A 105,321-nucleotide genomic window follows, 5' to 3' on the forward strand; every position below is an offset into this window, starting at 1 on the left:
TTCGCCGGAAACCAACTCCGCCGCCTCGGAACGGAAGCGCGCCTCGAACGCGCCGCTCACGAGGTTACGCCCGTAGAGTGGCAGCACGGCGCGGGCATTGCCGGGTCCGGCGTCGATCATGATCTCATCGCCGCGGATCGTGCCTGTCAGGGCGAGCATATTCTCTGCGCCCATGAAGGCGGCGACGAAGGGGGAGGCGGGGCGGTTGTAGACCTCCTGCGGCGTGCCCTGTTGCGCGATCTCTCCCGCCGCCATGATGACGATGCGGTCGGCCATCACCATCGCTTCCTCGCGGTCATGGGTGACATGCACCGCCGTAATGCCGAGCCGCTTTTGCAGCGCGGTGATGTCGTGCCGCACCTTTAGGCGAATGCGCGCGTCGAGATTGGAGAGTGGCTCATCGAGCAGCAGGATCTGCGGGTCCACCGCCAGCGCCCGGCCAAGCGCGACGCGCTGGCGCTGCCCGCCCGAGAGCGCAGCGGGCTTGCGGCCACCGAGACCGGAAAGGCCGAGCAGTTCCTCCAGCTCGCCGACGCGGCGGGCGATGTCCGCGCGCGGCAGGCCCTTGAGCTTCAATCCATAGCCGATGTTCTGCGCCACCGTCATATGCGGCCAGAGCGCATAGGACTGGAAGACGAGCGCCATGCCGCGACGGTCGGGGGAAAGCGGCGTCACATCCTTGCCCGCCACGGCAATGCGGCCTGCAGATGGCTGCACGAAGCCGGCGATTGCGCGCAGCAGCGTGGTCTTGCCGCAGCCGGAAGAGCCCAACAGCGCCACGAACTCGCCCTTGCAGATATCGAGATTCAGCCCACGCAGCACCTGCGTCGCGCCATAGCCGACCGCCAGATCCTTGATCTCAAGAAATGCATTTTCGCCCATTTTCACCCTTTGCACAGCTGTGCAACGAAGGGCGGAAGATGCCCCTCAGCGGGTGGAGCTATAATGGGCGTTCATAACGGGGAGATGACGAAATGCACATCGCTCCGCCCAACTTTGCCACCAATTGGGGAGCGGGCGTCATTGCGCTTTTCGGTTCCTCCTGCGCCCACCCCCCTCTGCCCTGCCGGGCAGAGGGGGGTGTCACGCCAGCGTTTCAAAAGAAGGCTCTACAACACCTTCCTCGCCCGAATCGCATACCGATGCTGCACATCCCGGGCCAGCCCCTTCCAGAACCCCATCTGCTTTCCTTGCGCGCGGTGGATCTGCCGCAAATTCGTGTCGATGATCACATCCTGAAACCCCGCTTTCCGCAGCAGTTCCGCGACGGCTTCGGCCCGTGCGCCGCCGGAAAAATGCACCCGCGAGAGAATGCTCCGGTGGGTCGCGATCTGTCCCGGGGACAGTTTCACCGGCTCGGGCCGGGTTAATCCCAGACGCTGCGACAGCGCCGCGAATTTCTGGAGGAGCCGCTCAAGAGGACGCGAATTAACAAAATCGCCATCGACGATGAGCACGGAACCGCCCGGCTTCAGCACACGCAGCCATTCACGAAATGCGGCTTCGGGGTCGATCAGCGTCCAGACGAGATGGCGGTTGGTAATGACGTCGTAATGATCGTCCGGCTCCAGCGTATTCTCCGCATCCCCCATCCGGAACGCGATGTCGCGGCCCTGCGCTTTCGCCTTGGCGCGGGCGAGGTCGAGCATCGGCTCGGCCCAGTCCATACCGGTTACGCGGAAGCCCAGATCATCCAGCAGGCAGGAGACGACACCCGTGCCGCTGGCAAGGTCCAGCGCGGTGCCCGTACCTTCGCCCAGATGCTTGACGATGAGCCGATGCCAGGCGGCGCGTTCGTCCTCGGAAAAGATGCCGTGGCCGGGAGACTGGTCGAAACTTGCCGCGCGCTCCGACCAATAGGCCTTGATCTCCTCACGCAGGCTGAAATTCGATCCGTTTACGGCTCCGTCCATGGAAAATATCCCCACGCATTCGATTGGAAGCGTTCTAAAAGATAATTGTTGACCTTGAAAGTAAGGAAATAATAGTAAACCGCAGTTTTCCACGGGGTGACGAATAATGCGGTTTCTTGGCAAAATGGCCTTCGCGACAACGGTATGGTCCGCCGTTCTTTCGGGCGCAGCGCTGGCGGAAAAGATTTCGATCAAGGATATCGCCGGGCGTGATGTTGAGGTCAATGTTCCCGTCAAGAACGTCATTCTCGGCGAGGGCCGCCAGGTCTATTTCACCGCCATTCTCGACCGCGACAATCCGTTCCAGCGCGTTGTCGGCTGGCGCGACGACCTGCCGAAGGCCGATCCGGAAACCTATTCCGCCTATCTCGCCAAGTTTCCGTCCATCGCCAAGCTTCCGACCTTCGGCGGCATGAAGGAGGGGACCTTCGATGTCGAGCAGGCGGTGTCGCTCAAGCCCGACGCCATCATCATGAACATCGACGCCAAGACGGCGACCGAGGAGGCGGGCTTTGTCGACAAGCTTGCCAAGGTCGGTATTCCAGTCATCTACATCGATTTCCGCGAGAAGCCGATGGAACACACGGAAGCGAGCGTGCGCATCATCGGCAAGCTGTTCGGGAAGGAAGACAAGGCCGAGGAATTCGTGAAGTTCCGCGCTGAGAACATCGCCAAGGTCACCGATGTGCTGGCGAAGGCCAATCCGCCGAAGCCGCTGGTCTTCATCGAACGCGCCGGCGGCTATTCGGACGATTGCTGCATGTCCTTCGGCGACGAGAATTTCGGCAAGATGGTCGAAATCGCGGGCGGCAGAAACTTGGCGAAGGGCATCATTCCCGGCACGTTCGGCGCCGTCAATCCGGAGCAGGTGATCGCCTCCAACCCGGACCAGATCATCATCACCGGCGGCAATTGGGAAGGCTATGTGCCCGGTGGCAAGTGGGTCGGCGTCGGCTATGGCGCGGATGAGAAGCTTGCCAGGCAGAAGCTCGAAGCGCTTACCAAGCGCCCGGCCTTCACGGGTGTCAAGGCGGTCAACGACGGCAATGTCCACGCCATCTGGCACCAGTTCTACAACAATCCCTACCAATTCGTGGCCATTCAGGAGATTGCAAAATGGCTGCATCCGGACCTCTTCGCCGATCTCGATCCAGTGGCGACATTCAAGGAATTGCATGAGCGCTTCTTGCCGCTGGAATACAAGTCCGGCTATTTCGTCTCGCTGAAAGACGGGCAGCAGCGCTGATGGTTGCGGCGACCGACAATAGCGGGCTCCGGGCCGCCCGCGATATCTACCGCGCGCTGGTTTTCCGGCGTGCAATCCTCATTGCTGTGCTGGTGGGCGGGCTTGCATTAAGCGTTGCGGTCGATATGGCGCTGGGACCCGCGAACTATCCGCTTGCCGACGTCCTCACCGCCTTGTTCCAGCCGGACACGGTCAGCGACCAACTGCGCGTGGTGATCTGGGATATCCGCATGCCTATCGCCCTGATGGCGGTAACCGTCGGCGCCTCGCTTTCGGTCGCGGGCGCGCAGATGCAAACGATTCTCGCCAACCCGCTCGCCAGCCCCTTCACGCTCGGCATTTCCGCCGCCGCGGGCTTCGGCGCGGCGTTGGCGCTCGTCGTCGGCGTTGCCGTTTTCCCGGTGGCGCTCGACTACATGGTGCCGATCAACGCCTTCCTGATGGCGATGGTTGCGGCGCTGTTTATCCATTTCGCCTCGACCATGCGCGGCGTGACGGTCGAAACCATCGTGCTGCTTGGCATCGCGCTGGTCTTCACCTTCAACGCGCTCTTGTCTCTGCTGGAATATCTCGCCTCGGAGCAGGCGCTTGCAGCGGTGGTGTTCTGGACGATGGGCAGCCTCACCAAGGCGACCTGGCCCAAGGTCGGGGTCACGGCGGTGACATTGGCGCTCACCGTGCCATTTTTCGCCCGCCGCGCCTGGGCACTGACGGCGCTGCGGCTCGGCGACGACAAGGCCGCGAGCTTCGGCATCAATGTGCGCTATCTGCGGCTGGAAACCATGTTGCTTGTCAGCCTGCTGGCAGCGATCCCGGTATCGTTCGTCGGCACCATCGGCTTTGTCGGCCTGGTCGGGCCACATATCGCGCGGATGCTGGTGGGCGAGGACCAGCGCTTCTTCCTGCCCGCCTCGGTGTTGACGGGAGCGTTGCTGCTGTCGGTCACGTCGGTGGCGAGCAAGACTCTCATCCCGGGCGCGGTGCTGCCCATTGGCGTCATGACGGCGCTGGTCGGCGTGCCGTTCTTCTTCGTCCTCATCTTCACGCATCGGAAACGGTCATGGTAAGCATCGCCCTCGAGCGGCTCGGCGCAAAATACGGCAAGGAGACCGTGCTGGCCGATGTGACGACCGACGTTCTCAAGGGCGGCAGCATGACCGCCGTCATCGGCCCCAATGCCGCGGGCAAGTCGACGCTGTTCAAGCGCATTGCCGGCCTCATAACGGGGCCGGGGCTGGTGCATCTGTCGCACACGGCGAAGGGACCGAAAAGCATCTGCTACATGCCGCAGGACACCGGCGCGAATGCCGTGCTCACGGTCTACGAATCCGTTCTCCTTGCCGCCAAGCAGGGATCGGGGTTGAAGGTGCATGACAGCGAACTGCGCGAGATCGACCGCATCCTCGCCGCGCTTCGGATAGAGGCGCTTGCCTTCAGGAGCCTCGGCGAATTGTCAGGCGGCCAGCGCCAGCTCGTCTCCATCGCGCAGGCGCTGGTGCGCAATCCGGAAGTGCTGCTGATGGATGAGCCAACCTCGGCGCTCGATCTGTTCCGGCAGGTGGAAGTGCTCAGCTTCATGCGCGAGCTGTCGTCCCGTTCCGGCATGGCGGTGCTGATCGCGCTCCACGACCTCAACCACGCGCTGCGCTATTGCGAGCAGACCATCGTGATCGCTAATGGCGCAATGGTCGCCAGCGGCCCGACGGAGGAGGTGATAACGGAGCGTCTGCTGCGCGAAGTCTACCGTGTCAACGCCCGCATCGAAGCCTGCTCGAAGGGCCGGCCGGTGGTGATTATCGACGAGTCGATCATATAAATGCCGGTCAATCCTGCGTGAGAACATCCTTATCCATTTTCAAAATAACGAGTCCAGACCGGTAAATCGCGTCGAGCCTGCGCTCGACCAGATGGTATAATCCCCCGGTTGCGGTTTCGATTTCGGCTTCCGTAAAGCCTAAAGTCGTCAATGCCATAAAAAACTGCAAATAAGTGCTGTCGACAACGCCGCGTCTCTTTTTTGGGAAATCTGCTAGAAAGGGAAGATTATCGCTCCATTGGTCGACTATACTGCATATTTGCTTATACGTTGCTGACATTTTACAACTCCATTTCCGGGGAAACTACAAATCAATACTTAGTTTGGCTAGTGCTTACTGTTTATTTTAACTAAACTACAAAGTGTTATCATAGCAGAGATTGTCCTCTTAGGTTGAAAATTGTATAGTTAGAGCGCCCTCAAAGCCCACAGGGCTGCGGGGTAGCTGACCCCATGCCCGTCCCGCGAAGCCGTGCGTGGGGTCAGTTCTTGCGGGCTTGTGGCTGCGCAGCAACAGTTCTGGCTGTGGATGAGCATTTTGGGCGACGGACTGCGCGGAGCCGGAAGTAGAACCATCACGCCCTATTCAATCATGAAGCGATGCGCTGCGCGCTACCTCTGGACTGGAGAGGTAATAGCTTCATCTATAATTGGAGAAAATCGGGATAAGTCGCTCATATAAAGAAGTATAATTATCAGCAGTACTATTATTAAACCATCAATTGAACGTGAAATATATTGCCATTCTTCGTTTCGGTTACACATCCTGTTCAGGCGAGGCGACGCAATTCAACATCAAATGCCGCCAGCCAATTCTCGGGAGAATCATGATGGCCAGGAAGAAAGTCGCCGATATCATCATCGATACGTTGAGCAAGGCCGGCGTCAAGCGTTGCTATGGCGTAGTGGGCGATACGCTCAACTATGTCACCGATGCAATCCGGCGTAGCGATATCGAATGGGTGCATATGCGCCATGAGGAAGTCGGCGGGTTTGCGGCAGGGGCGGAAGCGCTGATGACCGGACGGCTCACCGCCTGCGCCGGCTCGTGCGGCCCGGGCAGTTTGCACTTCATCAACGGCCTGTTTGAATCGCACCGCAATGGTGCGCCCGTCGTCCTGATCGCATCGCAGGTGGCGGCCAGCCAGCTCGGCATGGACTTTCCGCAGGAGGTGGATTTCAAACCCATCTATGCGCAGTGCAGCCATTTCTGCTGTTATATCCACACGCCTGCCCAGGCACGGCGCGTCACGGCCATGGCGGCGCAGGCCGCGCTCAACAAGCGGGGCGTCGCGGTGATCGTCGTTTCCGGCGATATGTCAAACATGGAGGTGGAGGACCAACTGGACTTTCTCCCGCATCATCCGACGCCGATCATCCGCCCTTCGGACAGCGAACTGCAGGCCGCCGCCGATATCATCAATGCGAGCAAGCGCGTGGCAATCTATGCCGGCGCCGGGTGTGAGGATGCAGGGCACCTCGTCGTCGCGCTGGCGGACCGGATCAAGGCGCCAGTGGCGCACACCTCGCGCGCCAAGGATTTCATCGAGCCTGATAATCCCTACAATATGGGCATGACGGGGGTGTTCGGCATCGAATCTGGCCTTCATGCGCTCATGGATTGCGACACGCTTCTTCTGCTCGGCGCGGATTTCGCGTGGGCGCAGTTCTACCCTTCGCACGCCAGGATCATCCAGCTTGACCGTGACGCGACGCATCTCGGCCGCCGCCACCCCATAGAGCTTGGGCTGGCCGGCAATGTCGGCGATACCATCGAAGCGTTGATGCCGCTGCTCGCGCCGCGGGAGGAAAGCGAATTTCTGAAGCGCTGCCTTGCGCATCGCAAGCGTTCCCTCGGCAAGCTCGAAAAGGAGGAGCGGCCTGGCAAGCACGGCATCATCCACCCGCAATATCTCGTCAAGACGATCGACCGACTCGCCGACGAAGATGTCATCGTGACGGCGGATGGCGGCGGTCCCATGGTCTGGATGTTGCGTCATTTCAGCGTTAATGGCCGCCGCCGTACCCTGGGCAGCCTCTTGCACGGGACGATGGCGAACGCGCTGCCGCAGGCAATCGGGATCAAAAAGGCTTTTCCCGAACGCCAGGTGATTTCCTTCAGCGGCGACGGCGGTCTTGCGATGCTGATGGGCGATTTGCTGACGCTGGTGCAGGAGAAAATCCCCGTGAAGATCGTTGTCTTCAACAATTCATCGCTGGGCTTTGTCGAACTGGAGCAGAAGGTCGAAGGCCTTCTAGACGCTTTCACAGGCCTGACGAACCCCGACTTCGGCAAGGTGGCCGAAGCCATCGGCTTTTACGGTCGCCGCGTGGACCACGCCGATGAGCTGGAAACCGCGGTGGCAGAATGGCTGGCAGAGCCTGGCCCGGCGCTGCTCGACGTCAAGGTCAACCGCTATGAGCTGTTGATGCCGCCGGACGTCAAATTCGGCGAGGTGATGAACACGGCGCTCTACTCAGCCAAGGCCATCCTCTCCGGGCGTGGCGACGAGGTGCTGAAGCTGGTGCGCAGCAATTTCGCCGATTGAGGGCCTTAGGCCTGCACGTCGACGATGCCCATCATGCCGAGTTGTTCGTGCTCCAGGATGTGGCAATGATACATGCGTGGGCCGGGCAGATCCTGCCGGATGAACAGCCGCACCGTTTCGCCGCGCGCGACATTCACCGTATCCTTCCATGCGAGATAGGCCGGCTTCGACACCTTGCCGCCCCGCTCGTGCTCCGTTACCTGGAACTGCGTGCCATGCACGTGGAAGGGGTGATCCATGTCGGCCTCATTGACGATTTCCCAAAGCTCGGTCGCGCCGAGTTTCGAGAGGATGTCGATGCGGTTCATGTCAAAGGCCACGCCGTTGATGAGGAACTGCATCGCGCTGTGATTCGCGCCCATGGCTTCGGTCAAGACGAAGCGCCGCGTAACGGCGGGGTTGCCGAGCGGGGTGATGGTGCGCAGCTTCTCGGGAAGCGGCGGAATATCCGCAATGGGATCGCCGGAAACATCGACCGTGAGCAAACTCATGCCCGCATCATCCGGCCTACCGGATCCCATCCAGCCGCGGTCATAATCGAGCGTCTTGAGGAGCGCCTGTCCCGGCTTGTCGAAGACGACGACGAGATCGACGCGCTCGGCGGGAGTAAGCAGAATTTCCTCCGCCTCTACCGGTGCTTCGAGCAGCCCGCCATCGGTGCCGATGATCGTCATGCCGGCGTTCTCGAAGGCGAGCCGCAGGAAGCGCGCATTGGTGGCGTTATAGAGGCGCAGGCGGCGCTTCTCGCCGGGACGTACCGTGAGGACGGGATTCTTCTGGCCATTTGTAAGCACATGGTCGCCGACGCGCCCGTTCATCATGTCGGTCATCGTGCTTGGCGGCATGGTGCCATCGGCGGCAAGGCGCAAATCGGTGAACATGAGAACCGTATCGCCATATGCGGCGGGGATGGGATCATGCTTCGGTTTGACCAGAACCACACCCGCAAGGCCGCGATAGACTTGCTCTGCCGTCTTGCCATGCGGGTGCGGGTGATACCAATAGGATGCGGCGCTGCCTTCCGGCAATTGAAACGCATAGGTGCGCTCGGCGCCCGGTGCCACCGCGTCCATCGGGTTGCCGTCCTGGTCCGCAGGGACCGGCATGCCGTGCCAATGAATCGTGCTTTCTTCATTCGGAACATCGTTCCGGAACGCGATCTCCACGCGGTCTCCCTCGGTCACTTCGATGAGCGGGCCGGGACTCATGCCGTTATAGGCGAGGATCGGCGTGTCGATGCCCTTGGCAAATCGCGCCGTGGCTGGGCCGGCCGTAAGCCGCGCCTTGAAGAGGCCGGGGGTCGCGGTTTCATTCGCGAGGCGGGGCAATTCGCGCACTGGCTCGCCTTCGGGCAGCACGGGCGCTTTGCCTTGAGGGGCCATCTGGTGTCCGCCATGCTCATCCGCACTCATGCCGGGCATATGGCGCATCTGCGCGGCGGCGGGGCCTGCCAGCACGAAGGTTGCCACTCCACTCAGAAATGCGCGTCGGTGCATGATCGTTCTCCCCTGAAGCAATCCCGGATTCGGCTGGAGCCTACGGGTTACAACGATGGGAAGGTCAAGTCTTGCTCTACCGCAACCGCGCCCCGGCGGCGTCGAAGAGACGGTGATGCTCCACGCGGCAGGCGAGGTGGATCTGCGCGCCCGCCGGCACCGGCGCAGTCCCTCGATATTCCGCCACCAGCGGCTGGCCTTTGGCAAGCTGGCAGTAGAGATATTGCGTGCCGCCCAGATATTCGGCGAAATCCACTCTGGCCGGAATTGCCGTTTCGGACGGCTCGGCAAGCGTCAGATTTTCCGGTCGGATGCCGAAGGTGATTTTCGTTCCGGGCACTGGCGGCCGGGCGAGGGGAGAGCGAATATTCTGCCCTGCGAGTTCAACATGGCCGTCGCCGCTCCACACGGCGTCAAGCAGGTTCATGCGCGGCGAGCCGATGAAGCCTGCGACGAAGGTGTTGGCCGGGTCTTCATAAACCTCGCGCGGGCTGCCTTCCTGCTCGATCCGGCCATTGCGCAGCACCACGATCTTGTCGGCGAGCGTCATCGCCTCCGTCTGATCGTGGGTGACATAGATCATCGTGTTGCTAAGCTCGCGGTGCAGCCGGGCGATCTCGACGCGCATGGAGACGCGCAATTCAGCGTCGAGATTGGAGAGCGGCTCGTCGAACAGGAACACATCGGGCTTGCGCACGATGGCCCGGCCGATGGCGACGCGCTGCCGCTGGCCGCCCGAAAGCTGGCCGGGGCGGCGGTCGAGCAGATGGTCGATCTTGAGGATCGTGGCGGCGGATTGGACCCGCGCCTCGATCTCCTCCGGCTTCGTGCGGGCCATTTTCAGGCCGAAGGCGAGATTGTCCCGGACGCTCATATGCGGATAGAGCGCATAGGACTGGAACACCATGGCGATGCCGCGCGCCGACGGGTCGAGGTCGGTGACATCTAGTCCGTTGATGGAGATTTCGCCGTCCGTCACCTCCTCCAGCCCGGCGATCATGCGCAAAAGCGTGGACTTGCCGCAGCCGGAAGGGCCGACGAAGACCACGAACGAGCCTTCATCGATAGTGAGATTGACGTCGTGGATGACATCCACATTGCCGAAGCTCTTGCGGATATCCCTGAGCATAACGCCTGTGCGCACGGCTCTATCCATGGCGCAAATTCCCCGCGCGCATCCAGACCAGCATTTCGCCCGGAGCGCGATTGTCCCAGAATGGGTAGGGGATGAAGCGCGCCGTCGTCTCGCGTTTTGTGGGCGGCGCGGTGCGGTAGAGTACGTCGGCCCAGTCTGCTTCGTCGCTGATAACGGGCAGGTCCAGCGCCACCGCGCCATTGAGTTCCGGAATCTCGGTGGTTTTTGCTGCGGAAACATCGCCCGTCAGTTCGATGGCGTTGAGATTGTCGCCATTGTCGATGCCTTCAGCGCAATAGACGAGCGGCCCGCGCATCAGCGCCGCGCGGCCGGCATCCTGCCGTACCAGCGGGTTCGCCCAGAGCGCGCGGGGGATGAGAGGAATGTCGAGGTCCACATGGTCGCCCGCCCGCCACTCCCGTTCGATGCGCGCATAACCGTCGACCGTCACCGATGCGAGATCGAGCGCCTCGCCATTCACTTTGACCGAAGCGCCATGCGCCCAGCCGGGAATGCGCAGCGACAGGGTGAAGCGGGCGGCCCGATCTGCCGCGATCTCGAAGCGGATGGCGCCGTCCCAGGGGTAGCGTGTCTTTTGCGTGAGATCGATCTTCGCGCCACTGATTTCGAAATGCGCCTTGCTCTCGCCATAGAGATGCACGGCGATTTCATCTTCCGCTACGGCATACATATAGGAGCCGATGGACGCCATCAGCCGGGCGATGTTGGGCGGGCAGCAAGGGCAATGATGCCAGACCCAGCGATGATGCTTGCCTCTGCTCTCGAGCGGGTTTTCGTAGAAGAAGGTCTTGCCGTCGAGCGAAAGGCCCGCCATCGCGCCATTATAGAGCGCCTGCTCCATGATGTCGGCATAGCGCCGGTTCGGCCCCCGCCCGAGCATCCGGTTCGCCCAGAAGACGAGGCCGACCGAGGCGCATGTCTCCGCATAGGCGCTCTCATTCGGCAGGTCGTAATAGTCGGTGAAGCCTTCGTTCGACGCCTCAGGACCGATGCCGCCGGTGATGTACATCTGCTTGGTGGTAAGGTCATCCCACAGGGTTTCGAGGGCGGAGGTCAAGCTGTCGTCCTGATATTCCGTGGCGATGTCAGCCATGCCGGAATAAAGATACATGGCGCGCACCGCGTGACCGACGACCTTTTTCTGCTCGCGCACCGGCAGATGCGCCTGGCCGTATTCATAGGACTTCTGAATAAAATTCTTGGGGTCGCGCCCGTCGCGTCGAGCCTCTTCATCGAAGAAATGCGGCTCGGTCCCCCGCTCATCGATGAAGAATTTGGCGAGGTCCAAATACTTCTTCTGCTCTGTCACCCGGGCGAGTTTCACCAGCGCCAACTCGATTTCCTCATGGCCGCAATAGCCCCGGAGCTGGCCTTCACCACGTCCGAAAACCGTGATGAGATAATCGGCATAGCGACACATGATATCGAGGAGCGTGCGCTTGCCGGTCGCCTGATAATAGGCCACCGCGCCCTCGATCAGATGGCCGCCGCAATAAAGCTCGTGATGGTCGCGGAGGTTCGTCCAGCGGCGGTCGGGCTGCACGCGCTGGAACCAGGCGTTCAGATAGCCGTCCGTGTCCTGGAGCTTCTCATACATGTCGATGATGGCGTCGACACGGGCCTCCAATTGCGGATTGGGCCGGCGATAGAGCGAATAGGCGACGGTTTCGATGGATTTGCCGAGGTCGCTGTCCCAAAACATCTGAGTCGTGCCGCCCCAGGGCTGGATAGGGATGACGATGCCGGGAGAGGGCTGGTTCACATCGATAGCTTGCAACATGCCCGCCTCGACGCAACGGTCGAGCAGCGTCTCGGCGGTGGAGGCGCAGATTGCGTCCTGCCGCTCACCGAACAGGCCCGCCACCTCGACATGAGGGACGGGGAGGGGGCGGAACTGGCGGTCTCTTCTTTGTATGGTCATGGCTTGGTCCATTTCATTTCGGGATTATTTCACCGCGCCGGCCATGAGCCCGCGCATGTAATAGCGTTGGAGCACTAGGAAGACGACGAGGCAGGGGATGGTCATGACGGCGACGCCTGCCTGCACCGCGCCCCAGTTGATCGCGCCGAGGCGCCCGGCGCGCACCGCCATCATCAGGACGGGAAGGGTGTATTTCTCATTGCTCGACAGAAGCACCAGGGCGGCGAGGAACTCGTTCCACGCATTCAAGAATGCGAAGATCGCCACCGTCGCTACGCCCGGCAGGACGAGGGGCAGCAGCACCCGCACGAGCAGCCGCAGATCCCGCGCGCCATCTATCCGCGCTGCCTCCTCAATCTCCTTCGGTACGGCGTCGAAGGCGTTGCGCATCATGAAGACCGAGAAGGGCAATTGTAACGTCACATAGACGAGTGTCAGGCCGACCAGCGAATTGCTGAGGCCGAGCTTCGCGAGAATGATGAAGAGCGGTGTCAGGATCGATTGGAACGGGATCATCAGCGTGGCGATAACAAGAACGAAGAGCGCGTTCTTCAGCGGAAAGCGATACCGAGAGAAACCATAGCCCGCGAGCAGGCTGACTGCGACCGTCAGCACCACCGTCGCCAGCGACACAGCGAGCGAATTGATCGTATGCTGCCAGATACCCGCCCCGAACGTGTCGAGCGAGCGGTAGGATTCAAGGCTGAAGCCCTCGGTCGGCCAGGGCGGCAGCGCCGGCTGGCGTGCTTCCGTGCCATGGCGGAACGAGGCGAGGAAGACAATGGCGAGCGGCGCGAGGAAGAACAGCGCGATGATGATCCCCGCGCCGTGATAGGCCGCGAGGCCTCGGAAGGCTTTCGCCGCGCGGCGTTGCTTTGCGGTGCTCATGGCCGCTCCTCCCCGACCTTTAGAAGGCGCAACTGCACGATGCTGATCAGCACCAGGATGGCGAGCAGTGCGATGGAGAGGGCCGCGCCATAGCCCAGATTGAACGACACGAACGACTGATTGAAGATATGGTAGACGACCGAGATCATCCGGTTCTGCGGCCCGCCCGCGGTCATGATGTAGAACTGGTCGAAGGCGAGGATCGAGCCGGTGACGGAGATGATCAGCGCCAGCGCGATGGTCCGCCGCATCAGCGGCAAAGTGAGATACCGGAAGCGCTGCCAGCGGCCCGCGCCGTCGATCCGCGCCGCTTCGGTGAGTTCAGCGGGGATGGCCTGCAGGCCGGTCAGGAGGATGATCATGGTGAAGCCGGCGATCTTCCACACGACCATGACGATGATGGTGAGAAAGGCCGTATCGAAATTCGCCAGCAGGTTCGGGCTCCTGTCCGCCAGCCCAAGCGCCTTCAGGGCAGGGGCGATGAACCCGCCATCGACATTGGCAAGCCATGCCCAGAGCAGCGACGCCGTTGCCAATCCGATGACGACGGGCAGGAAGATGATGGTGCGGTAGGCGCCGACAAACCGCCGCTCCTTTTCCACGAAGATGGCGAGCGGAAAGGCGACGGCGAAGATCGCGATGGTGACGATAATTGTATACCAGCCGGTGAAGCGCAGCGCCGCCAGGAAGCGAGCATCGTTGACCATGCGGAAATAGTTGTTGAGCCCGATCCAGCGATGCGTGCCCATCAGCGGCCAGTTGTGGAGACTCATCCATGCGGTGAAAATAACAGGTACGACGAAGAAGACGATGACGAGCGCCATGGCCGGGGCGATGTAGAGAAGGCCGCGCCATTGGGTTTTTGATGGTCGGGGTCGACGGGTTCCGGTCATGGATTGCATCAGTTCGTTCAGATGAGCGTTTGCGGGTAAAGAGCCCTCCTTCCCCCTTGGGGGGAAGGTGCCCGCGTTAGCGGGCGGATGGGGGTGGTGAACGTTGTGCTTGCTTCGAAGAATGTAGCGCGAACGCCACCACCCGACCCTTCGGGCCACCCTCCCCGCAAGGGGGAGGGAAGGCGTCGGCGCGAGGGAGAGGCGTCGGCGTTTACGTTACTGCCCGCTATCGATAATCGACTGCATTTCGCTTTGAGCGTTGGCGAACGCGCCGTCCATGTCGTCGCCGAAGATGGCGGCATTGGTGAAAGTGGCCCATGGGCCGTTGGCGCTGTTTATGAGGTCGTTGAATTGCAGCGTGTAAGGTGTCTTGGCGACGCTGATCGCCTTCAGGCCCACCTGCATGCGCGGATCTAGGCCCTCCAGCGCCTGATCGGCGATGTCGCCACGGGTCGGCAGGCTGCCATATTTCGCCATCACCTTCTGGCCGTCGAGCGAATAGACAAATTCAAGGAATTCCTTCACCGCGGCGAGCTTCTTCGTTCCTTTGGTGACGACAAAATTATCGCCGCCCGCAAACGAGGACGTGCCACCATCGATGCCCGGAATGAGCGTAACGCCGAAATTGATATTAGGATATTCCGTTACCAGCGTGCCGATGGCGAAGGCGCCGATGCTCTGCTGGCCGATCTTGCCATTGGTGAAGGAAAGAAAATTCGCGCCATTGTCACTCGCAGCGCTTGCCGGAACGAGGTCTTTCTTGACCATGGTGCGATAGGCTTCCACCGCCTTGCGCATCTGCGGCGTATCGAGCGTCGCCGTCTTGCCGTCGGCGGAGAGAATGTCCGCGCCCGAGCCCCAGACAAGCGGCGTGAAGGTGAAGATCATGCAGCCGCCGCAACCGCCACCCGAGAAATAGAAGCCATAGATATCGTCGCCGAGCTTGCGGATCTTCTCCGCATTGGCGTCGATCTCCTGCCAGCTCGCGGGAGCCTTCTCCGGATCGAGCCCGGCCTTTTTATAGAGATCTTTGTTCCAGGCGAAGACCGATGTTTCCACCGAAAGCGGCATGCCGTAGATGCGGTCCTCGTAAGTCCCGAGCCGGACATGGGACGGCGAAAGCGAGTTGAAATAGGGGAGTTGCTTCGCCCAGTCAGTCAAATCTTCAAGCTGGCCCGCGGCGGCGAAGGCCGGGGTGTAGATCAGGTCGAGCGACAGCGCGTCGGGAGCCTGCCCGCCAGCAATAGCAGTCGCGTACTTCTGCACCAGCTCGGAGAACGGCACTTCCGTCGCCGCCACCTTGTTCTCGTGGCTGGTATTATAGGCCTCGACCACCTTCTTGAAGGCATCGCCAATCCCGGTGCGTACCCACATTTCCACCGTCTCGGCGGCGGACGCCCCAGATGCGAGACATAAGGTGGCAGCGGTCGCCATAAGTATACGCTTGATCATGATTTCCCTCCCAAAATGGCGCGCCTCCCGCGCCCAATGCATTTTATGCAGACTCCCGAACCACCAGATGACATGGCAGCTTCCTCACGCCGGGTTCCACTTTCTGGCCCTCCGCCAATGCCAGCACCGTCAAGCCCGCCTCCCGGCCGAGCGCCTTCAGCCCCATATCCACCGAGGTCAAAGGCGGGCGCGTCTGCGCCGCCATGATCTCCCAATTGTCGAAGCCGACGATCGCCACATCGTCAGGCACGCGGATGCCCCTTTCGCGCAAGGCATCGATCACACCGCGGGCGATCTGGTCGTTGCCGCAGAAGATCGCGTCAGGCTTCTCGCCACCGCGGCCCCAGATTTCATCGACCGCCGCATGGCCCCAGCTTTCCGACCACGCGCCATAGAGAACCGGCATGGCATCGCCTGCAAGCTCGCGGTAAGCATCCGCGCGCTCGCGCACCGAGAAGAAACTCACCGGCCCGGTGACATGGGCGATGCGTTTGCGCCCGATCTTCGTCAGCCACTCCACCGCCAGCCTTGCGCCATGCCCATCGTCGGAGCGCAGCGTCACGCTGTTGGGCGGCCCTTCGGCGAAGGCATAGACCACCGGCACCGGCAGGCCGGAAAGGTCGACCGGCAAAGAGCGATCCACTCGCTTGCCCGTGGCGATGATGCCATCCACCTGCTTGTCGAGCATGGCATCTACATGGATTTGCCCCAGAGCTGGATCGTCCTCGATAGCACAGAGGAAGACGGAAACGCCACGATCCACCAGCGCCTCCGAAATGCCGGCCATGACCGGCAGGGTAAAGCGTCCATAGGTATCGTTGGTCAAAAGGCCGATCGTGAAGCTGCGCTTGCTGAGCAGGCCCCGTGCCAGCGCATTGGGCCGGAAGCCGATCTCGGCTGCGATGCGTTTCACCCGCTCCCGCGTTTCCCCGCCGATGCGCCCGGTATTGTTGAGCGCCTTCGACGCCGTCGAAATGCTCACCCCCGCCGCCTCGGCAACGTCATGGATGGTTATCCGCCCTTTTTGTCCCTCCAGTTTCGCCTCCATTATTTTGATATGAGAAAACCTTTTCCCATGGCGACTGTCAATAGGGAAAAGGTTTTCTCTAGCTGTTTTCTCAGCGTGGCATGTCGAAGAGCAGGGCCTTGCCATCCGTGAGCCATTCGATGTCAGGTACCTCCGCATCGGCGATCTGGAGCCCATCGCCGGTCCGCAGCGTCTCGTCGCCGATCCGCGCCAGCCCCTCGACGATATGGACGAAGGCGAGCCGATTCGGGGCGACCGGAATGCCCATCCGGTCGCCATCCCGGGGATGGGCAATCGAAATCCGGCTACCCGAGAGCAGGGTGAGGGGAGCTTCGCCCGCCTGCCCACTGGCGATCAGCGTCCATGCGCGCGCCTTTTCCGGCTCGGGCAAGCGGATGTGCTGATAGTCAGGCGCGCAGTTCAGAACCTCCGGAATGAGCCATATCTGCAGGAGATGAGCCGTCTCACTTTCCGAGGCGTTCTTTTCGGAATGGCGAAGGCCCGTCCCGGCGGACATCAGTTGCATTTCGCCCGGCTCGATGGTCGAGGCATTGCCCATCGTGTCGCGGTGCTCGATCTTTCCCTGAAGCACCATGGTGAGAATATCCATGTTGTCGTGCCCATGCTCGGGAAAGCCGGAACCGGGGGCGATCCAGTCTTCGTTGATCACCCGAAGCGGGCCGAAGCCCATGCGCGTCGGGTCCTGGAAACCGCCGAAGGAGAAGGTGTGATAGGCGTCGAGCCAGCCATTTTTCGTGCGGCCGCGGCTCGTGTTTTCGTGGATGAGGATCATGATAAGTGTCCTGCGCGCAGCCGGCGTGACCGGGCGCGTGATGGTGTGATGAAGGGGTGAAGTGCTGACGGCTTAACGTGTCAGAAAAGCCTGCAAATCCGAAAGCTCGTTCTGGCGAATCTCATGCCCGCCGGAATGCAGGCAGAGTTCGACCTCGGCTTCCTGCTGCCGGAACCATTGGGCCAGCGCTTCCGTCTTCTGCAAAGGGCAGATCGGGTCGCGCTCGCCAGCGGTGATGAGGATGCGCTTGTGCTCCAATCCATGCTGGGGCAGGGGCGTCCACGGGATCAGCGGATGCAGCAGCGCGGCCCGGTCGAAGAGCTCGGGATATCTAAACAGAACAGCGGCCAGAATGTTGGCGCCGTTCGAATAGCCGAGGCCATAGACCGGCCGGTCGGGATGCTGGGCCACATGCGCGGTGATGAAACCCGCCATCTTTTCCGTACGCAGCGCAAGGTCCTCCATGTCATAGACGCCTTCGCCCTTTCGGCGGAAGAAGCGCAGCGCGCCGAATTCCGACACATCGCCCCTTGGCGAAACGATGCCCGCATCGGGCAGCATATCGGCCACCAGCCTGGTGAACTGGAACTCATTGCCGCCCGTGCCGTGGAAGGTGAAGACCAGCGGCGCCCCGGCGGCGGGCTCTTTCCTGTAAGCTTCGTAGGAATTCGTCATGGCTTGTCTCCAGCAGGCAGGGCTCGAGACCCCACCCGCTTGTGGTTTCATCAACAACGTTTATGTCCCCGCATAACCTCTCCGAAAAGTCTGCAACTTTTCGCGATCATGCTTTTTAGTCCTTGATCGGCTCCAGCAGGTCTTCGATCTTCGCCCGCAGCGGCTCGTAGCGCGTGGGTAGCTTCAAGGCCTCGCCCAGATGGGCGGTGTCCTCGTCGTGGTCGAATCCGGGCTCGTTGGTGGCGATTTCGAACAAGACGCCTCCGGGTGTGCGGAAATAGATCGCCCAGAAATAATCGCGGTCGATGACGGGCGTCACCTGATAGCCGGTATCGAGCAGCGCCTTTCTGACTTCGAGCTGCGCCGCGCGGTCTTCTACTGCAAAGGCGATGTGGTGGACGGAGCCCGCGCCCTGCCGGGCAAAATCCGCGTTTGGCAACGTCTCGATGTCGATGAAGTCAGCGCCATTGCCGCCCGATATGGCGAAGCGCGACCAGTTGCCCTTGCTATCCACCGCCTGGTAGCCCATGAAGCCGAGCAACTCCCGCGCCGCGCCGTCATCCCGCAGGCGTATGCTCGCGCCATGGAAGCCCTTGATCGCCTCGGCAGCGCCGATTTCATCGGTGAGCCAGCCCTCGCGGTTATCACTCTCCACCTCGATCAGCGCGAAACGGTCATTATCAGGCCCGTAAAAGTGCAGCCGCTTTTCGCCGAACACTTCCGTCTTCAGAAGACCCTTCACGTAGAGCGCCTCGAGCCGGCTCTTCCAGTAGCCGAGCGAGCCTTTCGGGACGGCGAAATAGGTTTCGCCCACTTCGCCGACGCCGGGGCGGCCCGCTGCGATATGCGGGAAAGGGAAGTAGGTCATGACCGAGCCGGGCGTTCCCACCCTGTCGCCATAATAGAGGTGATAGACTTCAGGTGCGTCGAAATTGACCGTCTTCTTGACGCGGCGCAGGCCCAGCGTCTTGGTGAAGAAGTCGCTGTTCTCCTGGGCGTCCGCGGCGAGCGAGGTGACGTGGTGCAGGCCTTTGATCTGGGTAAGCATGGCGGGTTTTCCTTCCTCTCCGGCGCCCTGGCGCCTTCGTTCTGGGTGGAAGATGGGGGAACGCGGCCACCAAGAGAATAGAAATAATATTGACGATATAATTGCAAATATTGCAATAATGCGTGATGAACGATTTGAACGACATCCGGGTGTTCCTGGCGGTTGCCCGGCAGGGGAGCTTCGTCGCCGCCGCGCGGCAATTGTCCATGACCGCCCCGACCGTGACCCGTGCCGTCAGCGCGCTGGAGCAGCGGCTCGGCGTGCAATTGCTCTTGCGCACCACCCGGCAGGTGTCGCTCACCTCGGCGGGCGCAGTCTATGCCGCGCGGGTCGGGCCGCTGCTGGAGGCGTTCGACGCGGCGGCAGAGAAGGTGAGGGCGGAAGAGGGCGAAGCGGCGGGGCTAATCCGGCTCAACGCGCCCCTGTCGCTCGGCCAGCGGATTTTGCCCGACATCATATCCGGCTTTCGTGCGGAGCATCCCGGCATTGCGGTGTCGGCGACGCTGACCGACCGCTTCATCGATATCGTGAACGACAGTTTCGACCTCGCCGTGCGGATTTCGGAGCCGCCGCGCGACAAATCCACCATCTGGCGCAAGATCTGCCGGGTGCGCCGCATATTGGTTGCCTCGCCCGGCTATCTCGCGGCCAATGACGCGCCGGAAACGCCCGACGATCTCGATGAGGCTGTCTGCATCGCCTATGACGAGGAGGCGCTGGCCGAGGGCTGGGAACTCACCCATACCGGACGAACGCGAAAGGTGAGGGCCGGGAAGGTGCTGGCTGCCAACAATGGCGACCTGATCGCGCGGCTTGCGGAAAACGGCGAAGGCGTGGCGCTGCTGCCCTTATTCATCGTCGAGGAGGCCCTTGGCACCGGCCACCTCGTGCAGATCCTCCCCGACTGGCAGCCGCCTGAACTCTGGCTGACGCTGTACTATCCGCCTTACGAGAAGCTGCCGATGCGGGTCGCCAAATTCTCGGATTTTTTCGAGACCTACGTCACGACGATCCGGCCGGTTTAGCTGAACTGCGCATTCTAGTATCGGCCATCATTGGTAAGGCAATAGGCGAGGGGCCATTCGGCGGGTATGCCGTGCAAGGTGTTCAGCACACAGCAGCCCGACCACGCTTCCCGGGATTGACCAGGTCCTGATTCGCGTCGGCAACCACTCGTCCGATGACGCTACGAAGACCGCTGTCATCGACGCGCCTCTGGTCGAGGCGCTCAATCCCACCACCGGCCAAAACTTCACCATTCAATTGGTGTAGGGTGATGGCGGTACGCTGGTGCTGAAGGGAAAGAACAGCTATCGTGGCGGCACGCTGATCAAGGTGGGCACCGTGTCCGTCCACGAGGACGACAATCTCGGCGCTTCGACTGGCGGGCTTATCCTCAATGGCGGCAAGCTCCGGAACACCCAGAGCTTCACCACCGGACATCGGCGCGGGCGGCGGCACTTTCGAGACCGGCGTTCCCGCCCAGTCGGCCGACCTCACGGTGACCGGATAGATTTCCGGCACGGGTGGGCTGCAAAAGACCGGGCCCGGCAAGCTGATCCTGTCCAATGACAATAGCGCCTACAGCGGCGCGATCACAATCATCTCAGGCACGTTGCAGCTCGACCCCGGCGGGACGCTCGGAACCGGCGCAGTCCACAACAACAGCGCCCTGGCGTTTAACAATTCGAACGCTCTGATCATTGCCAATGTGATCGACGGCAACGGTCGAGCAGGTCGGCACCGGCACCACCATACTCGACGGCGCCAACGCCTACACCGGCGCCACCAATGTCAAGGCAGGCAGGCTCGCGGCGGCGAAGGCGGGTGCGTTCAGCCCGAACTCGGACTATACGGTCGTGAAGGGCGCCGCGCTGGACATGCGCGGACATATCCAGACTCTGGCAAGCCTCGTCAATGCCGGCGACGTATGGATCGGTGACAATGCCACCAGCACCGCCGGAACAACGCTCACCGTGACCGGCAATTACACCGCGCAGGACGGCACCATCCATCTCAACACCGTGCTCGGCAAGGATGATTCACCGACAGACCTCCTCCACGTGAAGGGGGACACTGCGGGCACGGGCTTCCTGCAGGTGAAGAATGCCGGCGGCACGGGGGCACAGACCACCGCGAACGGCATCAAGGTTGTCGAGGTCGATGGCGCTTCCAACGGCGTGTTTACGCTGAAGGGCGATTTCACCACCACCCAGGGCGACCCGGCAGTGGTGGCGGGCGCCTACGCCTACCGGCTCATCAAAGGGCCCAAGGGAAGCACCGGCAGCGTCGACGCCTCGGCTGACGGCGACTGGTACCTGCGCTCGGAACTGAAGACTCCGTCCTGCGTAGGATCCGGCTGCAATCCGCCACCGCCGCCGCTCTACCAACCAGGCGTACCCGTTTACGAGGCCTACGCACAGGTCCTGCAGGAGCTGAACGATGTCGGCACCCTGCGCCAGCGCGTCGGCAGCCGCTACCGCAGCGGCGCGGGGCAGGCAAGCGGAGGCGAGGGGCAAGGCGCGGCGGCTTCCGGCGGCGAGATCAGCACCGACTCCTATGTCTGGGGCCGCATCGAGGGCGCGCATGGGCAGCGTGATCCAACACTTCACCGACAGCTACAGGCTGAATGGAAATATCGGGTTGAAAGTGAAGTGGTGATCTGGTTCCGAAGAGTTTGAATGGTATTTTCTGAGCGTCCGAAGACGCTGTACGGCCCGGGCGTTTCAGCCCGGTGGCTTCGAGCGCAGAGAACCGGAGTCAGGCAGGGGCCGCTTCTGTGGCCTCCCTCTCGTCCTGCGGCCATCGTTGCAGTGCGTCCCGCCCTGCGGCGGTCAAGCCGTACACACCTCTCTCAACCCGTTCGAACCAGCCATAGACGTTAGAAAGCAGAATCTTCCCGGCATCCGGCACGCTGGATCTGATTTCACGCACACGCAACGGCCCGGATGCCAGCGCAGCCGCACAGCCGAGCGCCTGCTGCCGGTAGGCGGTCATGACAGGCGTGCGTGTGCTGCCACCTATTGCCGGGTCGCCGCGCCGTTTCTGGTGCTCACGCATAAGTTTTGAGCGCCGTTTCGGGTCAGTCCGGGGCATCGGCGATACGGAGCCCACGATAATATCGACGTCACCGGAATCCGAAATGCCGAGCATGCCGATCCCCAGCCTGCGGCAAAGGTGACGATAGCGTTTGTCGGACTCTCGGCCTTTGCCCTTGGCGGATACACGTGCCGCGATCCAGACCTCGTCCGCGGCAACCGCTCGGTCGACGGCCTGCAGTATGAGTTCCAGATTGAAGCTCATTTTCAACTCGCAGATGACGACCACGGGAGGATCGCCATCACTCAAGCCTACGAGGTCGCAACCGCCGACTTCGCCCTTGACAACGTAACCTGCCTTTTCGAGAAAGCCTTTGACGGGCAGATAAAGCGACGTTTCCATATGCCTGCAGGTTAGCGACGAATCGTTCCGTAAATTACATCAATCCGCCGCCTGAAGCACGTACGGTTGCCGCGATGCCTGCCCGAATCTCGTTTTTTCGCGATAGGCGAATGGCGGGTGATGCGTACTAGAAATCCGCGCGTGGCGCTGCCTCTCCATCCGGGTAGAAGCGATCAGCGACAAGCTGGTTGACACGCGCAAAGGCTTGTCCAGCCCCCTCGATGGCTCGTTCCTCCGCCTCCTCGCTCAGGTCGATCCGATCCAGCGCGGCCGTAAAAGTGCGCCATTGCAGGCCGCGCCCTTCCGGCGCTGCCGCAAGATGCCTCGCGCCGAAATTCTCCGACAATCCGAGCCTGGCAGCTTCCTTCAGGAGAAACGCCGCGCCCAGATTGGAGCCTTCCGCCACGTATAGCCATCCGAGGGAGTTTGGCACATCGATGAGATCATCTTCCGAAGCCGGCGGGGCCGGCATGGGAGCCTCTATATCCAGCAGATCCTGCCGGATGAGGTCGAGCCGCCGCCGGCTTTCCAGGTCCGGAATGATGGCAGCCAAATCATGGTTTCGGTAAAGCGGATCGATGCCATGATGGAAACGGTATTGCACATCGAGAAACCACCCATAGCGCTCGATACTGGCAAAGGGATCGGCCGCCATGATTTTCCTATCGAGACGATCATGCGTGTCATGCGTCGCCGCCTTCAGCCGCTTCGCACGGCTCGTAATTTCAGTCTTTTCCCGGACCCATGGTTCCACTGTGGTCATGTTTCTGCCCCTTTGCCTGATATGCGCCTGGCCGCTCATTCTTCCCGGAAGGCGCGGTTGATCTGATCGCTGAGTGGTTTGATGAGGTAGGAGAGAGCGGTGCGCTCGCCCGTCTGGATGAATGCCTCCGCCGGCATGCCGGGCATCAACTGGAGGCCGTCCAGCTTTTCCAGTTCCGCCGCCGGGATAGACACCCGAACGAGATAGTAGGCCGCGCCCGTTCTTTGGTCGGTGGTCAGGTCGGCGGCGATGCGGCTGACATGACCGTTGAGTTCCGGTGTAGTCCGTTGGCTGAAGGCCGACAGGCGTAAGACCGCCTTGTGGCCCAGTTGTATCTGGTCGATATCCTTTGGCTGCATCTGGACTTCCAGCGCCAGCTCTTCGCCTTTCGGCACGATCAGCATCATCGGGTCTCCGGGAGGGACCACGCCGCCGACGGTGTGAACGGAGAGCTGATGGACGATGCCGGATTGGGGCGCGAGAATATCGATCCGCTTGAGCTCGTCTTCCGCCGCGACTTTGCGTTCAATGAACTCGCCGATCTGGGCTTGCACTTCGCGCAATTCCTGGCCGACTTCGGTCTTGAGGTCCTGGTCTATCTGCAGGATTTGCAGCTTCGTCTCTGAAATGCGCCCCGCCGTCTGTGCCTGGAAGGCAATTTTCTCGCCGCGCTCGCCTCCGAAGGTGGCGGCCTGTGTCTTCAAGGCATTGAGGCGCTGGTCGGAGACGAAGCCCTGTTCCCGCAAGCCGGTGAGGGCTGCAATCTCCTTGTCGAGGACGGCGAGGCCCTGCGCATAGGCAAGTTCCTGCGCCTTCAGCCCCTCCATTTCGTGTTCGAACTGCTCGATGCGCTCGCGGAGTTGCGCCTTTCGCCCTTCACGCGATTGCCTGCGAAACTCGAACAGCCTTGTCTCGCTGCGGATGGCGGCGGCGACATCGGGAGCATCACGGCGGGCAAGCAGCCAGTCGGGGAACAAGATCCGCGGCAGGTCGTCCCGCTCCGCCTCGAGCCGCGCAAGCCGCGCCGTAAGTTCGTCGAGGCGTTTGGTAACGATGGCGAGCCGCGCTTGCGTCTGCGTTGCATCGAGCCGGATGAGAAGATCGCCGGCTTTCACGCTGTCGCCCTCATGGACCCGGATTTCCCCCACCACACCCCCGGTCGGGTGCTGGATTTTCTTCACGTAACTGTCGACGACGAAATGGCCCGTCGCGACCACCGCCCCCGAGAGATTTGTCACAGTGGCCCATGCGCCAGCGCCTCCGACCAGCATCACGCTGGCAAGAAGGCCGGCCATCAAATGACGCCGTATGGAGCGGGCGACGTCCCCCTTCCCGTCAACCCCAGGCATCACACCCCTCCCTCGCTCATGTCAGCCGGTTCGGCGGCTTGCTTCACAGGATTGGCTATGACCCTCAGCGGCGTGATGCTGAAGCCGGTTGCCGGATAGCCTCTTGCTGCCGGAGCCGTCGGATTTGCGCCCTTCAGCACCTGAGAAAGCACTTCGTCGCGCGGCCCGAAAGCCTTCTGCCGCCCGCCTTCCATCATCAGGACCAGATCGACCGCGCCGATGGCGCTCGGGCGGTGCGCGACCACAATGGCGATGCCGCCGCGCGCCCGGATGGAAGCGATGGCGCTGACCACCGCGGCTTCGCCTTCGGAATCGAGATTGGCATTGGGCTCGTCGAGCACGACAAGGAACGGATTGCGGTAGAGCGCGCGGGCCAGCCCGATCCGCTGCCGCTGCCCCGCCGACAATGCCGAGCCGTTTTCGCCTATGCTGGTCTCATATCCTTGCTCGAAACGCAGGATGAGATCGTGCGCCCCGGCGGCCTTTGTGGCCTCTATGACAGCCCCGGGGTCGGGATCGTCTTCAAAACGGGCGATATTCTCCGCAATCGTTCCGTCGAACAGTTCGACGCCCTGCGGGAGATAGCCGATGTGCCGGCCAAGGGCGTCACGGTCCCATTGATCGAGGCTCGCGCCATCGATGCGCACTTTTCCGGCAGCAGGCATCCACGCATTGACCAGCACACGGGCGAGTGTGGATTTGCCCGAGCCGGAGTGCCCGATGACGCCCAGGGCGCTGCCGGCGGGAACCGCGAAACTCACCCCGATGACGGTCGGCTTCTTTTCACCCGGAGGAATGATCGTCACCGTTTCGATACGCAGCTCTTTTTCGGGTGAAGGAAGGGTGGTTACAGGCGTGTCCGGGGGCATTTTGGCCAGCAGTTCCTTGAGGCGCGACCAGCTCTGCCGCGCCATCATGAACGGTCTCCAACTCGCAATCGCCAGATCGACCGGCGCGAGCGCCCGGCTCATCATGATCGAGCTTGAAATCATGATGCCGCCCGTCGCTTCCTGCTGGATCACGAGATAAGCGCCGACCCCAAGCATGGCGGATTGCAGCATGATGCGCAGGGATTTCGATATGCTGCCGAGGCCGCCGGCCACGTCGCCAGCCTTGCGGTTTGCTGCGAGATAGTCGGCATTCACACGCGCCCATCGCATCGCGATGCGTTTTCCGAGCCCCATGGACTGAATGGCCTCTGCATTGCGGCGCGCGGTTTCCAGCAGCGCATTGCGCGTCATATTATGTGCGATGGTGTCGCGGACCGGCTTTCGTGACAGGGCATTCGTCAGCAGCGTCAGCGCGACAAGCACGACCGCCCCGGTTAGCGCCGTTATGCCGATCCAGAAATGGAAGAGAAAGCATATACCGAGATAAAGCGGCATCCAGGGAAGGTCGAAAAACACCGCCGGTCCCTGGCCGGACAGGAATCCTCTGATATTATCGAGGTCGCGTAGCGGCTGGAGGCCATCGCCGGGCATCCGCGTCACAAGCGGAAGACGCACCACGGCATCGTGAACGCGCCCCGACAGATGCGTATCGAACTCTTCGCCGATGCGCAGCAGGACACGCGCCCGGATGATATCGAGCAGCGCCTGGAATGTGTAAAGCCCCGCCGCGAGCACGGCCAGTCCCACAAGCGTCGGCACGCTGCCGCTTGCCAGCACGCGGTCATAGACCTGCAGCATGAACAGGGGCGAGGTCAGCGCGAGGAGGTTAACCACACCGCTGATCAGAGCTATTCCAAGGAAAGCTCGTCTGAGGGGGAGAACGACCGCCGCAGCCAATGGCTGCGACGGCGTTGTGCGTATTATTGAGCGCACGGGAGCCAGATCCCTTACGCGACCAGCGCGAGGCTGTCGGCAAAGATGAAATCGCTCGCGTCGAGGACGGATGCGTCGACTCCGGCCAGTTGAATCGAATGGTTGCCATAGGCCACCCAGGCATCGCCGCTGTCGGGGAAGATGGTGAGCTCCTGGAAATCCGTCACGCCCCAGGCGGAAACATCCAGTAGATCCGTTCCATCCTGATAGCCAGAGGTCCCTGCCGGCCCGTCATTGGCCACGACATCTTCACCGCCGGTGAATACAAAAGTATCCGAGCCCGCGAAACCGACCAGAATATCGCTTCCTGCGGTATCATGAATCTCCGTGCCGGTTTCGGCAAGGAAATCGTAGAGCCCTCCGAGGGAGTTATTCATGATTCCGTAGATAGCCAGATCGAATTTATCGAGGCCCGGCTGGCTGGGGTTGAAGTTCTGGTCGATACCGAGCGTGAGCGCAGCCGTCGGGAGCGTGAGGCCGGCGCTTGACTGACCGTAGCCGGACCCGAAGGTAAGCGTATCGACGTCGCCGGTGAGGTTGCCTCGTCCGTAGTGGAAGTTGCCTTCGATGAGCACGCCGTTTCCACCGGTCGCCCCATTGCCCCATTCGGTGTAATCCCAGCCCGGATTCTGAGCGATGACCCCTTGGTCAGTCTGTAAACCGACGCTCGGCCCCCAGAAAGCACCATATTGGGAATTCCAGCCGGCATTCGACCAATTGGACAGGAAGCCTTTGAAATCCGAGGTCGAAGACGCTAGTTCAATCGTGGTAGCCATGATCAATCTCCTTTGTATGGCTGCTGTAGTGCCTGAATCTCTCATGATCCGGGCGGTTCTCCCCAGTCGGGCGGCCACCCGGCTGGGGAACTGTCATCGCCGGCCTTGACGGCCCGACGAAAACTCAGAAACGCGTGCTCAAGCTGGCAAAGAATGTGCGCCCCGGCGCCGGATAGCGGCTGCCCGCCGGCACATGGTTGATGTCGGTAACGTTGTCGAGACCGAACCGAAGCGTGGCGTTGTCATTGACCCGATACGATCCGTAGAGGTCGAGCTTGGTATATTCGTTGGTCAGATAACCGCCGTCCGGATCGAAGACCGGTACGATTTGCGTCAGCGTCGGCGTGACGTGGGTCAGGCGTGCGCCAATTGCCAGCTTCTCCTCGAAAAAGCGCACCCCGGCATCAATCGTCCCCTTGAATTTGGGTGGAACATCCGCCGCGAACATCTGGATATTATCGTTTTTAAGCGTCTGGCCGTACCAAACGCTTTGAACATTCCGCGGCCATTCGGTTGTAAGCCAGGTTGCCGAGCCGCCGATCCAGAACCTACCGGTGTCGTAATTTCCTTCGATCTCAACGCCTCGCATCCGCGTCGGATCGATTGCGTTCACATAACCCAGATATTGTTGAGAGCCCGGTCCCGGATAAAAATTGCCGATCACGATGAAGTCTTCGATCTTGCGCTGAAAGGCGGATATTTTCAGCCTCAGGCTGTCTTGTTCCGTGGCTATCCCATCAAGGCTGATGTTCGCGCCGATTTCCCACGTTCTGGCGGTTTCCGGTTCCAGATTTTCATTGGGCGCGTAGGTATCCTGCGGCTGATTTGTGCTCGGCAGACCGCCAGTGAAGAACGCTTCGGCAATGGCCGGAGGACGGTAGCTCTGCGAATAGCTCACATAGGGCCTGAACCAGTCGACCGGCTTGAATTCCACCATCGCCGATGGCAGCCACGCGCCATCCGAGCGGTCGATATCGAGCGTTGTACCGGGATAAGTCTCCGGCTTGCTCAATTCCGGTATGGTCGAGCCGGAACGATAAAACGTATTGCCATGGGTTTCCCCGCAACGGTTCTTGAGCGCCCGAATTAAAGCTGCCGGCGCTCCAGTCAATGACCCCGGATTAGTTGCCATCCGGTGGTCATATTCTGTAATTTTGCACGTTGCTGTATAATTAAATGCGGGGTCGACACTGTAATAGGTTGGTGCCCCTTTCAGCCGGTACCAATCATAACGCACCCCCGCCGACAGCGTAACCCAATCGGCCGGCTCCCATTCACCGCTGATAAAGCCGCTCGCAATATCCCGGCGGCCTGCCGGGCTGAAGGAAGTGAAGTTATTCTCCAGTTCCGGCCACGCCGTAATCGCTGCGTTCGTCGCGCTCGACTTGGAGCGGTCGCGAAATGCCTCGACGCCGTAGTTCAGGCTGACGCCGCCCAGCTTGGTGTCGAACTTGCTGGTATTGTCGATATTGAAGCCGAAGCTCAGGAAATCCGCTTCGATCTGCGTATCGGGATAGTCGAGACGCGCATGGCGCAGCGTTTCTTCCCGCGCGTTGTTCATCCATAAACTGCTCCGCAGGTCGATGAGGTCATTGTCGGCTGGTTTCCAGTCGAGGCTCGCGGTAACCGTATCGACATTGACCTCCTCATCGTTCATGCCGCTGCCCATGTCCCAGCCAAAGGTCTTGTTCTGGTGCATCCAGGAGAGGCTTGTCTGCACATCGCCGAAATCGCCTTCGAGCTTGAGCAGCGATGACAGATTATCCCGGCCCATCAGCGAGGTTTTGCCGGATCCCGCGCCTACCCACTCCACCTCACCGTGACGGCCGACACGGTACTCGCCCAAATTCTGATGGCTCAAGCCGGCGAGAACCGAGAAGGGTGTTGCGCCCAGGCGAGCCGCGCCGAGAACCGAACCCTGGAAATGCTGATTGTTGGTGCCGAGGGTCGTGTTCGTCTCGATGCCCCAGTTGCGGACGGATTGGATGAGATCGTCGGCCCCGACAGTGCGGAACGTCACCGCACCGGCCAGCGACCCGGCAAGGCCGCCCCTCGCGCCGGTGGCCCTGTCCACCTCGACCGCGCGGATGAAGGCCGTATCGACATAGCCTTTGCCGGAACTGCCGACATAGGAGTCGCTGCCCGCCGTGACCGTGCGGTTCGCGTTCTGCCGCGCCCCGTCGATCGACAGCACCACGCGCCCCATATCCTGTACGCCCCGGATATTGGGCGAGATCGCGGGGGAGTTGGCGACGGAATTGTTGACATAGGCGCCGGCGGCATTGTCCAGAAGGTCACGCGGATCGCGCGCACCTTGATGCGATTGGATCGCCTCGCGCGACACGACACTGACGGCGGAGGGCGATTCGTAAACCCAGTCCGGCGTCCCCTGGTAGCCGGAGCCGCTGATCTCAGTTCGTCCCTGCCTGCCGGTGACCGTTATCGTATCGAGGAGGATAGACCCATCCGCGGCGACAGCCGGTTCCGCCGGCGCCTGCTTCCCGATGACCGCGGTGCCGTCACGTGTGATGCGGTAGGAAAGGCCGGTGCCCGCGAGTAGGCGGCCAAGCGCCTGGTCCGGAGCGAAGGCACCGTTGACGGCACTCGATCGGATGCCGCCGGCAGCTCCCGCCGCCACGGTGACTTGCAGGCCGGACTGGTGGCCGAACACATTGATGGCGCTCGCAAGCGGCTGCGCCGGTATGCTGAACGACCGCACCGCGCCCTGTCCCTGTGCATGAGCGGGCGGCACAGCCGGCGGCAATGTCATCATAAGCCCGCATAAGGCCACGAGAGCGGTCGCCGAAAGCAACGTGCACTGCCTCTTACTGCGAATGAAATCCAGATTGGTGTCGGCTCGAACTATACGCGCCCCTGTCCCCATCGTCTTTTCGTCTTTCCTGTCTTCGTCGCCACCTGTCCCGTGGTGGCGCTTCCGACCGGAAGACGAACTGCGCGTGAAGTTTTTTCAGGGCTCGATCAGGTTTTTGCTAAATTATGAATTTCGCTATCAATTTTTTAGCGAGAGATTATGCGCGCCAGCGGCGTCACCTCATGCACCACCCCTCCATAGGGAGCAACGAGGGCGCGCAGCGCACGGTCCGGATCGCGCAGATCGTAAACGCCCGTTACCCGCTCATCGGCCAACGCCGGATCGGAAAGGACGATCCAGCCGGAGTGGTAGCGGCGCAATCGTTCAACGACGGAGCCGATTGCCGCGTCAACCACATGAAGGTTTCCCCCGCGCCAAGCGCCGATATCTTCCACCGCCACCGTGGAGATCTTCATCCCGCCGGTCTCGCGGTCGATCACAAGCATCTGCCCCGGAGACAGGGTTTCCTCGGAGCGCCTGCCTCCGGTGGCGAAGGATGCCTTGACGGAGCCGCGTGCCAACGCGACATCGGCTGTCTGCGCAGCCAGGCGCACGTCGAAGGCGGTCCCGAGAACCTCCACCTTCACGCCGCCGGCTTCGACGATGAAAGGCTTGTCTGCCATGTGCCTTACATCGAAGAATGCTTCGCCGGCGAGCAACTCCACTTCCCGGCGACCATCGGTGAAGCCGAGCTTGATGGCGCTGCCGCCGCCGAGCTGGACCGTGCTGCCGTCGCTGAGAGCGATGGTGCGGTTTTCGCCGGTGGCGGTCACATAGTCGGCTGTGGCGCGCATCATTATCGCCGGAATCAGGATTGCGACGATGCAGGCGGCCAGGCCAGCCGACACCGCGAGCAATCCTCTTCGCACCCAAGGACTTGCCGGTCTCGCCGCGACGTCCGGGACGGCTATCGCGCCATCGTCCCAGGCACGCCGGAAAGTCGGGGGAACATGGCCCAGGAGACTCCATGTTTTCTGCGTCCGTTCCCAGGCGGACCGGTGTCCGGGCGAGCGGGCCAGCCATTCATTGAACGATGCGGCGAGCGCCGGGTCGTGCGCATTCTGCGTGAGCCGCAGCAGCCAGTCAGCCGCCTCTTCGGACAGAGACAGCGCGCCATCCGGCCACTGGTTCGGTTTGTCGTTCATCTCTGCCGTCTCGTCCCGGGGTTTCGCAAGCAATCTCACTGGCTTCTATCCGAATAGACGAACGGATCGGGCTTCTTTTTCACGGTGGCCGAAAAATCATTGCCTGTTCCGGCCAAGATGGTCGGTGATCTCAGCAATGGCTTTACGGATCATCCGATGCACCGTCGGAACGGAGATGCCAAGATGCGCGGCAATGTCTTCCATTTTGTAGCCGCCATAGCGGTGCATCTCCACTGCAATGCGGACGTCTTCCGGCATCCTCGATAGAACCGACGTGATTTGCCGCAACTCCTCGCAAAAAAGCGTCGCCTGTTCCGGATTGGCGACAGGGGGCGGTGTAACCCAGTCCGGTGGTTCCTCCTCCCACCGGCGCTCCGTTTGCCGCCGGCGCCGAAAATCGAGGGCCAGATTGCGCACGATACGGAAGAGATAGGATTTTGGAGAGGAAGCGGGTTCGACATTGGCCGGCACGAATTTCAGGAAGGCTTCCTGGACCACATCTTCAGCGGTTTCGCGCGACCCGACGAGATGTTTCGCATAGTCGATGAGCGCCACGCGATGGGCGAAATAGAGACCCAGACGACCATCCCCTTCCTTCATGCCAGCCACTCCCCACCGCCGCGCACCTCACGGCCACGTCCGCTAGGAAGCTAATACCATACAAATATGAATATAAAACTCATATTTTATCCATAGCAGCATGGGGACACAAAGACGCTGCCATGTGATGCAGCCAACAGATGGTTGTGCCGCTCGCGGCTGCTCCCTATATGTGCTTCACATTTGCTTGAATAAGGAACGACCATGGTAAGACCGTCCCGGACAGCCCGATTTGCAACACTTCTGGGAGGCCTGATCCTGGCATTTTCCATGGTGGCCCTGGACCATGCCGAGGCACGCCGCGGCGGCAGCTTCGGCAGCCGCGGCGCCCGTACCTACCAGTCGGCGCCCCCAACCCGGACGGCGCCGCAACCGGCCGCTCCCGTCGAACGTTCGATGACACCGAACACCGGCCAAAGCAATGCCGCCCGCCAGACGCCGGCGGCGGCGTCACGTCCGGGCTTCATGAGCGGTTTTGGCGGCTCGATGCTGCGCGGGCTGGCGCTCGGCGGCCTGATCGGCCTCCTGCTCGGTCACGGCTTCGGCGGCATGGCCGGGATGCTCGGTTTGCTGCTTCAGGTTCTGCTGATCGGCGGCGTAGCGATGCTGCTCATCAGAATGTTCCGCTCGCAATCAGCCCGCTTGCCAGCCCCTGCTATGGCCGGAAAATCCTCCGGCCCCGGCAGCTTCGCTTATCGCGAGACTTCGGGCGGCAGTCCTCTCGGCAATCCCCCTGGAGCGGGATCCTTTGGATTTTCGCACCGTCCGGATGCCGCGCCGCGCCCCGCCAATGCCGACGAAATCGGCCTGACGCAGCGGGATCTCGACACTTTCGAGAGTATACTGGAAGAGGTGCATGATGCTTTCGGGCGGGAGGATCATGCCGGTCTGCGCCGGTTGGCAACGCCGGAAATGGTATCCTACTTCTCCGAGGAGCTGGCTGAGAACGCTAAAAATGGCGTGAAGAACGATGTGACGGACGTCAAGCTGCTGCAGGCGGATATCGCGGAAAGCTGGCGTGAGGGCGACCGCGATTACGCCACGGCGGCGCTGCGCTACGCATCGCGGGACGTGCTCCTCGACCGTGCCGGCGGCACCGTTGTAAAAGGGGAGGGCCACCCCACGGAAACAACCGAAATGTGGACATTTACCCGCCAGAACGGCTCCGAGTGGAAACTATCGGCAATCCAGGAAGTGTAGTCAGCCGGCGCGTTCGCCGGCGGCCACCCAAGCGAATCGAGCGCGCATCCCTTTCTCCCACCGCTCCCGAACGTTTAACGGGGCGGAGGCGGCGCCGACCAAGCGTCTGCGTCGCCGACATAGGCCTTTTTGGTCTTCTTGTTGTATAGGCACAGCATCGCCGTCGAAGATCCACGCGTACGGTCCTGAACCAGCATGGCAGCCATGCCGGCGCGATCATCGAATGCGACGATCCTTGAGGGACGGGGATTGCGGATTCCGCTTGCTGCGATGCAGGCGCGTGTCACTTTGGCGTTGAATTCCGCCCAGGCATCGCTGCTCGAGGCGTGCGCAGCACCGTTGATCGAGGCTAGCGAAAGAGCGGCCAGGCCCATGCAAATTGCAGCGCGCATTATAGTCTCCTTTTGCTTGACAAGCCTTAGGCCACGAAAATCCGCGCCGCAACCATCTCTATGCTGAGAATTTCCACAGCTCCGGCATCCATCGGTAGCCCCAGGCGGTCTTCATCAGCCTCCCCAGGCCGGGAAAGGGAAAATGAAACCCGAGGATGACGAGCCGGTCGGTGGCTATCCGGTCGAAAAGCTTCTTTCTCGTCTCGATTGCCGCCTCCTGATCTGTGTCGACCCCCGGCAGCCAGCCGTGGTCGATATTGAGCAGCGGATGGTAGACCAGATCGGCTGTCACCATGAGCTGTTGGTTGCCCGATGAGATAAGGAACACGCAAAGGCCGAGCGTGTGCCCGTGGGCAGGCATACTCATGATGCCAGGAACCACTTCGCTGCCCGGACGATAGCGGACGACATTTGAGCGAACGGCCTCCACATTCGTCTTAATGTTGCGGATGAAGCGCTCCCGGAACTCCGGCTGCATGGGTAGATGGGTCAAATCCGGCTCGTTGGCGATGAAGAAGTTCCAGTCGGGTTCCGGAATATAAATCTCCGCATTGGGGAAGGTGGGCGTACCGTCTTCCCGGCGCAGATTGCCGACATGATCCGGGTGCGTATGGGAGATCACGATGGCGTCGATGTCTTCGGGCCGAATCCCCATGGCTGCAAGGCGTGCAGGCAATTTTCCGCCATTGGGCCCCATCGTCAGGTTCGCTCCTGGATCGACCAGATATTTCCTTCCCCCAGTCTCGATCAGCAGCGTGTTGAGCTGCAGTTCAAACCTCTCGGGGACGTAGCTTGTCGCTGCCAGTACCTGGTCCAGTTCCTCTTGTCCGGCGTTGCGGGCATAGATGCGGACATTGCCTGCGATGGTGCCGTCACTGATGATCGTGGCGCGGATATCGCCAATTGCGAGCCGATACAGCGCGGCGTTTTCATCCGGTGCCGGGTCGATTGCAGCCGTGCCGGAGGCGTAAGCCCCTTCAGGCATCAAAGCGCCTGCAGCGATTGCGGTCGCGCCTCCGCTGAGCAGCAAGCGGCGCGATAGCACATTGGTCGTGACGCAGCGTTCAATGTTTGACATGGCCTGTTCCTGTTCTACGACTGGCTTAGTTGGTGGAAGCATTTTGGACAGTGAGGCGGGCGCGCACGCGATTCGCAAAGCCGCGGGTAGCGCCCCAGTGCCAGGATTCATCGCATTAGCGGTGACGATGGCCATGATCGAACCGAGCAGATGGATTGCTGGTGAAGAACTCCGCGCGGCTCCACTCGAACTCGGCAGTCACCGGACCAAAAAAGAGCCCTTGCGTGTAGAAGGTTATCGAGAGCAGGCCGCAACCGGCGCCGATCATCGCGGTCAGCAAGATCTTCCAGTTGTTCCTGACTTCCGAGGCTATGCTGATTGAAGACATCCGGCTCTCCCTGCCTCCACAAAAAGACAGGGCAGCCTAGCGGCGGAATGCCGGATCGATTAGACGAAGAGTTGCGAACGGGCCGTCCGTCCCATCGGACAATCAGCGCCGGGACGGCCCTCAGCAGCGGACAGCGCGCAGATAGTCGATGAAGGCGGCAGCGGCGACGGCATGTGCCGGCGGCTGGGATAATAGAGATACGGCCCGGAAAACGCCTGCCACCACTCCTCCAGAACCGGCATCAGAACGCCCGCGTCCAGTTGCAGCCGCAGATATTCCTCGAAAGTGTAGATGATCCCGCCTCCGGCCATCGCGCCGGCGAGTTGCAGATCGATCGAGCTTGAGAGCAACGGTCCATCGGGCACGATGCGCAGCACTTCATCGCCGCGCTCGAATTCCCACGTCCCCACCGCTCCGCTGGGAAAGCGGTTGCCGATCAGGCGGTGGTCGGCGAGGGCGTGCGGGTTCTCCGGAATGCCGTGACGGGCAAGATATGCGGCGATGCCGCGGCGACGAAGCGCTGGCGGCGGGGCCCAATGGGCACGGCGATCATGTCCTTGGCGATGCTTTCCTCATAACGCCCCCCCGCATCGAAGCCGCGGCCAATCACATCGGTGAAGTCATTTTCCATGACCACATCGATATTCACGCTGGGATATTTTTCCATGAAGCCCGGGACGATCCTCGGCAGGATATGCCGCGCCACGGGGACGGGAACATTCAATCGAAGCGTTCCCACTGGGCGGCTGGCATCGTCATGCAGGTCGTTTACAGCCGCCTCGATCTCCGCGAATACCGGCTTCACCCGCTCGAGGAAGCGTGTGCCGGCCTCCGTCAGCGTGATGCTGCGCGTCGTCCGGTTCAGAAGCCGAGCGCCGAGATCCGACTCCAGCCGCCTGACGGAATCGCTCAACGTGGAAACGGCGACGCGCTTGATCTGCGCGGCTATCCGGAAGCCTCCGGCATCGGCGACCGCGATGAAGTTCGAGATATCAGCGAAATTCGGCGATGTCATCATGCCTTTCAGGCATATGTCTGGGTGAATCCCTCGTCAATCGGTATTGAAGGCGGCGCCCGTCGCAACCAGGTTGGCGCAATGGGAGGCCGTCTCCCGCCCGCCGGTCAGGGCATGGGCGAAGGCAAGCGAATCCTCGAAAGACCCGTTGAGGACCCCGCCATGGGTCAGGCCATCATAGCGATGCCAGGCAACGCTGTTCCCGGACGCGCACAGCGCAGCAACGGCGGCATATTGCCGGTTGGGCTCGACGGTGGTGTCGGCCAGTCCGGTGCCGATGAACAGCGGCACCCCCAGAGGCCCCATCGGCATATCGGTGACGGGAATGCGCAACCTAGCCAATTCCTCCGGCGAAATGGAGAGGGTTTCGGCAAGGGACCGGACCTTCAGGTCACGGGCCAGTTGCCCGATCTGGCTGGTGCAGCCACGCCGCGCCATGTCGAGCAGCTGTTTTCCCTTCGGACTCACGATCTCATCGATCGGCGGCCCATCGTCGCGAAGACCGCCGGATGCAAAGCTCAGGAACATGTTGCTGGAATTGCGCACGGGAAGCGAAACCGGCCCTTGCGGGAAAGTGACGTTGACCGCCGTTGCGATGGCGCCGAGAATGTTGAGTTCGGGCGCATATTCGGGCCACAGCCTGGCCGCGCCCAGCGCCGCGCCCGAGCCTTGCGATTGTCCTGCGACCAGCACTTCATTGGAGATCGTGCCGGGCTTCGCGATCAGCGCCGCGCGGATCGAATCCAGCACGGAACGGCCTGCCGCCTGCCAATGGAGATAGGGATGAGGACCGGGCCCTCCAAGGCCCTGATAATCGGTCGCAACGACGGCGAAGCCCGCTTCAAGCCAGCGACTGAGATAGGAAGCGTCGCGTGGCTTGAAGCCCGTCCATGATGGAGCGCATATGTCGGCGATGCCCAGCGTGCCATGCCCCCAGGCGACCAGGGGCCAGCCTCCCTTGGGCGGGGCGCCTTTCGGCAGGTAGAGCATACCGCTGATAGGAATGTTCCCCGAATGCCAGCGCGCATCACTGGATACATAGAGAATGCGCAAGGTTTCTCCTGCCGCGCCCATGCCCGGCTGGCTTGCCAGCGTTTCCTCGCGCAGCAATGCCCCGGGCTTGCCGGGCAAAGGCGTGGCCGATCGATAGAAGGGAGACAAATCCATGTCGCCCGCGGCGGGCCCCGCCGGCAGCACGCCATCAGACGGCGCCTTATCCTGCGCCATCGACGGGATGGGCGCGCACAGTGCGAGTGCACCAAAACAGGCAAGCAGCCTTGCGGCTTTTGCGAACATCATCTTCCGTTTCCCCTTGTTTCCTGTTGTGCCGCTGTTTCATCGGCTGCGATCTGCTCGTGATTGCGGATGACTTCCTCGATGATGAAGCCGAGCAGTCTCTCCGCGAAATCCGGATCAAGCCCGGCTTGCTCGGCCAGATGCCTCAGCCGGGCGACCTGGAGCTCCTCCCGCGCCGGATCGACCGACGGCAGCCGGTGGCGAGCCTTCAATCGGCCGACTTTCCCGGTGCAGCGAAAGCGCTCGGCCAGGATATGGATCAGGGCCGTGTCAAGATTGTCGATCGATTGCCGGTATGAGGAAAGCTCGGCTTTGATTTCGGATTCGTCCATTACGGGCACCGCCTGCTTGCAAACCGTCTAGAATGGCCCTCATCGTGCGATTTGCATCCCCAGCGGGACATGTCCTTTTGTTAAGATATATTGCGCCGGGCGCTTATCCGTCGCCTCTCTCCGCAACAAAGCGTAATATAACGACATGCCCAAAGCGGGCTGCCCGTGAAAGGTAGCTTGGCCCCCGCCTCCAGTCGAAGGAGATCATAATGCTACGTGCCCTGTTGTTCGCCGCCCTCGTCCTGCTGGCGCCCTCCGTGGCTACCGCCGACGAAGATCCCCGGCGCGTCGTCGAAGCCTACTATGCAGCCATCGACAAGGGAGATTACCAGAGCGCCTATCAGCTATGGGACCGGCAGGGCCAGGCGAGCGGCAAGAGCTTTGCCGCCTTTCGCGACGGCTTCCTCTCCACCGCGCGGTCACGCGTGGTCACGGGTTCACCAACCAATGGCGATGCCGGCATGAGCCAGCAGTGGATCGACGTGCCCGTCAACGTTCATGCCACGCTGACGAACGGACGCCGCCAGCATTTCCGTGGCTATTACAGGCTGCATCGCATTGCGCCGGGCGTCGGCGCGCCTGCCGACGCTGAGAAATGGCATATTTCTGCTGCGAAACTCCTCCCCATGCGCTAATCATCGCGCGCCCACCTGAACATGCGAGGACTCCGGCCTTGACGACGACCCCTGAAGAAATCCGCAGCACGCTCGCCATGCAGCCGCACCCGGAAGGCGGCTGGTATGTGGAAACCTTCCGCGATAATGCCGCCACAGGCGGGCGAGGCCATTCGACCGCCATCTATTTCCTTCTCGAAGCCGGCCAGGTTTCCGCCTGGCACCGCGTCAAGGACGCCGCCGAGGTCTGGCACTGGTATGGCGGGAGCCCGCTCGAGCTGAAGATTTCCGATGGCACCGCCAGCCGGACGATCCGCCTCGGTCTTGATCTGCAAAAGGGGGAGCGTCCGCAGGGCGTGGTGCCGGCAGGCTGGTGGCAGACGGCCAGAAGCCTCGGCGCCTGGACGCTGGTCGGCTGCACCGTCGCCCCCGGCTTCGATTTTACCCAGTTCGAGATGAGTGAGCCCGAACCGAGCGCAGAAAACGCCGGCCCCGCTTAATCAGGACCGGCATGGCCTAATGTCGAGTTGCCATCATCGATCAAGGCGAGAATTTTGGAGGTATTGTCGCCAATGCCCAATGTCGATTACTACGCTGCGGCAAAGGGAATCGATAAGTATGCTAGCGCGGAATACGCTCGGGTTGAGGGTGCGGATTGCAATTTTGAAGTTGTAAAAAGTGGAATGGACTCGCTTTATTTTTCCATCGATCTTCTGAAGAACGAAGTGAACAGACACGATCATTGATACTAGCCTTGGGGAAAGCCGTCGGCCCTGCGGCCTCATGCTTCGGGTCTGTGTAATAGGTAGCGGAAGTTTATTTTTCTCTGAGAGACAACGTTATGAGCGACGAAAAAGAAAAAAAGCGCTTTGTCTTAGACTTAGATGCTATTTCTGAGGCAAATAAGCTAGCCCCTAAAATGAAAGAAATGCAAAAGGCAATTGAACTTCCCCAAAAGACGCTTGCCGGACCTATATCAGATATACATAAAATAATGGAGAGCCAAGAAAAACTTTGGCAAAAAATTCGTTTTCCAATTGATAGATCGATATTAGGCAATAGTGATTTATGGAAGACGCTTGATAAAATAAAAACGCCATCACTTTTTGAAAACAATAATTCGCTGTTGAACAGCCGTAATGCAATCCCAGTTGCTGCGGAAATCCAAAATCCGACTGTTGAAATCCCGAATCTGTCTCCTCATCCTGCCCATGAAACCAACGAACGTTTGGAAGAAATGGAAAGCCATTTCAGCCAGATGTTGCAAATTATGACAAATGGCGCGGCGATAGCTACAGGGATACAGGAACAGGCAAATGAATTTTTGGCGAAATTCGAAAAGGCTTCGGAAGATACGGATAAATCAGCGAGACAAGCAATTAGAGTTGGCCTCATTGCTATCGTTATCGCAATTATAACGCCGCTTGTTCAAATAGGATACGACACCTTTCAGGACCACACAGAAGAAAAACTGGAACACCTCACAAATGAAGTGGCTAGTCTGCGAAAGATAGAAGAAACTTCAATTGATAAGCTAGTCAATGAATTGCGTAACCAGAACGGTGATAGCCAAATCGTTTTACAGCTTAAATCCGATAACGAAGCGAACCGTGAAATATTGCGCCGGATTGAACAGGCGTTGTCGCAACTCAAAGCCAACTCGAAATAGCCCGCCGGTAGATCGGCGGGCTAGGCTTGACCCCTATTAGCAGGTGCGACTACATCTATTCGCAGCCTACCGGCTTGGTGATTTCCGCAACCACGTAGGGCTGGACACGGCTGTATGCACGCTCAAGCCCACGCACGCGCTCCTCATACGATTCAGCGATTGGCATGGCTACGTTGGCCGGAACAAGAAGATCAAGGTCCGCTGCAAGCTTGCGGGCTTCATCGCGAAGGCTTACCGCCAAGTTAAAAACATCTACCGGAACGGGCTGAAGATGCCCGATTTCCTTCGGCCACGTTTCGAGTTCAGGCATGAGTTCGGAGAGATCGGATTTTACCTGCTCGATAATCGTTGGGGCATATTTTACCTGGGAGGCGAGAACGAGGCGCTTCAATGCAGGGTTTAATATCATTACGCGGCTTTCTTTTCGTTGTGGTTAGGGTTGGATAGGCACGAGTCCGGCCATATGCCGCCTTCCTCACCAACTGCTTGAATAAGCTGGGTGCGTAGATCGTGCGGCGAGGTCGGATCGAACGTCCGGGCGATGTGCTCAAGCTCGTCAAGCATGGTGCGGTAGGTGTCGGTGGCGATGTAAACATCCTGATTGGTCATTTTCGGCTCCCTCTGCAAATCAGTAACTGCTTGTTAAACGCTGGCGTTTATGCAGTCAATAAACGCTGGTGTTTATTTTAAGGGGAAATCCGATTGACCAAGATGGACGATAGCGAATATGGAGCGGTGTATGGGTAGGCCTCCTTTGAATATGAAAGTCGCAACTGTCCGGTTTCCGGCTGAAGTGCTGGAACGGATAGACGCATTGGTTGGAACAAACCGCCGCCCTCAATTCATCCGGGAGGCGGTTGAGCGTGAGCTTGAGCGTGTGGAAAAGACGGCTCGCGTCGATAAGACGTGAGAAAGGTGCCGGACGCGAAAGAATGGAGGCCGCCGCGTCCGGCGTTCTTGTTCTATAACCGGCCACGAGAAAAACCGGCTGATACCTACGTTATAGCGTTGGCCGGGATGGGATGCAGACGATTAGGAGCGTGATTCAAAAGGGCGCGTTTTCAGCATAGGCTTCACGCTGCGCTTCGGCTTCCCGATAGAGCTTGCAAGGCAGCGAGCCGATGTTTTCCGAGATAAGCCGGACGACCTGAAGAACTGCCGGGACATGCATCGCGGAATGCGTAGATTGTCGCTGTCATCGAACCATGCGCATGCGTCCTTGACGCGCCCGGTAAGCCAATCCTTCAGGACGGCTTCAGCGCTATCGTTCATGATGCTGCACCGGTCCCAGCTTTTGCGGATGCCCTTCGGGTTCCATCTGCTTTGATAAATGCTGGTCATGATGGCTCCTTGTCGGAATAGGTGAGGATTCCTATGGTAACTTCTTCGCAGGCGTTTTCGTACCCATGGGCGTAATGTGTGCTGTCTCCATCCTCCCAATCGACGCGCCCTTGTTCACGCGCTATATCCGCCGCGCGCTGGTCACGAGCCATGAGGGCGCGGGCGATGGGCTTAGCGATCCAATCCTCTACATCTTCGGTCTCGCGGATTTGGAACGCTGCAACGATCCAACGTGCGATCCTCCGCGCCTCCCGCATGATCTCTTCGGGGATTGCCGCCGTGTCGGGGTTATGCTTTGGCATTTGGGCCTCCATTGGTGGGGCCAAACGTAGTCGCGCTGAGCCATCCGGCTGCAAAACCGCAAAGAAAAATAGAAGGGCCCGCGAAGAACCCAAGAAGTGTTACGTCAGTCATTGGGATGCCCTCTCTATTGCGCAAGCCATACCACCGCGCACCCGAACCTTGCCGGTTGCCGCCAGGCGGCGAGCAACGGGCAGGGGTATTCCACCTGCGCCGGCGGTCGGGTGCAGGATACGCTGCGGACCAAGCCGCAGCGCGTTGAGGTATGCCGCGTCAATGCGGCGGGTTGCGGTGCCCACTGGCATCATCATGACAGCACCAAGCGAATACGGGCTACATACAGAGCGTGAGGCGTAGGCGGGCGCCCTACGGGGCGCTTCTACCGCCGCCCACTATCAATGCAATGGCGACAAAAAGAAGCCAGTACATATTAGCTCCGGCTTCGTTATCGATCTGCAAAAATAGCGGCCACCTTGGTCTCCTGCGGCTACGTCGCAGCATTCCACCAACGGTGCGCCGACTCGATTCTTCTAGAACACAAACGGAACAAAGGTGCACGGATTCTGCACACTTTGCACGGCAGTTTCATGCTTTGTTCCGTGCATTTATGCAAAACAGCGGCTATCCGCGCTGTCGTAGCAGTCATCTAAACCATTGATTTTCTTGGGGGAAAATGGTGCTGCGAGAGAGGATTGAACTCTCGACCTCTCCCTTACCAAGGGAGTGCTCTACCACTGAGCTACCGCAGCATCGTTGCGAATGCGGCGGCTTTTGCCACAACATGAGGGAAACCGCAAGCAAGCAATCGAGATTATTTTCGTATGGCGCGAAAGTTCTCCACAGGCGGCGCGGGGGCCGCTTTCCCTTCCTCGAATCCTATAGTAATAGTTAGCGGGATGAAGGAGAGTTCCAGACAGCCTGATCCTGATCCTGATCCTGATTCCGGGGGCCGCGGGGCCGTGGACCGCAAGCAGCGGCTTTCCGAGCAATTGCGGGCGAATCTCGCACGCCGGAAGGCGCAGGCGCGCGCGCGCCGCGCCGGTAGTGCGGATGACAGGAATGAAGGCATCGAGGTTGTTTCGGATTCCGTCAATAAACCGTCAAGGACCGATGTGGGATAATGCACACGCGTCAGTAATGTGTGTGTAGTGAATGGCGTTCGGGTTTCCCCCAGCGCTGCTCATCCGGTGCCACAACCCGGAAGGCCGCCAGGCTTTGCGGCAGGGTCGTGTGCGGAAAAACAACCTGGATAAACGGGGCTCTTGATCCCCGTGAAAGTGGACAGACATGGATCGCATCAAAATTGTCGGCGGCAACCATCTCAACGGTGTCATTCCCATCTCCGGCGCCAAGAACGCCGCGCTTCCCCTGATGATCGCGTCGCTTCTCACCGACGATACGCTGACGCTTGAAAACGTGCCGCATCTGGCCGATGTCGAGCAGCTGATCCGCATCCTCGGCAATCATGGCGTGGATTATTCCGTCAATGGCCGCCGCGAGCGGCAGGACGGCGCCTATTCGCGCACGATCCATTTCACCGCGCGCAACATCGTCGATACCACAGCGCCCTATGAGTTGGTCTCCAAGATGCGGGCTAGCTTCTGGGTGATCGGGCCGCTTCTGGCGCGCATGGGCACGGCCAATGTTTCGCTGCCGGGCGGCTGCGCCATCGGCACGCGGCCCGTGGATCTTTTCCTTGATAGCCTTGCCGCACTCGGCGCCGAAATCGATATCGAGAACGGTTATGTCAAGGCGACCGCGAAGAAGGGCCTCATCGGCACGCATTATACCTTCCCCAAGGTTTCCGTCGGCGCGACCCATGTGCTGATGATGGCGGCGACACTTGCCAAGGGCGAGACGATCATCTCCAACGCCGCACGCGAGCCTGAGGTCGTCAATCTCGCCGATTGCCTCAACGCCATGGGCGCGAATGTCACCGGCGCGGGAACCAGCACGATTTGCATCGAGGGCGTCGAGAGCCTTTCGGGCGCGCGCGTCCGCGTGATTCCTGACCGAATCGAGACCGGCACCTATGCCATGGCCGTGGCGATGGCGGGCGGCGACGTCTTCCTCGAAGGCGCGCAGGCGAACCTGCTTTCCTCCGCGCTTGAGACGCTGCGACAGGCCGGCGCTGAAATCACCGAGACCAATACGGGCATCCGCGTGGTGCGCAATGGCCACGGCATCCATCCGGTGGATGTGACGACCGATCCGTTCCCCGGTTTTCCGACCGATCTTCAGGCCCAGTTCATGGGGCTGATGACCAAGGCCAAGGGCACCTCGCGCATCACCGAGACGATCTTCGAGAACCGCTTCATGCATGTACAGGAGCTGGCGCGCCTCGGCGCGAAGATTTCACTCTCCGGCCAGGTGGCGACGGTCGAGGGCGTCGAGCGGCTGCAGGGAGCGCAAGTGATGGCGACCGATCTGCGCGCTTCCGTGTCGCTGGTCATCGCCGGTCTTGCGGCGGAAGGGGAAACCTATGTCAACCGCGTCTATCACCTCGACCGCGGTTTCGAGCGGCTGGAAGAGAAACTCTCCGGCTGCGGCGCAATCGTCGAGCGCATCAGCGCCTGACGATCCTTCTTCCATGTTGCGCCAAACCCACGGACGTCTTAATTAGAGCATGATCCCGGAAAGTTTGCGGACTTTTCGGGATCATGCTCTAAAACAAACATTTAGAGCGGGGTGCCTTGAATCAAATGGCATCCTGCGCCGGGGACGTCAGCTATTCGCATGGAAACGCCGATGGAAATGCTCAAGCTCGTGGCGCTCGACGATCAGGATTTGCAGATTATTTCGGCCCATCTGCAGGATGCCGTGCTGAAGGTGGGCGATCTCGAATATCTGCCGCAGGAGAAGTGCTTCGTTGCGGCAGGCAACCGCTTCGTCTGGGAGCGCGCCGCATCGGGCCTCTTCGGCAAGCGCACCTTCGAGCGGCGCCGGTCCGTGCTGCATTTCGGCTGCGTTACGGCCGTCAAGGTGAGCGGCATTGATCGCAGCCGCAAGGATGACGTTCTTTCCCTGCTGGCGGTCCGTTTTCTGCCCGGAGAAGCGCCCGAAGGCGTCGTCGAACTGACCTTCTCGGGCAATGCCGCCATCCGGCTGGATGTGGAATGCGTGGAGGCCAAGCTCACCGATCTTGGCCCCGCATGGGAAACCCGCGCCAAGCCGGAGCATGAGGCGTGAACAGGCAAGTTGAGGATTGACGCGTGGTATTGACGCTGAGACAAAGTGAGACCGATTTCGAGGCGAAGTTTGCCGCCTTTCTGGCCGGCAAGCGCGAGGCTTCTGAGGATGTCGACCGCGCGGCCCGTGAAATCATCGCCACTGTCCGCCGTGAGGGCGACAAGGCGCTGATCGAATATTCCCGCCGTTTCGACCGGATCGACCTGGAAAAGACCGGCATCGCGATAACCGAAGCCGAAATCGACGCGGCCGTCGCCGGCGCGCAGCGCGAAACCGTCGAGGCGCTGGAGCTGGCGCGCGACCGTATCCGCGCCCATCACAGCCGCCAATTGCCCAAAGACGACCGCTATATCGATCCGCTCGGCGTCGAGCTCGGTTCGCGCTGGACGGCGGTCGAATCCGTTGGCCTTTATGTACCGGGCGGCACGGCGAGCTATCCAAGCTCCGTGCTGATGAATGCCGTGCCGGCGAAGGTCGCGGGCGTGGAGCGCATTGTCATCGTCGTGCCCGCGCCCGATGGCGTGCTGAACCCGCTGGTGCTGGTCGCGGCGCGGCTGGCCGGCGTGTCCGAGATTTACCGGGTCGGCGGGGCGCAGGCGATTGCGGCACTTGCCTTTGGCACGGAAACGATTGCGCCCGTCGTCAAGATCGTCGGCCCCGGCAATGCCTATGTTGCAGCGGCGAAGCGGCTGGTCTTCGGCACTGTCGGCATCGACATGATCGCGGGTCCTTCGGAGGTGCTGGTGGTCGCGGATGGCGACAATGATCCCGACTGGATCGCCGCTGACCTCCTGGCGCAGGCGGAGCACGACACCGCTGCCCAGTCGATCCTGTTGACCAATGACGAAGCTTTCGCGCGCGCCGTTGTCGAAGCCGTTGAGCGCCAGTTGAAGACGCTTCCACGAACGGAAACCGCCTCGGCCAGCTGGCGCGATTTCGGCGCGGTGCTGCTGGTCGAAGATTTCGAGACGGCGCTGCCGCTCATCAACCGCATCGCGGCGGAACATCTGGAGTTGGCGGTGGCCGATCCGGAAGCGCTTCTTCCCGGCATCCGCAATGCGGGCGCGATTTTCCTTGGCAAATATACGCCCGAAGTCATCGGCGATTATGTCGGCGGGTCGAACCATGTGCTGCCGACGGCGCGTTCGGCGCGTTTCTCGTCCGGACTGTCTGTGCTCGATTACATGAAGCGCACCTCGCTCTTAAAGCTCGGGCCTGAGCAGCTCCGCGCTCTCGGACCGGTGGCCATCGAGCTGGCGCGCGCCGAGGGGCTCGACGCCCATGGCCGGTCGGTGGCGATAAGGTTGAACCTATAGGGCAGGCATGACATCCGGCGGCGGCAGACAAACAAAACTGATCGACGTCGAGCTGGACGAATCCATCGGACGTTCCACCCCCGACGTCGAGCATGAGCGCGCCGTCGCCATCTTCGATCTCATCGAGGAAAACAACTTTTATCCCGTTGGTGATCCCATCGGCGGGCCTTACCGGCTGAAACTCTCGCTGCTCGAATCGCGGCTGATTTTTGCGATCCTGCGCGAAACCGGCGAGGAGGTCGCAACGCATATCCTGGCGCTCGCGCCTTTCCGGCGAGTGGTGAAGGATTATTTCCTGATCTGCGAAAGCTATTATGAGGCGATCCGCTCCGCGACGCCAAGCCGGATCGAAGCCATCGACATGGGGCGGCGGGCTCTCCACAATGAAGGGTCACAGACCCTGAAGGACCGGCTCGGCGGCAAGATCGAAGTGGATTTCGATACGGCGCGCCGCCTGTTCACGCTGGTCTGCGTATTGCATTGGCGGGGGTGAGTTTGGCGGGCGAGGGGGAAAAAGCGCATGACACACCTCCCGGTGTGATACCGGCGAAGCGTATGCCGTCTTCGATCCTGTTCGTCTGCGGAATGAATGCGATCCGCTCGCCTATGGCGGAATGCCTCGCCCGGCATATGCTGGGCCCGAAGGTCTATCTCGCTTCGGCGGGGGTCAATCGCGGCGAACCGGACTTGTTCGTTGCTGCCGTACTTGCGGAGGAGGGGCTCTCGCTCGACGAGCGCCGCCCGAGGGAACTGGAAGAACTGGGCGACGGCTATTTCGATCTGGTGGTCACGCTCACCCCGCTCGCCCACCATACGGTTCTGGAGCGGATGCGCGGCTTTTCCGTTGACGTGGAATATTGGCCAATGCCGGACCCGACGCTGGTGCAGGGTACTCGGGAGCAGATCCTCGACGCATATCGCGACGTGCGTGAGCAGTTGAAGCGCCGCATTGCCGAGCGGTTTAATGCAGAACGCACCAAGTAATAATTACTACAAATTCATGAATATTTTGAACTCAACTTGTGAATCAAGTTATTTTCTTCTTGCGGCAATTTGGTCACACAGCGCATAGTTTTATTGAAATAGCGTTGGACTCATTTTTCGGCAGTGTAAAGGGAAAGCCGCCATGCCCGCGTACCAGGTCCGTATTGCTTATCTTACCCGCTACCGCCGAACACGGCACTATTTCCACCGGCTCATCATGGCCGGCGACCAGCAGCTGGCGCTGGAGGAGGGAAGGGCGCTGCTCGCCAAGCGCTCTCGCGATGCGCAGATCGTCCATGAAAGCGCGCAGCTTCGACCCGACAGCCCCGATGTGGAGGCGGTCATGGCGTCCGGCTGGATGCTCAAGGACGGATGGTGGACACGGCCGATCCGGGCAGGAGACGACCTCGCGCTCATCGCCATGCACGGCCATACCGACAGCAAGCATATCAACGCCCGAACACCCGCGGATTGCCTGGCTATCGACAGCGCCTGAGCCGGATGGGTGCCACTCACGGGGCCAGCATATTCGGGCCCGGCGCTCCGGGTTCGATAAGGTCCCATGAGTTTCCATAGAGGTCCGCGAAAACCGCGACACGGCCGTAGGGTTCATTTCGTGGCTGCTCGCGGAATTCCACGCCTGCAGAGAGGTAACGGCCGTAGTCCCGTTCGAAATCATCCGTTTCCAAAAACAGGAAGACGCGCCCGCCGGTCTGCTGGCCCACCGCCGCAAACTGCTGTTCGTTGGCGGCTTTCGCAAGTAGCAGAGACGCGCTGCCTCCACATGGACCGACGACTACCCATCGCTTGGTGCTAGAAAGCTGCGTGTCCTCACGAAGTTCGAACCCGAGCTTTCCGACATAGAAAGCTATCGCCTCGTCGTAATCGCGCACGACGACCGTAACCAGTGAGAGCCTCCGGCGTGCCGCGTTGTCTTCACTCATGATTGCGCTGGTCCTTCACTGGCGTATTCCGGCCCATCCATGAATTCCAACAGAAGTTCGGGCATTCCCTTGCATGGGCTGGAAGGAAAGTCGTCGGCACGCAGATCGAGATAGAGAACGATTGATGCTTTCAAGGCTGCCCGGACGGAGGCCGCGTTGTGGCGCGCAACCGTGGCGGCAAGCTTGCCGTCCTTATCCAACTGCAAGGCTTCCAAACGCCTCACGCCGCGCTGGTTGAAGCCCGCACGGCGGCATAGCATCGGCCCGATGACCTGCTCACGGAAGAAGCCGAGCATACCGATCGCCTCGTAAAGCTCGCCACGGTGCAGCTTGGTGATCGCATAGTGCAACCAGACCCAGGCCCGCGCTTCGAACCAGTCGGAAGGAAGGTTTGGCCAAACGACGGTGCCTGCCTGGATGCGTCTCTCGATCTCGACCGGGTTCCGGGCAAACAGGATAGCCCGCCGCTCAATTTGATGATCGAAATCCGATGAAAGAACGAATTTCAGGTCCACATGCACGAGAGGCGGCCCGTACAAGCAGATGAACAGACGCGGTTCGCCGACATGTTCGCCAGTAAAGGCGGAAAGCAGGCTTCCGAGGCCTTCAGCAAAAGCCATGCGGGTCGCCATGACTTCTGCGTAATGGTCGTCTTCGACCACGATAACGAAGTCCAGATCCGAGTGCTCGTCGAGGCCGCCGTGAATATAAGACCCCCCGATCAACAAGGCATTGAGCCGGGCATCGGACGTGACAGCTACGCGGACGCGCTCAAGAAGGTCTGCATGGGGTGCGGGAAGATTGCTGGGCATATGATTCTCCTAGCCAGCACCTCAGAATAGAACACCCTGCAGATTATTCGCAACCATCTTTGCGGCAACGAGCGCAATAGCCAGAGGCATCGTTCACAGCAGGGTGGTGTCGCAAGCTGACCTGATGCCATTGAGACACTTGCAAATGATCTGGTGGTTTCGCGCAAAATGCGTGGAGATGGCGGCGGTTTCGTCATAGATTGCGGCCATGAACCGTCCCACCTCTCCGGTGTTCCCCGCTGCCGCTGCGCCTCCCGCTCCCTGGGCGAGGGGGCATTATTATCTGCCTGACATTTCCGAGGCGGAGGCTGCATTCTTTGCCGGCGCGGCGCTGCAGGCGCTCGATGGCCTTATCCGCAACGGGCCGGAGTGGGCCGGCCTATGGCGCGCCCGCATGGCCTTGAAGGCGGCGGCGGTTTCGACCTCGCTGCTCGGCAGGCCTGAAGAGGAGGGGGCTTTGCGGGACGCCGTCTGCCTCACCCGTCCGGGCGAGGATCCGGGTCCGGCGGGCAGGGTGCTTCTCGCCTGGCGCAGGCTTGGCCGTCATTCCGGGGCGATGGACGGCGATTTGCTGGCGTCGGTTGCCGAACTTCTGGGGGCGAAACCCGATCGCGATTGGAAGGAGCTGGCCGGCTGGATTGACGCGCTGGGGCAGGGGGGGCGTGCAGCTCCCTTTGCTGCAATCGAAGCCGCCGAGCATATTGCAGATGGCTTCCCCGCCCTGACTATCCCCGCCGAGCTTCTTGCCCTTTGGCTCGCCGACCTCGCCCTTGCCGCCAGCCTCAAATGGCCCCGGCCTGTGCCGCTGCTTGTCACCCAACTGCAGAAATCCTTCTTCCGCGAAGGGCCGAACCGCCGCCGCCTGCGCTTTGGCGAAGCGGGATGGCGTACAGCCTGTCTCATCGGCTATGGGCAGGCGGCGCTCGAGGCATATGACCTTGGCGCGGACGCGGCCCGGCGGGCGGAACGGCTGAAGCTCACCGCGCCGAAGCTGCGCGCGAAAGGCGCGGCGCGCATTATCGATGCGCTGCTTCAGGACGATGCGCTTTTGCCTTCGGCGTGGGTCGGTATGGCGCCGGGGCAGGGCATGACCGACCGCGCGGTGCGGCGGCTTTTCGAGCGGCTCCTGACGCTGGGCGCGGTCCGTGAACTGACGGGGCGGCCCACCTTCCGCCTTTACGGGCTCTGACGCATGGCCCCTCGTACCAAGGAAAAGCGGGAACAGCCGCCATTCGACCGTGATTTGCCGGATCTGCCGCCGGAAGCCCGCCGGCGCGAATGGATGAACCGCGTCGAGGCGGCGATCTTCGCCGCGAGCGAACCTGTCGGCCTAGCGGCGCTGCAACGGCTGGTCGGGGACGATTGCGACATCGAGCGCCTGATCGAGGACATTCGCGAGGAGTTGCTGGCGCGGCCCTATGATATCGTCCGCGTGGCGGGCGGCTTCCAGCATCGCACGCGCCCGGCCTATGCGGACGCCATCCGCACAGCCACCGGGCGCAGCGAAAAACAAGCGAACCTGACGCAAACGCAGGCGCTTGCCCTGATAACCATCGCCTATACCCAGCCGATCACGCGCGCCGACCTCTCCGCCTTTACCGGCCGCGAAATCAGCCGCGATATCATCGCGCAATTGCGCAATGCCGGCTTCATCACCTCCGGCCCGCGCAGCCCACAACCCGGCGCGCCCTATACCTACATCACCACGGATCTGTTTCTGTCGCACTTCGGCTTTGACACGCTGCGTGACCTGCCCGATATCGAGCAGCTGGAGGATGCGGGCCTGCTCGACCGCAACAGGCCGCTCGCCGAGTTGCCGGGTATACCGCAGCCCGACGCCGAAGAGGATGAATTCGGCTGAGCGATTGCGTTCCAATGATTATTTTGCCATTGGCTTGCGGTGAGGGGAGGGACAGGGAGAGCCGGGGAGGCGTGGCGTTAACAATATGATAACCAAGCCGGGCAAGCGAGCGACGATACGCGATGTCGCCAAGGCGGCGGGCGTGTCGATCAAGACGGTCTCCCGCGTCTTCAATGACGAGCCGAACGTGCGCGAGGAGATCCGGGAGAAGGTTCGCCGGGCGGGGCGGAAGCTCAACTATCATCCCAATGTCGCGGCCCGCAATCTGGCGCGCAGGAAGTCGCATCTCATCGGCCTTTTCTTCGAAAACCCGAGCCCGGCCTATGTCGCCGAATTGCAGATGGGCGCGTTGAATCGGCTCCGCGGCACCGGCTATCGGCTTCTGATTTTCCCGGTCGAGAACCGTGCGGACATTCGCGGGGCAATGGTGTCCACGGCCTATACGTCTGGCCTGGACGGAGTGATCGTGACGCCGCCCATGTGCGACGATCCCGCCATATTGGAAGAGCTTCTCGCCTCACATCTGCCCTTTGTGCGCATTGCAGGCGATACCGGCCTTCACACGAAGGGAAGCGTCGTCATCGACGATGAAAGGGCCGCATTCGACCTTGCGGACTACGTGTTGCGGCTGGGCCACCGCCGCATTGCCATCGTGATCGGAGACGCGACGCACCGCTCTGCACGCCTGCGGCTCGCCGGGTTCCACCGCGCGCTGGAGGCGGCGGGCATCGCGCCCAATCCGGCATTGGAAGTGCAGGGTGCCTTCACTTTCCAGAGCGGCCTCGATGCCGGCCGGCGGCTTCTGCACCACGCAAACCGCCCGACGGCGATCCTCGCATCCAATGACGATATGGCCGCAGGCGTCCTACAGGCCGCGCACGAACTGCGCATCGCCGTGCCGCAAAGGCTCTCTGTTGTGGGCTTCGATGATACGGCGCTTGCAAAGATGGTCTGGCCGCAACTGACGACGATCCGCCAGCCTATTTTCGAAATGGCCGAATGCGCCACGGATATGCTGCTTTCCCATATCGGCACGGGCATGTCGCCGGACACGGTGGAACTGGCGTATGAATTGGTTGTCAGGTCTTCGGCTGGGGAAGGGCCGGAAGCGTGATGTTGCCCGTTGGGCTGGGGAATAAGATCGATCATGATTGGCAAGTCGCGCTTCAGATTAGAACCCACCCGGCTACAACACAAAATCAGATAATCTATGTTATGGAACGGTCATTTTGACGGTGTGAGGATTTATCCCGGTTCCCCAGTTCCCACCGCTGCCAGCTCTCAACGTCCGACACAGAAACCGCCTGAAGAAAAACCTAGCGACCTAGCTAACTTTTGCCTTGCGCCAAGGGCAGATTTGGAAATAGTTAGCTTTATGGCTAAGCATGATCTTGACCTATCGCTGCTCTTCCACGCGCTCGCCGATCCGACCCGGCGGTCGATTCTGACGCGGCTCGCCGAAGGGCCTGCGCGCGTCACGGATCTGGCTGAGCCTACGGGACTGCGGCTGCCCACGGTGATGCGCCACCTTTCCGTACTTGAAGAAGCAGGCCTGATCGCCACCGCCAAGGACGGACGGATACGCACCTGCGCCATCGTACCCGAGGCGCTCAATCCGGTGCGGACATGGCTTGATGAACAGCGGGCCATCTGGGAGGGTCGGCTCGACCGGCTGGATGCATTTGTGATGAATGTTATGAAGGAACACGGGAAATGACACAGAAGCCTGATGCAGAAAGCGCAGCCTATACCATGCCTGGTGGAACGGGCCGTTTTGCGACGATCAGCTTCGAACGGGATGTGGCCGCGCCATCGACCGTGCTCTGGGAGGCATGGACGGCTCCCGCCGCGCGGACGGTCTGGGCAGCCCCCTCGCCCGCCGTCACCGTGGAGTTTCTGGAAGCCGACACCAGGGTTGGCGGACGCGAAATTTCTCTTTGCAAGGTCGATGGCCATCAGGACATTCGTTGCGAGTGCGGCTGGCTGGTATTGCAGCCGGCGCTGCGCAGCGTGAACTATGAGGTGGTCTCATCCGAGGGCGTTACCCAATCGGTTGCGCTGGTGACGGCGGATATTTCGGGCACACGCGAGCGCAGCCGGCTGGCTGTGACGGTGCAGCTTTCCTCGCTGGCTGAGGACATGGAGCCGGGTTACCGGGAAGGCTTCGGGGCGGGACTGGACAATCTTACAGGCGTAGCCGAACGGACCATGGTGCTGCAGCGGGTCATCCGGGCGCCACGCTCCGTCGTGTGGAATGTGTGGATGAACCCTGAAACGCTGCCGCAATGGTGGGGCCCGGACGGCTTTTCCTGCCGGACGAAGAGAATTGACCTGCGAACGGGCGGCGAGTGGGTGTTCGACATGATCGCTCCCGACGGCACGGTCTTCCCGAACCATCATCTCTATAACGAGATCCGGCCAAAGGAGAGGTTCGGCTATATGCTGCTTTGGGGCGAGAATGGGCCGAAACACGCCGACGCCTGGGCGTCGTTCGAGGATCAAAATGGGGCGACGAAGGTCACGCTGGGCATGGTATTCAGCACGGCTGCCGAGTTCCAGGAAGCAAAGGGCTTTGGTGCCGAGGAACTTGGGCAGCAGACCCTCGGAAAGCTGGAACGCTTCGCGTTGGCGTTATCTTGAGAGCATAATGACAGACACTCCTCGTGTTGCCTAGGTTTCTGATTTTGCCGACTTTCCTGGTAAAAGTTCCAAAGAATAGCGAGTGCATCATCCGTGCAGGACATAGCGGGGGGATGAATCGCCCCCTGCCCTGCGGCAGGCAGGCTTCCTGTCCACCGAACCCCCTTTATGCGAAGCTTCCACTGTCTTTATTAAATACTTTGAAAAACTCGATATTTCCCAATTATTTATAGTAAAACTTGTACTTAATTTTATTGTTGAAGTAGTGATTTTTACAGCAAGCATGCCAAAGATATTCTTCGTTTACACAAAAGTGTATTGCACGTTACGCCATAGCGTGCGCGCATGTTTAAAGCACGTTTCGGTTGAACAGGGATCTAACGATGGGAAGCAACAGGCAGCAAGCACAAAGGGCAACGATGGCTGAATTCACACTGCGTGGCGTGCTGCTGGGCGGAGTGATCACACTGCTGTTCACGGCGGCGAATGTCTATCTTGGACTCAAGGTCGGTCTGACATTCGCCACATCCATTCCCGCAGCCGTGATTTCGATGGCGATCCTTCGCGGGTTCAAGGATTCCACCATTCTTGAGAACAATATCGTCCAGACCGTAGCGAGCGCGGCAGGCTGTCTGTCGTCGATCATCTTCGTCCTGCCGGGGCTTGTCATTATCGGCTTATGGCAGGGCTTCCCCTATTGGACTACGGCAGCGATCACCTGTACCGGCGGCGTGCTTGGCGTACTCTTTTCAGTGCCCCTACGGCGTGCGCTCGTCATCGAGGCTCCACTCCCCTATCCCGAGGGGCGCGCCGCTGCCGAAGTGCTGCGCGTCGGCTCCGGTTCGCGCGAGGGGGTGGATGAAAGCCGCAAGGGGCTTTCCGCGCTGGTATGGAGCGCGGTGGCTTCCACCGCCTTCGCTGTCCTCACGCAAACGCGTCTGGTCGTGGGCGAAGCGGCGGTCTGGTTTCGTGCGGGCGCGGGCGCCACGGGGATCGATGGCAGCCTGTCCCTGGCGCTGCTTGGCGTCGGGCATCTTGTCGGCCTCTCCGTTGGCATGGCGATGTTCCTTGGCCTCATCGTCGGCTGGTGGATTCTGCTGCCGGTGCTGACGGCATATCATCCGATGCCCGGCGGCGCGGAAACATGGGCGAACAGCATTTTCAGCGCTGACGTCCGGTTTTTCGGCGCGGGTGTCATAGGTGTGGCTGCTGTCTGGACCCTGCTGCGCATCGCCTCGCCGGTTCTGGGCGGTATTCGTTCTGCCATGGCGGCAAGCAGGGCGCGCCAAGCCGGAAAGACCATGGCGATCGAGGAACGGGACCTGCCGATTTCATTCGTCTTCATCGGCAGCCTGGCTATGCTGGTGCCGATTGGCGTCCTGCTGTGGAGCGTCATCACCAGCGGCCCGCTCGCGGGGTCGGAGATCGTTCTGATCGCGGGCGCCCTCGCCTTCGTGCTCGTCATCGGCCTGATCATCGCAGCCGTGTGCGGCTACATGGCAGGGCTGATCGGATCGTCGAACTCTCCCATCTCCGGTGTCGGCATCCTCTCCGTCGTGGCTGCTTCGCTCATGCTTGTGGGCCTGTTCGGGTGGCACCAGGACGCCAATACTACCGGCGCGCTCATCGCCTATGCCCTGATCGTCACCAGCATCGTCTTCGGTATCGCATCCATTTCGAATGACAACCTCCAGGACTTGAAGACCGGCCAGCTTGTCGGCGCCACCCCGTGGAAGCAGCAGCTTGCGCTGGTTATTGGCGTGGTGTTCGGATCACTCATCATTCCCCCGGTTCTCGATCTCCTCAACACCGCGTTCGGCTTTGCCGGTGCGCCTGGCGCCGGGCCCGATGCGCTCCCCGCGCCGCAGGCCGCACTGATCTCCGCTCTCGCCAAGGGCGTCCTCGGCGGTAATCTGGATTGGACAATGATCGGCTGGGGCGCTGCCGCCGGGGTGGTCTTCGTGATCCTCGACGAGGCGCTGGGCTACACACGCCGCCTGCGCCTGCCGCCGCTCGGTGTCGGAATGGGCATCTACCTGCCGATGAGCGTGATCCTGCCCACCGTCATCGGTGCGGTGCTGGGCTGGTTCTATGAACGCTGGGCATCCGGCCAGGCAAACCCCGAATTTGCCAGCCGCATGGGTGTGCTTACCGCCACGGGCCTTATCGTGGGGGAAAGTCTTTGGGGCATCGTTTTCGCCGGCATCGTCGCCGGCTCGGGAAAGGACACGCCGCTCGCGCTGGTGGGCGACAGCTTTGCCCAGCCTGCGCTGATCGCAGGCGTGGTCCTGTTCTTCGCGATTGTCTGGTTCCTCTACCGCTTTACGCGGCAGCTGGTGACATCAGGCAGTCCCAAACGCAGCAAGAAATAAAACTAATGCCGCATCGCTATCGTCACCGCCGCGCCGGCCATGAAGGCGGCGGCGGTGCGGTTCAGGCGCTTCAGCGCGCGCGGCGCTTGCAGCAGCATGCGCGCCTTGGCGGCGAGGATGAGATACGGCACCAGCACCACCAGCAAGACGATGACCGTGCAGGCGACGAGACCGCCATAGTCGGAAAAGGTCAGGTGCTGAAGATCGACCAGCGTGGGCGCGAGCGCGAGATAGAAGATCATCGTCTTGGGATTGCCGAGCGTCACCAGGAGGCCTGCCATGAAGCTGGAGAAAGCGCCGCCGCTGGCCTTCTTCGCTTCGATTTTTTCGGCGGTGATTCCCGCGTTCCAGAACGTCCAGGCAAGCCATGCGAGATAGGCGACGCCGAGCCATTTGATGACAAGAAAAGCCGTACCGAAGGCTTGCGCGACGAAGGCCAAGCCCAGAACCGTGGCGGTCAGATAGGTAAGGTCGCCGAGGACGAGGCCGAACGCCATGTAGAGCGACGAGCGGAAACCGGAACCCAAGGCCCGGGCCACCAGCGCCGTGACGCCCGGCCCCGGTATGGCGGCGGCGACGGCCAGTGCGCCGCTATAGGCAATAAATCCCGTTAGGTTCATTCTCGGTTCCCTCTCGCGCCCGGCAAATCTCTGCGGCCTATTTACCTCACTTCCTTTGCGGATGGAATGGAGGGAAATGAAAGGAGGGAGCAGTCCCCTCCCCTCTCTATTCAGCCGGATGGGCAGCGCTGCCCGATGGCCGCGAGCGAAGCTGGAGCGCCTTGACACACAGGGCGGCGATCGCGAACAGCCCGCCCAGGATGGAAACACCGTGCCAGCCGCCATAGCTCCAGGCGACGGTTGCCAGCGCCGACCCGGCGGAGCCGCCGAGGAACATGCCGGTCATGAACACGGTGTTGATCCGGCTGCGCGCCTCGCCGTCGAGCGCATAGATAATGTGCTGGCTCGACACCTGCGCGCCCTGTATGCCGAAATCGAGAATGATCACCCCGGCGATCAGCGCGAACAGCGAGCCCCACGCGCCGAACACCACCCAGGCGAGGAGTGTGAGCGCCGCGCCAAGCCAGACGACGATATGCGGGCCGCGCCGGTCGGCGATGCGCCCGGCAAGCGGCGCGGCCAAGATACCGACCATGCCGACAATGCCGAACAGGCCGGCGACATCGGCGCCAAGGTTAAAACGCGGGCTTTGCAAATAAAGCGCGAGGATCGTCCAGAAGACCGAGAAGGAGCCGAACAGCGACGCCTGTGTCATCGTTGCGGTTCTAAGCTGCGGCTCCCTCTGCCAGAGATGCGCCAGGGAGCGCAGGGCGCTGAGATAGCCCATACGCGAGGCGGCGCGGTGATCCGGCAGGGTCACGGCCATCGTCACGGCGGCGATAATGGCGAGCGGCACACCGATCCAGAACATCTCACGCCATCCCGCATGTTCGCCGACGAAGCCGGATACGGTGCGGCTCAGAAGAATGCCGGAAAGAAGGCCGGCCATGACCGTGCCGATGGTCGCGCCGCGTTTTTCCGGTGAGGCCAGCGTCGCGGCAAACGGAATGATCTGCTGGGCCACCGTCGCACATGCCCCGACCGCCAGGGAGGCGAACGCCAGCCACATCGCTGAAGGGGCAAGGGCTGTCACGACAAGCGCCGCCGCCAGCAGCAGGAATTGCCCGACGATGAGCTTACGTCGGTGGAGGAGATCGCCGAGCGGCACGAGGAAGAACAACCCCAGCGCATAGCCGAGCTGCGTCGCCGTCGGAATGAAGGCCGTCGCCGCCTGGCCGCGGAAATCGGCCTCGATCAGGCCCAGCATCGGCTGGTTGTAATAAATGTTGGCCACGGCAATGGCACAGGCCGCCGCCATGGCGAAGAGGGTCACCCGGCCGATACCGCTGCCATCGGGCGATTGGTGCTGCTGATGCGCTGTCATGCTGCTGCCTTTTATCGAGAATGATTGGTTGCCGCTATCTAGATTATTGGCCTGGCGCGTTCTAGTGTCGGCCACTGTTCGACTGGAATAACGGATTTCGATATAATGAATATGAATATCGACGATATCGAGGTCTTTGTCGCGGCTGTAAGCGCCGGCAGCCTGGCGGGGGCGGCGCGGCGGCTGGGGCTGACGCCAATGGTCGCCACGCGCCGCCTCTCCTCGCTGGAAACGGATCTGGGCATCAGGCTGCTTCACCGCACCACGCGATCGCTGGCGCTCACGCCGGAGGGCGAAACCTTCCTGCCTTATGCCGAGGCGCTGCTGGAGACAAAACGGGAGGCATTGACGCGGCTGCGCTCGGAAACCGGCACGGCGGTGGGCCTGTTGCGCGTGTCCGCGCCGGGGGCTTTTGGTGTCAAGTTCATCGCGCCGTTCATCCCAAAGCTTTTGGAAGAAAATCCGGAAATGCGCATTTCGCTCGACCTGACCGACAGCTTGCCGGACCTGGTTGCGACGGGTACAGACTTGGCCATACGTATCACCCGCCTGCGCGACAGCAGCCTGATCGCGCAGAAGCTCGCGGACAGTCCTAGAGTTCTCGCCGCCAGCCCCGAATATGCCGCCAAGCATGGCCTTCCCGCCACAACGGGCGATCTTGCCCAGCATAGTTGCCTGCCTTTGACAGGCACGACCCACTGGAGATTCCTGACTCCGGCTGGTGAAAGGCAGGTGCGCCTGGGCGGACATTTCTCATCCAGCTCAATTCAAGGCTGTCATGCGGCCTGTCTCGCCGGTGGTGGTATTGTCCTTCTGTCCGCCTGGTACCTGGCCGAAGACATCAGTGCAGGACGCCTCATATGCTTCGAACTGGAGGATGCGACACCGGAACCGTTCGATATCTGGGCTGTCTATCCGACCACGCGGCTGATGCCGCAAAAGGTGCGGGTTTTCATCGCACATTTGCGCGAAGCCCTGACAGAGACAGGACTTCGCATGTGAAATATCTGCTTTGCTCACCATGTTGCCCCAAGTCCAGATTGCCGTTGAGCCTGTAGCTGTCGGCGAATATGGTCAGCCTGCGCTTCACGTTTTCACGCCGTAAAAAACGACACCGGTCATCCTGAGCGCTTGAGCAACCAGACGAGATAGGGCGCGCCGATGAATGCAGCGAGAATACCGCCGGGGATTTCCCATGGGAACAGAAGGTTGCGCCCCAGCCAGTCGGAAAGAACCAGAATTACGGCCCCTATCGCTACCGCACCGGCAAGCTGGAACGGAGGCCGCTCAAGTCCCATCATGCGCGCCATGTGAGGCGCGAGGACGCCTACCGTCGGCAAGGCGAACCGTCGACTGACGCCCGGCCTCCGTGATGTAGTCGGCCTGCCAGGAGAGCATCAGTTTGGGATACTGCCACGCCCCCACGGCTACGAACGCCGCCGCGACTGCTGCGGCGATGCCCGTTTTCCATCCTGCGCCAATCCCTCGCCTTTGGGAAACGGCGGATGCCCTGTGAACCGGGGTGTTCGCGGACGGAAGAGTCCGGACTGCTTTTGCAAACGCGCTGGAGCCCCACATCGCTTCAAGCGAGCGGAACTCCGTTTCATGGTGGGGATCACGCGCCAGCCACGCCTCGAATTCCTGCAGAACGCCCGGATCGGGTTCCGCGTCGCGCAGGCGCAGGAACCACTCAAGCGCCTCATCCGCTACCGGATCGCCGTTGATGTATCCCACCGCTCGGTTCGTCTTCATCCGCGCCGCTGCGTCCCACTCAGGCTATCCAATCTTCAGTGTACCGCGGGTTCCTGTTACCTTGACGTTCGGCGGCATGGAATCCGGCAAAGAAGCCCTTGCAGGCCAGTTTTACCCGAGCTATCCCCCATGCCAGCGCCTGCCTCGGTCATTTGTTATCCAGCCGGGCGAGAGCATCCCGGCAATGTCCCAAGGCAAGCTTCAGATCGTTGAATACCGTTCGTTCCGATATTCCGAGATGCTCGGCTATGCGCGCGTTCGACCATTCTTCGAGCCGGCTCAAAACCAGCACCTTCTGCGCCCGTTCCGGAAGCCTTGAGAGAGCCTCCCTGAACAGGCGAAGCTTCTCGCGCTCGACAATGGCTTCTTCAATAGAGACGACATCGGCGGGAACATTGGCAAGGGCCGCCTCGTCCACCCCTTCAGCCTCGACATTGGCCCGGATGCGATTCCGCCGCAAATGATCAAGGGCGAGATTGCGGGCCGTCTGATGCAGGTAGGCTTCAATATGCTGGATAGGGCCATTGTCAGCGGCACGGCATGCCCCTAATATAGGTTTCCTGCGCCAGCTCTTCCGCCCCTGTCCCCCCGACAACGCGTCCATTTCAGATCCTTTCGATGATGATCTTCAGGATGTCGTTTCGGTTGGCGTCCCAATAGGGAAGCGCCTCTTCCGCCTTAGCAAACGGGAATGTTTTCGAGATCAGGCGGTCCGCCTCGGGCCCGAGCTTTTCCAGATGCCGGATGACCGCCTCGAAATCGGTAAGCGTAGCGTTGCGCGAGCCCATGATGTCGAGTTCTTTCAAATTGAAGAACTGCGTCTGGTAGGTGACCGGCGCCTTGGAGTAGCCGACGTAGACGACACGCCCGGCAAAGCAGGCGAGATCGACAGCCTGGGTGAAGGTGACCGGCAGGCCGACCGCCTCGAAGGCGACATCCACGCCGTCGCCCCCAGTCTGTTCCTTGACCTTCTCAACCACGTCTTCGCCGCTCGGCAGCGCATGCGCCGCGCCGAACCGCAAGGCAAGCTCGCGCTTCTCCGCGCTCGGATCGATGGCGATGGCCTTCGCGCCGCGCGCCACCGCGCCGATCAACACGCCCATGCCGATCATGCCGCAGCCCAGCACCGCAACAATATCCCCCGCTTCGACACGCCCTCGTGCGACCGCGTGAAAACCGACCGAAAGCGGCTCCACCAGCGCCAGATGGCGCGGCTCGAGCGTGTCGTTGAGGATGAGCTTTTCCGCCGGCAGCACGATCTCCTCGGCCAGCCCGCCATCCTGCTGCACGCCCAGCGTCCTGTTGGAGCGGCAGGCATTGAGCCGTCCCTTCCGGCAGGAGCTGCACTCCCCGCAATTAGTATAGGGCATGACGATCACGCGCCTGCCTGCTGAGTAAGCAGCCGCAACGCCCTCGCCGGCTTCGATGATTTCGCCGCCGATCTCGTGGCCGGGGATGCGCGGCAATTGCACCAGCGGGTTGAGCCCCTTGAAGGTATTGAAATCACTGCCGCACAGCCCGACATGGCGCACCCGTACCCGGACATGACCTGGCAGCAGGGGCGCTTCGGCGATTTCGGCGAAGCGGGTGACGTTTTCGCTCTCTATACGCATCGCCTTGATCATGAAATGTTTCCTGCTGTTTTACGTTACCGCGCCGACCTGCCAGGGCACGAATTCATTGTCGCCATAGTCGTAGATCTCGCTCACCGTCTTCTGGCCGGATGCGACGGCGATGATGTGCTCGAAAATGCGCGCGCCGGATTCCTCAATCGTCTCTTCGCCGGTGACGATGCCGCCGCAATTGAAGTCCATGTCATCCTTCATGTGCCCGTACATTTCGGAGTTGGTGGCGATCTTGATGCACGGCGCGGGCTTGAAGCCGGAAACCGAGCCGCGGCCGGTGGTAAAGCAGATGACGTTGCAGCCGCCCGCCACTTGTCCCGTTACCGCGACGGGGTCGTAGCCCGGCGTGTCCATGAAGACGAAGCCCTGCTCGGTCACGGTCTCGGCGAATTCATAGACTGCCTTCAAAGGCATGGAACCGCCCTTGGCGACGGCGCCCAGCGACTTCTCTAGAATGGTGGTAAGACCGCCCAGCTTGTTGCCATGCGAGGGGTTGTTGTTGAGCTCGTCGCCATTGCGCGCGGTGTAGTCCCGCCACCAGTCGATGCGGGCGAGCAGCTTTTCCGCTACATCAGGGGTCACGGCACGCCGCGTCAACAGATGCTCCGCGCCATAGATCTCAGGCGTTTCGGAAAGCACCGTCGTGCCGCCATGGCGCACGATCATGTCCGAGGCGACCCCGAGCGCCGGATTGGCGGAAATGCCGGAATAGCCGTCCGACCCGCCGCATTCGAGGGCCACCTTCAGCTTCGAAAGCGGCTGTTTGGTGCGCGTCGCGGAATTGACCAGCGGCAGCATTTCCTTGATCTCAGCAATGGCCGCGTCGATGGTCTTGCGGGTGCCCCCATGCTGCTGGATCGTCATGGTGCGCAGGCGCGAGCCCTCCTCCATGCGATAATGCTCGAGGATCGGCGCGATCTGGTTGGTTTCGCAGCCGAGCCCGATTAGCAACACACCGCCGAAATTCGGATGCTTGGCATAGCCCTGGATGGTGCGCGTCAGCAGGCGGTAGCCTTCCGACTTGGTATTGAGCGCGCAGCCGCTGCCATGGGTCAAAGCCACCACGCCATCGACATTGTCGAACCCGTCGAGGCCGCCCATGCGGTTGAAATAATCGGCAATATAGCGCGACACCGTGGCGGAGCAGTTCACCGACGAAATCACGCCGATATAATTGCGCGCCCCAGCACCGCCCGCGCCGCGATCAAAGCCCATGAAATGCCGGCGCTCCGCCTCCGGCACCATGCCGCGCTCCTCGATATCGACGGAGAACTGGTGCTCGTGCTCGGAGGGTAGCATGGCAAGGTTCTGCAGATGCACATGCTCGCCCGCCGCGATATCCCTGGTGGCGACGCCGATGACCTGGCCGTATTTCAGGACTTCCCTGCCCTGCGGTATGGCGCGGATGGCGACCTTGTGCCCCCGCCCGATGAACTCCCGCGCGTTGAGGCCTTCTATCCCCGTGGGACCACCAGCACGAATTGGCGCGCGCGCAACCGCGACATCATCGGAGGGATGCAGCAGGATGACGGGCGCAACCGCCGTCACAATCATATCGCTCATATCAACTTCCTCCCCAAGCCACGCTAATCGCGCGGCTCATTATCCATCCAGCGCTGCTTGGACCGCTGCAAATGCGTCCGCATCGCCGCCTGCGCCTGTAAAGGATCCCTCGCCTCCAGCGCCGCATAAACCAGTTCATGTTCGGTGAGGGCCGAAACCCAGGTGTCGCTGTTCTCGAAACGGCTTCTGATCTGCGCCGTCAAAGGGCTGTGCCGCTCATCGAAGAGATCACCGACAATGCGTGTCAGGACGCTGTTGCCCGCCTGCTCGGCGATCAGCAGATGAAACTGCCGGTCAAGCTCCATCGCCTTGCGATCCATCCGGACATTGGCTTGCATCGCATCGAGCGTCGCGCGAAGCCGGGCAAGCGTCTCGGGAGTCATTCGCGCACAGGCCATCACCACGATGCCGCCTTCGACCACTTCCCGCGCCTGCATTATTTCAAGTGGGCTTTCACCGATGGAAAGGCCTTGCAACGCCCGCTGCTTCGGTTCGGCCGCCACATAGATGCCCGAGCCCATGCGGATTTCGACGCTGCCGGCGATCTCCAGCGCGATCAGCGCCTCGCGGAGCGAGGGACGCGACACGCCCAGTTGCTGCGCCAGTTCGCGCTCCGCCGGCAACCTGCTTCCAGCCGGAAACCTGCCCTCCTGGATCAGATGCCGGATCTTGTCCGCGATCTGCTGGTAAAGCCTGCGCGGCTCCGCCTGGCTGGTCTGCTCGCTCATCTCTCCTCCCGAATTGGCCTTACCATATTAACGGACTTGGCCGATTGCAACGGCTGATCCGTATATTGGCTTGACCAATTCGCATCGTTTCGCTTTACTGCCTGAACGACACTGGGAGGACGCCATGCATGATGCCGTTGAGGAGCGGTTGTGCCGGGCGCAAAGTCGTAAACCGGGAGGAAAAACATGAAATTCGGAAAAATCCTTTTTGCGTCCGTGGCGCTGGCCGGTCTCATGGCCGCAAGCGGCGCGATGGCTGACACGTCGTCGAAGAAGATCGCCTTCTCCAACAATTATGCCGGAAATTCCTGGCGCCAGGCGATGCTGCAAAGCTGGGACAAGGTGACCAAGGAGGCTGTGAAAGCGGGCGTGGTGTCTGCCGCCGACGCCTTCACGACGGCTGAGAACCAGGCGACCGAGCAGGCCGCCCAGATCCAGAACATGATCCTGCAGGGCTATGACGCTATCGTCATCAATGCCGCCTCGCCGACTGCCCTCAACGGCGCGGTCAAGGAAGCCTGTGACGCGGGTATTGTGGTCGTTTCGTTTGACGGCATCGTCACCGAGCCCTGCGCTTGGCGCATCGCGGTCGATTTTCAAAAAATGGGCGAAAGCCAGATCGACTATCTCGCCAAGCGCCTGCCCGAGGGCGGCAACCTGCTCGAAATCCGCGGCCTCGCCGGCGTTTCGGTGGACGAGAACATCCATGCCGGCATCGAGGCGGGCGTGAAGAAACATCCGAAGTTCAAGATCGTCGGCTCCGTCAATGGCGACTGGGCTTCCGACGTCGCCCAGCGCGCGGTCGCCGGCATTCTGCCGAGCCTGCCGAAGATCGATGCAGTCGTGACGCAAGGCGGCGATGGCTACGGCGCGGCACAGGCTTTCGCCGCGGCCAAGCGCGAGACGCCTGTTATCATCATGGGCAACCGCGAAGATGAGTTGCAATGGTGGAAGCAGCAAAAAGACGCGAACGGCTATGAAACCATGTCGGTTTCCATCGCGCCGGGTGTCTCCACCCTCGCCTTCTGGGTCGCGCAGCAAATTCTGGACGGCAAGGAAGTCAAGAAGGACCTCGTCGTTCCCTTCTTGAGCGTCGGCCAGGACACGCTCGATAAGGACCTCGCCAACACCCAGAAGGGTGGCGTGGCAAATGTCGAATACTCGCTTGAAGACGCGCAAAAGGTGATCGAGGCCGCGAAATAAGCGGCCGCCCTTGGGGCGGGTTCATTCCCCGCCCCATTTTCATCCCCAACAGCAGTTTGAGCGAATGACAGAAGCCGAGAAAAACGAGGTCGTCGCCGCGCGCAATATCCATGTGCGGTTTGGCGCGGTAAGGGCGCTGGACGGCGCGGAATTCGTGATCCGCCAGGGCGAATGCGTGGGCCTCGTCGGCCATAATGGCGCGGGCAAGTCGACTATCGTCAATGTCATCAATGGCGGGCTCACACCGCATGAGGGCAGCCTCTCCTATCACGGCGAGCCGGGCCATGGCGTCGCCACCGCCCGCAAGGCTGGCATACGCTGCGTCTTTCAGGAGCTCTCGCTCTTCCCGAACCTGACGATTGCCGAAAATGTCCGCATCATGCAGCCCGGTCTCATGGGCGCGAACTGGCGCGGCAAGGCCATCGATCTCATTTCGAAGAAGCTCGGCGAAATCTTCCCCGGCCACCAGATCGACTGTTCCGCCACCGTGGACGAGCTTTCCATTGCCGAGCGGCAGATGGTCGAGATCGCCATCAACTTCATCGCGCCGGGCCGCGCGCCGAAGCTCGTCATCCTCGATGAGCCGACCTCATCGCTCGATGCCGGCATCGCCGCGCAGCTCATGGCCTATGTGCGCAAATTCACCGCCACAGGCGGCGCAATCATCCTCATTTCGCACATGCTGGGCGAGATCCTCTCCACTTGCGACCGCATCGTGGTCATGAAGGACGGCAAGGTGGTCGCCGACCGCGCGGCGATAGAGTTCACCAATCGCAGCCTCGTCGAAGCCATGGGCAGCGTCGAGCGGGAGAAATCCACGCGCCGTGTGGTGAAAACCGAAATGGCGGGCGCAGCGGTCCTGTCCCTTCCCCAGCGTTCCCGCGATATCAAGCCGTTCCGGGCCCTCAAGGGCGAGGTGATCGGCCTTGCCGGTCTCGCCGGACACGGGCAGACCAAAATGCTGCTCGACCTCTATTATGCCCGGCGTCCGAACTGGCTCCCGGCCCGCGAGTGCGACATCGCGTTCGTTGCGGGCGACCGCAGCCTCAACGGCACTTTTCCGCTTTGGAGCATCCTCCACAATCTGACTATCGGCTCGCTCGACCGGCTATCGTCATTCAAGCTCGTCGATCAAAAGCGGGAGGATGCACTCGGAAGCCAGTGGAAGGAGCGGATACAGATCCGCACGCCCGACATGGCCAACCGCATCCTGTCGCTATCGGGCGGCAACCAGCAGAAAGTGCTTTTCGCCCGCGCGCTCGCCACCAGCGCCACCACCATTCTGATGGACGATCCCATGCGCGGCGTCGATGTCGGCACCAAGCAGGAAGTCTATGAGATCCTGCGCCATGAGGCCGAACAGGGCCGAACCTTCGTCTGGTACTCAACCGAAATGGATGAAATCGAACTCTGCGACCGGGTCTATGTCTTCCGCGACGGCGCCATTGTCGCGGAGTTGGCCGGCGAGGACATTACGGAAAAGAACGTGCTTGCTGCCTCCTTCGAGGGAGGACACGGCTGATGCGCCTCTCATCCTCCACCATCCGCCTGCTGACGCCGGCGTTCTCGCTGGCCCTTCTGCTCGCCGCCGTCTTCTATATGCAGCCGCGCGCCATGAGCTATACCGGGCTGAACCTGCTCTTCAATCTCGCCGTGCCGATTGCGCTGGCGACGATTGCGCAGATGCTCATTATGGCGGTGAGCGATCTCGATCTCTCGATGGGCACCTTCGTCAGCTTCGTTGTCTGCGTCGCGGCGACATGGCTCAACACCGCGCCTGTCATCGGCGTCCTGATCCTCATCGCCGCGATTGCAACCTATGCGGCGCTGGGCGCGATTATCCATCTGCGCAATTTGCCCTCCATCGTCGTCACGCTCGGCATGAGCTTCGTCTGGGGTGGTTTCGCGGTGCTATTGCTTCCCTCCCCCGGCGGGCAGGCGCCGGACTGGGCGCGGTGGATCATGACCGCCAAGCCGCCCTTCGTCCCCATGGCCATTGTCGCCAGCATATTGATCGCCCTCGTGACGCATTTCATCGTCATGCGCTCCACCTTCGGCGTGCTGATGCGCGGCGCGGGCGGCAATGCCCGCTCCATCGAGCGCGCCGGCTGGTCGATCACCGCCATCCGCGCCGGCACCTACGCCCTCGCCGCTTTCTTCGCGGTGCTTGCAGGCATCGCGCTTGTCGGCCTCACCACCTCGGCGGATGCCAATATCGCGCTACGCTATACGCTACTGTCCATCGCAGGCGTCATCCTGGGCGGCGGCGAGTTCGTCGGCGGACGTGTTTCGCCCATCGGCGCGGTCATTGGCGCATTGACGCTGACGCTCGCCGGCTCGTTCCTCTCCTTCATGCGCATATCGCCCGACTGGCAGATCGGTGCGCAAGGCGGCATTCTCATCGTCGTGCTGGCACTGCGCCTCTTCCTCAATCGCCTCGAAAAACAGGGAAAGAAGCAATGAACGCCCTTTCCGCCCTCAACCGTCGCCCCTGGATCTGGTCGTTCCTTGCTGCCGCCGCGGTCTGGCTTGCCACACTCTTCTTCACAGGCGGCGCGGGTGCGCACGGCCTTTCCCACGCAGCCCTCACCTTCGCCTCCTTCTCGGTGATCGTCGGCCTCGGGCAGATGTTCGTCATCACCCTCGGCCCCGGCAATATTGACCTCTCTGTGCCCGCCAACATGACGCTCGCCGCAACGCTGGCGCTGAAACTCATGGACTCGCAGGACGGCATGGTTTTGGCGGGGCTTGCCGTCGCGCTCCTTACCGGCTTGGCCATCGGCATCTGCAATTATGCGCTCATCAAGCTCTTACGCATTCCTCCCATCATCGCCACCCTGTCGATGAGTTTCCTCATCCAGTCCGCCGCCATCTGGAGCAATCGCGGGTTGCGGGTAAAGCCGCCCGAAAGCCTGGCGGAATTCACCACCGCCTCAACGCTCGGGCTTCCCAATGTCGCCCTCGTCGCCATCGTCCTCTCGCTGATCGGCTGGGTATTGCTCAAAAAAAGCATCTATGGGCGCTGGATTTCCGCCATCGGGCAGAACCCGTTCGCCGCGCGCATGGCGGGAATTCCGGTCGATGGCACGCGCTTCGTCACCTATCTTCTCTGCGCGGTACTGGCCTCGCTCTGCGGCTTCCTGCTCGCCTGCTTCTCGGGCGGCGCGGCGCTCAATATGGGCGCGGAATATCTGCTGATGTCCATCGCCGTCGTGATCATCGGCGGCACGGCTGTCGCGGGCGGGGATTCCAACGTTCCAGGCATCTGGGGCGCCGCACTCTTCATGTTCCTTATCGTCTCGATGCTCAACACCTATGGTTTCGGCGCGGGCGTCCGGCTCGTCTTGACCGGGCTCACAATCATCGCGGTGATCATGCTTGCCAGCGGCCGCAGATCAGAACGCTGAGCTTTTCCGGAGTTATTCTCTTGTCCCATATCTACGAAATCCACGACGAACGTTTTCGCCACATGATCGTGCCGAGCGCCGGTCTGGACGAGCTTTATTCCTGTTGCCGCTGGGCGGAAGGGCCGGTGTGGTTCAGCGACATGAACTGCCTGCTCTGGAGCGACATCCCCAATGAGCGCATCCTGCGCTGGGTGCCGGAAGGCGGCGTTTCCATTTTCCGTCAGCCCTCCAATTTTGCCAATGGCAATACGCGCGACCGCGAGGGCCGCCTCGTCACCTGCGAGCACGGCGGTCGCCGCGTCACCCGCACCGAGCATGACGGCACAATCACGGTGCTCGCGGACAGTTTTCAAGGCAAAAAGCTCAATGCGCCGAACGATGTGGTGGTTCGCTCGGACGGCACGATCTGGTTCACCGATCCCACCTACGGCATCATGTCCGACTACGAGGGCTACAAGGCGGAACCGGAACAGCCGACACGAAACGTCTACCGCCTCGATCCCAAGACCGGCGAGCTCGACGCCGTCATCACCGACTTCCGCCAACCCAACGGCCTCGCCTTCTCCCCCGACGAAACGAAACTCTTCGTCGCCGACAGCGCCTTCAGCCATGACGAAATCGCCCCGCGCCATATCCGCGTTTTCGACCTCGTGGATGGCGGCAGGCGGGTGACCGGCGGCGAGGTCTTCTGCACCGTCGACGCGGGCCTGCCGGACGGCTTCCGCTTCGATACCGGCGGCAATCTCTGGACCAGCGCGGGCGACGGCGTCCACTGCTTCTCGCCCGAGGGAACGCTTCTCGGCAAGATCAAAACGCCGCAGACCGTCGTCAACGTCACCTTCGGCGGCCCCCGCCGCAACCGCCTGTTCATCGCAGCGACCAAATCGCTCTATGCGGTGTATCTGGCGGTCAACGGCGCGCAATATCCTTGATGCTGCCAAGCAAGCAGCACAATAAGGTTTTAAAAGACATTTGGATCGGAACCGGTAAGACGCGCACCGGCGCCAACAACACTCTCCTTTTGGTGCGTATAAATCTTTCCAGTGCCTTCTTCAAAATGGAGAGCACCCTGCTCTAGCCTCTCCCCATGCTGAGCGACCAGGCACACCACATGGGAGAGATAGATATCCGGCCCGCCGTTTTGACGGACCGGTCTGCCGATGTATTCGAATTTCTTCGGGCGGACATGGCCAATGGCCGTCGCTGCGCGCTGGCAACCCTGGTCGAAATCATCGATGGCGCTTCGCGGACTCTTGGCGCGCATATGGCGGTTTGCGAAGGGGCCGACCGTGTCTGCCGCTTCGGCAAGGGCTCGCCCTATTTCGATATCGCCGTACCCTGTGGCGGCGGTATCGGCCTGACCATCCATGTCCTCAAAAACGCCGATATCATTGACGTTCTTCTCGGTGCGCTTGCCCGGCGTGAAGCGATAGGGCTCGTCTATGATCCCGGACGCGGGCATCTTGCACCGTGCGACGGCCTTACACTGGCAGGCTGGCGCGGTGGCTCATTCGTAACGCGCTATCGGCCCGAGCCGCGAATATTTCTTTCCGGACAAGGGATCGAAGGCCGCACCTTTGCTGCCATTGCCGCATCAGCGGGGGCTGGATGTCGTCGAGGCGGAGCCGGATGGCATTTCCACAGGGGCGGATGCGGAAACTGCCATCGTCCTCCTTCACCATGATGTCGAGCGGGAATTGCCGGTATTGCGGGCCGCGCTCAAAACGGACGCGTTCTATATCGGCTGCCTTGGAAGCCGCAGAACCCATGCCCGCCGCAGGGACCGGCTTCGGCAGGAAGGATATTCGCCGGGGCAGCTCGACCGCATCCATGCGCCCATCGGCCTGTTCGGCCCGGCGCGAGAGGCCCGCGTTTCGAGGGCGGAAACAAGCTCGGCGCGCTGCTGCCGGCAAGCCGGTCGCCCATCACATCCTTTCCAGCCTCCAAGGATTCTCATGGGGCGGCAGGATACTCGTTTGTCGAAGCTTCGCCGGGTGGACGGAAGCTTTCCGGCGCGACGGCTTCACAATCATCCGCAATGACGATGCCGAAAAAGGCATGCCCACTCCCTTGGGGCGGCAATCCGGGCAGCGAAGAACTTCTCGCGAGTCATGATGTGCCTTGCCAATATGTCGCTCGTTAAGCGGGATCATATCGCGCGGATGCTATGCGCAGCGGGGCAAAATGTTGGCTTGATTATGGCGACAACGGGGCATGGCTATCGCGGGCCACCCGCAATATTTCCAGTTGGAAAACTCAAGCGCCTGCCGTTGAGCGGCGAAGGCGGCGCGCGATCGCTTCTCTCCCGCGCCCTGTTGATCGACTGCGACGGCAGGCAGCTTCTTGATACCCCTCGCAGCGAAGGTCGAGGGGCGTGCGGTGACGACTATCGAAGGGCTTTCGGACGGCAAAACGCTCCACCCGATGCAGCAGGCCTTCATCGACCATGATGCGCTGCAATGCGGCTATTGCACGCCGGGGCAGATCATGGCCGCGGTCGCCTGCGTGACCGAGGGCAACGCGACCTCGCGGGAGCGCATCCGGGAATATATGAGCGGCAATATCTGCCGCTGCGGCGCCTATCCCGGCATCGTCGCCGCCATCGAAGACGCCGCGCCGAAGATGGGGAGAGGTTGATGCAGCCGTTCACTTATCACCGTCCCCAGACTGCCGATGCCGCCATCGAGGCGTTTCTGTCCGCAGGCGAAAACGCCCGCTCATTGCCGGCGGGACGACGCTTTACGATCTCATGAAGCTGGGCGCCGCGCAGCCCGGCCATCTCATCGATGTCACCACCATCAACGGCATGGACGCCATCGAAACCGAAGGCGACACCTTGCGCTTTGGCGCGCTCGCCCCGATGAGCGCCGTCGCCGCGAACGAAACCGTCAACCAAGACTATCCGCTGCTCTCCGAAGCATTATGGCGCGCCGCCTCCCAGCAATTGCGCAACATGGCGACGGTTGGCGGCAATCTCCTGCAGCGGACGCGCTGCATGTATTTCCGCAACGGGGCGGGCTCGTCCTCCACGGTCGGGGTCTATCCCTGCAACAAGCGGGCGCGGGCTCGGGCTGCGCGGCTATCGGCGAGCTCGACCGCGGCCAGGCGGCGCTGGGGCAGAGCCAATCCTGCACGGCGGTTTCCCCCGGCGACTGGCCGGTTGCCCTGACGGCGATGGACGCGACGATCGAGCTTCTGGGGCCGGAAGGCACGCGCGGCCTGCCGATTGCCCGGCGGCACCCCGCATCTGGAATTCAACATAAGGCCCGGCGAGCTGGTCACCGCCATCACCATTCCGAAAACGGCTGCCGGGCGCGCCTCGACCTACCACAAGATCCGCGACCGCGAGAGCTACGCCTTCGCGCTCGCCTCGGCGGCGGTGGCGCTGGAGATGGAGGGCGATACTGTCCGCAAGGCGCGCATCGCTCTTGGCGGCGTCGCCACCCGTCCCTGGCGCGCGCCCGAGGCGGAGGCGATGCTGGCGGGCCAACGTCTGACGCGGGAGAGCGCCCTCGCCGCCGGCAAGGCAGCCTTCGCTCATGCCCGGGCCGGCAACGCCAATGGCTACAAGATTGAACTCGGCACGCGCACGCTTGCCGCCGCGCTGCTCATTGCCGCCGAAAGGAGCGCCTGATGCCGACGGAAGTCTTCTCGGAGATCGCGCGTGTCGATGCGCGTGACAAGGTGCTTGGCCGGGCGCAATATGGCGCCGACATGAAATTGCGTGGCATGCTCTACGCAATGCTGGTGCCTGCCACGATTGCCAAGGGCCGGGTCACCAAAGTCGATGCCACGCCCGCAACCAAAATCGCCGGTGTGGTGCGCGTGCTTTCCATCGGCGATTTCCCGACCCTTCGCCCGGAAATCGCTTTTTTCGGGCAGCCGATTGCGCTGGTGGTTGCGCAGACGGTCGAGGCCGCGATTGAAGGCGCCGAAGCCATAACGGCTATTTATGAAAAAGCCCCGTTCATCCCATTGATGGACAGCCCCGGCGCGCAACGCATTCCCGATGAAGGCTTCAATGCGGGCGATGTGGATGCGGCCTTCCGCAATGCCGCCACCATCGTCGAGGGTGCCTATGAGACGTCCACCCAGCACCATAATGCCATGGAGTTGTTCGGCACCGTCGCGGATTGGTCCGAGAAGAAGCTGACGATCTATGAAGGCTGCCAGAATGTCGACGCGGTCAAGGCGGCGCTTGCCAAGGCGTTCAATCTTTCTCCCGAACGGGTTGTCGTGAAATCCGAATATGTCGGCGGCGGGTTCGGGCAGAAATCCTCTCCCAAGATGCAGACGGCATTGGTGGCCGAAGCCGCGCGGCTGACGCGGCGGTCGATAAAGCTGGTGACGCCGCGCGGGCAGATTTTTCATATCGCCAATTATCGCCCGCGCAGCCTTCATAATATTCGCCTCGCCGCGGACGCGGAAGGGCGTCTCAGCGCCATTTCCTATGATGTCGTCCAGGAGAACCTCCCGGAGGGCCAGTTTCGGGGAAAGCGTCACGGCAAGCTGCATTCCCGTGACGCTCAAGGCCGTCGAGGCCCTGCGCGCAAAATTCGCGGAGCTTGCCGGGCCCAATCCCCCTGCCGGCAATCTGCACCAGCAGCTCGCGCGCCTGAAACGCCCCTCTATCGAGGTCACCGTTTCGGAACTCGCGCCCGGCCAGGACGCCTCCGCCCTTGCCGCTTTCCGGCAGGGCGTGCGCGCGGGGGCCGGGCCGGAATATTCCGGCTTCACCTCCATGAGCTATATCGCGCAGTTCGTGGAGATCCATATCTAGCCGCATACGCGCCGCATCCGCATGCCGTGCGCGGTCAGCATTGCCGATATCGGCCGGGTGGTAAGCCCGAGGACGGCGAGGAGCCAGATGTATGGCGGCGTGGTCTGGGGTTTCAGCACGGCGCTTCGGGAAGAGACCGAAATCGACCCGCGCTTCGCCGGCTACCTCAATGACGACCTTGCCGATTATGTCGTCGCGGTCAATGCCGATATCGGAGAGATCGATGTCGGCCTCATCGACAAGCCCGATGTCAGGATCAATTCGGCAGGCGTCAAGGGAATGGGCGAGCTTGTCATGCTCGGAACCGCCCCCGCCATCGCCAACGCGATCTACCATGCGACCGGCAAGCGCATACGAAAACTGCCCATCCGCATCGAAGACGTCCTTTGACCCAAAAGCCTTTCGGTAACCAGGAGAGAGACATGCACCTCTGGCAAGCAAGCAGCAAATTCGCTCCCCAGCTCCTAAGCATCCTGCGCATCTTCGCGGCAGGATCGTTCTTCACCCATGGCACGATGAAGCTGTTCGGGTGGCCTGCCCCGTTTGAATATCCGCTCAACCCGCTGCTCTACACCGCGGGAGCTCTCGAAGTGGTCGGCGGCCTCATGCTGGTACTGGGCCTTTTCACCCGCCCTGTGGCCTTCGTCCTCTCCGGCCTGATGGCCTTTGCCTATTTCATCGCGCACGGCTCGAACGGCTTTTTCCCCGTGCTCAAAGAGCATGTCTCCCAAAGTGGGGCCGGTTTTGGGATAAGGCATGCGTAAAATAAAAACTTAAAGCGCGTTGCAAATGGCGCGGCGCTGGTGGCCATCCTGCCTGCTCGCTCGATCAGGAAATTCTTGCCCCGCTCAAGGGCCAGAACCAGATCGTTTCCGAACGGTAGTAACAGCCGGAGGCGCATTGTGTGGCATCCGCCGCACCAAGCACGAGGTCTATGTGGCCGCCGCCGCTGAAACCGGGGATTTTGTTGAAGGCGACGACGCCCTTTCGCGGGCCGATGCCGCGCTGCGCCGTTTCCGGCGTATAGGCCTCGTACTGACCCAGATAGTTCGGCCTCGCCAGCAAATCGGCAAGCTTGCGCATGCTGACCTGAACGCCCTTGCCTTTGTGCGGGCCCTTCAGGATGTTGTGGGATCTGGGCGTGATCGTCCGCCCGGCGCCGAGGAAGGCAAGGCTGATCCTGAGGGCGCATGTGTTGGCGTAGAGAGAATTGCTTAAGTATTCCTCCCAGCCGATCTGCGTGAACAGGTCCCGCTGGCTGACATAATTCGGGCGGCTCATGTCGCTGCTCGAATAATTCCTGTAGAGCTCATCGAATGTGATGTTCATATTCGGTCCCCTCGGGTCATTTCCTCTTCTTGCACGGAAATTCCTTGGACAAGGCCTGGCCGACAAGCGGGGCGGCATTCTCCTTCAGTTGTTCTGGCGGGAGGTCCTTCAGATAGGTGTAGACGCGATCCGTCATTTCGTGGGGGAGAATGGCCCCTGCGCCGCACCATTCCCGGCCTTGCAGAGCATCGGCAACGCCTGCCACATAAGCAGTGCCACGCGCGGTCGAAAGCATGCGCTTCAACTCCTTGTCCGCTGTTTCCGGCGCAAGGTCACCTTTCAGGGCGTCAATAAGTTCAGAGCCGCTGAAAACCCATGTCCTGTCGCCCGCCGTGGCGGATGAAGAGAAAATGCCGGCGACGGCATATAATGCCATGCTCAATATGACGGGACGCACGCTATCCTCCATGCGACGGCCAGAATGCCTGGAGCCGGGTTGGGCCGGCTCCAGGAATAAGTCCGATCAGGCGGATTTCGTCGTCGCCAGATCGTAGGACGCAATCATCGGCGATTGCGGCGACTGGTTTTCGTCGTATGGCGTGTACTTCACTTCCATCTTGGTGAAGTTGAGCTTGATCGTCTCGACCGGACGGTCGCCGCTCGTATCCACCGAGTAGTTGGAGATCAGCGTGTTGGTGAGCGTGTACTCGATATAGGTCTCGCCGGGGCTGCCGGTGGTTACCAGATGCACGACGGCGCGCTTGCCGGTGCGGCCCGAGCAGGCTTCCTGGAACAGCTTGGTGGACGAGGAATCGCTCACCTTGGTCAGGATGACCTCGGAAATGGTCGGCTCGGACGCTTCGCGGTTGGCGGCGGAGCCGGCCGAGGTGTTCATGTTGCGCGACACATTCCAGTGGAGCGCTTCGATATCCATCCACTTGCGGTGCTGTTCATGCGTGGCGTCGCCCTGGATGCCATCGATCTGCAGATAAATCGGCATGCGGTATCTCCTGTTTGATAAGCTTGGCTACTTTCAACCCTTCAAGGCGTGACTGCCTTTCCGGAATTACCCGCGGACGGAACCGTGTTCGTACCGTCCAGCGCCTGATCACCCGCCTGCCCCGCGGCGGATTCGTTGATGACAGCAATCTCCTCGACCTGAAAAGACCTGCCGTCGAAATCGATTTTCACTCTCTGCACGGAACGACCATCCACCAGCGCATCGAGGAAGAATGCCGAGAGAACCGGCATGAGATCGCGGGCGATCATCGCCTCGATGACGCGCGCGCCCATATCGCTGGATTTCGCACGGGCGACCAGCGCGCCGCGCGCTTCGTCACTCAACGAAAGCGCTGTCCCGTAGCTGGCCCTGACGCGCTCCCGGATGCGCGCGATCTGAAGCTCCACGATCCCGGCAAGAGCTTCAGCACCCAGCGGCATGAAAGGCAGGATCGTCGTGCGTCCGAGAAAGGCCGGCTTGAACTGCTTCTGCAATTCAGGAAGCAGCAGCGCCTCCAGCGCCTCGCCCTCCGGCATCGTATCCGGATCCGCCGCCAGGTTCGCGAGCAACTCGGAGCCGGTATTGGCGGTCATGATGATCGTGGTGTTCTTGAAATCGACGTCGCGGCCTTCGCCGTCACGCAAGGTCCCCTTGTCGAACACCTGATAGAAGATTTCCTGAACGCCGGGATGCGCCTTGTCGATCTCGTCGAGCAGCAGAACCCCGTAGGGGCGGCGACGCACCGCTTCGGTCAATACACCGCCCTCGCCATAGCCGACATAGCCGGGCGGCGAGCCGAGGAGCATCGAAACCTTATGCTCCTCCTTGAACTCCGACATGTTGATGGTGGTGAGGTACTGGCTGCTGCCATAAAGGATATCCGCAAGCGAGAGCGCCGTCTCGGTCTTGCCCGTGCCGGACATGCCGGCGAACAGGAACACGGCGGGCGGGCGGCGCGGATCGGACAGGCCGGCGCGCGAAACGCGCATCGCCGCCGCCACCCGCGCGATTGCCGCATCCTGGCCGATAACGCGCTTTTTGAGGCGTTCTTCCAGCGTGTTGACGGCATCGATCTGGTCGGAAAGGAGCTTGCCGACCGGGATTCCCGTCCAGCGAGCGACGATACCGGCAATAACATCGCGATCGACGACGCGCGGCACAAGGGCTGTTTCCCCGCCGAGCGAACCGAGTTCTGCCTCGACCGCATTGAGCTCCGCCGCTGGACCATGCCTGCCCGCATGGGCGCGGGGAGGAAACGGCGTCACATTGCCGGCCTCCGCTTCCTCCTGGACCGGCTTCAACCCATCCGGCTCCGCAGCCAGGGCGACAAGCGCATCCTCCAGCCTGTCCGCCTTTTCCACCAGCTCCAGCTCACGGCCATGGCGGTTTTGCAGCTCAGCTATCTCCGCCTGCAATTCATCCCGGCGCAGAACCAGATCGGCAATACGCGCATCGCCTGCCTCGCTTGGCGGCTCATCCCGCAGCCAGCGAATCTCCACTTCGGTAAGATGCAGTTCATTTCGCAGCGCGGCCAACGCCTCCGGCACGGTCTGCCGCGCCAGCGCGACCGAAGCCGCCGCCGTGTCGAGAAGGCTGATCGCCTTGTCGGGCAATTGCCGCGACGGGATATAGCGCGCCGAGAGCCGCACCGCCGCTTCGAGCGCGCTTTCGCGGATACGGACGCCATGATGCTTGCGGAACACATCGGCAATGCCCCGCAGCATGCGGATCGCGGTATCCTCGTCCGGCTCGTTGACCTTCACCGGCTGGAACCGGCGGGTCAGCGCCGCATCCTTCTCGAAATAGCGCTTGTACTCGCTCCAGGTGGTCGCCGCGATGGTGCGAAGCTCGCCCCTCGCCAAGGCCGGCTTCAGGATATTGGCGGCATCGCCCTGCCCGGCCTGTCCCCCTGCTCCGATCAGGCCATGCGCCTCATCGATGAACAGGATGATGGGTTCCGGCGATGACTTCACCGCATCGACGACGCCATGCAGGCGGCGTTCGAATTCACCCTTCACGCCCGCCCCCGCCTGAAGCAGGCTGAGGTCGAGCATCAGCAGCCGGACGCCGCGAAGCACCTCCGGAACGTCTCCCTGCGCAATCGCCAGCGCCAGCGCTTCCGCAACCGCAGTCTTACCCACGCCCGCCTCGCCGACCAGGATGGGATTGTTCTGGCGCCGTCGCATCAGGACGTCGAGCACCTGCCGCAATTCGCCACCACGGCCTATGACGGGATCGATCTTCCCGGCGCGCGCATCCGCAGTCAGATCATGGGTGTAGAGCTTGAGAAATTCATTGCCACCCCCGGCGGACGCCGGGGCCGCATTCGCTTCGCCTGATGTCGCGACATCCGCCCTCGCCTCTTCCGCCCAACTTTGCAATTTCGAGGAATCGAGCGTCCGCAATGACGGCGCGATGCCACGCACCAGCATGCGCAGGGCCGAATCGGAATTCATGGCAAGCAGCAGATCGGCAAGACCGATGCGCTGCCTGCCAAACTGCAGGGAAGCGATCAGCCAGGCTTCCCGCGCCAGCGCCAGAAGATTCTGCGAGAGGGTAAGCGACACGCCATCCTGACGGGCCATGTCACCGATCGTCTCGTCGAGTTGCCGCTGCAAGGCGAGGCTATCGACCGACAATTCCACGATTTTTTCCCGCACGTCCGGGTTGTCGAGCAGCGCGCGCAGCCAATGCGCCACCTCCACCGTCGCATGCGCACTGCGCGCGGCGAGTGACGCGGCAGCTTCGAGGCCAGCATGGAGGTCCGCGGCGAGCGCGCTCACCAACCGGTGGACGTCGATTTGCGACATCGGTGCTTCCCCTCCCGCGCCCCTTTAAGAAATTGCAATATTACCGATACAATCACACATTGGCTGGTCTGCGCATCACAACCGAACAGCTTTTTCTAAAATATGAAGACCAATTTCTACTCACAATTTGTTACAAAGAATAACTCCTCCCTAATATTAGGGAGGCAAACTGAGCCGATTGACAAGGCGTGATTATCCTTTCAAATTAGATATTCGAGATACTTCATTTACGCGCAAAAAGGCCGAATTTCCTTGAAAATCAGCGAACTAACCTCAGCTGTGTCGGAAACGTCTTCTTGCGGGGTCGACGTGAGGACTCATCCGCAGGCCCAGGTGATGTATTACGAGCTCAAAGACGCCCGCAATTCGGCGCGCGCGGCGGAAAGATCTGTGGCCGCGAACGAGCCCATCGGCGTTGTTTCATTGTGGAACGATGTCAATACTTTAGCCATGAGAATCCTCAGTGAATACAGCAAGGATATCGAGATTCTGTGCTGGCTGGCGGAAGCGCAGCTGCGCCTGCGCGGCTTTGCCGGGCTGCGCGATTCCTTCACGGTGCTGGTGTCGCTCGTTGATAAGTGGTGGCCCGACCTCCATTCAGTCGCAAACGACACGGTCGAGGATAAGGTAGCGCCGCTGACAGGGCTCAACGGGCTTGGCGGCGAAGGCGTGCTGATCCAGGCTCTGCGCCTGTCACCGCTGGTGCCGGACAATGCCTATGGCAAATTCGGCTTGTGGGACTACCAGCGCGCGCAACGGCCCGGGGAAACGGCCCTGCGGGATGCGCTTTACCAGGCTGTCGCCGAAAAGGGCACGGCGGTGATGAGAACGCAGCTTGCGGAGGTCGAAAGCTGCCTGGAGAATTTCAACGCCCTCGCCCGAAAACTCGACGAGCTTTGCGGCCAGGATGCGCCGCCCGCTTCCAACATACGGCAGGTTTTGCAGGAAGCGGCCTTGGCCATAAGAACGATGGCGCACATCGACGAAGCGGTCGAGAGCGATGCGCGGTCAGCGGAGTTGGCAGGGGAGGCGAGTCCATCCGTCATGCCCGCCGTCAACGCGAACGGGTCGATTCGCTCGCGGGACGAGGCATTCGAAATCCTGTTGAATGTCGCCCGCTTTTTCCGAAGGGCGGAACCGCATTCGCCGACCGCGCAAGCGCTGGAAACGCTCGTCCGGCGCGGACGCATGGACTTTCAGGAACTGCTGCACGAATTGCTGCCGGACGCCGCCACTCGCGCTTCCGTATTGACCGCGGCAGGCATTCAGCCCAAAGTTGACAAAAGCGGCGGGTAAGGGTTTTCAATCGAACACGGCGGATCAATCTCCGCGAAAGAGACAGTGAGGAGAGGGTTGATGGCTAGCGTACATGAGAAGCTGGAGCGGGTTCGCAAACCGCGTGTCCACATCAAATATGAGGTGGAGACCGAAGGCGCGATGGTCGTCAAGGAACTCCCGTTCGTCGTCGGCGTGCTCGGCGATTTCTCGGGCGATCCGACCGAGCCGCTGAAGCCCTTCGGCGAGCGGAAATTCGTGCAGATCGACCGCGACAATTTCGATGAGGTGATGCGCAAGATGTCGCCGGGCCTCAACCTGCGCGTCAAGAATACGATCGAAGATGACGGCTCCGACCTTTCCGTCTCGCTGAAATTCGAAAGCATGAAGGATTTCGAGCCGGGCGCCATCGTGGAACAGGTTCCCGCGCTGAAGGCGCTCCTCGATGCGCGCAACGAATTGCGCGATCTGATGAGCAAGGCGGACCGCTCCGAGGAACTGGAGCAGCTTCTCGAAGACGTGCTGCAGAACAAGGCCGATCTGTCGCAACTGGTCAGGGAGCTTGAAGCCCGCAAGGGTGGCCAGAAGGCCTGAACGTTTCTGATCCGAGAGATTTAGCGCCGCGCTCGCTTAGGCCGGGCGCAACGACCAGGGGACCACCGGTATGAATACCAAAACGCAGAGCCAGGACGTTTCGACTCTCGAAGCGGCACCGGAAGAAAGCCTGCTTGCCAAAGTTGTGAGCGCCACGAAGCAGACCGAGCCCGACCGTGCACACGATCTGCTCCGCACCCTCACCGACCAGGCGCTCAAGGGCACCGTCAAATACGACCGCAACCTGACGGTCACGCTCAACAACGCCATCGCCGAACTCGACCGTGTCATTTCACGGCAGCTCGCCGAGATCATGCAATCGCCCGAGTTCACCAAGCTCGAAGGGAGCTGGCGCGGGCTGCACTATCTGGTGAAGAACACCGAGACCAGCGCGAACCTCAAGATCAGGGTCCTCAACGCCTCAAAGCGCGAACTCTCCAAGGATCTGGCCAAGGCCGTCGAGTTCGACCAGTCGCGCATGTTCAAGGCGATCTATGAGGATGAATTCGGAACGCCGGGCGGCGAGCCGATGGGCGCGCTCGTCGGCGACTATGAATTCGACAATTCGTTCGAAGACGTGCAATTGCTGCAGGGCATATCGTCCATCGCTGCGGCGGCCTTCGCGCCGTTCATATCGGCGGCGAGCCCGCGCATGTTCGGCTTCGAGGATTTCCGCGAGCTTTCCAAGCCCCGCGATCTGGAAAAGATCTTCGAAACCAAGGAATATACCAAATGGCGTTCGCTGCGGGAAAGTGATGATTCCCGCTTCGTCACCCTCACCATGCCCCGCGTTCTGGCCCGCCTGCCCTACACCCCGAAGACCATCACGATCGATGAATTCGTCTTCGATGAAACCGGCGGAGCGGCCAATGGCGAGCTTTCGCACGACAATTACTGCTGGATGAATGCTGCCTATGTGATGGGCACGCGCCTCACCGAGGCCTTCGCCAGGAACGGCTGGTGCACGGCGATCCGCGGCGCGGAAAATGGCGGCAAGGTCGAGAACCTGCCGATGCATGTCTTCACCAGCGACGATGGCGATCTCGATCTCAAATGCCCGACGGAAGTGGGCATTACCGACCGCCGCGACGCGGAGCTCGGCAAGCTCGGCTTCCTGCCGCTCTGCCACTACAAGAACACCGATTATGCGGTCTTCTTCGGTGCGCAGACGGCGCACAAGCCGAAAATCTACGACCGTCCGGAAGCAACGGCCAATGCCGCGGTGTCGGCGCGCCTGCCCTATATCATGGCGACCTCGCGCTTCGCGCATTACCTGAAGGTTATGGGCCGCGACAAGATCGGTTCCTTCATGGAAGCCGCCGATTGCGAAAGCTGGCTGAACCGCTGGATTTCCAACTATGTCAACGCGAATGACGCGGCGGGTGAGGAATCGCGCGCAAAATATCCGTTGCGGGAAGCCAAGGTGACCGTCGAGGAAATCGCCGGACGTCCCGGCGCCTACAATGCGGTGGCCTGGATGCGCCCATGGCTGCAGATGGAGGAACTGACCACCTCGCTGCGCATGGTCGCGCGAATCCCAAGCAAGAACTGACCGGAGCCGGGTGCGGAATGTTTTCACTACCGCACCCGACGCCATGTTGACGATGATGGCCACAAGCCCGCTCCGACGCCGGGTCGATCGTCTGATTGCTCTTATCGATGAGACGCTGAACCGGCAGGTCAATGAAATATTGCATCATCCGCGCTTCCAGGCCCTAGAAGCCTCGTGGCGTGGATTGGCTTTGCTTGTCCGCCACGCGGGCCAAGGCGACGACATCAAGGTGAAATTGCTGAATGTAAGCTGGCAGGCGCTCGCGCGGGACATGGAGCGCGCCAGCGAATTCGACCAGAGCCAGCTGTTCCATCTGGTTTACAGCCGCGAATTCGGAATGCCGGGCGGCGAGCCGTTCGGCCTCATTATCGCGGATTATATTCTCCAGCCCGGTATCAAGGACGGTCACGACGTGGTCTCGACGCTGACACAGATCAGCATGACTGCCGCCGCCGCTTTCTGCCCCTTCATAGCCGGGGCCGGCCCCGGGACGGTGGGCCTCAGTGATTTCACGGAGTTGAACCGCGCGCCGGATCTCTCCCGTCTGCCGCAGAACCTGCTACACAAGCGATGGGAAGGCCTGCGCAAGCGCGACGACACCCGCTTCATCGGCCTTGCCGGCCCGCGCGTCCTCTTGCGCATGCCGTATCGGTCGAATGTGCGCAGCCGCGTCGACCCATTCCCCTTCCGCGAGGCCGGCAAGCCGGATGGCAGCCATCTCCTGTGGGGAAACGGTGCCTTCGCCTTCGCCCTCGTCGTCATGCGCAATTATCTGGCGTCCGGCTGGTTCGCGGATATTCGCGGCGTCTCGCAGGATGCAGAGGACGGCGGCTTCCTCCCGCCCGACCAGATCGCGCCCTACGACCTGGGGTTTGAGAGCGGCGGCCTGTCGGCCCAGCCTCCGGTGGAAATCCGGCTGACAGCCGCGCAGGAACAGCAATTCTGCGATCTCGGCATCGTGCCGGTCGCCACGACCTATATGTCCCCGGCGCTCATTTTCAATTCCAACCAATCGCTGCACCAGCCCCCTCATTACAGCAATGAGAATGCGCGGCAGAACGCGCGCCTGGCGGCGATGCTGCAATATGTGCTCTGCGCGTCGCGCTTCTCGCATTACCTCAAGGTCATCATGCGCGATGAGATCGGTACCGTGACGGATGCGGAAGTGGTGCGCAGGCGGCTGGAAGCCTGGCTCTCGGCCTATACGGTTGGCAATGACGACGCCGACTTGACGCTACGCACCCGTTACCCGCTGCGCTCGGCTGGCATCCAGGTCCACGAGGTTCCCGGACGTCCCGGAACATTCACCTGTACCGTGCAGCTCCAGCCGCATTTCCAGCTGGACGACGTATCCACGACCTTCCAGCTGGTTGCCGACACCGCCGCCGCGAATGTCCTGCCGGCCAACGAAACAGCCTCCGAAAGGAAAACAGCATGAGCCTAGCCGCCACAATCGCCAACCTGCTGGAGGACTGTGCCCTGGATGCCGCGCTTGAGGCGGCGAAGGAACAGGTGAAGTCCCATCCCGCCGACAAGCAGGCGCGCAATCTTTACATCGACCTTCTGGTGCTGAAGGGCGACTATGAGCGGGCGGATGCGCAGTGCTACCTTGCCGCCAATTTCTCGCCGGAAGACGCCACCGGCTTCGCCCTCCTGCGCCATCAGCTTCGGGCCATGGCGGCGCGGGAGGCGTGGTTTTCCGAAGGCGCGCTGCCGCAATTTCCCGGTGAGCCGACCCCGCGCGAAAGGCAGATGCTGAAGCTAGCCGTCGCAGCCCGGGATGGTGCGCCCGGCGAGGCGCTGGAAATCCTTCAAGCGCTCGATGAAGACGAGACCGCACTTCCGCTCGAAGCCGCCGGGAATGGCGTATCCTTTCTGCGCGACGGCGACGACCGCACGGCCTATGTGCTGGAAGCGCTGACTGCCGGTGGCGCCTATCTCTGGATCGGGTTCGAACGGATCGCGGGCCTGCAACTGGAACCGGTAACGCGTCCGCGCGACTATGCCTTCCGCCCTGCGCGGCTCACTTTGCGCGACGGAGCGGAAGCAACGGTCCTGCTTCCGGCGATCTACCATGGAACGCCGCCGGAAAGCGCGCTGCTCCTCGCTCGTGAAACGCGCTGGCAGCAGGGCGCCGCCGGCCTTACGACCGGAAGCGGCCAGCGCTGCCTGCTCGTCGGCGATGATCTGTTGCCCCTGCATGAATTGCCTGTCCTTGGCGAACTGTCCCATTCCGCGGGAGTGCCTGCTAATGGCTGATCCACTCGCTAGATATATGCAGCAGGAACGCGTCATCGCGTCCTCCGTGCTCGACCGGCTTCTGGACAGCGAGCCGGACCGGCCGGCGGACCCGCCGATGAGCATTCCGGCGCAGATAAGGCAATTGCGCGAATCCATCCGCCGGGACCTGGAAGCCCTGCTCAATACCCGCCGCTCGCCGGTTTCGCCGCCAGCGCATTTAAGCGAACTCACCGATTCAGCCCTGACCTATGGCGTCGATGGCTTCGTTTCCGCCAATCTGGTGACCGACGAGGCGAAAATCGCGCTCGCCCACGCGCTGGAGGGGCGCATCGCGCGGACAGAAACCCGGCTCACCAATGTGCATGTCACCATCCTCAAAGGCCGGGCGACGGGAGAACGCACGCTGAAAATGCGCATCGAGGCCAGCTTCCGGCTGCAGGACGGGATGCCGCCCATCCGTTTCGAGACGACGATCGACCCTTCATCGCAGCGCTTTTCGATAGAGGCCGCGAATGAATGAGAGGTTTCTGCAGCGCTACAATGAGGAATTGGCTGCCCTGCGCCGCAAGGCCGCTCGTTTCGCCGACGCTTTTCCCAAGATCGCCGGGCGGCTGCGGCTGACCGCCGATGTCGCTGATGACCCGCAGGTGGAGCGAATGATCCAGAGCTTTGCCTATTCCGCCGCGCGCGTTAGGCAGAAGATCGATGACGAGTTTCCAGAACTGACCACCGAGCTTCTGGAAGCGCTCTATCCGCATTTCCTTGCGCCCCTGCCGTCGATGAGCATCGTCAGGTTCGAGCCGTCAGAGCAATTGGGGTCGGTGCAGAAAATTCCACGGCTGACCGAAATCTCCTCCGAGCCGGTTGCGGGCGAAACCTGCCGTTTCCGCACGACGCAGGATGTGGAGATCGCGCCGGTGCGGCTTGTGTCGGCGAAGCTTTCCGGCCAGCCCATCGAAGCGCCCGTTTCGCCCTTCGCAGGGGCCGCCGGCTGCCTGCATCTCTCGCTACGGATGCTCGAGGGACGGCCATCCTTGCGCGACATCGGGCTGAAGCGGCTGCGGCTTTATCTTGCCGCGCCATGGCGACAGGCGACGCAATTATATGAGCTCTTATGCAATCATGGTCTCGGCATCGCGGTTGCGCGCCATGCCAGCGACATCGCGCCGAGATTTCTGGATCGCAGTAATCTTCGCCCCGCCGGCTTCGATCCGGAGGAGGCGATGCTCCCCTATCCGGCCGTCAGCTTCACCGGTTACAGGCTGCTGACGGAATTCTTCGCGCTTCCGCAAAAATTCCTGTTTATCGACCTCGACAACATCGAAGCTCTCGATGACGAGAGGCTGGAGATTTTCATCTATCTCAAGGAGACCGACCGTGAGCTGGAACGGTCGGTTTCGGCGCAGGATTTCGCGCTCCACGCCACGCCTATCATCAACCTCTACCGTCAAGCCTGCGAACCGCTGACGATCGACGGAACCCGCACGGAATACCGCCTGCTGCCGGATGCAAGGCGGCACCACACCAGGGAGATCTATTCCGTGGAGCGCGTCCTCCTTTCGGATGCGGACGGACGGGAACGCTTCTGCCAGCCCTTTTTCGGTCGCACGCAGACCCATGAGTCGACGCCCGTCTTCTGGCAGATCGCGCGGCATTATGACGAGGACGACAAAACCACCGACGTCGATATCACCTTTGTCGACCGGGAACGCCGTCCCACGGACGCGGTCCAGATGACCGCGAGCGTCGATACGCTCTGCACCAACAGGGATCTGGCGGAGAAACTTCCGTTCGGCGGCGGGCATCCTTATCTCAACATTGTTCCCGGCAATGACAGCGTGGCGGCAACGAAAGCCCTGATGCCGCCGACGCCGGTGATCCGCCGGGCGGAACATACCGAGCGGGAATGGCGCCTGATTTCGCACCTGCTGCTCAACCACGCTTCCCTGTCGGACAAAGGCGGCGCGGCGCTAAAGGATATTCTCTCGCTTTACTCCGTGCGAGACACGCCGGAAACGCGGTTCTTCGTCGATTCCCTCCAGAGGGTGGAAACGAAAAGCGCGACGGCGCGGATGAAGGGCGGAGCGGTCGTTCCGGGCACCGACGTCACCATCGAATTCGATCCGGGCCGCACCGACCATGCGAGCGCCTTTCTCTTCGGAAGCGTGCTCGACCATTTCCTGAGCCTTTATACCTCGATCAACAGTTTCACGCGCCTGACCGTGAAGCTGCGCGGGCAATCCCGCCCCGTTGCCAGCTGGCCGGCCCGCGCGGCTGCCCGCCCCCTGCTGTGAGGGCCGGATCATGACGACGCAAGCCGGACTCATCGATCTCCTGGAACAGCAGCCCGACCGCTTCGACCCGGTCACGGCGCTGCGCGTCGTCGAACATTCCGGCATGGAGGTGCAAATCACGGCGTCCGTGGGTGTTTCCATCGGTGTGTTGCCGGTCAATGGAGTGGAGAGAAAAGAGGACAGCATTCGAGTGCGCTCAATGCTCGCGACGCTTTCCGGCCCCACCGGCTCGCTGCCCCCCGTCTTCAACGAACTCGCCATCCGGGAAACGCGCAACCGCTCGCGCGCTTTTTCCTCGTTCATCGACCTGTTCAATGCCCGGCTCGCAACGCTTTTCGCCGATGCGAGCGAAAAATACCGCTTCGGCCGGCTGCTGCGCTGGCGCAATCCCACGGAAAATACATTCGTCAAGGCGCTGCTCTCCCTGACCGGCTTCGGCACCGCGCGCCTCGCCGAGAAGGCCAAAGTCGACCGGGACATGCTGCTGCGCTACAGCGGGTTCCTGTCCTCGCGAACCCGCAACTGCGCCAATCTCGCCGCCATGCTCAATGATTTCAGCGGCCTGCCGGTAGAGATCGAGCAGTTTCGCGGGCGCTGGCTCACCGTCTCCAGCGACGAGCAAACCCGCCCTGGCCGCGCCAATAGCCGCCTTGGCATCGACACCATGGCAGGAAGCGCCATTCTCGACCGTGCGAGCAGCTTCCGGGTCGTGATCGGGCCGGTCGGCTATGAGGATTACCTCTCTCTGCGCCCCGATGGGCGGCGGATCCGGGAACTCTACGCACTCACCCGGCTCTATGCGGGCGACGGGCTGGCGTTTGACTTTCAGGTCATTCTCAAGAAGGAGGCGATCCCCTGCTCCCAGCTCGGGAACGGTACGGTCCGCCTGGGATGGAACAGCTGGGCTCGCACTGCTCCTGCCGAAAGGGACAGCGGGGACGCCATCATCATTCCGGGAACGGACATGCTGGAGGATCGCCCGTAATGCGATTGCGACTGAAACAGACAGAGGGACCCGTTCAGGCCGTGGCGGCAAGGGGCGACTGGTATCTGGAACGCGGCCGCCGCACCATCGGCCGGTCGAGCGCATGCGACTGGCAGATAGAGGACGATCGCCGCACCATATCGAAGCATCATTTCACCATCGAGCGGACGATGGACGGCTTCGTTTTGCATGATGAGAGCGCCAACGGCACCAATGTCGACGGCAGGCTGGTGATGAGCGGCGAAAGCGCACGGCTCACGGATGGATCGCACATCATCCTGGGGCGCTATGCCTTCGACGCCGTCATATCGGGGCTGGCGACCGAAACCATAAACGATCCCGATGCAGATCTGAGGCTCAGCGACGAAAACCTCACCATTTCATCCATTCTCGCCAATGTGACCCCTGCTGGCATTGGCGGGCACGGCATATTGGGCAATGGCGGACAATCGAGCGATCTGCCGGGCCGCCGTCCGGACGGCAAGCGCAAGCAAATCCCCATAGGCTGGGAAGGCCCGCCAAAGGCAGAGGGGATAGGGTCTCTCCTGCCCGATGACTGGAACAAGGAGTCGGAGCTGAGCACGGCGCTCGAGCATCAGGAAGCCATTCGCAGCCACGCGCCGCGCATCCGTGCGAAGGCAGCTGCCGATGCCGGCCCATTGCCTCAGCCCGAACCGCCCGTGTTGCCGGAAACTTCGCCCGCGTCCAGCGATCTATCGGTGATCGAGGTAGCCATCCGCCGGCTCGAGGCGGTGATGGGAGATGGCGAAGCGCTTCTCAACAGGCCGCCGCGCCAGCCCTCCGGGATAGGTCCCTACCCGCCCGACGAGGCTCAACTCGCCGCCCGGCTGGAAAACCTCACCGCCCGGCTGATCGAGCATAACCAGATGCTCGAAAGGCTCCTGGAAGGATCGGCGGCTCTCTTCGATCCGGCGCTTGTCGAGGCGCGGGTCGATGCCGAGCCCAGCCGCTTTCCACGCCTCGCAGGGCCGCTTTCACGGCTTTCCGCCTCCGTTCCCTGGCTCTCGGCGCTGGCCTACTGGCAGACCTATAGCGCCCAGTTCACCGCCGATGGTCGCCGCGTCAGCGCTCGCGACCTGCTCCTGAGCGTCCTCAACGCGCCCGACGGCGAAACCCCGGCCCCCTCACGCAGCGAAAAGACGGATAAAACGGATGAAATTTGAAAACAGGGTTGCGTGGAGCGAAGGCATGTTTCTTCGCGTGCAGCACTTCCAGCAGGCGGATCGCTGGACGGAGCGTCTCGTTCGCACGACCAGCGACATGCTCTGCCCCTATCCCTGGGGCGTTGCCGAGATCAATATCGACCGCAGCGCGCTGGCAATAGGCCAGTTCGCTCTGACCACCGTGCGCGGCATTCTGCCGGATGGCACGCCCTTTGAAGCTCCCGTCGATACCGACCTGCCCCCGCCCCTGAAACTGGAGGAGCAGGTTCACAATGCCATCGTCTATCTCGCCTTGCCCGTCCGCCAGCCCGGCAAGGCCGAATTCACCATAGACGGCAATCAAACCGCCAAGGTGCGTTTTGTCGCCTCGCCCTATGAAGCGCCGGATGCCAATATCGACACGGACTTCCTCGCGCCCATCGACGTAGGACGCCCGAATTTCCGCCTGCTCAAAAGCGGTGACGAACTGGCTGGTTATGCGCTCATCGGCGTCGCCAGGATCATCGAGGTCCGCTCGGACAAGGCCGTGGTGCTCGACGGCGATTACATCGCGCCGTCCTTAAATTGCGCGGCGGAGCCACGGCTCAAGGAACTCCTGACCGAACTGCTTGGCATCGTCCGCCATCGCGCCGAGGCAATCGCAACCCGCATTGGGGACCCGACCGTCCGCGGGACCGCCGAGATTGGCGACTATTTCCTGCTCCACATTCTGAACCGCGCCGAGCCGCTTCTCGCCCATCTGGCAGCAAATGCCACCCGTATCCACCCCATCGTCTTCTACGAACATTGCATTCAGCTGGCCGGCGAGCTTTCCACCTTCACGACGGAAAGAAAGCGGGCAAGCGAATTCCCACCCTACCGGCATGACGACCTGAAGGCGACGTTCGGTGCCGTTTTCGACGATCTGCGCACGTCGCTTTCCGTCGTGCTCGAACAGTCAGCCGTGCCGATCGAGCTTGCGGAACGGCGGCATGGCGTGCGCGTGGGAATGATCAACGACCGGTCGCTGCTCAAGGATGCAGGCTTCGTCCTCGCGGTTCGGGCGGAAATGCCTGCCGAGGAGATCCGGCGCAAGCTGCCCGCGCAAATCAAGGTAGGGCCGGTCGAGCGCATCGCCGAGCTGGTCAACGTAGCCTTGCCGGGCATCCCTGTCCGCCCCTTGCCGGTGCTTCCCCGCCAGCTCCCCTATCGTGCGGGCACGGTCTATTTCGAACTCGATACCCAAAACCCGATCTGGAACCAGCTCGGAACGTCCAGCGCCATCGCGCTTCATCTCGCCGGTGACTTCCCGAACATTGAAATGGAACTGTGGGCCCTGCGCGAATGATCAAGGAAACGCCTGAACCCTGGGAAAACCTGCCCACCATCGTCGAAGTCAACGATGACGTGCGCAAGAACGAACAGACGGCCAAGAGATTGACCGGGCTGATCGACGACATTGCGATACCCTCCCCCTCCGGCGGACAGGTCTCGCCGGGCGGCTGGTCGGTGGAAAAGCTCGTGCGCTCCTTCCGCCTCGGCAGCGACAAGATACCGACCGTTGTCGCCTCCGCCGCGCCATTGATCAATCTGGCGCATGCGCTTCGCCAATCCGGCGAACAGCCTGATATCGCCGAGTTGCGGCAGGTAACCATCGACGCGGTGGCCCGCTATGAGCGCGACCTTGCCGCGGCGCGCATCAGTCCGGAACGGGCGCGCGCCGCCCATTACGTCATCTGCGCCACCATCGACGACGTGGTGCTGAGCAAGCCATGGGGCGTGCGCGCCGGATGGGCGCAATCGGGCCTTGTGTCGACATTCCACATGGATGTCACCGGTGGCGACCGCGTTTTTGAGCTTCTGGATTATTTCCAGCAAAGCCCCGGCGCAAACAAGGATCTGCTGCTGCTGATCTATCTGTGCCTGTCCCTCGCCTTCGAGGGGCGTACTCGCGTTTCGGCGCGCGGACCGATGGAATTGAGCCGTATCCGCGACGGTCTTTATAAAACGCTTCTTGGGCAATACGGCGTTTTCGAGCGCGAGCTTTCCCCGCATTGGCGCGGCGTGTCGGCCCGCCACAAGCCCCTTCGCACGACCGCCCTCCTGTGGACGCTTCTTTCGCTGCTCGCCTTGGTGCTGGCGCTCGGCTATCTGTTCTTCACGCTCTCGCTCAATCGCGCATCGGACAATACGTTCGAACGTCTCACCGGCTTGCCGCCGAGAGAGCCGGCAAGCCTCGCCGCGGCGCCGAAACCGGAGCCGGAAACGCCCGCCAGCCCTCCCGCCCAGCAGGAAATGCCGCCAGAGCCGGTGGCGGCAAAACCGAGCCGCCTCGACAATCTCCTCGCCTTCCTCCAGCCGGAGGTCGAGAAGAAACTGGTGAGCCTTGCCGACTCCAATGGCAGGCTGCTGGTCCGGATCAACAATTCCGGCCTGTTCGCCACCGGCAGCGCCGAGGTCAGCCCGCAGTTCCAGGATTTGCTCCAGCGCATCGGCGGCGCACTCGCCGCGGAAAAATTCCGCGCGGTGGTGATCGGCTATACGGACAATGTTCCCATCCGTACCGTCCAGTTCCCCTCGAACTGGCATCTGTCCGCCGCGCGCGCCAAGGCCGTCGGCGATATTCTTTCCGCCTTTACCGGGCCAGAAGCCATCCTGACGGAAGGCCGCGCGGATTCAAATCCGCTCGCCCCCAACACCACGCCCGAAGGACGCGAGATGAACCGGCGCACGGAGATACTGGTTTTGACCGATCCGGGAGAGAGACTTGACGCGGCGGGGATTTCACCCGCACAGCCAGCGCCTTTCCAGGAGAACGGATCATCTGCGGAGGGAGTTCATCCGTGAACCCGCTCAGTCTTTTCTACACACTGCGTTCTTACGTCGATTCCTATGCTGGCCTGCTGGGACGGCGGTTTCTGTCCTTCATCTGGCTCGCAGCGCTCTGCATTGTCGTCTGGTTCTATGGCTATCTGATCGGCTATGGCACGTTCAAGCCGCTGGAAAGCGCGACAAACCGCCTGATCGTCATCGGCATCGCCGTCATTGCGTGGGCGATCTATATCGCCGTCAGCATGTACCGGGCGCGCGGGCGCGACAAGGCGCTTGCGGACGATCTGGAGAGCGATGTCGAGGCGGGAAAGTCCACCGAAGTGGACGAGATCCGCGCGCGCCTCAAGGAAGCTCTCGGGCTCCTGCGCAAGGTAAGCCGGAAACGGTTCGGCTATATCTACGAACTGCCCTGGTATGTGATTTTCGGCGCGCCCGGCTCGGGAAAAACCACGGCCTTGTCCAATTCGGGCCTGAAATTCCCGCTCGGGGATGCAATGGGCGCCAACGCGGTGTCGGGCATCGGCGGCACCCGAAATTGCAATTGGTGGTTTGCCGAAGAAGCCATCCTGATCGACACGGCAGGACGCTACACGACCCAGGACGATATCAACGGAACGGCGAAGGCCGGTTGGGAAGGCTTCCTCAACCTTATCCGGAAGCATCGCCGTTCCCAGCCTGTCAACGGTGCGCTCGTCACTCTATCGATCGCCGACCTGATGCAGCGCGATCCCGATGCGATGCGGGAGGAACTGCGCGCCGTGCGCCAGCGCCTGAGCGAGTTGGACAGCCTGCTGGATGCCCGGATCCCGGTCTACATCCTGCTGACCAAGGCCGATCTGCTGACAGGCTTCATCGACTTCTTCGACGGCTTTTCCCGTTCCGACCGGGAACAGGTCTGGGGCATGACCTTCCCGCTCAATGAAAGCCAGAATCCCTCGGGCAAGATGCCGGATCGCTTCCTGGAGGAATATGCGCTGCTGCAGGAGCGTGTCGACGCGATGTTGCTGGAGCGCCTGCAGCAGGAACCCGACATCGAGACACGCGGCCGCATTTTCCGCTTTCCGGCGGAACTGGCTGCCTTGCGCGACCGGCTGCGCGAAGCCGTCGAGGAATTAAGTTCCGGGTCGCAATTCATGGAGCCGCCCTTCATCCGGGGCATCTATCTGGCCTCGGGTACTCAATCATCCACGCAAGCGGTCCGGGAGCGGCGCAGCTATTTCCTGCCAAGACTGTTCCGCGACGTCATTTTCGAGGAGGCCGCGCTCGTCTCGCATGACAAGCGGCTTTCTCGCCGCCAGCGCATCATCCGGAACGGCGCGCTTGCCACTGCCGGCGCGGTGCTCGCCATCGTGCTGGTGGGATGGATCGGCGCCTATTTCCAGAACAAGCGCGCCATCGCCGAGGCAGAGGACCGGATCGACAATTACGAACGGCTCGCTCAGGGCATTCCTGTCACCAATGTGAACGACACCGATTTCCTCCGGGTGCTGCCGGCGCTGGATAGCTTGCGCAACGTTACGGCAGCTTTCGATGAGGAAAGACCCCTGATCGGAAGCTTCGGCCTCAGCCAGGAGTCGAAGCTCGCGGGCCGGCAGCAGATCGCCTACCGCAACGCTCTCAACGGCCTGCTTCTCCCCCGCCTTCTCGTCCACCTGCAGCGCACGCTCGATAATGGCGGCGACGTCAATTCCACATTCGACGCGCTCAAGCTCTACGGCATGCTGGGCGGGCTCGGGCCTGTGGACCGCGATTTCGTCGCCGTTCAGGCGGAGGATATGTTCGCCAGGCTCTATCCCGGCGATACGCGCGCCAGCATACGCCAGTCGCTGGCGGAGCATGTCGAAAACCTCGCTTCCGGCGTCATCGACCCGATCAATCTGGACGATGCACGCATTGCGGCGGCGCGCGAAAAAATCCGCGACGTGAGCATCGCCGCCCGAGCCTTCAATATTCTCGTGAACCGGCGCGATGCGCGGAAGCTGCCTTCCTGGCTGCCTGCGGAGCCGCTCGGCCCACTCGGCGAACAGGCATTCGAGCGCAAGTCTGGAAGCTCGTGGCGGGATGGCATTCCCGGCATCTACACGCAGCAGGGCTACCATCAGGTCGTGCTTCCCTATGCCGCCGACGCCGTGCAGGAAGCGCTCAACGAGGGTTGGGTGCGCGGCGGGGCGGCCGCGTCTGGCGATGCCCAGGCGGTCGATGTGGTCTCCAACTCGGTCCTCCAGCAATATTACGACGCCTTCCGCAAGCGCTGGCAGGACATGCTGACGGATATCCGGACACGCAGGCCCCAGAGCCTCGGCGACGCCGCCGAAATCGCCCGTGTGCTGGCCAATCGGCCAAGCCCGGTCGAGAGCATCGCCCGTTCCATCGCGGTGGCGACGGATTTGCACGGCACGATGGCGGGGCAAGGCGTATCGGAAGCCGCGGCCCGCACGCTCGCCATAGCCGGCGCGCCGGAAATTCCGAGTTTTTACGAAGAATTGCGCGCCGCGCTGAAAACGCCAGACCAGGCATCGACACAGGAGGACAGCGCGCAGGAAACGCCGGGCTCGCAGATCGTCGGACTCACCCCGCTCATGCAGGCCCTTTACGGGCAATTGTCGAGAGCCGCCACCTCGACGGCGGAGGTCGCACGGGTGTTCGATGTCGATAGCCAGCTCAACCAGGCCAATCAGGCGCTGATCAAGGAGGCGCGGCAATTGCCCGCCCCGCTCGACAGCTGGATTGCGGGCATGACCGCCGACATCAGCACGCTTGTCGTCGATACCGCCCGCGCCAATATCCGGGACCAATGGTCGGCCAACAACAGGCAGTTTTGCGCCAGCATCGTCGAAGGCCGCTATCCCTTCGACCGCAGTTCGCAGAGGGATGTCGCCATGAGCGACTTCGTCCGGCTGTTCGGCCCATCCGGCATTCTCCAGACCTTCTTCAAGGAGCGCGTCGAGCCTTTTGTCGACACCGGCACCTCGCCCTGGCGCTGGCGCGGCACCTTCGGAGCGGATGGCCAGCAGAGCCAAGCAATCGCCCAGTTCGAGAATGCGGACAGGATACGCCGGGCCTTCTTCCCCGCCGGGGCGGAAAAGCCGAGCATAAACATCAATATCCGTCCCGTGTCGCTCAGCCCCTCCGCCAATGCCGTGATGCTGGAAATCGAAGGCGAGCGCGTGGTCTATTTTCATGGGCCGATACAGGCGAAATCCGTTGCCTGGCCGTCGGAGCAAAGCGCCAACCTATCAAGGGTGGCATTCCAGCCCGGCGGGTGGCAGCAGGCGCTCACCGTCAATGGAGACTGGTCGCCCTTCCGCCTGTTCGATCAGGCGACACTTACCCGCGAGGATGGCGACAGCTTCCGGGCGCGTTTCGCCAACGGGCAGTTCGAGGCGGAATTCGATGTGCAGTTCGGCTCTGTCATGAACCCGTTCCGGCTCAAGGCGCTGAGCGATTTTTCCTGTCCGGAGCAATTCTGATGACGCTCACCGGCCCGCCTCATCCCGGCTTTTTCGGCAAGGTTCCCACCCATGGGGACTTTGTCGCGAGCGGCCTGTCGCGCGCGGTACAATCGGCGCTCGATCATTGGATCGATGAGGGCATGAAGGCCATCCATGACAGCGACGACTGGGAGACGCGCTTTCAGGCCATGCCCAGCTGGCGCTTCGTCGTCCAGTCGCCTCTCTGGGGCGAAGCGACCGTTGCCGGAATCCTAACCCCGAGCAGGGATCGGGTAGGCCGCAGCTTTCCACTTGTCATCGCCGCCCAGATTCCCGGCTTTACCGGCAATCCGCAATCGCTGTGCTTCGACCGGTCATGGTTCACGGCGGCGGAAGCCCTCGGTGAATCGACGCGCTTCAGGGATTTCGACCTGACACGGTTCACCGATGGGCTGAACCGCCTGCGAATGCCCTATGCACGGGAGGACGAAGCGCCCGCTGCGAGGCTGGACGGTCCTCGCTCGATCTGGTGGACCTTCGACGGCGAAAGCCATGAGGCGGACGGTTTCATGACATCGGGCAAGCCTGACGGGCGAGATTTCGAGAAGCTCCTGCCGCCGGCAAAGCCCGCTACGCCAGCCGCGCCCCTCGCGCAACCGGTTCTTCCGGAGCCAAAGGTCGTTGCCAAGGAATTCATCTTCACGCGCGCCTTCGCGACCCATGCGGGCACCCGCCTCAGCCACAATGCGGATTCCCTCCTGGTTTCGAGCCAGCCGGACCTGTTCGCCATCACCGATGGCATTGCCGATGATCAGGCGGCAAAGCATGCTGCGCGGCTGGCAACCAGCACGCTCTCCGAAACGGGCGCCCATGAAAGCCTCGATGATCTCATGCGCGACATCAAGGGCAAGCTCGGCAAGGCCAACAGCCTGCTCTGGCACGCTTCGCCGGGAGGCCAGAATGGCGCGAGCATCGCCGCACTGGCTTTCCTCAAAGGCGCCGCCGCGGTCATCTGGGCCGGCGATACCCGCTGCTATCTCATCCGCGATGGGATGATGCGGTGTCTGACGCGCGATCACGTCGAAATCGGCATGAAACCGCGTCTTCTGCGCTTCGTAGGCGCGGATCAGCAGTTCATGCCCGATGTCATGACCTTCACGGTGGAGCCGAAAGACCGTTTCGTGCTCTGTTCCGCCGGCCTCATTCGCGCCCTTGGCGAACGGGCCATCGCCGATATCCTGCTCGAAGAAAAGCTGGAAATGGCCGCCGAGGCGCTCATTCAGGAGGCGCTCATCAGCAATGCGAGGGACAATATCAGCGCAATCGTCATAGATGCCCATGAAGTCCAAGCCTGACGACGATCTGCGATCGATCGCCGCCCGGTACCGCGCCCTCTATGAAGCGCTGGTGTCGGACGGGGGAGCGCCGCGCAGCAAGGCAGAACAGCAGCTCTTCACCGACCGGATAAGGGACGCGCTGGACCGTATGAGCGGGGAGATTGCGCCCGCTGCCCCGCCGCTGATCGCGAACAGCTTCTGGCAAGACGAGGTGCTGCACGAAGGCGGGACGACGCAAATCGTGCGGCTGCGCCACCGTGACTTTGATCAAACCTATGTCCTGAAGACGATCCATCCGCGTCACGCCGACAGCCCGGAAGCGCGCGGCAGGCTCATGCGGGAAAGCGCCATCCTCTCCAAGATTTGCCACCCTGCCGTGATCCGGCATCACGTGACACTGCGGCTCCAGGATGGGCGGCCGGGACTGCTTCTCGAAGATATGCCTTCGAGCCTCGCCCGGAAAGACTCACCTCACCCCTATTCGGCAGCCAATATCCTCGATCTGATGCACTGCCTGCTTTCAGGCCTCGAGGCGGTGCATGCGGCCGGTTATGTCCATGCGGATATCTGCCCAGCCAATCTGCTTCTCAAAACGGAGCGCGGTTCCGGATTGAAGATCGCCGATTTCGGCATCAGCATTCCCATCGGAACGACACATGGGGAGGCCGGCTACCGGCGCGCCTTCAGTCCCGAATTCGCCGCGCCAGAGCAAATCGCCGGACGCCCCCTCGATGCGCGCTCCGATATTTTTGCATGTGGAGGCCTCCTCGCTTTTCTCGTCGAGAGGGCCGATCTTTCTGCCACCGAGGCGGCGAATTTTCATCACGCGGTTGCGCAGTTTACGCAGGCCAATCCCGCATCGCGCCCCGCTTCATGCTGCGAGGCCCGCATGCGCCTCAGCGCCCTCCCGCTGACGGCTGCGGCGCCGCCGCTGTCGGCACGCTCTTCTGGAAGACGGTAAGGAACTTCGCCGCATTGGCGAGCGGCGCATTGCTGGCGAACAGCATGTCCCCGTCGCGCATGTAGAATTGCTGCATCAGCACGAAATTCGAAACTTCCCGCAGATTGATATGATAAATGACGGGCCTGCCGACCGCGCCGGGATTTTTCGCCTTGGTGATGGGATCGGTGATCCCATTCGAGCGAAACAGATAGAGGTTGCGCGCATCCGCCCGGTCGTCCAGCAGGCCACCCGCTCGCGCCACAGCCTGCGCCAGGGTCAGCTTGCCGGGTTCGAACGGGAATTCGCCCGCGCTCTTGAACGCGCCGAGCGCCGTGAAGCTCGAACCACCGCTGACGATGACCTGGTCGCCCGGCTGAAGATAGATATTCTGCGCCGTGTCGCTCATCAGCCGCTCGACCGATGCCGAGGCGCGGCGATTGCCGCGAACGACCGTAACCTCTCCGCCCGCCGAAGTGCCCCCTGCCTGCGCCAACACGTCGAGAACGCGTTCGCGCCCGGAAGCGAGCGGGAACTGGCCCGGATTGCGGATGTTCCCATTGACGGTTACCACACTGGAGGGCTTTTCCACCACCGTCACCACCGCCTGCGGATTCACCGTCGAGCCGCGCAGGCCCTCGATGATCTGCTTCTGAAGACCTTCCACGCTGGAGCCGGACGCCTTCTTCTTGCCGACGAACGGCAAGGTGACCGACCCGCTTCGGTCGACGGTAAAGCGTCCCAGATTTAGCGTCTTGCTGTTGGCAGAGGCGAAAAGCCCTTCCTCGCCGGTATCGAAGATCGTGATGTCGATCACATCGCCGGGGCGCAAGGCAGCACCCGCCCTGCCCTGCTTGAGTTCTGCCAATCCCCCGCTCGCCACCGAGGCGCTGCTATAAGCCAGGGCATTATAATCGGCCGGGGACGCGTTCTTCAACTCTACAATGGGTATGCGGTCATTGGTATGGGGGATGGATGCACTTCTGATGTTCGTCGTGTTCGGCCCATCCGCTGGCACGGCGCAAGCGCTCAACACCGACAGGAATCCCACAGCCATATGCTTGTGCATCGAATCTCCCCTCCCGCTAGATCAGGTCGATTTGCTTATATAAGTCGCTGGAAATTCAACAATACTCGATGGCCTAGACCGAAACGCGCCAAGCAACATATTTTAATGATGTGTTAAATATGCAACCATTCAGCGAGATGGCCGATAGATCTCCGACAAACTTTGCCACTGCTGAAGAGGTGAAGTAGGCTGCTGATGATGTATGGGTCGACTGTTGATACTTGGCTTGTCTGGGTAGGGAGATCCTTTAAACGACATGCGTTTACCAGCGGGTTCGGGTATCCCGCGTTCTGCCAGAGCGGGCGAATATTTGCGAAAGCGTCAATCAATTATTGAAGATCGAAACCGTCGTAAGGTTCACTTCGGGCAGAAGGTAATTCTTCTGGTTCGTCCATGGGCCAACGACTCGCATAAGCTCCACACGGCCATTCATGTCAGGGAGAAACACGCGGCTTGAGAATTGCCGAGAAGCGCGGATCGAACGCCCTCGTGATTGGCTCGGCAGCAGCACCTAGTGCTACGGCCCATGGGTCTGCAAGGCCCGCCTGTATGCGAGGCATATTGCGGGCACGGCGCGCCGCCAGAGACGGTAAAAGCGGCTGCATGTGATCGATCAACCGGTCGAGCAGCACCCGTGGCGCGCCGCCACACAGAATGATCGTCTGGGGATCGAACACTGTTTCGAGTAGATGCACCATCCAGCGCAGCCGCCCGGATACTTCTCGCATCCAGTTAGCCACGCGCTCGTCCGGCGCGGTCGCAGCCCGCTCGATCTTCTCGAACAATTCGGGGTCCGATGGTTCGATGCCCAATATATTGCACAGCGAGGCGAGCGAAGCCTGGTGCTCGAGCGGCTCAACAAAGGGAAGGCCTGCTGCGCCGCCGGGCGCGAGCGCCATGCCGATCTCTCCGGCATTGCCGTTGGAGCCGCTGTAGAGCTCGCCGTTTAGAATGAGCCCCGCACCGAGACCGTAGCCCAGATAGAGGCAGACGGCATGCTGAAGCCCATGCGCGCTCCCCACCAGCTTCTCCGCCGTCGCGGCGGCGGCGGCATCGTTCTGCCTCGCCACTTCAAGGCCCGTCCCGGTCGCGAGCGTTTCAAGAAGCGGATAATTCTGCCACCTCGCCATCATCCATTCATTATCGTCCTCGCCCTCGATGCCGAACGGTCCCGGCATCGCAACCCCCAAGCCGACCAGCCGCGGCTCCGTATCCGTTGCCGTTTCCGCCAATGCGGCACGGGCCTTTTCGATGAGACCGAGGATGATCGGGACGCCTTTTTCCGGGTTGCCGGCGGGAAGCTCGGCGGACATCCTCACCAGCACATCCCCCACCAGATTGACGGCGATGCAGCGGCTTACATAGCGATCGATCTGCAATCCGAGCGCATAGGCCCCCTCCGGCACGAGTTCATACGGTGTCGCCGGCTGGCCCCTGCCCTTGCGCACTGCGTCCTGGGAGCGGACCAGCCCGTCGCGCTCCAGTTCCTCTATGATATTGGAGACCGTTTGCTTCGTCAGCCGCGTGGCACGGGCGAGCTCAGCTCGCGACAGGGCGCCGTTCAGGCGCAGGGCGTCCACCATCACCCGGCGATTATGCGCGCTCGCCCCGCCCAGATTGGTGCCGCTCGTCGCCTTGATAACCCGTGCATCGTTCATTCTAGACCCTCTTGACAGCAGCTAAAACTTGCACAACAAATAAGTCAAGATAATTGACTTAAAGGGATCGGAAGAGTCCCGGGGAACGAAAGCTCTGGCCGGACGGACGAGCGTCCGCGAGGGTGAACGCTCCAACTCGGATAGCGAATTCAAAGCCAGAAACTGGAGGATGACATGCTGAAATCCATCACCGCGGCGCTTCTCGGGGCAACGCTTCTCCTCGGCGTCCAGACGGCGCCGTCTTTTGCCGAAACGACCCTTAACGCCCTCTTCATGGCCCAGGCGGCCTATAGCGAGGCCGATGTCCGTTCGATGACGGAGGCCTTTACCAAGGCCAATCCGGACATCAAGGTCAATCTTGAATTCGTGCCCTATGAGGGGCTGCACGACAAGACCGTGCTGGCGCAGGGCTCTGGCGGAGGCTACGATGTCGTGCTCTTCGACGTGATCTGGCCCGCTGAATATGCGACGAACAAGGTGCTGGTCGATGTCACCGACCGCATTACATCTGACATGAAGGAAGGCGTTCTGCCCGGTGCATGGACCACCGTCGAATATGACGGCAAGCGCTACGGCATGCCGTGGATTCTCGATACGAAATATCTCTTCTACAACAAGGAAATCCTCGAGAAGGCCGGCATTTCCGCGCCGCCCAAGACCTGGGCCGAATTGAACGAACAGGCGAAGATCATCAAGGACAAGGGTCTTCTGCAAAGCCCCATCGCCTGGAGCTGGGCGCAGGCGGAAGCGGCGATCTGTGACTACACCACGCTTGTCAGCGCCTATGGCGGCAAGTTCTTGGAGGACGGCAAGCCGGCGTTCCAGACCGATGGCGGGCTCGACGCGCTCAAATACATGGTCGACAGCTATAAATCCGGCGTCACCAATCCGAATTCCAAGGAATTCCTGGAGGAAGACGTTCGCCGGGTCTTCCAGAATGGCGAAGCGGCCTTCGCCCTCAACTGGACCTATATGTACAATCAGGCCAACGACGCGAAGCAGAGCAAGGTTGCCGGCAAGGTCGGCGTGGTTCCGGCTCCCGGCGTCGCGGGCAAGAGCGAGGTTTCGGCCGTCAACGGCTCGATGGGCCTCGGCATCACCACCACCAGCAAGCATCCGGACGAGGCGTGGAAATATATCGTCCACATGACCTCGCAGGCCACGCAGAACGCCTATGCCAAGCTGAGCCTGCCGATCTGGACGTCGTCCTATGACGATCCCGCTGTTGGCAAGGACCAGGAAGAACTGATCAAGGCGGCGAAATCAGCGCTGGCGGCGATGTATCCGCGCCCGACGACGCCGAAATACCAGGAACTCTCCGCCGCCCTGCAGCAGGGGATCCAGGAAGCGCTCCTAGGCCAATCGTCCCCGGAAGATGCGCTGAAAGCCGCGGCGGAAAATAGCGGGCTTTGATCGACTAGCGCCTATCCATCGAAGTTGCCCTCCCTTCCAACCTAGCACCCTCCCTCCCCCTTGCGGGGAGGGTGGCCCGAAGGGTCGGGTGGGGGTGGTAATGTTTACGCTACGGTCTTCGAAGCAAGCGCAGCAGTCACCACCCCCATCCGTCTGCTCCGCAGACACCTTCCCCGCAAGGGGGAAGGAAATAATCGCGACCGTCTCATTTTAGGAATAAAGGTTCCCATGTCGCAAAACTGGATCACGACCAGAGCCTGGCTCCTGATGCTGCCGCTTCTGATCGTGATGATCGGGGTCATCGGCTGGCCCCTTGCCGATACAGTCCGGCTTTCCTTCACCGATGCGAAGCTCGTCGGAACGCAAGGAAGCTTCGTCGGGGTCGAGAATTACGCGAAGCTCATCGGCAATGCCAATTTCCAGCGCGCGCTTGGAACCACCACGCTGTTCGCGGTTCTGTCGGTGACAGCGGAAATGGTGCTGGGCGTCCTTGCCGCGCTGTTGCTCAATCAGCAATTCAAAGGGCGGACCGTGCTGCGGGCGCTGATGATCCTGCCCTGGGCGCTGCCGACCGTCGTCAACGCCACCCTGTGGCGCCTGATCTACAATCCCGAATATGGCGCGCTCAATGCGCTGCTCACGCAGATCGGCCTCATCGACAGCTATCGATCCTGGCTGGGAGAGCCCGGCACGGCCATGGCCGCGTTGATTGTCGCCGATTGCTGGAAGAATTTCCCGCTGGTCGCGCTGATCGCCCTTGCCGCGCTGCAGGCGGTCCCGCGTGACATCATGGCTGCCTCGATGGTGGACGGGGCCGGCGTCTGGGCGCGTTCCCGCTTCGTCATCCTGCCCTATCTCGCCGGCCCGCTGATGGTGGCTCTGGTGCTGCGGACCATCGAGGCTTTCAAGGTCTTTGACATCATCTGGGTGATGACCCGCGGCGGGCCGGCCAACAGCACCCGCACGTTGTCGATTCTCGTCTATCAGGAAGCCTTTTCCTTCCAGCGCGCCGGTTCCGGCGCATCGCTGGCGCTGATCGTCACCCTGCTCGTGACGCTGCTCGCCCTCGCCTATGCCGCGCTCGTCCGCAAGAGCGCAGGAGTCGCCTGATGGAACGCCGCAGTCTCGCTTTCTTGATCTTCATCTACGCCTCGGCCCTGCTGCTCGCCATCGTCGTGCTCGCACCCATCCTCTGGCTCTTCATCATGAGCATCTCCTCGACGAGCGATCTCACCGCCAGGCCGCTGCATTGGTGGCCGCAGCAGATGGATTTCTCCCGGTACAAGCTCCTTCTCGCCACCGGGGATAACAGCGCCGGTGCGGCCTTCGTCTCGGCATTGCTCAACAGCCTCAAGGTCGCGGGCATGGCGACGCTCGCCGCGCTTGCGGTAGCGATCCCGGCGGCGTGGGCCGTTTCCCGCACCCCCGCGGTTGCCTGGTCGCTTCATGCCGTCATCGCCACCTATATGCTGCCGCCCGTGGCGCTCGCCGTGCCGCTTTATATGGGGCTGGCGGCGCTTGGGCTGCTCAACTCCGTTTACGGGCTGGCGCTCGTCTACCTGACCATGCTGGCGCCCTTCACCACCTGGCTCGTCAAATCGGGCATCGATACCATTCCGCGCGAAATCGAAAGTGCGGCGATGATGGATGGCGCGCGCCTCGACCAAGTGCTGAGAATCATCACGCTGCCGCTTGCCGCCCCCGTCATGGCGACAGCGGCGCTCTTCGCTTTCCTGCTGGCGTGGGATGAGTTCTTTTATGCGTTGCTTTTCACCTCCGACCAGCGCGCCAAAACGTTGACAGTGGCCATCGCCGACCTCGCCGGCGGCCGCATTTCCGATTATGGGCTGATCGCGACAGCCGGCGTCCTTGCCGCCCTGCCGCCCGTGGCGATCGGCCTCATCATGCAACGCGCCCTGATTTCCGGGCTCACGGGCGGCGGCGTCAAGGGGTAAACATGGCAATGCAGAGCACACGCCCAGCAGGATTGCTGGCGATAGACCGGGAAATGACGCGCCAGAACAGCGATGCGCTGGCATCATTTGAGACCGCTGGGGAGCCCGCCAAGGCCGTTGCCGCGTCGCTCCGGCGTACCGGCAGATTGCTACTGCTCGGCATGGGCGGCTCCCATGCGGTCGGCCGCGCTGTCGAGCCCTTTTACCGCGCGCTCGGCATAGATGCGGTAGCCCTGCCACTTTCCGAACAGCTTTATCAGCCGCTACCGTTCGAAGGCCGCACCATTCTCATCACCTCGCAATCCGGAGAAAGCGCCGAGGTGCTGCGTTTCTTCACGGAGGCAGGCATTTCGCAAGGCGACAAACCGGACGATATTTTCGGGCTGACGCTTGAAGCCGGATCGACGATCGCCAAGGTCCTGCCCTGCCTCATCGGTGCGGGCGGCACGGAACACGCCTTTGCGGCCACCCGCAGCCTGACGGTAACCTTCGCGCTCCATGCTGCCATCCTCGCTGCCCTGGGAGAAGACCAGCAGGCAACGCTTTCGATCCTGCAAAACCCGCAGGAGCCGGACATATCAGCCGCGCTCGACGCGATGCGGGATGTCGGCACCATCGTGACGTCTGGGCGCAGAATGCACGGCGTGGCGGAAGCCATTGCGCTTGGCCTCACCGAACTCTCCCGCCTGCCCTGCTATTCGCTCGAAGGCGGCCAGTTGCGCCACGGGCCGATGGAGATGCTGGGGCCGAAAGTCGGCATCATCCTCCTCCGCGCCCGCGATCTCACGTCGGAACTCGTCGCCCGCATGGCGCGCGATGCTGCCGAGGCGGGCTCGCCCGTCGTCGTTTTCGATGCCTCCGGCGAAGCTCCGGTGGAAGGCGTCGTTACCGTTTCCGCGCCGGCAGCGGGCTGCATGGCGTCGGTTTTCGCGCTTCTGCCTGCCGCGCAACGCTTCATGGTCGAATTCGCGGCCTCGCGCGTGACCGACGCCGGGACGCCGGTGCGCTCGTCCAAAATCACGAGAAGCGAATGACCGGAATGCGCCCGCTTGCCGTTGCCGGCAATGTCAATGTCGATCTCATCATGGGCCCCGCCACGCCATGGCCCAAGCCCGGAACCGAGATCATCGTCGATCATGACGAACTGCGCGTCGGCGGCGCGGCGGGTAACAGCGCCCTCGCTTGGTCGGCGCTGGGCCTCGACTACCAGATCGCCGCCAATACCGGCTCCGACCAATTCGGCGCATGGCTGCGCGAGGCTTTCGCGCCGCGCTCCGCCGCTTGGCCGGTGGCGGATGGAGGCACCACGCTGTCAGTCGGCATTACCCATCCTGGTGACGAGCGCACTTTCTTCACGACTCGCGGCCATCTCCCGGCGCTCGACTGGCCGCAGGTGCGCGGCATGCTGGATTGGGAGAGACTTCGCGGCGGCATCCTGCTTCTCTGCGGCAGCTTCCTCACCGAGGCGCTGACGGCGGATTATGACGCGCTTTATGACATGGCCGATGCGCATGGTGTGGCGGTGGCGCTCGACACCGGCTGGCCGCTCGACGGCTGGACGCAGGCGAATTGCGACGCCGCGAGGCGATGGCTGGCGCGCTCGTCCTGCCTGCTTCTCAACGAAGTGGAAGCCACCACGCTTTCGGGCGAAAACACCCCGGAAACGGCAGCGCGGACGCTTCGGGAACTTATGTCCGCCGGCGCGATTGCCGTCGTCAAATGCGGCCCACGCGGCGCGCTCGCCTTTGGAGCCGATGGCGCGCGATATCACGCCCCCGCTCCCAAAGTGGACGTGGTCGACACCATCGGCGCGGGCGATGTCTTCAATGCCGCGTTTCTCGCCGCCCACGCCCTCGGCCAGCCCTTGGCGAAGAACCTCCAATATGGCGTCGATGTCGCCTCGACAGCCGTTTCCACCCTGCCGCGCCGTTACGATGCCGGCCAAGGTTTATACATGAAGGAAGACGCCGATGAGCGCGCTTGAGCTGATCGATATCCGTAAGCGCTACGGAACGGCCGATACGCTGAAGGGCATTGATATTTCCCTCGAAAGCGGCGAGTTCCTCGTATTGCTCGGTTCCTCCGGTTGCGGGAAATCGACGCTTCTCAACATCATCGCGGGATTGGCGGAAGCGACCTCAGGCGAGGTGCGCATCGGCGGCCGCCCGGTCAATGGCGTGCATCCGAAGGATCGCGACATCGCCATGGTGTTCCAGTCCTATGCGCTTTACCCAAATCTTTCCGTCGCCCGCAATATCGGCTTCGGGCTCGAAATGCGCAAAGTCCCTCGCGCGGCACGCGAGGAAGCGGTGCGCAAGACCGCCCAGATCCTGCAGATCGAGCAGCTTCTCGACCGCAAGCCCTCCGAGCTTTCCGGCGGTCAGCGCCAGCGCGTCGCCATCGGCCGGGCGCTGGTGCGAAATCCGCAGGTTTTCCTCTTCGACGAGCCGCTTTCCAATCTCGATGCCAAATTGCGCATGGAGATGCGCACGGAGCTGAAACGCCTGCACCAGATGCTGGGCACCACCATCGTCTACGTCACACATGACCAGATCGAGGCGATGACGCTCGCCACCCGCATCGCGGTGATGCGCAATGGCCAGATCGAGCAACTGGCAACGCCGGAGGAAATCTACAACCGCCCGGCCACGCTCTATGTGGCGGAATTCGTCGGCTCGCCGCCGATGAATCTCCTCAACGCGACATTTGAGGGGAACACGCTGCTTATCGAAGGAACGGACACGCGGATAGCACTGCCCTCGCATCTGGCATCTCCCGGCAGTGTCTGCGACGTGGTGTTGGGTATTCGCCCCGAAGCGCTTGTCCCCGATACGGCTGGTGAAGGCCACACTTCGCTGGAGGCAAGAATAGACGTGGTCGAACTGACGGGCCCTGAGCGCGTGGTTTCCGGTTCGGTGGGCGAGCAGAAGTTGGTTGCCAGCCTGCCACAACAGACGGCTCTGGCAACCGGCACGCGGCAGAGGTTCAGCTTTCCTCTTGATGGCATGCATCTCTTCGACCGGAAAACAGGGAAGCGGCTTCCGATGTTATTTTGACGCTGGAGGCATTATTCTCCTCACTTTGTTAGCCCTCACCACCTGACTCTCAGCCCGACATTGCCTGACACGACATAGCTGTCGGCGAAGTGGTCGACGGTGGTTCTGGCCAGCGCTTCG

At 61.7% G+C, this 105,321-nt stretch carries 101 protein-coding genes, 1 tRNA gene and 5 pseudogenes (1 of these 107 running past the window's edge); 60 read left to right on the forward strand and 47 right to left on the reverse strand.

All coding sequences use genetic code 11. The features are described from left to right. Positions 1–882 carry the 5' portion of an ABC transporter ATP-binding protein gene (locus tag IEX53_RS07085; protein WP_188822835.1) on the reverse strand. The gene continues 249 nt to the left of window position 1, outside the view, so only the first 882 of its 1,131 coding nucleotides appear in the window; it begins with the start codon at positions 880–882; the stop codon falls past the left edge of the window. A 227-nt stretch (positions 883–1,109) separates the two neighbouring features. After that, positions 1,110–1,913: a class I SAM-dependent methyltransferase gene (locus tag IEX53_RS07090; protein WP_188822836.1), complete on the reverse strand. Its 804-nt coding sequence runs from the start codon at positions 1,911–1,913 to the stop codon at positions 1,110–1,112. A 124-nt stretch (positions 1,914–2,037) separates the two neighbouring features. On the opposite strand from IEX53_RS07090, the gene IEX53_RS07095 reads away from it, so the two are divergent. The 3 genes from IEX53_RS07095 to IEX53_RS07105 are packed head-to-tail and all read left to right on the forward strand — an operon-like array spanning position 2,038 to position 4,975. Continuing rightward, complete coding sequence (locus IEX53_RS07095) at positions 2,038–3,159, forward strand: ABC transporter substrate-binding protein (protein WP_236016083.1); 1,122 nt, start codon at positions 2,038–2,040, stop codon at positions 3,157–3,159. Continuing rightward, positions 3,159–4,226 (forward strand): FecCD family ABC transporter permease, encoded by a 1,068-nt coding sequence (locus IEX53_RS07100; protein ID WP_188822839.1) that lies wholly within the window; start codon positions 3,159–3,161, stop codon positions 4,224–4,226. Before IEX53_RS07095 ends, IEX53_RS07100 begins: the two co-directional genes overlap by 1 nt. Next, entirely contained in the window at positions 4,220–4,975 is a 756-nt protein-coding gene (locus tag IEX53_RS07105) for an ABC transporter ATP-binding protein (protein ID WP_188822841.1), read from the forward strand. The genes IEX53_RS07100 and IEX53_RS07105 overlap by 7 nt, the downstream gene beginning before the upstream one ends. 7 nt (positions 4,976–4,982) lie before the next feature. Here the strand turns inward: IEX53_RS07105 and IEX53_RS07110 are convergent, their stop codons facing one another. Further along, positions 4,983–5,255, reverse strand: coding sequence for a hypothetical protein (locus tag IEX53_RS07110; protein WP_188822843.1), 273 nt, complete (start codon positions 5,253–5,255; stop codon positions 4,983–4,985). A 547-nt stretch (positions 5,256–5,802) separates the two neighbouring features. Between IEX53_RS07110 and IEX53_RS07115 the strand changes: the two genes are divergently transcribed. Beyond that, positions 5,803–7,524 (forward strand): thiamine pyrophosphate-dependent enzyme, encoded by a 1,722-nt coding sequence (locus tag IEX53_RS07115; protein ID WP_236016069.1) that lies wholly within the window; start codon positions 5,803–5,805, stop codon positions 7,522–7,524. A gap of 5 nt (positions 7,525–7,529) precedes the next feature. On the opposite strand, the gene IEX53_RS07120 is transcribed toward IEX53_RS07115, so the two are convergent. From IEX53_RS07120 to IEX53_RS07165, 10 genes are all read right to left on the reverse strand, one after another. Continuing rightward, positions 7,530–9,020, reverse strand: a complete 1,491-nt coding sequence (locus IEX53_RS07120; protein WP_188822845.1) for a multicopper oxidase family protein — start codon at positions 9,018–9,020, stop codon at positions 7,530–7,532. 76 nt (positions 9,021–9,096) lie between these two features. After that, positions 9,097–10,176 (reverse strand): ABC transporter ATP-binding protein, encoded by a 1,080-nt coding sequence (locus tag IEX53_RS07125; RefSeq protein ID WP_188822847.1) that lies wholly within the window; start codon positions 10,174–10,176, stop codon positions 9,097–9,099. Next, positions 10,169–12,097, reverse strand: a complete 1,929-nt coding sequence (locus IEX53_RS07130; RefSeq protein WP_188822849.1) for a glycoside hydrolase family 127 protein — start codon at positions 12,095–12,097, stop codon at positions 10,169–10,171. Before IEX53_RS07130 ends, IEX53_RS07125 begins: the two co-directional genes overlap by 8 nt. Positions 12,098–12,121: 24 nt before the next feature. Beyond that, complete coding sequence (locus IEX53_RS07135; RefSeq protein ID WP_188822851.1) at positions 12,122–12,985, reverse strand: carbohydrate ABC transporter permease; 864 nt, start codon at positions 12,983–12,985, stop codon at positions 12,122–12,124. Beyond that, positions 12,982–13,878: a carbohydrate ABC transporter permease gene (locus tag IEX53_RS07140; protein WP_236016070.1), complete on the reverse strand. Its 897-nt coding sequence runs from the start codon at positions 13,876–13,878 to the stop codon at positions 12,982–12,984. The genes IEX53_RS07135 and IEX53_RS07140 overlap by 4 nt, the downstream gene beginning before the upstream one ends. A gap of 216 nt (positions 13,879–14,094) precedes the next feature. Continuing rightward, positions 14,095–15,330: an ABC transporter substrate-binding protein gene (locus tag IEX53_RS07145; RefSeq protein ID WP_188822855.1), complete on the reverse strand. Its 1,236-nt coding sequence runs from the start codon at positions 15,328–15,330 to the stop codon at positions 14,095–14,097. 43 nt (positions 15,331–15,373) lie between these two features. Then, complete coding sequence (locus IEX53_RS07150; protein ID WP_188822857.1) at positions 15,374–16,378, reverse strand: LacI family DNA-binding transcriptional regulator; 1,005 nt, start codon at positions 16,376–16,378, stop codon at positions 15,374–15,376. Between the two features lie 70 nt (positions 16,379–16,448). Beyond that, a complete protein-coding gene (locus tag IEX53_RS07155; RefSeq protein ID WP_188822859.1) occupies positions 16,449–17,150 on the reverse strand; it encodes a pirin family protein in 702 nt (233 codons plus the stop codon). 72 nt (positions 17,151–17,222) lie between these two features. Then, the gene (locus IEX53_RS07160) at positions 17,223–17,825 is read right to left on the reverse strand and encodes an alpha/beta hydrolase (protein WP_188822861.1); all 603 of its coding nucleotides are present in this window, start codon (positions 17,823–17,825) and stop codon (positions 17,223–17,225) included. A gap of 115 nt (positions 17,826–17,940) precedes the next feature. Beyond that, positions 17,941–18,873 (reverse strand): VOC family protein, encoded by a 933-nt coding sequence (locus IEX53_RS07165; RefSeq protein ID WP_188822862.1) that lies wholly within the window; start codon positions 18,871–18,873, stop codon positions 17,941–17,943. A 125-nt stretch (positions 18,874–18,998) separates the two neighbouring features. On the opposite strand from IEX53_RS07165, the gene IEX53_RS07170 reads away from it, so the two are divergent. The 4 genes and pseudogenes from IEX53_RS07170 to IEX53_RS07185 all read left to right on the forward strand — a co-directional run bounded on the left by IEX53_RS07170 (position 18,999) and on the right by IEX53_RS07185 (position 21,554). Next, on the forward strand, positions 18,999–19,898 hold the full coding sequence (locus tag IEX53_RS07170; protein WP_188822864.1) for a LysR family transcriptional regulator: 900 nt from the start codon (positions 18,999–19,001) through the stop codon (positions 19,896–19,898). Positions 19,899–20,163: 265 nt separating this feature from the next. After that, a complete protein-coding gene (locus IEX53_RS24355; RefSeq protein WP_188822865.1) occupies positions 20,164–20,445 on the forward strand; it encodes a hypothetical protein in 282 nt (93 codons plus the stop codon). Between the two features lie 170 nt (positions 20,446–20,615). Further along, positions 20,616–20,675, forward strand: a pseudogene (locus tag IEX53_RS24360) (hypothetical protein); the annotation flags it as partial. Positions 20,676–20,753: 78 nt separating this feature from the next. Then, positions 20,754–21,554, forward strand: a complete 801-nt coding sequence (locus IEX53_RS07185) for an autotransporter outer membrane beta-barrel domain-containing protein (protein ID WP_188822867.1) — start codon at positions 20,754–20,756, stop codon at positions 21,552–21,554. A 79-nt stretch (positions 21,555–21,633) separates the two neighbouring features. Here the strand turns inward: IEX53_RS07185 and IEX53_RS07190 are convergent, their stop codons facing one another. From IEX53_RS07190 to IEX53_RS07225, 8 genes are all read right to left on the reverse strand, one after another. After that, on the reverse strand, positions 21,634–22,314 hold the full coding sequence (locus IEX53_RS07190) for a DUF2161 domain-containing phosphodiesterase (protein WP_188822869.1): 681 nt from the start codon (positions 22,312–22,314) through the stop codon (positions 21,634–21,636). Positions 22,315–22,441: 127 nt separating this feature from the next. Further along, complete coding sequence (locus tag IEX53_RS07195; protein ID WP_188822871.1) at positions 22,442–23,077, reverse strand: biliverdin-producing heme oxygenase; 636 nt, start codon at positions 23,075–23,077, stop codon at positions 22,442–22,444. Between the two features lie 35 nt (positions 23,078–23,112). Next, positions 23,113–24,426: an HlyD family type I secretion periplasmic adaptor subunit gene (locus tag IEX53_RS07200; protein ID WP_188822872.1), complete on the reverse strand. Its 1,314-nt coding sequence runs from the start codon at positions 24,424–24,426 to the stop codon at positions 23,113–23,115. Continuing rightward, positions 24,426–26,240: a type I secretion system permease/ATPase gene (locus IEX53_RS07205; RefSeq protein WP_188823041.1), complete on the reverse strand. Its 1,815-nt coding sequence runs from the start codon at positions 26,238–26,240 to the stop codon at positions 24,426–24,428. Before IEX53_RS07205 ends, IEX53_RS07200 begins: the two co-directional genes overlap by 1 nt. A gap of 23 nt (positions 26,241–26,263) precedes the next feature. Continuing rightward, the gene (locus IEX53_RS07210) at positions 26,264–27,025 is read right to left on the reverse strand and encodes a hypothetical protein (protein WP_188822874.1); all 762 of its coding nucleotides are present in this window, start codon (positions 27,023–27,025) and stop codon (positions 26,264–26,266) included. A 124-nt stretch (positions 27,026–27,149) separates the two neighbouring features. Continuing rightward, positions 27,150–29,798: a TonB-dependent receptor gene (locus IEX53_RS07215; RefSeq protein WP_236016072.1), complete on the reverse strand. Its 2,649-nt coding sequence runs from the start codon at positions 29,796–29,798 to the stop codon at positions 27,150–27,152. A 245-nt stretch (positions 29,799–30,043) separates the two neighbouring features. Further along, positions 30,044–31,042, reverse strand: a complete 999-nt coding sequence (locus IEX53_RS07220) for a FecR family protein (RefSeq protein ID WP_188822878.1) — start codon at positions 31,040–31,042, stop codon at positions 30,044–30,046. 96 nt (positions 31,043–31,138) lie between these two features. Further along, on the reverse strand, positions 31,139–31,642 hold the full coding sequence (locus IEX53_RS07225) for an RNA polymerase sigma factor (protein ID WP_188822880.1): 504 nt from the start codon (positions 31,640–31,642) through the stop codon (positions 31,139–31,141). Between the two features lie 270 nt (positions 31,643–31,912). Between IEX53_RS07225 and IEX53_RS07230 the strand changes: the two genes are divergently transcribed. After that, a complete protein-coding gene (locus IEX53_RS07230) occupies positions 31,913–32,842 on the forward strand; it encodes a Tim44 domain-containing protein (protein ID WP_373288599.1) in 930 nt (309 codons plus the stop codon). A gap of 74 nt (positions 32,843–32,916) precedes the next feature. On the opposite strand, the gene IEX53_RS07235 is transcribed toward IEX53_RS07230, so the two are convergent. From IEX53_RS07235 to IEX53_RS07260, 6 genes and pseudogenes are all read right to left on the reverse strand, one after another. Then, positions 32,917–33,234 carry a hypothetical protein gene (locus tag IEX53_RS07235; protein WP_188822884.1) on the reverse strand — a complete coding sequence of 106 codons (318 nt, stop codon included), beginning with the start codon at positions 33,232–33,234 and terminating at the stop codon, positions 32,917–32,919. 58 nt (positions 33,235–33,292) lie between these two features. Next, entirely contained in the window at positions 33,293–34,312 is a 1,020-nt protein-coding gene (locus tag IEX53_RS07240) for an MBL fold metallo-hydrolase (RefSeq protein ID WP_188822886.1), read from the reverse strand. A gap of 115 nt (positions 34,313–34,427) precedes the next feature. Continuing rightward, positions 34,428–34,640, reverse strand: coding sequence for a hypothetical protein (locus tag IEX53_RS07245; protein WP_188822888.1), 213 nt, complete (start codon positions 34,638–34,640; stop codon positions 34,428–34,430). A gap of 59 nt (positions 34,641–34,699) precedes the next feature. Further along, positions 34,700–35,658: pseudogene (locus IEX53_RS24365) on the reverse strand (LysR substrate-binding domain-containing protein). 33 nt (positions 35,659–35,691) lie between these two features. Beyond that, positions 35,692–36,954 carry a lipase family protein gene (locus IEX53_RS07255; protein ID WP_236016073.1) on the reverse strand — a complete coding sequence of 421 codons (1,263 nt, stop codon included), beginning with the start codon at positions 36,952–36,954 and terminating at the stop codon, positions 35,692–35,694. Further along, positions 36,951–37,283: a chorismate mutase gene (locus IEX53_RS07260; protein WP_188822890.1), complete on the reverse strand. Its 333-nt coding sequence runs from the start codon at positions 37,281–37,283 to the stop codon at positions 36,951–36,953. The genes IEX53_RS07255 and IEX53_RS07260 overlap by 4 nt, the downstream gene beginning before the upstream one ends. A gap of 209 nt (positions 37,284–37,492) precedes the next feature. Between IEX53_RS07260 and IEX53_RS07265 the strand changes: the two genes are divergently transcribed. The 4 genes from IEX53_RS07265 (at position 37,493) to IEX53_RS07280 (ending at position 39,566) form a co-directional block, all read left to right on the forward strand. Then, the gene (locus IEX53_RS07265) at positions 37,493–37,918 is read left to right on the forward strand and encodes a hypothetical protein (protein WP_188822892.1); all 426 of its coding nucleotides are present in this window, start codon (positions 37,493–37,495) and stop codon (positions 37,916–37,918) included. A gap of 38 nt (positions 37,919–37,956) precedes the next feature. Continuing rightward, a complete protein-coding gene (locus IEX53_RS07270) occupies positions 37,957–38,397 on the forward strand; it encodes a cupin domain-containing protein (RefSeq protein WP_268902575.1) in 441 nt (146 codons plus the stop codon). Positions 38,398–38,469: 72 nt separating this feature from the next. Then, complete coding sequence (locus IEX53_RS07275) at positions 38,470–38,643, forward strand: hypothetical protein (protein ID WP_188822896.1); 174 nt, start codon at positions 38,470–38,472, stop codon at positions 38,641–38,643. A gap of 95 nt (positions 38,644–38,738) precedes the next feature. Next, positions 38,739–39,566, forward strand: coding sequence for a hypothetical protein (locus IEX53_RS07280; protein ID WP_188822898.1), 828 nt, complete (start codon positions 38,739–38,741; stop codon positions 39,564–39,566). Positions 39,567–39,621: 55 nt separating this feature from the next. Here IEX53_RS07280 and IEX53_RS07285 read toward each other — a convergent pair whose 3' ends face one another. The 4 genes from IEX53_RS07285 to IEX53_RS07300 form a co-directional block, all read right to left on the reverse strand. Beyond that, positions 39,622–39,975, reverse strand: a complete 354-nt coding sequence (locus IEX53_RS07285) for a hypothetical protein (protein ID WP_188822900.1) — start codon at positions 39,973–39,975, stop codon at positions 39,622–39,624. Then, the gene (locus IEX53_RS07290; protein WP_188822902.1) at positions 39,975–40,175 is read right to left on the reverse strand and encodes a hypothetical protein; all 201 of its coding nucleotides are present in this window, start codon (positions 40,173–40,175) and stop codon (positions 39,975–39,977) included. The genes IEX53_RS07285 and IEX53_RS07290 overlap by 1 nt, the downstream gene beginning before the upstream one ends. 728 nt (positions 40,176–40,903) lie before the next feature. Beyond that, positions 40,904–41,209, reverse strand: coding sequence for a hypothetical protein (locus tag IEX53_RS07295; protein WP_188822904.1), 306 nt, complete (start codon positions 41,207–41,209; stop codon positions 40,904–40,906). Positions 41,210–41,881: 672 nt separating this feature from the next. Continuing rightward, positions 41,882–41,956, reverse strand: a tRNA-Thr gene (locus IEX53_RS07300). Between the two features lie 147 nt (positions 41,957–42,103). Between IEX53_RS07300 and IEX53_RS23820 the strand changes: the two genes are divergently transcribed. The 7 genes from IEX53_RS23820 to IEX53_RS07330 all read left to right on the forward strand — a co-directional run bounded on the left by IEX53_RS23820 (position 42,104) and on the right by IEX53_RS07330 (position 47,192). Further along, positions 42,104–42,328 carry a hypothetical protein gene (locus IEX53_RS23820; RefSeq protein ID WP_236016074.1) on the forward strand — a complete coding sequence of 75 codons (225 nt, stop codon included), beginning with the start codon at positions 42,104–42,106 and terminating at the stop codon, positions 42,326–42,328. A 166-nt stretch (positions 42,329–42,494) separates the two neighbouring features. Continuing rightward, complete coding sequence (murA, locus tag IEX53_RS07305) at positions 42,495–43,784, forward strand: UDP-N-acetylglucosamine 1-carboxyvinyltransferase (protein WP_188822906.1); 1,290 nt, start codon at positions 42,495–42,497, stop codon at positions 43,782–43,784. A gap of 171 nt (positions 43,785–43,955) precedes the next feature. Continuing rightward, positions 43,956–44,396, forward strand: a complete 441-nt coding sequence (locus IEX53_RS07310) for a DUF2948 family protein (RefSeq protein WP_188822907.1) — start codon at positions 43,956–43,958, stop codon at positions 44,394–44,396. A gap of 23 nt (positions 44,397–44,419) precedes the next feature. Then, on the forward strand, positions 44,420–45,712 hold the full coding sequence (gene hisD / locus IEX53_RS07315; RefSeq protein WP_188822910.1) for a histidinol dehydrogenase: 1,293 nt from the start codon (positions 44,420–44,422) through the stop codon (positions 45,710–45,712). Between the two features lie 7 nt (positions 45,713–45,719). After that, positions 45,720–46,205 carry a UPF0262 family protein gene (locus tag IEX53_RS07320; RefSeq protein ID WP_188822912.1) on the forward strand — a complete coding sequence of 162 codons (486 nt, stop codon included), beginning with the start codon at positions 45,720–45,722 and terminating at the stop codon, positions 46,203–46,205. A gap of 62 nt (positions 46,206–46,267) precedes the next feature. Next, positions 46,268–46,696: an arsenate-mycothiol transferase ArsC gene (locus tag IEX53_RS07325; protein WP_188822914.1), complete on the forward strand. Its 429-nt coding sequence runs from the start codon at positions 46,268–46,270 to the stop codon at positions 46,694–46,696. Positions 46,697–46,838: 142 nt separating this feature from the next. Beyond that, positions 46,839–47,192, forward strand: coding sequence for a hypothetical protein (locus IEX53_RS07330; RefSeq protein ID WP_188822916.1), 354 nt, complete (start codon positions 46,839–46,841; stop codon positions 47,190–47,192). Positions 47,193–47,208: 16 nt separating this feature from the next. On the opposite strand, the gene IEX53_RS07335 is transcribed toward IEX53_RS07330, so the two are convergent. Both IEX53_RS07335 and IEX53_RS07340 read right to left on the reverse strand, forming a co-directional pair. After that, on the reverse strand, positions 47,209–47,640 hold the full coding sequence (locus IEX53_RS07335; RefSeq protein WP_188822918.1) for a VOC family protein: 432 nt from the start codon (positions 47,638–47,640) through the stop codon (positions 47,209–47,211). Then, a complete protein-coding gene (locus IEX53_RS07340; RefSeq protein ID WP_188822919.1) occupies positions 47,637–48,452 on the reverse strand; it encodes a nucleotidyltransferase domain-containing protein in 816 nt (271 codons plus the stop codon). Before IEX53_RS07340 ends, IEX53_RS07335 begins: the two co-directional genes overlap by 4 nt. Before the next feature lie 208 nt (positions 48,453–48,660). Between IEX53_RS07340 and IEX53_RS07345 the strand changes: the two genes are divergently transcribed. The 6 genes from IEX53_RS07345 to IEX53_RS07370 all read left to right on the forward strand — a co-directional run bounded on the left by IEX53_RS07345 (position 48,661) and on the right by IEX53_RS07370 (position 55,325). Next, a complete protein-coding gene (locus tag IEX53_RS07345; RefSeq protein WP_188822922.1) occupies positions 48,661–49,641 on the forward strand; it encodes a DUF1403 family protein in 981 nt (326 codons plus the stop codon). Positions 49,642–49,644: 3 nt separating this feature from the next. Then, the gene (scpB, locus tag IEX53_RS07350) at positions 49,645–50,313 is read left to right on the forward strand and encodes an SMC-Scp complex subunit ScpB (protein ID WP_188822924.1); all 669 of its coding nucleotides are present in this window, start codon (positions 49,645–49,647) and stop codon (positions 50,311–50,313) included. A gap of 88 nt (positions 50,314–50,401) precedes the next feature. After that, entirely contained in the window at positions 50,402–51,427 is a 1,026-nt protein-coding gene (locus tag IEX53_RS07355) for a LacI family DNA-binding transcriptional regulator (RefSeq protein ID WP_188823043.1), read from the forward strand. Between the two features lie 261 nt (positions 51,428–51,688). Continuing rightward, a complete protein-coding gene (locus IEX53_RS07360) occupies positions 51,689–52,030 on the forward strand; it encodes an ArsR/SmtB family transcription factor (protein WP_188822926.1) in 342 nt (113 codons plus the stop codon). Next, the gene (locus tag IEX53_RS07365; RefSeq protein WP_188822928.1) at positions 52,027–52,953 is read left to right on the forward strand and encodes an SRPBCC family protein; all 927 of its coding nucleotides are present in this window, start codon (positions 52,027–52,029) and stop codon (positions 52,951–52,953) included. The genes IEX53_RS07360 and IEX53_RS07365 overlap by 4 nt, the downstream gene beginning before the upstream one ends. Before the next feature lie 419 nt (positions 52,954–53,372). Then, positions 53,373–55,325, forward strand: coding sequence for an OPT family oligopeptide transporter (locus IEX53_RS07370; RefSeq protein ID WP_188822930.1), 1,953 nt, complete (start codon positions 53,373–53,375; stop codon positions 55,323–55,325). 2 nt (positions 55,326–55,327) lie between these two features. Here IEX53_RS07370 and IEX53_RS07375 read toward each other — a convergent pair whose 3' ends face one another. Next, positions 55,328–55,945 (reverse strand): LysE family translocator, encoded by a 618-nt coding sequence (locus IEX53_RS07375; protein ID WP_188822932.1) that lies wholly within the window; start codon positions 55,943–55,945, stop codon positions 55,328–55,330. Between the two features lie 106 nt (positions 55,946–56,051). Next, complete coding sequence (locus IEX53_RS07380; RefSeq protein WP_188822934.1) at positions 56,052–57,269, reverse strand: MFS transporter; 1,218 nt, start codon at positions 57,267–57,269, stop codon at positions 56,052–56,054. A 105-nt stretch (positions 57,270–57,374) separates the two neighbouring features. On the opposite strand from IEX53_RS07380, the gene IEX53_RS07385 reads away from it, so the two are divergent. Further along, positions 57,375–58,271 carry a LysR family transcriptional regulator gene (locus tag IEX53_RS07385; RefSeq protein WP_308429134.1) on the forward strand — a complete coding sequence of 299 codons (897 nt, stop codon included), beginning with the start codon at positions 57,375–57,377 and terminating at the stop codon, positions 58,269–58,271. Positions 58,272–58,387: 116 nt separating this feature from the next. Here the strand turns inward: IEX53_RS07385 and IEX53_RS07390 are convergent, their stop codons facing one another. From IEX53_RS07390 to IEX53_RS07415, 6 genes are all read right to left on the reverse strand, one after another. Beyond that, positions 58,388–58,570: an iron chelate uptake ABC transporter family permease subunit gene (locus IEX53_RS07390; protein WP_188822936.1), complete on the reverse strand. Its 183-nt coding sequence runs from the start codon at positions 58,568–58,570 to the stop codon at positions 58,388–58,390. Continuing rightward, entirely contained in the window at positions 58,557–59,021 is a 465-nt protein-coding gene (locus IEX53_RS07395) for a FecR/PupR family sigma factor regulator (RefSeq protein WP_188822937.1), read from the reverse strand. The genes IEX53_RS07390 and IEX53_RS07395 overlap by 14 nt, the downstream gene beginning before the upstream one ends. A 148-nt stretch (positions 59,022–59,169) precedes the next feature. After that, positions 59,170–59,625, reverse strand: a complete 456-nt coding sequence (locus tag IEX53_RS07400) for an RNA polymerase sigma factor (RefSeq protein ID WP_210311633.1) — start codon at positions 59,623–59,625, stop codon at positions 59,170–59,172. A gap of 1 nt (position 59,626) precedes the next feature. Continuing rightward, on the reverse strand, positions 59,627–60,646 hold the full coding sequence (locus IEX53_RS07405) for a zinc-binding alcohol dehydrogenase family protein (RefSeq protein WP_188822939.1): 1,020 nt from the start codon (positions 60,644–60,646) through the stop codon (positions 59,627–59,629). Between the two features lie 18 nt (positions 60,647–60,664). Beyond that, complete coding sequence (locus IEX53_RS07410; RefSeq protein WP_188822941.1) at positions 60,665–62,209, reverse strand: UxaA family hydrolase; 1,545 nt, start codon at positions 62,207–62,209, stop codon at positions 60,665–60,667. 23 nt (positions 62,210–62,232) lie between these two features. Then, positions 62,233–62,937, reverse strand: a complete 705-nt coding sequence (locus IEX53_RS07415) for a FadR/GntR family transcriptional regulator (RefSeq protein WP_188822942.1) — start codon at positions 62,935–62,937, stop codon at positions 62,233–62,235. 186 nt (positions 62,938–63,123) lie between these two features. On the opposite strand from IEX53_RS07415, the gene IEX53_RS07420 reads away from it, so the two are divergent. From IEX53_RS07420 to IEX53_RS07475, 13 genes and pseudogenes are all read left to right on the forward strand, one after another. Beyond that, complete coding sequence (locus IEX53_RS07420; RefSeq protein WP_188822944.1) at positions 63,124–64,140, forward strand: ABC transporter substrate-binding protein; 1,017 nt, start codon at positions 63,124–63,126, stop codon at positions 64,138–64,140. A 64-nt stretch (positions 64,141–64,204) separates the two neighbouring features. After that, the gene (locus IEX53_RS07425) at positions 64,205–65,662 is read left to right on the forward strand and encodes a sugar ABC transporter ATP-binding protein (protein WP_188822946.1); all 1,458 of its coding nucleotides are present in this window, start codon (positions 64,205–64,207) and stop codon (positions 65,660–65,662) included. Next, on the forward strand, positions 65,662–66,603 hold the full coding sequence (locus IEX53_RS07430; RefSeq protein ID WP_188822948.1) for an ABC transporter permease: 942 nt from the start codon (positions 65,662–65,664) through the stop codon (positions 66,601–66,603). The genes IEX53_RS07425 and IEX53_RS07430 overlap by 1 nt, the downstream gene beginning before the upstream one ends. Further along, a complete protein-coding gene (locus tag IEX53_RS07435) occupies positions 66,600–67,547 on the forward strand; it encodes an ABC transporter permease (RefSeq protein ID WP_188822950.1) in 948 nt (315 codons plus the stop codon). The genes IEX53_RS07430 and IEX53_RS07435 overlap by 4 nt, the downstream gene beginning before the upstream one ends. A gap of 62 nt (positions 67,548–67,609) precedes the next feature. Then, entirely contained in the window at positions 67,610–68,479 is an 870-nt protein-coding gene (locus IEX53_RS07440) for an SMP-30/gluconolactonase/LRE family protein (RefSeq protein WP_188823046.1), read from the forward strand. Positions 68,480–68,733: 254 nt separating this feature from the next. After that, the gene (locus tag IEX53_RS24370) at positions 68,734–69,231 is read left to right on the forward strand and encodes an XdhC family protein (RefSeq protein WP_373288604.1); all 498 of its coding nucleotides are present in this window, start codon (positions 68,734–68,736) and stop codon (positions 69,229–69,231) included. Further along, a complete protein-coding gene (locus tag IEX53_RS07450; RefSeq protein WP_188822954.1) occupies positions 69,125–69,589 on the forward strand; it encodes an XdhC family protein in 465 nt (154 codons plus the stop codon). Before IEX53_RS24370 ends, IEX53_RS07450 begins: the two co-directional genes overlap by 107 nt. A 304-nt stretch (positions 69,590–69,893) precedes the next feature. Beyond that, positions 69,894–70,184 (forward strand): annotated as a pseudogene (locus IEX53_RS07460) ((2Fe-2S)-binding protein); the annotation flags it as partial. Continuing rightward, a pseudogene (locus IEX53_RS07465) lies at positions 70,184–71,181 on the forward strand (FAD binding domain-containing protein). The pseudogenes IEX53_RS07460 and IEX53_RS07465, both read left to right, overlap by 1 nt. A 107-nt stretch (positions 71,182–71,288) precedes the next feature. Further along, positions 71,289–71,954, forward strand: a pseudogene (locus IEX53_RS23825) (xanthine dehydrogenase family protein molybdopterin-binding subunit); the annotation flags it as partial. A 112-nt stretch (positions 71,955–72,066) separates the two neighbouring features. Further along, positions 72,067–72,327, forward strand: a complete 261-nt coding sequence (locus IEX53_RS23830) for a hypothetical protein (RefSeq protein ID WP_236016086.1) — start codon at positions 72,067–72,069, stop codon at positions 72,325–72,327. A 21-nt stretch (positions 72,328–72,348) separates the two neighbouring features. After that, complete coding sequence (locus IEX53_RS23835; RefSeq protein ID WP_236016075.1) at positions 72,349–72,717, forward strand: molybdopterin cofactor-binding domain-containing protein; 369 nt, start codon at positions 72,349–72,351, stop codon at positions 72,715–72,717. 32 nt (positions 72,718–72,749) lie between these two features. Further along, positions 72,750–73,091, forward strand: coding sequence for a DoxX family protein (locus tag IEX53_RS07475; protein ID WP_188822956.1), 342 nt, complete (start codon positions 72,750–72,752; stop codon positions 73,089–73,091). 64 nt (positions 73,092–73,155) lie between these two features. Here IEX53_RS07475 and IEX53_RS07480 read toward each other — a convergent pair whose 3' ends face one another. The 4 genes from IEX53_RS07480 to tssH form a co-directional block, all read right to left on the reverse strand. Beyond that, positions 73,156–73,656, reverse strand: a complete 501-nt coding sequence (locus IEX53_RS07480; protein ID WP_188822959.1) for a T6SS effector amidase Tae4 family protein — start codon at positions 73,654–73,656, stop codon at positions 73,156–73,158. 16 nt (positions 73,657–73,672) lie between these two features. Continuing rightward, entirely contained in the window at positions 73,673–74,032 is a 360-nt protein-coding gene (locus IEX53_RS07485) for a Rap1a/Tai family immunity protein (RefSeq protein WP_236016076.1), read from the reverse strand. Positions 74,033–74,119: 87 nt separating this feature from the next. Continuing rightward, on the reverse strand, positions 74,120–74,596 hold the full coding sequence (locus IEX53_RS07490; RefSeq protein ID WP_188822963.1) for an Hcp family type VI secretion system effector: 477 nt from the start codon (positions 74,594–74,596) through the stop codon (positions 74,120–74,122). A gap of 41 nt (positions 74,597–74,637) precedes the next feature. Then, positions 74,638–77,406 carry a type VI secretion system ATPase TssH gene (tssH, locus tag IEX53_RS07495; RefSeq protein ID WP_188822965.1) on the reverse strand — a complete coding sequence of 923 codons (2,769 nt, stop codon included), beginning with the start codon at positions 77,404–77,406 and terminating at the stop codon, positions 74,638–74,640. A 252-nt stretch (positions 77,407–77,658) separates the two neighbouring features. On the opposite strand from tssH, the gene tssA reads away from it, so the two are divergent. From tssA to IEX53_RS07565, 14 genes are all read left to right on the forward strand, one after another. Further along, positions 77,659–78,702, forward strand: coding sequence for a type VI secretion system protein TssA (tssA, locus tag IEX53_RS07500; protein ID WP_188822967.1), 1,044 nt, complete (start codon positions 77,659–77,661; stop codon positions 78,700–78,702). Between the two features lie 60 nt (positions 78,703–78,762). After that, positions 78,763–79,275 (forward strand): type VI secretion system contractile sheath small subunit, encoded by a 513-nt coding sequence (tssB, locus tag IEX53_RS07505; protein WP_188822975.1) that lies wholly within the window; start codon positions 78,763–78,765, stop codon positions 79,273–79,275. 70 nt (positions 79,276–79,345) lie between these two features. Next, entirely contained in the window at positions 79,346–80,827 is a 1,482-nt protein-coding gene (gene tssC / locus IEX53_RS07510; protein WP_188822977.1) for a type VI secretion system contractile sheath large subunit, read from the forward strand. Positions 80,828–80,837: 10 nt separating this feature from the next. Next, positions 80,838–82,265 (forward strand): type VI secretion system contractile sheath large subunit, encoded by a 1,428-nt coding sequence (gene tssC / locus IEX53_RS07515; RefSeq protein ID WP_188822979.1) that lies wholly within the window; start codon positions 80,838–80,840, stop codon positions 82,263–82,265. Next, positions 82,262–83,086, forward strand: a complete 825-nt coding sequence (locus IEX53_RS07520) for a type VI secretion system accessory protein TagJ (protein WP_188822981.1) — start codon at positions 82,262–82,264, stop codon at positions 83,084–83,086. Before tssC (IEX53_RS07515) ends, IEX53_RS07520 begins: the two co-directional genes overlap by 4 nt. After that, positions 83,079–83,588, forward strand: coding sequence for a type VI secretion system baseplate subunit TssE (gene tssE, locus IEX53_RS07525; protein ID WP_188822983.1), 510 nt, complete (start codon positions 83,079–83,081; stop codon positions 83,586–83,588). Before IEX53_RS07520 ends, tssE begins: the two co-directional genes overlap by 8 nt. Then, positions 83,581–85,362 carry a type VI secretion system baseplate subunit TssF gene (gene tssF / locus IEX53_RS07530; RefSeq protein ID WP_188822985.1) on the forward strand — a complete coding sequence of 594 codons (1,782 nt, stop codon included), beginning with the start codon at positions 83,581–83,583 and terminating at the stop codon, positions 85,360–85,362. Before tssE ends, tssF begins: the two co-directional genes overlap by 8 nt. 10 nt (positions 85,363–85,372) lie before the next feature. Then, complete coding sequence (gene tssG, locus IEX53_RS07535) at positions 85,373–86,347, forward strand: type VI secretion system baseplate subunit TssG (RefSeq protein ID WP_188822987.1); 975 nt, start codon at positions 85,373–85,375, stop codon at positions 86,345–86,347. Beyond that, positions 86,347–87,531, forward strand: a complete 1,185-nt coding sequence (locus IEX53_RS07540) for an FHA domain-containing protein (protein ID WP_188822989.1) — start codon at positions 86,347–86,349, stop codon at positions 87,529–87,531. The genes tssG and IEX53_RS07540 overlap by 1 nt, the downstream gene beginning before the upstream one ends. Further along, a complete protein-coding gene (gene tssK, locus IEX53_RS07545) occupies positions 87,521–88,858 on the forward strand; it encodes a type VI secretion system baseplate subunit TssK (protein ID WP_188822996.1) in 1,338 nt (445 codons plus the stop codon). The genes IEX53_RS07540 and tssK overlap by 11 nt, the downstream gene beginning before the upstream one ends. Beyond that, positions 88,855–90,357 carry a type VI secretion system protein TssL, long form gene (gene tssL / locus IEX53_RS07550; protein WP_188822998.1) on the forward strand — a complete coding sequence of 501 codons (1,503 nt, stop codon included), beginning with the start codon at positions 88,855–88,857 and terminating at the stop codon, positions 90,355–90,357. The genes tssK and tssL overlap by 4 nt, the downstream gene beginning before the upstream one ends. Next, positions 90,354–93,812, forward strand: coding sequence for a type VI secretion system membrane subunit TssM (gene tssM / locus IEX53_RS07555; RefSeq protein ID WP_188823000.1), 3,459 nt, complete (start codon positions 90,354–90,356; stop codon positions 93,810–93,812). The genes tssL and tssM overlap by 4 nt, the downstream gene beginning before the upstream one ends. Next, positions 93,812–95,128: a type VI secretion system-associated protein TagF gene (gene tagF, locus IEX53_RS07560; protein ID WP_188823002.1), complete on the forward strand. Its 1,317-nt coding sequence runs from the start codon at positions 93,812–93,814 to the stop codon at positions 95,126–95,128. The genes tssM and tagF overlap by 1 nt, the downstream gene beginning before the upstream one ends. Beyond that, entirely contained in the window at positions 95,112–96,071 is a 960-nt protein-coding gene (locus IEX53_RS07565) for a protein kinase domain-containing protein (RefSeq protein WP_188823004.1), read from the forward strand. The genes tagF and IEX53_RS07565 overlap by 17 nt, the downstream gene beginning before the upstream one ends. On the opposite strand, the gene IEX53_RS07570 is transcribed toward IEX53_RS07565, so the two are convergent. Next, the gene (locus IEX53_RS07570; RefSeq protein ID WP_188823006.1) at positions 96,007–97,119 is read right to left on the reverse strand and encodes a polysaccharide biosynthesis/export family protein; all 1,113 of its coding nucleotides are present in this window, start codon (positions 97,117–97,119) and stop codon (positions 96,007–96,009) included. The genes IEX53_RS07565 and IEX53_RS07570 overlap by 65 nt on opposite strands. A 434-nt stretch (positions 97,120–97,553) precedes the next feature. Then, positions 97,554–98,777, reverse strand: coding sequence for an ROK family transcriptional regulator (locus tag IEX53_RS07575; RefSeq protein WP_188823008.1), 1,224 nt, complete (start codon positions 98,775–98,777; stop codon positions 97,554–97,556). A gap of 174 nt (positions 98,778–98,951) precedes the next feature. Between IEX53_RS07575 and IEX53_RS07580 the strand changes: the two genes are divergently transcribed. The 6 genes from IEX53_RS07580 to IEX53_RS07605 all read left to right on the forward strand — a co-directional run bounded on the left by IEX53_RS07580 (position 98,952) and on the right by IEX53_RS07605 (position 105,201). Further along, positions 98,952–100,190, forward strand: coding sequence for an extracellular solute-binding protein (locus tag IEX53_RS07580; RefSeq protein WP_188823010.1), 1,239 nt, complete (start codon positions 98,952–98,954; stop codon positions 100,188–100,190). A 228-nt stretch (positions 100,191–100,418) separates the two neighbouring features. Continuing rightward, a complete protein-coding gene (locus IEX53_RS07585; RefSeq protein WP_188823012.1) occupies positions 100,419–101,300 on the forward strand; it encodes a carbohydrate ABC transporter permease in 882 nt (293 codons plus the stop codon). Beyond that, positions 101,300–102,145, forward strand: coding sequence for a carbohydrate ABC transporter permease (locus IEX53_RS07590; protein ID WP_188823013.1), 846 nt, complete (start codon positions 101,300–101,302; stop codon positions 102,143–102,145). Before IEX53_RS07585 ends, IEX53_RS07590 begins: the two co-directional genes overlap by 1 nt. A 2-nt stretch (positions 102,146–102,147) precedes the next feature. Further along, positions 102,148–103,179: an SIS domain-containing protein gene (locus tag IEX53_RS07595; protein ID WP_188823015.1), complete on the forward strand. Its 1,032-nt coding sequence runs from the start codon at positions 102,148–102,150 to the stop codon at positions 103,177–103,179. Positions 103,180–103,184: 5 nt separating this feature from the next. Further along, on the forward strand, positions 103,185–104,129 hold the full coding sequence (locus tag IEX53_RS07600) for a carbohydrate kinase family protein (RefSeq protein WP_188823048.1): 945 nt from the start codon (positions 103,185–103,187) through the stop codon (positions 104,127–104,129). Beyond that, positions 104,116–105,201, forward strand: a complete 1,086-nt coding sequence (locus IEX53_RS07605; protein WP_188823017.1) for an ABC transporter ATP-binding protein — start codon at positions 104,116–104,118, stop codon at positions 105,199–105,201. The genes IEX53_RS07600 and IEX53_RS07605 overlap by 14 nt, the downstream gene beginning before the upstream one ends. Positions 105,202–105,321: the final 120 nt, after the last annotated feature.

This window comes from Paramesorhizobium endophyticum (genome assembly GCF_014640615.1).
GTDB classification, from domain to species: domain Bacteria; phylum Pseudomonadota; class Alphaproteobacteria; order Rhizobiales; family Rhizobiaceae; genus Paramesorhizobium; species Paramesorhizobium endophyticum.

Coding starts and splice junctions, on each gene's coding strand:
- IEX53_RS07395 (WP_188822937.1), bottom strand. CDS start 59,021: ATGAAGACGAACCGAGCGGTGGGATACATCAACGGCGATCCGGTAGCG.
- IEX53_RS07110 (WP_188822843.1), bottom strand. CDS start 5,255: ATGTCAGCAACGTATAAGCAAATATGCAGTATAGTCGACCAATGGAGC.
- IEX53_RS07575 (WP_188823008.1), bottom strand. CDS start 98,777: ATGAACGATGCACGGGTTATCAAGGCGACGAGCGGCACCAATCTGGGC.
- IEX53_RS07105 (WP_188822841.1), top strand. CDS start 4,220: ATGGTAAGCATCGCCCTCGAGCGGCTCGGCGCAAAATACGGCAAGGAG.
- IEX53_RS07265 (WP_188822892.1), top strand. CDS start 37,493: ATGCTACGTGCCCTGTTGTTCGCCGCCCTCGTCCTGCTGGCGCCCTCC.
- IEX53_RS07480 (WP_188822959.1), bottom strand. CDS start 73,656: ATGAACATCACATTCGATGAGCTCTACAGGAATTATTCGAGCAGCGAC.
- IEX53_RS07220 (WP_188822878.1), bottom strand. CDS start 31,042: ATGAACGACAAACCGAACCAGTGGCCGGATGGCGCGCTGTCTCTGTCC.
- IEX53_RS07380 (WP_188822934.1), bottom strand. CDS start 57,269: ATGACAGCGCATCAGCAGCACCAATCGCCCGATGGCAGCGGTATCGGC.
- IEX53_RS07370 (WP_188822930.1), top strand. CDS start 53,373: ATGGCTGAATTCACACTGCGTGGCGTGCTGCTGGGCGGAGTGATCACA.
- IEX53_RS07145 (WP_188822855.1), bottom strand. CDS start 15,330: ATGATCAAGCGTATACTTATGGCGACCGCTGCCACCTTATGTCTCGCA.
- IEX53_RS07485 (WP_236016076.1), bottom strand. CDS start 74,032: ATGGCATTATATGCCGTCGCCGGCATTTTCTCTTCATCCGCCACGGCG.
- IEX53_RS07095 (WP_236016083.1), top strand. CDS start 2,038: ATGGCCTTCGCGACAACGGTATGGTCCGCCGTTCTTTCGGGCGCAGCG.
- IEX53_RS07135 (WP_188822851.1), bottom strand. CDS start 12,985: ATGAGCACCGCAAAGCAACGCCGCGCGGCGAAAGCCTTCCGAGGCCTC.
- IEX53_RS07580 (WP_188823010.1), top strand. CDS start 98,952: ATGCTGAAATCCATCACCGCGGCGCTTCTCGGGGCAACGCTTCTCCTC.
- IEX53_RS07595 (WP_188823015.1), top strand. CDS start 102,148: ATGGCAATGCAGAGCACACGCCCAGCAGGATTGCTGGCGATAGACCGG.
- tagF (WP_188823002.1), top strand. CDS start 93,812: ATGACGCTCACCGGCCCGCCTCATCCCGGCTTTTTCGGCAAGGTTCCC.
- IEX53_RS07240 (WP_188822886.1), bottom strand. CDS start 34,312: ATGTCAAACATTGAACGCTGCGTCACGACCAATGTGCTATCGCGCCGC.
- IEX53_RS07330 (WP_188822916.1), top strand. CDS start 46,839: ATGCCCGCGTACCAGGTCCGTATTGCTTATCTTACCCGCTACCGCCGA.
- IEX53_RS07410 (WP_188822941.1), bottom strand. CDS start 62,209: ATGAGCGATATGATTGTGACGGCGGTTGCGCCCGTCATCCTGCTGCAT.
- IEX53_RS07435 (WP_188822950.1), top strand. CDS start 66,600: ATGAACGCCCTTTCCGCCCTCAACCGTCGCCCCTGGATCTGGTCGTTC.
- IEX53_RS07160 (WP_188822861.1), bottom strand. CDS start 17,825: ATGACGAATTCCTACGAAGCTTACAGGAAAGAGCCCGCCGCCGGGGCG.
- IEX53_RS07140 (WP_236016070.1), bottom strand. CDS start 13,878: ATGACCGGAACCCGTCGACCCCGACCATCAAAAACCCAATGGCGCGGC.
- IEX53_RS07280 (WP_188822898.1), top strand. CDS start 38,739: ATGAGCGACGAAAAAGAAAAAAAGCGCTTTGTCTTAGACTTAGATGCT.
- IEX53_RS23835 (WP_236016075.1), top strand. CDS start 72,349: ATGCCGTGCGCGGTCAGCATTGCCGATATCGGCCGGGTGGTAAGCCCG.
- IEX53_RS07425 (WP_188822946.1), top strand. CDS start 64,205: ATGACAGAAGCCGAGAAAAACGAGGTCGTCGCCGCGCGCAATATCCAT.
- IEX53_RS07400 (WP_210311633.1), bottom strand. CDS start 59,625: ATGGACGCGTTGTCGGGGGGACAGGGGCGGAAGAGCTGGCGCAGGAAA.
- IEX53_RS07200 (WP_188822872.1), bottom strand. CDS start 24,426: ATGCCTGGGGTTGACGGGAAGGGGGACGTCGCCCGCTCCATACGGCGT.
- IEX53_RS07210 (WP_188822874.1), bottom strand. CDS start 27,025: ATGGCTACCACGATTGAACTAGCGTCTTCGACCTCGGATTTCAAAGGC.
- IEX53_RS07375 (WP_188822932.1), bottom strand. CDS start 55,945: ATGAACCTAACGGGATTTATTGCCTATAGCGGCGCACTGGCCGTCGCC.
- IEX53_RS07430 (WP_188822948.1), top strand. CDS start 65,662: ATGCGCCTCTCATCCTCCACCATCCGCCTGCTGACGCCGGCGTTCTCG.
- IEX53_RS07185 (WP_188822867.1), top strand. CDS start 20,754: ATGCGCGGACATATCCAGACTCTGGCAAGCCTCGTCAATGCCGGCGAC.
- IEX53_RS07295 (WP_188822904.1), bottom strand. CDS start 41,209: ATGCCAAAGCATAACCCCGACACGGCGGCAATCCCCGAAGAGATCATG.
- tssG (WP_188822987.1), top strand. CDS start 85,373: ATGACGACGCAAGCCGGACTCATCGATCTCCTGGAACAGCAGCCCGAC.
- IEX53_RS07235 (WP_188822884.1), bottom strand. CDS start 33,234: ATGCGCGCTGCAATTTGCATGGGCCTGGCCGCTCTTTCGCTAGCCTCG.
- tssB (WP_188822975.1), top strand. CDS start 78,763: ATGGCTAGCGTACATGAGAAGCTGGAGCGGGTTCGCAAACCGCGTGTC.
- IEX53_RS07585 (WP_188823012.1), top strand. CDS start 100,419: ATGTCGCAAAACTGGATCACGACCAGAGCCTGGCTCCTGATGCTGCCG.
- IEX53_RS07320 (WP_188822912.1), top strand. CDS start 45,720: ATGACATCCGGCGGCGGCAGACAAACAAAACTGATCGACGTCGAGCTG.
- IEX53_RS07600 (WP_188823048.1), top strand. CDS start 103,185: ATGCGCCCGCTTGCCGTTGCCGGCAATGTCAATGTCGATCTCATCATG.
- IEX53_RS07340 (WP_188822919.1), bottom strand. CDS start 48,452: ATGCCCAGCAATCTTCCCGCACCCCATGCAGACCTTCTTGAGCGCGTC.
- IEX53_RS07285 (WP_188822900.1), bottom strand. CDS start 39,975: ATGATATTAAACCCTGCATTGAAGCGCCTCGTTCTCGCCTCCCAGGTA.
- IEX53_RS07120 (WP_188822845.1), bottom strand. CDS start 9,020: ATGCACCGACGCGCATTTCTGAGTGGAGTGGCAACCTTCGTGCTGGCA.
- IEX53_RS07225 (WP_188822880.1), bottom strand. CDS start 31,642: ATGAAGGAAGGGGATGGTCGTCTGGGTCTCTATTTCGCCCATCGCGTG.
- IEX53_RS07310 (WP_188822907.1), top strand. CDS start 43,956: ATGGAAATGCTCAAGCTCGTGGCGCTCGACGATCAGGATTTGCAGATT.
- IEX53_RS07090 (WP_188822836.1), bottom strand. CDS start 1,913: ATGGACGGAGCCGTAAACGGATCGAATTTCAGCCTGCGTGAGGAGATC.
- IEX53_RS07275 (WP_188822896.1), top strand. CDS start 38,470: ATGCCCAATGTCGATTACTACGCTGCGGCAAAGGGAATCGATAAGTAT.
- tssF (WP_188822985.1), top strand. CDS start 83,581: ATGAATGAGAGGTTTCTGCAGCGCTACAATGAGGAATTGGCTGCCCTG.
- IEX53_RS07290 (WP_188822902.1), bottom strand. CDS start 40,175: ATGACCAATCAGGATGTTTACATCGCCACCGACACCTACCGCACCATG.
- IEX53_RS07360 (WP_188822926.1), top strand. CDS start 51,689: ATGGCTAAGCATGATCTTGACCTATCGCTGCTCTTCCACGCGCTCGCC.
- tssE (WP_188822983.1), top strand. CDS start 83,079: ATGGCTGATCCACTCGCTAGATATATGCAGCAGGAACGCGTCATCGCG.
- IEX53_RS07490 (WP_188822963.1), bottom strand. CDS start 74,596: ATGCCGATTTATCTGCAGATCGATGGCATCCAGGGCGACGCCACGCAT.
- IEX53_RS24370 (WP_373288604.1), top strand. CDS start 68,734: ATGGCCAATGGCCGTCGCTGCGCGCTGGCAACCCTGGTCGAAATCATC.
- IEX53_RS07590 (WP_188823013.1), top strand. CDS start 101,300: ATGGAACGCCGCAGTCTCGCTTTCTTGATCTTCATCTACGCCTCGGCC.
- IEX53_RS07605 (WP_188823017.1), top strand. CDS start 104,116: ATGAGCGCGCTTGAGCTGATCGATATCCGTAAGCGCTACGGAACGGCC.
- IEX53_RS07415 (WP_188822942.1), bottom strand. CDS start 62,937: ATGAGCGAGCAGACCAGCCAGGCGGAGCCGCGCAGGCTTTACCAGCAG.
- IEX53_RS07230 (WP_373288599.1), top strand. CDS start 31,913: ATGGTGGCCCTGGACCATGCCGAGGCACGCCGCGGCGGCAGCTTCGGC.
- murA (WP_188822906.1), top strand. CDS start 42,495: ATGGATCGCATCAAAATTGTCGGCGGCAACCATCTCAACGGTGTCATT.
- IEX53_RS07325 (WP_188822914.1), top strand. CDS start 46,268: ATGCCGTCTTCGATCCTGTTCGTCTGCGGAATGAATGCGATCCGCTCG.
- IEX53_RS07420 (WP_188822944.1), top strand. CDS start 63,124: ATGAAATTCGGAAAAATCCTTTTTGCGTCCGTGGCGCTGGCCGGTCTC.
- IEX53_RS07100 (WP_188822839.1), top strand. CDS start 3,159: ATGGTTGCGGCGACCGACAATAGCGGGCTCCGGGCCGCCCGCGATATC.
- IEX53_RS07335 (WP_188822918.1), bottom strand. CDS start 47,640: ATGAGTGAAGACAACGCGGCACGCCGGAGGCTCTCACTGGTTACGGTC.
- IEX53_RS07165 (WP_188822862.1), bottom strand. CDS start 18,873: ATGCTTACCCAGATCAAAGGCCTGCACCACGTCACCTCGCTCGCCGCG.
- IEX53_RS07215 (WP_236016072.1), bottom strand. CDS start 29,798: ATGATGACATTGCCGCCGGCTGTGCCGCCCGCTCATGCACAGGGACAG.
- IEX53_RS07565 (WP_188823004.1), top strand. CDS start 95,112: ATGAAGTCCAAGCCTGACGACGATCTGCGATCGATCGCCGCCCGGTAC.
- IEX53_RS07155 (WP_188822859.1), bottom strand. CDS start 17,150: ATGATCCTCATCCACGAAAACACGAGCCGCGGCCGCACGAAAAATGGC.
- IEX53_RS07405 (WP_188822939.1), bottom strand. CDS start 60,646: ATGATCAAGGCGATGCGTATAGAGAGCGAAAACGTCACCCGCTTCGCC.
- tssK (WP_188822996.1), top strand. CDS start 87,521: ATGAAATTTGAAAACAGGGTTGCGTGGAGCGAAGGCATGTTTCTTCGC.
- IEX53_RS07365 (WP_188822928.1), top strand. CDS start 52,027: ATGACACAGAAGCCTGATGCAGAAAGCGCAGCCTATACCATGCCTGGT.
- IEX53_RS07115 (WP_236016069.1), top strand. CDS start 5,803: ATGATGGCCAGGAAGAAAGTCGCCGATATCATCATCGATACGTTGAGC.
- IEX53_RS07150 (WP_188822857.1), bottom strand. CDS start 16,378: ATGGAGGCGAAACTGGAGGGACAAAAAGGGCGGATAACCATCCATGAC.
- scpB (WP_188822924.1), top strand. CDS start 49,645: ATGGCCCCTCGTACCAAGGAAAAGCGGGAACAGCCGCCATTCGACCGT.
- IEX53_RS07125 (WP_188822847.1), bottom strand. CDS start 10,176: ATGGATAGAGCCGTGCGCACAGGCGTTATGCTCAGGGATATCCGCAAG.
- IEX53_RS07520 (WP_188822981.1), top strand. CDS start 82,262: ATGAGCCTAGCCGCCACAATCGCCAACCTGCTGGAGGACTGTGCCCTG.
- tssL (WP_188822998.1), top strand. CDS start 88,855: ATGATCAAGGAAACGCCTGAACCCTGGGAAAACCTGCCCACCATCGTC.
- IEX53_RS23820 (WP_236016074.1), top strand. CDS start 42,104: ATGAAGGAGAGTTCCAGACAGCCTGATCCTGATCCTGATCCTGATTCC.
- tssC (WP_188822977.1), top strand. CDS start 79,346: ATGAATACCAAAACGCAGAGCCAGGACGTTTCGACTCTCGAAGCGGCA.
- IEX53_RS07190 (WP_188822869.1), bottom strand. CDS start 22,314: ATGGAAACGTCGCTTTATCTGCCCGTCAAAGGCTTTCTCGAAAAGGCA.
- tssH (WP_188822965.1), bottom strand. CDS start 77,406: ATGTCGCAAATCGACGTCCACCGGTTGGTGAGCGCGCTCGCCGCGGAC.
- IEX53_RS07440 (WP_188823046.1), top strand. CDS start 67,610: ATGATCGTGCCGAGCGCCGGTCTGGACGAGCTTTATTCCTGTTGCCGC.
- IEX53_RS07475 (WP_188822956.1), top strand. CDS start 72,750: ATGCACCTCTGGCAAGCAAGCAGCAAATTCGCTCCCCAGCTCCTAAGC.
- IEX53_RS07385 (WP_308429134.1), top strand. CDS start 57,375: ATGAATATGAATATCGACGATATCGAGGTCTTTGTCGCGGCTGTAAGC.
- IEX53_RS07390 (WP_188822936.1), bottom strand. CDS start 58,570: ATGATGGGACTTGAGCGGCCTCCGTTCCAGCTTGCCGGTGCGGTAGCG.
- IEX53_RS07260 (WP_188822890.1), bottom strand. CDS start 37,283: ATGGACGAATCCGAAATCAAAGCCGAGCTTTCCTCATACCGGCAATCG.
- IEX53_RS07170 (WP_188822864.1), top strand. CDS start 18,999: ATGAACGATTTGAACGACATCCGGGTGTTCCTGGCGGTTGCCCGGCAG.
- IEX53_RS07570 (WP_188823006.1), bottom strand. CDS start 97,119: ATGCACAAGCATATGGCTGTGGGATTCCTGTCGGTGTTGAGCGCTTGC.
- IEX53_RS07195 (WP_188822871.1), bottom strand. CDS start 23,077: ATGACCACAGTGGAACCATGGGTCCGGGAAAAGACTGAAATTACGAGC.
- IEX53_RS07130 (WP_188822849.1), bottom strand. CDS start 12,097: ATGACCATACAAAGAAGAGACCGCCAGTTCCGCCCCCTCCCCGTCCCT.
- IEX53_RS07345 (WP_188822922.1), top strand. CDS start 48,661: ATGAACCGTCCCACCTCTCCGGTGTTCCCCGCTGCCGCTGCGCCTCCC.
- IEX53_RS07255 (WP_236016073.1), bottom strand. CDS start 36,954: ATGATGTTCGCAAAAGCCGCAAGGCTGCTTGCCTGTTTTGGTGCACTC.
- IEX53_RS07245 (WP_188822888.1), bottom strand. CDS start 34,640: ATGTCTTCAATCAGCATAGCCTCGGAAGTCAGGAACAACTGGAAGATC.
- IEX53_RS07540 (WP_188822989.1), top strand. CDS start 86,347: ATGCGATTGCGACTGAAACAGACAGAGGGACCCGTTCAGGCCGTGGCG.